Annotated in this window: 119 protein-coding genes and 1 tRNA gene (1 of these 120 cut by a window edge); 63 read left to right on the top strand and 57 right to left on the bottom strand. The window is 63.6% G+C overall.

Annotated features, from left to right (window positions below; translation table 11 throughout):
- Positions 1 to 298: 298 nt before the first annotated feature.
- Positions 299 to 607, bottom strand: coding sequence for a DUF1244 domain-containing protein (locus tag FFS37_RS10415; protein ID WP_137930847.1), 309 nt, complete (start codon positions 605 to 607; stop codon positions 299 to 301).
- An 11-nt stretch (positions 608 to 618) separates the two neighbouring features.
- Positions 619 to 1416, bottom strand: a complete 798-nt coding sequence (locus FFS37_RS10410) for an N-formylglutamate amidohydrolase (RefSeq protein WP_137930846.1) — start codon at positions 1414 to 1416, stop codon at positions 619 to 621.
- A 245-nt stretch (positions 1417 to 1661) separates the two neighbouring features.
- Between FFS37_RS10410 and FFS37_RS10405 the strand changes: the two genes are divergently transcribed.
- Both FFS37_RS10405 and pyk read left to right on the top strand, forming a co-directional pair.
- Complete coding sequence (locus tag FFS37_RS10405) at positions 1662 to 2150, top strand: DUF1036 domain-containing protein (protein WP_137930910.1); 489 nt, start codon at positions 1662 to 1664, stop codon at positions 2148 to 2150.
- On the top strand, positions 2147 to 3580 hold the full coding sequence (gene pyk / locus FFS37_RS10400) for a pyruvate kinase (protein ID WP_137930845.1): 1434 nt from the start codon (positions 2147 to 2149) through the stop codon (positions 3578 to 3580). The genes FFS37_RS10405 and pyk overlap by 4 nt, the downstream gene beginning before the upstream one ends.
- 103 nt (positions 3581 to 3683) lie before the next feature.
- Here the strand turns inward: pyk and FFS37_RS36140 are convergent, their stop codons facing one another.
- Positions 3684 to 3857 carry a hypothetical protein gene (locus tag FFS37_RS36140; RefSeq protein WP_232375619.1) on the bottom strand — a complete coding sequence of 58 codons (174 nt, stop codon included), beginning with the start codon at positions 3855 to 3857 and terminating at the stop codon, positions 3684 to 3686.
- On the opposite strand from FFS37_RS36140, the gene FFS37_RS10395 reads away from it, so the two are divergent.
- Positions 3856 to 4488: a L,D-transpeptidase gene (locus FFS37_RS10395; protein WP_332311474.1), complete on the top strand. Its 633-nt coding sequence runs from the start codon at positions 3856 to 3858 to the stop codon at positions 4486 to 4488. The two genes, FFS37_RS36140 and FFS37_RS10395, sit on opposite strands and share 2 nt — an antisense overlap.
- Before the next feature lie 24 nt (positions 4489 to 4512).
- Here the strand turns inward: FFS37_RS10395 and FFS37_RS10390 are convergent, their stop codons facing one another.
- The 4 genes from FFS37_RS10390 to ykgO form a co-directional block, all read right to left on the bottom strand.
- Complete coding sequence (locus FFS37_RS10390; protein WP_137930844.1) at positions 4513 to 4998, bottom strand: hypothetical protein; 486 nt, start codon at positions 4996 to 4998, stop codon at positions 4513 to 4515.
- Between the two features lies 1 nt (position 4999).
- Positions 5000 to 6067 carry an alpha/beta fold hydrolase gene (locus FFS37_RS10385; protein ID WP_137930843.1) on the bottom strand — a complete coding sequence of 356 codons (1068 nt, stop codon included), beginning with the start codon at positions 6065 to 6067 and terminating at the stop codon, positions 5000 to 5002.
- An 88-nt stretch (positions 6068 to 6155) separates the two neighbouring features.
- The gene (locus FFS37_RS10380) at positions 6156 to 6803 is read right to left on the bottom strand and encodes a tetratricopeptide repeat protein (RefSeq protein ID WP_137930842.1); all 648 of its coding nucleotides are present in this window, start codon (positions 6801 to 6803) and stop codon (positions 6156 to 6158) included.
- A gap of 108 nt (positions 6804 to 6911) precedes the next feature.
- The gene (gene ykgO / locus FFS37_RS10375) at positions 6912 to 7037 is read right to left on the bottom strand and encodes a type B 50S ribosomal protein L36 (protein ID WP_006203764.1); all 126 of its coding nucleotides are present in this window, start codon (positions 7035 to 7037) and stop codon (positions 6912 to 6914) included.
- A 231-nt stretch (positions 7038 to 7268) separates the two neighbouring features.
- On the opposite strand from ykgO, the gene FFS37_RS10370 reads away from it, so the two are divergent.
- The gene (locus FFS37_RS10370; RefSeq protein ID WP_137930841.1) at positions 7269 to 7682 is read left to right on the top strand and encodes a lysozyme inhibitor LprI family protein; all 414 of its coding nucleotides are present in this window, start codon (positions 7269 to 7271) and stop codon (positions 7680 to 7682) included.
- 41 nt (positions 7683 to 7723) lie between these two features.
- Here FFS37_RS10370 and FFS37_RS10365 read toward each other — a convergent pair whose 3' ends face one another.
- From FFS37_RS10365 to FFS37_RS10340, 6 genes are all read right to left on the bottom strand, one after another.
- Positions 7724 to 8800, bottom strand: a complete 1077-nt coding sequence (locus FFS37_RS10365) for a 5-(carboxyamino)imidazole ribonucleotide synthase (protein WP_137930840.1) — start codon at positions 8798 to 8800, stop codon at positions 7724 to 7726.
- A complete protein-coding gene (gene purE, locus FFS37_RS10360; protein WP_137930839.1) occupies positions 8797 to 9294 on the bottom strand; it encodes a 5-(carboxyamino)imidazole ribonucleotide mutase in 498 nt (165 codons plus the stop codon). The genes FFS37_RS10365 and purE overlap by 4 nt, the downstream gene beginning before the upstream one ends.
- Positions 9295 to 9393: 99 nt before the next feature.
- The gene (locus FFS37_RS10355) at positions 9394 to 10302 is read right to left on the bottom strand and encodes an anti-sigma factor family protein (protein WP_137930838.1); all 909 of its coding nucleotides are present in this window, start codon (positions 10300 to 10302) and stop codon (positions 9394 to 9396) included.
- Positions 10299 to 10838 carry a sigma-70 family RNA polymerase sigma factor gene (locus FFS37_RS10350; protein WP_137930837.1) on the bottom strand — a complete coding sequence of 180 codons (540 nt, stop codon included), beginning with the start codon at positions 10836 to 10838 and terminating at the stop codon, positions 10299 to 10301. Before FFS37_RS10350 ends, FFS37_RS10355 begins: the two co-directional genes overlap by 4 nt.
- Positions 10839 to 11227: 389 nt before the next feature.
- A complete protein-coding gene (locus FFS37_RS10345; protein ID WP_137930836.1) occupies positions 11228 to 12433 on the bottom strand; it encodes an aminotransferase class V-fold PLP-dependent enzyme in 1206 nt (401 codons plus the stop codon).
- A 97-nt stretch (positions 12434 to 12530) separates the two neighbouring features.
- Positions 12531 to 12734, bottom strand: coding sequence for a YdcH family protein (locus FFS37_RS10340; RefSeq protein WP_135902230.1), 204 nt, complete (start codon positions 12732 to 12734; stop codon positions 12531 to 12533).
- Positions 12735 to 12973: 239 nt separating this feature from the next.
- Here FFS37_RS10340 and FFS37_RS10335 point away from each other — a divergent pair, with 239 nt between their 5' ends.
- From FFS37_RS10335 to FFS37_RS10310, 6 genes are all read left to right on the top strand, one after another.
- Positions 12974 to 13153: a YdcH family protein gene (locus FFS37_RS10335; protein WP_010911953.1), complete on the top strand. Its 180-nt coding sequence runs from the start codon at positions 12974 to 12976 to the stop codon at positions 13151 to 13153.
- Between the two features lie 307 nt (positions 13154 to 13460).
- Positions 13461 to 14714 carry a flavodoxin-dependent (E)-4-hydroxy-3-methylbut-2-enyl-diphosphate synthase gene (gene ispG / locus FFS37_RS10330; RefSeq protein ID WP_137930835.1) on the top strand — a complete coding sequence of 418 codons (1254 nt, stop codon included), beginning with the start codon at positions 13461 to 13463 and terminating at the stop codon, positions 14712 to 14714.
- 5 nt (positions 14715 to 14719) lie between these two features.
- Entirely contained in the window at positions 14720 to 15574 is an 855-nt protein-coding gene (locus FFS37_RS10325) for a lytic transglycosylase domain-containing protein (protein ID WP_137930834.1), read from the top strand.
- A 33-nt stretch (positions 15575 to 15607) separates the two neighbouring features.
- On the top strand, positions 15608 to 16159 hold the full coding sequence (locus FFS37_RS10320) for a phosphotransferase-like protein (protein ID WP_137930833.1): 552 nt from the start codon (positions 15608 to 15610) through the stop codon (positions 16157 to 16159).
- A 53-nt stretch (positions 16160 to 16212) separates the two neighbouring features.
- Positions 16213 to 16965, top strand: a complete 753-nt coding sequence (locus FFS37_RS10315) for a Stf0 family sulfotransferase (RefSeq protein WP_232375616.1) — start codon at positions 16213 to 16215, stop codon at positions 16963 to 16965.
- Positions 16966 to 17041: 76 nt separating this feature from the next.
- On the top strand, positions 17042 to 17782 hold the full coding sequence (locus tag FFS37_RS10310; RefSeq protein WP_137930832.1) for a class I SAM-dependent methyltransferase: 741 nt from the start codon (positions 17042 to 17044) through the stop codon (positions 17780 to 17782).
- Between the two features lie 21 nt (positions 17783 to 17803).
- Here the strand turns inward: FFS37_RS10310 and FFS37_RS10305 are convergent, their stop codons facing one another.
- From FFS37_RS10305 to FFS37_RS10285, 5 genes are all read right to left on the bottom strand, one after another.
- A complete protein-coding gene (locus FFS37_RS10305; RefSeq protein ID WP_137930831.1) occupies positions 17804 to 20143 on the bottom strand; it encodes a response regulator in 2340 nt (779 codons plus the stop codon).
- 78 nt (positions 20144 to 20221) lie between these two features.
- Positions 20222 to 20728 carry a gluconokinase gene (locus FFS37_RS10300; RefSeq protein ID WP_232375615.1) on the bottom strand — a complete coding sequence of 169 codons (507 nt, stop codon included), beginning with the start codon at positions 20726 to 20728 and terminating at the stop codon, positions 20222 to 20224.
- A gap of 13 nt (positions 20729 to 20741) precedes the next feature.
- Positions 20742 to 21497, bottom strand: coding sequence for an SDR family oxidoreductase (locus tag FFS37_RS10295; protein ID WP_137930829.1), 756 nt, complete (start codon positions 21495 to 21497; stop codon positions 20742 to 20744).
- A gap of 273 nt (positions 21498 to 21770) precedes the next feature.
- On the bottom strand, positions 21771 to 23606 hold the full coding sequence (locus FFS37_RS10290; protein ID WP_171026235.1) for a phospholipase D-like domain-containing protein: 1836 nt from the start codon (positions 23604 to 23606) through the stop codon (positions 21771 to 21773).
- Positions 23607 to 23950: 344 nt separating this feature from the next.
- The gene (locus FFS37_RS10285; RefSeq protein WP_137930827.1) at positions 23951 to 24868 is read right to left on the bottom strand and encodes a polyprenyl synthetase family protein; all 918 of its coding nucleotides are present in this window, start codon (positions 24866 to 24868) and stop codon (positions 23951 to 23953) included.
- A gap of 221 nt (positions 24869 to 25089) precedes the next feature.
- Between FFS37_RS10285 and FFS37_RS10280 the strand changes: the two genes are divergently transcribed.
- The 3 genes from FFS37_RS10280 (at position 25090) to FFS37_RS10270 (ending at position 27038) form a co-directional block, all read left to right on the top strand.
- The gene (locus FFS37_RS10280) at positions 25090 to 25851 is read left to right on the top strand and encodes a biosynthetic peptidoglycan transglycosylase (RefSeq protein WP_137930826.1); all 762 of its coding nucleotides are present in this window, start codon (positions 25090 to 25092) and stop codon (positions 25849 to 25851) included.
- A gap of 140 nt (positions 25852 to 25991) precedes the next feature.
- Positions 25992 to 26174, top strand: coding sequence for a 50S ribosomal protein L32 (gene rpmF / locus FFS37_RS10275; RefSeq protein WP_008873867.1), 183 nt, complete (start codon positions 25992 to 25994; stop codon positions 26172 to 26174).
- Between the two features lie 462 nt (positions 26175 to 26636).
- On the top strand, positions 26637 to 27038 hold the full coding sequence (locus tag FFS37_RS10270) for a hypothetical protein (protein ID WP_137930825.1): 402 nt from the start codon (positions 26637 to 26639) through the stop codon (positions 27036 to 27038).
- Between the two features lie 4 nt (positions 27039 to 27042).
- Here the strand turns inward: FFS37_RS10270 and FFS37_RS10265 are convergent, their stop codons facing one another.
- From FFS37_RS10265 to FFS37_RS10255, 3 genes are all read right to left on the bottom strand, one after another.
- Entirely contained in the window at positions 27043 to 27474 is a 432-nt protein-coding gene (locus FFS37_RS10265; RefSeq protein WP_137930824.1) for a GlcG/HbpS family heme-binding protein, read from the bottom strand.
- Between the two features lie 316 nt (positions 27475 to 27790).
- Positions 27791 to 28027 carry a hypothetical protein gene (locus tag FFS37_RS10260; protein ID WP_137930823.1) on the bottom strand — a complete coding sequence of 79 codons (237 nt, stop codon included), beginning with the start codon at positions 28025 to 28027 and terminating at the stop codon, positions 27791 to 27793.
- Positions 28028 to 28103: 76 nt separating this feature from the next.
- The gene (locus tag FFS37_RS10255) at positions 28104 to 28625 is read right to left on the bottom strand and encodes a winged helix-turn-helix transcriptional regulator (protein ID WP_137930822.1); all 522 of its coding nucleotides are present in this window, start codon (positions 28623 to 28625) and stop codon (positions 28104 to 28106) included.
- A gap of 94 nt (positions 28626 to 28719) precedes the next feature.
- Between FFS37_RS10255 and FFS37_RS10250 the strand changes: the two genes are divergently transcribed.
- From FFS37_RS10250 to FFS37_RS10225, 6 genes are all read left to right on the top strand, one after another.
- Positions 28720 to 29553 carry an alpha/beta fold hydrolase gene (locus FFS37_RS10250; protein WP_137930821.1) on the top strand — a complete coding sequence of 278 codons (834 nt, stop codon included), beginning with the start codon at positions 28720 to 28722 and terminating at the stop codon, positions 29551 to 29553.
- Between the two features lie 111 nt (positions 29554 to 29664).
- Positions 29665 to 30321 carry a glutathione S-transferase family protein gene (locus FFS37_RS10245; RefSeq protein WP_137930820.1) on the top strand — a complete coding sequence of 219 codons (657 nt, stop codon included), beginning with the start codon at positions 29665 to 29667 and terminating at the stop codon, positions 30319 to 30321.
- Positions 30322 to 30326: 5 nt separating this feature from the next.
- Entirely contained in the window at positions 30327 to 30662 is a 336-nt protein-coding gene (locus FFS37_RS10240; protein WP_137930819.1) for an ArsR/SmtB family transcription factor, read from the top strand.
- Positions 30663 to 30673: 11 nt separating this feature from the next.
- Positions 30674 to 31147, top strand: coding sequence for an SRPBCC family protein (locus tag FFS37_RS10235; protein WP_137930818.1), 474 nt, complete (start codon positions 30674 to 30676; stop codon positions 31145 to 31147).
- Between the two features lie 50 nt (positions 31148 to 31197).
- Positions 31198 to 31572, top strand: coding sequence for a nuclear transport factor 2 family protein (locus FFS37_RS10230; RefSeq protein WP_137930817.1), 375 nt, complete (start codon positions 31198 to 31200; stop codon positions 31570 to 31572).
- Between the two features lie 18 nt (positions 31573 to 31590).
- Positions 31591 to 32055 carry an SRPBCC family protein gene (locus FFS37_RS10225; RefSeq protein WP_137930816.1) on the top strand — a complete coding sequence of 155 codons (465 nt, stop codon included), beginning with the start codon at positions 31591 to 31593 and terminating at the stop codon, positions 32053 to 32055.
- Between the two features lie 32 nt (positions 32056 to 32087).
- Here FFS37_RS10225 and FFS37_RS10220 read toward each other — a convergent pair whose 3' ends face one another.
- The 3 genes from FFS37_RS10220 to FFS37_RS10210 form a co-directional block, all read right to left on the bottom strand.
- On the bottom strand, positions 32088 to 32351 hold the full coding sequence (locus FFS37_RS10220; protein WP_027031521.1) for an ArsR/SmtB family transcription factor: 264 nt from the start codon (positions 32349 to 32351) through the stop codon (positions 32088 to 32090).
- Positions 32352 to 32382: 31 nt separating this feature from the next.
- A complete protein-coding gene (locus tag FFS37_RS10215; protein WP_137930815.1) occupies positions 32383 to 33630 on the bottom strand; it encodes an MFS transporter in 1248 nt (415 codons plus the stop codon).
- Between the two features lie 83 nt (positions 33631 to 33713).
- Positions 33714 to 33908, bottom strand: coding sequence for a DUF1192 domain-containing protein (locus tag FFS37_RS10210; protein WP_137930814.1), 195 nt, complete (start codon positions 33906 to 33908; stop codon positions 33714 to 33716).
- Positions 33909 to 34027: 119 nt separating this feature from the next.
- Here FFS37_RS10210 and FFS37_RS10205 point away from each other — a divergent pair, with 119 nt between their 5' ends.
- From FFS37_RS10205 to FFS37_RS10185, 5 genes are all read left to right on the top strand, one after another.
- On the top strand, positions 34028 to 35038 hold the full coding sequence (locus FFS37_RS10205) for an NAD(P)H-quinone oxidoreductase (RefSeq protein ID WP_137930813.1): 1011 nt from the start codon (positions 34028 to 34030) through the stop codon (positions 35036 to 35038).
- Positions 35039 to 35283: 245 nt separating this feature from the next.
- A complete protein-coding gene (locus FFS37_RS10200) occupies positions 35284 to 35424 on the top strand; it encodes a DUF1127 domain-containing protein (protein ID WP_137930812.1) in 141 nt (46 codons plus the stop codon).
- 360 nt (positions 35425 to 35784) lie between these two features.
- Positions 35785 to 36867: a helix-turn-helix transcriptional regulator gene (locus FFS37_RS10195; RefSeq protein WP_137930907.1), complete on the top strand. Its 1083-nt coding sequence runs from the start codon at positions 35785 to 35787 to the stop codon at positions 36865 to 36867.
- A 238-nt stretch (positions 36868 to 37105) separates the two neighbouring features.
- On the top strand, positions 37106 to 40453 hold the full coding sequence (locus FFS37_RS10190) for an autotransporter outer membrane beta-barrel domain-containing protein (protein WP_171026234.1): 3348 nt from the start codon (positions 37106 to 37108) through the stop codon (positions 40451 to 40453).
- A gap of 237 nt (positions 40454 to 40690) precedes the next feature.
- The gene (locus tag FFS37_RS10185; RefSeq protein WP_044548374.1) at positions 40691 to 41383 is read left to right on the top strand and encodes a DUF1013 domain-containing protein; all 693 of its coding nucleotides are present in this window, start codon (positions 40691 to 40693) and stop codon (positions 41381 to 41383) included.
- 69 nt (positions 41384 to 41452) lie between these two features.
- Here the strand turns inward: FFS37_RS10185 and FFS37_RS10180 are convergent, their stop codons facing one another.
- The 4 genes from FFS37_RS10180 to FFS37_RS10165 form a co-directional block, all read right to left on the bottom strand.
- On the bottom strand, positions 41453 to 42172 hold the full coding sequence (locus FFS37_RS10180) for a helix-turn-helix transcriptional regulator (protein ID WP_137930810.1): 720 nt from the start codon (positions 42170 to 42172) through the stop codon (positions 41453 to 41455).
- Positions 42173 to 42346: 174 nt separating this feature from the next.
- Positions 42347 to 42754: a hypothetical protein gene (locus FFS37_RS10175; RefSeq protein ID WP_137930809.1), complete on the bottom strand. Its 408-nt coding sequence runs from the start codon at positions 42752 to 42754 to the stop codon at positions 42347 to 42349.
- Positions 42755 to 42823: 69 nt separating this feature from the next.
- Positions 42824 to 43414, bottom strand: a complete 591-nt coding sequence (locus FFS37_RS10170; protein WP_137930808.1) for a DJ-1/PfpI family protein — start codon at positions 43412 to 43414, stop codon at positions 42824 to 42826.
- 83 nt (positions 43415 to 43497) lie between these two features.
- Positions 43498 to 43665, bottom strand: a complete 168-nt coding sequence (locus FFS37_RS10165) for a hypothetical protein (protein WP_137930807.1) — start codon at positions 43663 to 43665, stop codon at positions 43498 to 43500.
- Between the two features lie 317 nt (positions 43666 to 43982).
- Between FFS37_RS10165 and FFS37_RS10160 the strand changes: the two genes are divergently transcribed.
- The 3 genes from FFS37_RS10160 (at position 43983) to FFS37_RS10150 (ending at position 46850) form a co-directional block, all read left to right on the top strand.
- A complete protein-coding gene (locus FFS37_RS10160) occupies positions 43983 to 44936 on the top strand; it encodes a ring-cleaving dioxygenase (protein ID WP_137930806.1) in 954 nt (317 codons plus the stop codon).
- 228 nt (positions 44937 to 45164) lie between these two features.
- Positions 45165 to 46577 (top strand): glycosyltransferase family 39 protein, encoded by a 1413-nt coding sequence (locus FFS37_RS10155; RefSeq protein ID WP_171026233.1) that lies wholly within the window; start codon positions 45165 to 45167, stop codon positions 46575 to 46577.
- A gap of 111 nt (positions 46578 to 46688) precedes the next feature.
- The gene (locus FFS37_RS10150) at positions 46689 to 46850 is read left to right on the top strand and encodes a hypothetical protein (protein WP_137930804.1); all 162 of its coding nucleotides are present in this window, start codon (positions 46689 to 46691) and stop codon (positions 46848 to 46850) included.
- Between the two features lie 17 nt (positions 46851 to 46867).
- Here the strand turns inward: FFS37_RS10150 and FFS37_RS10145 are convergent, their stop codons facing one another.
- The 7 genes from FFS37_RS10145 to tkt form a co-directional block, all read right to left on the bottom strand.
- On the bottom strand, positions 46868 to 47581 hold the full coding sequence (locus tag FFS37_RS10145) for an SGNH/GDSL hydrolase family protein (RefSeq protein WP_137930803.1): 714 nt from the start codon (positions 47579 to 47581) through the stop codon (positions 46868 to 46870).
- Between the two features lie 153 nt (positions 47582 to 47734).
- Positions 47735 to 48466: a DUF899 domain-containing protein gene (locus FFS37_RS10140; protein ID WP_137930802.1), complete on the bottom strand. Its 732-nt coding sequence runs from the start codon at positions 48464 to 48466 to the stop codon at positions 47735 to 47737.
- 299 nt (positions 48467 to 48765) lie between these two features.
- Positions 48766 to 49791 (bottom strand): class I fructose-bisphosphate aldolase, encoded by a 1026-nt coding sequence (locus FFS37_RS10130; protein ID WP_137930800.1) that lies wholly within the window; start codon positions 49789 to 49791, stop codon positions 48766 to 48768.
- A gap of 135 nt (positions 49792 to 49926) precedes the next feature.
- Positions 49927 to 51123, bottom strand: coding sequence for a phosphoglycerate kinase (locus tag FFS37_RS10125; protein ID WP_137930799.1), 1197 nt, complete (start codon positions 51121 to 51123; stop codon positions 49927 to 49929).
- A gap of 154 nt (positions 51124 to 51277) precedes the next feature.
- On the bottom strand, positions 51278 to 53155 hold the full coding sequence (locus tag FFS37_RS10120; protein ID WP_137930798.1) for a potassium/proton antiporter: 1878 nt from the start codon (positions 53153 to 53155) through the stop codon (positions 51278 to 51280).
- Between the two features lie 299 nt (positions 53156 to 53454).
- On the bottom strand, positions 53455 to 54465 hold the full coding sequence (gene gap / locus FFS37_RS10115; RefSeq protein WP_137930797.1) for a type I glyceraldehyde-3-phosphate dehydrogenase: 1011 nt from the start codon (positions 54463 to 54465) through the stop codon (positions 53455 to 53457).
- A 153-nt stretch (positions 54466 to 54618) separates the two neighbouring features.
- Positions 54619 to 56610, bottom strand: a complete 1992-nt coding sequence (gene tkt / locus FFS37_RS10110) for a transketolase (RefSeq protein ID WP_137930796.1) — start codon at positions 56608 to 56610, stop codon at positions 54619 to 54621.
- 260 nt (positions 56611 to 56870) lie between these two features.
- Between tkt and FFS37_RS10105 the strand changes: the two genes are divergently transcribed.
- The 4 genes from FFS37_RS10105 (at position 56871) to FFS37_RS10090 (ending at position 59413) form a co-directional block, all read left to right on the top strand.
- Positions 56871 to 57143 (top strand): DUF4164 domain-containing protein, encoded by a 273-nt coding sequence (locus tag FFS37_RS10105; RefSeq protein ID WP_006200774.1) that lies wholly within the window; start codon positions 56871 to 56873, stop codon positions 57141 to 57143.
- Between the two features lie 10 nt (positions 57144 to 57153).
- Positions 57154 to 57519, top strand: a complete 366-nt coding sequence (locus tag FFS37_RS10100) for a cell division protein ZapA (protein ID WP_056575728.1) — start codon at positions 57154 to 57156, stop codon at positions 57517 to 57519.
- Between the two features lie 221 nt (positions 57520 to 57740).
- On the top strand, positions 57741 to 58400 hold the full coding sequence (locus tag FFS37_RS10095) for a peroxiredoxin (RefSeq protein WP_137930795.1): 660 nt from the start codon (positions 57741 to 57743) through the stop codon (positions 58398 to 58400).
- A gap of 152 nt (positions 58401 to 58552) precedes the next feature.
- The gene (locus FFS37_RS10090) at positions 58553 to 59413 is read left to right on the top strand and encodes an MBL fold metallo-hydrolase (protein ID WP_232375614.1); all 861 of its coding nucleotides are present in this window, start codon (positions 58553 to 58555) and stop codon (positions 59411 to 59413) included.
- A gap of 280 nt (positions 59414 to 59693) precedes the next feature.
- Here the strand turns inward: FFS37_RS10090 and rpoH are convergent, their stop codons facing one another.
- Entirely contained in the window at positions 59694 to 60605 is a 912-nt protein-coding gene (gene rpoH / locus FFS37_RS10085; protein ID WP_027053961.1) for an RNA polymerase sigma factor RpoH, read from the bottom strand.
- 190 nt (positions 60606 to 60795) lie between these two features.
- Positions 60796 to 61851, bottom strand: a complete 1056-nt coding sequence (locus tag FFS37_RS10080; protein WP_137930793.1) for an RluA family pseudouridine synthase — start codon at positions 61849 to 61851, stop codon at positions 60796 to 60798.
- A gap of 26 nt (positions 61852 to 61877) precedes the next feature.
- Between FFS37_RS10080 and FFS37_RS10075 the strand changes: the two genes are divergently transcribed.
- The 3 genes from FFS37_RS10075 (at position 61878) to FFS37_RS10065 (ending at position 62870) form a co-directional block, all read left to right on the top strand.
- Complete coding sequence (locus FFS37_RS10075; RefSeq protein WP_137930792.1) at positions 61878 to 62261, top strand: fimbrial protein; 384 nt, start codon at positions 61878 to 61880, stop codon at positions 62259 to 62261.
- A 35-nt stretch (positions 62262 to 62296) separates the two neighbouring features.
- On the top strand, positions 62297 to 62710 hold the full coding sequence (locus FFS37_RS10070) for a VOC family protein (RefSeq protein ID WP_137930791.1): 414 nt from the start codon (positions 62297 to 62299) through the stop codon (positions 62708 to 62710).
- A gap of 85 nt (positions 62711 to 62795) precedes the next feature.
- A tRNA-Glu gene (locus FFS37_RS10065) sits at positions 62796 to 62870 on the top strand.
- A gap of 64 nt (positions 62871 to 62934) precedes the next feature.
- Here the strand turns inward: FFS37_RS10065 and FFS37_RS10060 are convergent.
- Positions 62935 to 63552: a hypothetical protein gene (locus FFS37_RS10060; RefSeq protein WP_137930790.1), complete on the bottom strand. Its 618-nt coding sequence runs from the start codon at positions 63550 to 63552 to the stop codon at positions 62935 to 62937.
- Positions 63549 to 64793 (bottom strand): AAA family ATPase, encoded by a 1245-nt coding sequence (locus tag FFS37_RS10055; RefSeq protein ID WP_137930789.1) that lies wholly within the window; start codon positions 64791 to 64793, stop codon positions 63549 to 63551. Before FFS37_RS10055 ends, FFS37_RS10060 begins: the two co-directional genes overlap by 4 nt.
- Positions 64794 to 65554: 761 nt before the next feature.
- On the opposite strand from FFS37_RS10055, the gene FFS37_RS10050 reads away from it, so the two are divergent.
- The gene (locus tag FFS37_RS10050) at positions 65555 to 65893 is read left to right on the top strand and encodes a hypothetical protein (protein WP_232375613.1); all 339 of its coding nucleotides are present in this window, start codon (positions 65555 to 65557) and stop codon (positions 65891 to 65893) included.
- A gap of 298 nt (positions 65894 to 66191) precedes the next feature.
- Positions 66192 to 66590 (top strand): hypothetical protein, encoded by a 399-nt coding sequence (locus tag FFS37_RS10045; RefSeq protein WP_137930787.1) that lies wholly within the window; start codon positions 66192 to 66194, stop codon positions 66588 to 66590.
- A 103-nt stretch (positions 66591 to 66693) separates the two neighbouring features.
- Here the strand turns inward: FFS37_RS10045 and FFS37_RS10040 are convergent, their stop codons facing one another.
- Positions 66694 to 66909, bottom strand: a complete 216-nt coding sequence (locus FFS37_RS10040) for a hypothetical protein (RefSeq protein ID WP_137930786.1) — start codon at positions 66907 to 66909, stop codon at positions 66694 to 66696.
- Positions 66910 to 67259: 350 nt separating this feature from the next.
- On the opposite strand from FFS37_RS10040, the gene FFS37_RS10035 reads away from it, so the two are divergent.
- Positions 67260 to 68165, top strand: coding sequence for a DUF2865 domain-containing protein (locus tag FFS37_RS10035; protein WP_137930785.1), 906 nt, complete (start codon positions 67260 to 67262; stop codon positions 68163 to 68165).
- A gap of 80 nt (positions 68166 to 68245) precedes the next feature.
- Entirely contained in the window at positions 68246 to 68482 is a 237-nt protein-coding gene (locus FFS37_RS10030) for a hypothetical protein (protein WP_137930784.1), read from the top strand.
- A 70-nt stretch (positions 68483 to 68552) separates the two neighbouring features.
- On the opposite strand, the gene FFS37_RS10025 is transcribed toward FFS37_RS10030, so the two are convergent.
- Positions 68553 to 68906 (bottom strand): hypothetical protein, encoded by a 354-nt coding sequence (locus tag FFS37_RS10025; protein WP_137930783.1) that lies wholly within the window; start codon positions 68904 to 68906, stop codon positions 68553 to 68555.
- A gap of 181 nt (positions 68907 to 69087) precedes the next feature.
- On the opposite strand from FFS37_RS10025, the gene FFS37_RS10020 reads away from it, so the two are divergent.
- The 7 genes from FFS37_RS10020 (at position 69088) to phoB (ending at position 78289) form a co-directional block, all read left to right on the top strand.
- Complete coding sequence (locus FFS37_RS10020; RefSeq protein WP_137930782.1) at positions 69088 to 72456, top strand: response regulator; 3369 nt, start codon at positions 69088 to 69090, stop codon at positions 72454 to 72456.
- Positions 72457 to 72984: 528 nt separating this feature from the next.
- Positions 72985 to 74040 carry a phosphate ABC transporter substrate-binding protein PstS gene (pstS, locus tag FFS37_RS10015; protein ID WP_137930781.1) on the top strand — a complete coding sequence of 352 codons (1056 nt, stop codon included), beginning with the start codon at positions 72985 to 72987 and terminating at the stop codon, positions 74038 to 74040.
- A 66-nt stretch (positions 74041 to 74106) separates the two neighbouring features.
- On the top strand, positions 74107 to 75090 hold the full coding sequence (gene pstC / locus FFS37_RS10010) for a phosphate ABC transporter permease subunit PstC (protein ID WP_137930780.1): 984 nt from the start codon (positions 74107 to 74109) through the stop codon (positions 75088 to 75090).
- Between the two features lie 3 nt (positions 75091 to 75093).
- Entirely contained in the window at positions 75094 to 75945 is an 852-nt protein-coding gene (gene pstA / locus FFS37_RS10005; RefSeq protein ID WP_137930779.1) for a phosphate ABC transporter permease PstA, read from the top strand.
- A complete protein-coding gene (gene pstB, locus FFS37_RS10000) occupies positions 75942 to 76745 on the top strand; it encodes a phosphate ABC transporter ATP-binding protein PstB (protein WP_137930778.1) in 804 nt (267 codons plus the stop codon). The genes pstA and pstB overlap by 4 nt, the downstream gene beginning before the upstream one ends.
- A gap of 25 nt (positions 76746 to 76770) precedes the next feature.
- Positions 76771 to 77478, top strand: a complete 708-nt coding sequence (phoU, locus tag FFS37_RS09995) for a phosphate signaling complex protein PhoU (protein ID WP_137930777.1) — start codon at positions 76771 to 76773, stop codon at positions 77476 to 77478.
- Positions 77479 to 77599: 121 nt separating this feature from the next.
- The gene (phoB, locus tag FFS37_RS09990) at positions 77600 to 78289 is read left to right on the top strand and encodes a phosphate regulon transcriptional regulator PhoB (RefSeq protein ID WP_010911896.1); all 690 of its coding nucleotides are present in this window, start codon (positions 77600 to 77602) and stop codon (positions 78287 to 78289) included.
- Here the strand turns inward: phoB and FFS37_RS09985 are convergent.
- Together FFS37_RS09985 and FFS37_RS09980 are read right to left on the bottom strand one after the other, a co-directional pair.
- On the bottom strand, positions 78286 to 78648 hold the full coding sequence (locus FFS37_RS09985) for a hypothetical protein (RefSeq protein WP_137930776.1): 363 nt from the start codon (positions 78646 to 78648) through the stop codon (positions 78286 to 78288). The genes phoB and FFS37_RS09985 overlap by 4 nt on opposite strands.
- Before the next feature lie 15 nt (positions 78649 to 78663).
- Positions 78664 to 79908, bottom strand: a complete 1245-nt coding sequence (locus tag FFS37_RS09980; protein ID WP_137930775.1) for an ROK family protein — start codon at positions 79906 to 79908, stop codon at positions 78664 to 78666.
- A gap of 268 nt (positions 79909 to 80176) precedes the next feature.
- On the opposite strand from FFS37_RS09980, the gene xylF reads away from it, so the two are divergent.
- The 4 genes from xylF (at position 80177) to FFS37_RS09960 (ending at position 85412) form a co-directional block, all read left to right on the top strand.
- Positions 80177 to 81217 carry a D-xylose ABC transporter substrate-binding protein gene (gene xylF, locus FFS37_RS09975; RefSeq protein WP_137930774.1) on the top strand — a complete coding sequence of 347 codons (1041 nt, stop codon included), beginning with the start codon at positions 80177 to 80179 and terminating at the stop codon, positions 81215 to 81217.
- 243 nt (positions 81218 to 81460) lie between these two features.
- The gene (locus FFS37_RS09970; protein ID WP_137930773.1) at positions 81461 to 82813 is read left to right on the top strand and encodes a sugar ABC transporter permease; all 1353 of its coding nucleotides are present in this window, start codon (positions 81461 to 81463) and stop codon (positions 82811 to 82813) included.
- Positions 82814 to 82824: 11 nt separating this feature from the next.
- Positions 82825 to 83637, top strand: a complete 813-nt coding sequence (locus tag FFS37_RS09965) for an ATP-binding cassette domain-containing protein (protein WP_137930772.1) — start codon at positions 82825 to 82827, stop codon at positions 83635 to 83637.
- Positions 83638 to 83789: 152 nt separating this feature from the next.
- Positions 83790 to 85412 (top strand): CHASE domain-containing protein, encoded by a 1623-nt coding sequence (locus tag FFS37_RS09960; protein WP_137930771.1) that lies wholly within the window; start codon positions 83790 to 83792, stop codon positions 85410 to 85412.
- Positions 85413 to 85532: 120 nt separating this feature from the next.
- On the opposite strand, the gene FFS37_RS09955 is transcribed toward FFS37_RS09960, so the two are convergent.
- The 6 genes from FFS37_RS09955 to FFS37_RS09935 form a co-directional block, all read right to left on the bottom strand.
- The gene (locus tag FFS37_RS09955) at positions 85533 to 85778 is read right to left on the bottom strand and encodes a YMGG-like glycine zipper-containing protein (protein ID WP_137930770.1); all 246 of its coding nucleotides are present in this window, start codon (positions 85776 to 85778) and stop codon (positions 85533 to 85535) included.
- Between the two features lie 81 nt (positions 85779 to 85859).
- Positions 85860 to 86186, bottom strand: a complete 327-nt coding sequence (locus FFS37_RS09950) for a hypothetical protein (RefSeq protein ID WP_137930769.1) — start codon at positions 86184 to 86186, stop codon at positions 85860 to 85862.
- Positions 86187 to 86306: 120 nt separating this feature from the next.
- Entirely contained in the window at positions 86307 to 86483 is a 177-nt protein-coding gene (locus tag FFS37_RS35730) for a hypothetical protein (protein ID WP_171026232.1), read from the bottom strand.
- 111 nt (positions 86484 to 86594) lie between these two features.
- Positions 86595 to 87629 (bottom strand): sensor histidine kinase, encoded by a 1035-nt coding sequence (locus tag FFS37_RS09945; protein ID WP_137930768.1) that lies wholly within the window; start codon positions 87627 to 87629, stop codon positions 86595 to 86597.
- A gap of 184 nt (positions 87630 to 87813) precedes the next feature.
- Positions 87814 to 87978 carry a DUF1328 domain-containing protein gene (locus tag FFS37_RS09940; RefSeq protein WP_027031438.1) on the bottom strand — a complete coding sequence of 55 codons (165 nt, stop codon included), beginning with the start codon at positions 87976 to 87978 and terminating at the stop codon, positions 87814 to 87816.
- Between the two features lie 183 nt (positions 87979 to 88161).
- Positions 88162 to 88956, bottom strand: coding sequence for a response regulator (locus FFS37_RS09935; protein ID WP_137930767.1), 795 nt, complete (start codon positions 88954 to 88956; stop codon positions 88162 to 88164).
- Positions 88957 to 89178: 222 nt separating this feature from the next.
- Here FFS37_RS09935 and FFS37_RS09930 point away from each other — a divergent pair, with 222 nt between their 5' ends.
- Both FFS37_RS09930 and FFS37_RS09925 read left to right on the top strand, forming a co-directional pair.
- A complete protein-coding gene (locus tag FFS37_RS09930; protein ID WP_137930766.1) occupies positions 89179 to 89382 on the top strand; it encodes a NepR family anti-sigma factor in 204 nt (67 codons plus the stop codon).
- A 3-nt stretch (positions 89383 to 89385) separates the two neighbouring features.
- Positions 89386 to 89937, top strand: a complete 552-nt coding sequence (locus FFS37_RS09925; protein ID WP_010911883.1) for an RNA polymerase sigma factor — start codon at positions 89386 to 89388, stop codon at positions 89935 to 89937.
- A 38-nt stretch (positions 89938 to 89975) separates the two neighbouring features.
- Here the strand turns inward: FFS37_RS09925 and FFS37_RS36570 are convergent, their stop codons facing one another.
- Positions 89976 to 90509: a response regulator gene (locus tag FFS37_RS36570; RefSeq protein WP_332311472.1), complete on the bottom strand. Its 534-nt coding sequence runs from the start codon at positions 90507 to 90509 to the stop codon at positions 89976 to 89978.
- Here FFS37_RS36570 and FFS37_RS09915 point away from each other — a divergent pair.
- The 3 genes from FFS37_RS09915 to FFS37_RS09905 all read left to right on the top strand — a co-directional run bounded on the left by FFS37_RS09915 (position 90503) and on the right by FFS37_RS09905 (position 92236).
- Entirely contained in the window at positions 90503 to 91261 is a 759-nt protein-coding gene (locus FFS37_RS09915) for a Crp/Fnr family transcriptional regulator (protein WP_137930765.1), read from the top strand. The genes FFS37_RS36570 and FFS37_RS09915 overlap by 7 nt on opposite strands.
- A 172-nt stretch (positions 91262 to 91433) precedes the next feature.
- Positions 91434 to 91760, top strand: a complete 327-nt coding sequence (locus tag FFS37_RS09910; RefSeq protein ID WP_137930764.1) for a DUF883 family protein — start codon at positions 91434 to 91436, stop codon at positions 91758 to 91760.
- A gap of 11 nt (positions 91761 to 91771) precedes the next feature.
- Entirely contained in the window at positions 91772 to 92236 is a 465-nt protein-coding gene (locus FFS37_RS09905) for a hypothetical protein (protein WP_137930763.1), read from the top strand.
- A gap of 15 nt (positions 92237 to 92251) precedes the next feature.
- Here the strand turns inward: FFS37_RS09905 and FFS37_RS09900 are convergent, their stop codons facing one another.
- Positions 92252 to 93793 carry a sensor histidine kinase gene (locus FFS37_RS09900; RefSeq protein WP_137930762.1) on the bottom strand — a complete coding sequence of 514 codons (1542 nt, stop codon included), beginning with the start codon at positions 93791 to 93793 and terminating at the stop codon, positions 92252 to 92254.
- A gap of 146 nt (positions 93794 to 93939) precedes the next feature.
- Here FFS37_RS09900 and FFS37_RS35725 point away from each other — a divergent pair, with 146 nt between their 5' ends.
- On the top strand, positions 93940 to 94116 hold the full coding sequence (locus FFS37_RS35725) for a hypothetical protein (RefSeq protein WP_171026231.1): 177 nt from the start codon (positions 93940 to 93942) through the stop codon (positions 94114 to 94116).
- Between the two features lie 20 nt (positions 94117 to 94136).
- Here the strand turns inward: FFS37_RS35725 and FFS37_RS09895 are convergent, their stop codons facing one another.
- On the bottom strand, positions 94137 to 95054 hold the full coding sequence (locus tag FFS37_RS09895) for a diacylglycerol/lipid kinase family protein (protein ID WP_137930761.1): 918 nt from the start codon (positions 95052 to 95054) through the stop codon (positions 94137 to 94139).
- A 284-nt stretch (positions 95055 to 95338) separates the two neighbouring features.
- On the opposite strand from FFS37_RS09895, the gene FFS37_RS09890 reads away from it, so the two are divergent.
- Positions 95339 to 96649, top strand: coding sequence for a PRC-barrel domain-containing protein (locus FFS37_RS09890; RefSeq protein WP_137930760.1), 1311 nt, complete (start codon positions 95339 to 95341; stop codon positions 96647 to 96649).
- A gap of 22 nt (positions 96650 to 96671) precedes the next feature.
- Here the strand turns inward: FFS37_RS09890 and FFS37_RS09885 are convergent, their stop codons facing one another.
- The gene (locus FFS37_RS09885; RefSeq protein ID WP_137930759.1) at positions 96672 to 98237 is read right to left on the bottom strand and encodes an alkaline phosphatase family protein; all 1566 of its coding nucleotides are present in this window, start codon (positions 98235 to 98237) and stop codon (positions 96672 to 96674) included.
- Positions 98238 to 98460: 223 nt separating this feature from the next.
- On the opposite strand from FFS37_RS09885, the gene FFS37_RS09880 reads away from it, so the two are divergent.
- The 4 genes from FFS37_RS09880 to FFS37_RS09865 all read left to right on the top strand — a co-directional run bounded on the left by FFS37_RS09880 (position 98461) and on the right by FFS37_RS09865 (position 101540).
- Complete coding sequence (locus FFS37_RS09880) at positions 98461 to 99393, top strand: VOC family protein (RefSeq protein WP_137930758.1); 933 nt, start codon at positions 98461 to 98463, stop codon at positions 99391 to 99393.
- A gap of 4 nt (positions 99394 to 99397) precedes the next feature.
- Complete coding sequence (locus FFS37_RS09875; RefSeq protein WP_137930757.1) at positions 99398 to 100018, top strand: alpha/beta hydrolase; 621 nt, start codon at positions 99398 to 99400, stop codon at positions 100016 to 100018.
- Positions 100019 to 100020: 2 nt separating this feature from the next.
- Positions 100021 to 100320 carry a GNAT family N-acetyltransferase gene (locus FFS37_RS09870; protein ID WP_137930756.1) on the top strand — a complete coding sequence of 100 codons (300 nt, stop codon included), beginning with the start codon at positions 100021 to 100023 and terminating at the stop codon, positions 100318 to 100320.
- Between the two features lie 161 nt (positions 100321 to 100481).
- Positions 100482 to 101540 carry a dipeptidase gene (locus tag FFS37_RS09865; protein ID WP_137930755.1) on the top strand — a complete coding sequence of 353 codons (1059 nt, stop codon included), beginning with the start codon at positions 100482 to 100484 and terminating at the stop codon, positions 101538 to 101540.
- A gap of 7 nt (positions 101541 to 101547) precedes the next feature.
- On the opposite strand, the gene FFS37_RS09860 is transcribed toward FFS37_RS09865, so the two are convergent.
- The 4 genes from FFS37_RS09860 to FFS37_RS09840 all read right to left on the bottom strand — a co-directional run bounded on the left by FFS37_RS09860 (position 101548) and on the right by FFS37_RS09840 (position 106414).
- On the bottom strand, positions 101548 to 101811 hold the full coding sequence (locus FFS37_RS09860) for a hypothetical protein (protein ID WP_137930754.1): 264 nt from the start codon (positions 101809 to 101811) through the stop codon (positions 101548 to 101550).
- Positions 101812 to 101813: 2 nt separating this feature from the next.
- Entirely contained in the window at positions 101814 to 103034 is a 1221-nt protein-coding gene (locus tag FFS37_RS09855; protein WP_137930753.1) for an aminomethyltransferase family protein, read from the bottom strand.
- 211 nt (positions 103035 to 103245) lie between these two features.
- Positions 103246 to 104808: a phytoene desaturase family protein gene (locus tag FFS37_RS09845; protein ID WP_137930752.1), complete on the bottom strand. Its 1563-nt coding sequence runs from the start codon at positions 104806 to 104808 to the stop codon at positions 103246 to 103248.
- Entirely contained in the window at positions 104795 to 106414 is a 1620-nt protein-coding gene (locus tag FFS37_RS09840) for a phytoene desaturase family protein (protein WP_137930751.1), read from the bottom strand. Before FFS37_RS09840 ends, FFS37_RS09845 begins: the two co-directional genes overlap by 14 nt.
- Positions 106415 to 106669: 255 nt before the next feature.
- On the opposite strand from FFS37_RS09840, the gene FFS37_RS09835 reads away from it, so the two are divergent.
- The 3 genes in view from FFS37_RS09835 to FFS37_RS09825 are tightly spaced (at most 48 nt apart) and all read left to right on the top strand, a layout consistent with a single transcriptional unit that may run on beyond the window.
- Positions 106670 to 107464, top strand: coding sequence for a class I SAM-dependent methyltransferase (locus FFS37_RS09835; RefSeq protein WP_137930750.1), 795 nt, complete (start codon positions 106670 to 106672; stop codon positions 107462 to 107464).
- A gap of 6 nt (positions 107465 to 107470) precedes the next feature.
- Entirely contained in the window at positions 107471 to 108154 is a 684-nt protein-coding gene (betI, locus tag FFS37_RS09830; protein WP_137930749.1) for a transcriptional regulator BetI, read from the top strand.
- 48 nt (positions 108155 to 108202) lie between these two features.
- Positions 108203 to 108585, top strand: partial view of an ABC transporter substrate-binding protein gene (locus tag FFS37_RS09825; protein WP_137930748.1) — the beginning only. It continues 700 nt past the right edge of the window; the window shows 383 of its 1083 coding nt (coding positions 1-383); its start codon is at positions 108203 to 108205; the stop codon falls past the right edge of the window.

The raw sequence follows: 108585 nt of genomic DNA, 5'->3' as shown, positions 1-108585 counted from the left end.
GTGCGGAGGGACCTGTAAGGGGAGCCTGCTTCGCAGATCAGCTCAAGTGCTCCTCCCTTGTCGTCATCCACGGGCGGAGCAAGGAGCGAAGCGACGCGCGCAGACCCGAGGATCCATGCCGGGACTTCGAAGCTTCACAGCGGTGCAGACCTAGCACCGGAGCGCTAGCGGAAACATACTCTTTCCTGCACTGAGGCGTTCCCCGGTAGCCGTCACGGAATGGATTCTAGGGTCTCCGCGACGTCGCTTCGCGACTGCTTCGCCCTAGAATGACGAAGCAGTAGGCCTCGTAAGGCCGCTAATGATCCTTGGGCCGTCTGGCCTCGAACTCGGCCTTCTTGGCTTCCGAAGCCTCGGTCTGGTGCAGCGCCTGCCAGTCGGCATAGGGCATGCCGTAGACGATCTCGCGCGACTGGTCCTTGGAGAGGTCGACACCGTCGGCATTGGCCGCCTCGCGATACCAGTTCGACAGGCAGTTGCGGCAGAAGCCGGCGAGGTTCATCAGGTCTATGTTCTGAACGTCGCTGCGTTCCCGCAGATGCGCCACGAGCCGGCGGAACACGGCAGCCTCGAAGTCGCGCTTCTGCTCGTCATTGAGTTCGCTCATCGCTGCCTCCATCACATCGGCCCGGTGCGCGAGCCGTACATCTTCACGTCATGTATATCGGCACGGCGGTCGATGGCGTCAACGATCGGCGCCAGGCGGGCGGCCCAGGCGAGAGCGCCCTTCTGGTCGGAGATCAGGTCCTGGCGGATCTCGATCAGCGCATGGGCATAGCCGTTGACGATGGCATGCTTGAACATCGTGTCGCCGCGCAGCGCGCCGTCATAGGGCTCGTTGTCGCCGACGACGAGGTTCCCGTCTGCGGCCAGCATGTCGATCAGCGGCCGCGCCACCCGGTCGTCCCGATCCCACAGGATGCCGACGTGCCAGGGCCGCTGCCTGCCCTGCATGACCGGGGTGAACGAATGCACCGAGAAGATGAAGGGCGCCTGGCCGGATGCCTGTGCCACCGAAGCGATCATGGCGCCGAGCGCATCGTGATAGGGACGGTAGAAGCGGTCGAGCCGCCTTTCGCGCTCTTCCGGGGCGAGGGGGTAGTTTCCCGGGATGATGGTGCCGTCATAGAGCTGGCGGATCAGCGTCGGGTCATCCTCGCCGCGGTTGGGGTCGATCAGCAGACGCGAGAAATTGGCGAGCACCGCCGGTACGCCGAGTTGGGCGGCGAGTTCGCGCGTCACCGTCTCGACGCCGATGTCATAGGCTATGTGGCGCTCGAACTCCGCCGCCGGCAGACCGAGGCTGCCATAGTCCTCGGGCAGGTCGCGGCGGGCGTGATCGGCCAGGAGCACGATGCCCCGCTTGCGGTCGCCCTCGACGATGTCGAACGGCGCGAAAACTGTGGATCGGGTCATCGGCGGAAAATGGTCGTTCGCTGGCTTTCGGGGAGGGTGCTATCGTCATTCCACGAAGACGACGTGTGCGCAATGCCGTTGTTTGGCCAAGGTTTCCCGGGAAATCTGGCGAGGGGCGACGGATCGTGCGCCGGGAGCCTTCTTAAATCGATTGGAATTGGTCAAAACGGCGCGTTGACATGCGCCCGGACTTTTCCGAAAAGGGGCGCAGAGAGATGCTGATGTGGTTCTTGAGGGGTTTTGGGATGGGTTCCGCCGGCGGGCAGCGCGCGCGCTTTGCCTTCGCCATGCCGCTCCTGACGCTTGCCGTGGGGCTGTCCGCTATGGTCGCTGCCTCACCCGCGCGTGCCGATTTCCGCGTCTGTAACGCCACGCAGAATCTGGTCGGCGTCGGCATCGGCTACCGCGCCAAGGCCGGCTGGATCACCGAAGGCTGGTGGCACATCGAAGGATCGAGCTGCAAGACGTTGATCGAAGGCCCGCTGTCATCAAGGTTTTACTATCTTTATGCAGAAGACGCCGAGCGTGGCGGACGCTGGGACGGCCCGATCAACATGTGCGTGGCTGAAAAAGAGTTCAAGATCGCAGGCGTGAACGACTGCGTGGCCCGGGGCTTCCAGCGCGCCGGTTTCCAGGAATATGACACGGGCGAGCAGGCAAGCTGGATGGTCCAGCTTACCGATGAGCCCGCAACGGGAGGCGCCCCAGCCGCCCCGGGAACGAACAGTCAATGAGACGCAGCCGCAAGGTCAAGATCCTAGCCACGATCGGTCCGGCCTCCTCTTCCGAGGAGATGCTGAAGAAGTTGTTCGAAGCGGGCGCCGATGTGTTCCGCATCAACATGAGCCATACCGATCATGAGCTGATGCGCACGCTGGTCGACCGTATCCGAGCGGTCGAGGAAAAGGTCGGCCGGCCGATCGGTATCCTGGCCGATCTGCAAGGCCCGAAGCTGCGGGTCGGCAAGTTCGCCAACGGCAAGGAAGTGCTGACCCCCGGCCAGATCTTCACGCTGGACGACAATCCGGAACCCGGCACCTCGACCAGGGTTTACCTGCCGCATCCCGAGATCCTGAGGTCGGTCGAGGCCGGCCATCGCCTGCTGATCGACGACGGCAAGCTCGAACTGAAGGCGGTGAAGAGCGACGGCAAGTCGATCACCTGCACGGTCGTCGCCGGCACCACCATTTCCGACAAGAAGGGTGTCAGCCTGCCCGACACCGACCTGCCGGTCGGCGCGCTGACCGAGAAGGACCGCAAGGATCTCGATGCAGTGCTCGCGGCCAGCGTCGACTGGGTGGCGCTGTCCTTCGTCCAGCGGCCCGAGGATCTCGCCGAAGCCCGCAAGATCGCGCGCGGCCGGGCGCTGATCATGGCCAAGATCGAGAAGCCGCAGGCCGTCGCCCGTCTGGCCGAGATCATCGAACTGTCGGACGCGCTGATGGTCGCGCGCGGCGATCTCGGCGTCGAGATGCCGCTGGAAGCGGTGCCCGGCATCCAGAAGCAGATCACGCGCGCCGCGCGCCGCGCCGGCAAGCCGGTGGTGATCGCCACCCAGATGCTGGAATCGATGATCACCGCGCCGGTGCCGACGCGCGCCGAAGTGTCGGACGTTTCCATCGCCGTCTTCGAGGGTGCTGACGCCATCATGCTGTCGGCGGAATCGGCGGCAGGCGCCTATCCCGTCGAGGCCGTGGCGATGATGAACCGTATCGCCACCAAGGTCGAAACGGATCCGACCTATGCCGGCATCATCAATGCCCAGCGCTCCGAGCCGGAGGCGACGGGCGCCGACGCCATATCGCTGGCCGCGCGCGAGATCGCCGAGACGCTCAAACTGTCGGCGATCATCACCTACACCGCCTCCGGCACCACCGGTCTGCGCGCCGCGCGCGAACGGCCGCAGGTGCCGATCGTGGCGCTGTCGCCGATCCTCAACACGGCAAGGCGCCTGTCGCTTTTGTGGGGCACGCACTGCGTGGTGTCGCCCGATGCCACCGATCTCGACGACATGGTCAACCGCGCCTGCCGCATCGCGCTCGAGGAAGAGTTCGGCAAACCGGGCGACCGTGTCATCATCACGGCTGGCGTGCCGCTCAGGACCCCGGGATCGACCAACATGCTGCGCATTGCCTATGTCGGATCGGAAGCGGCCGGCCGGTAACGGATTTCGCGACGCACGCAATTCTCACTGTGGCCGCAATGCAACAGCTGCGCGCGCAATGATCGCAGCCCCTGTCTATGACACAGCGTCGCCGTGATCGGCTCTACAAGGCGCGGTAGGGCGGCATCGAAAGCCGCTCCGCCCGCCCTTTCCATCGTTTGAAAGTATATTGAATGTCCTTTTTCGTATCGCGCCGGTCGCTTTTGACCGGACTGTCGCTTGTTGGGGTTTCGGCGATCTCGGCCTGTGCCCAGATGCCCAGACAGTCGATCAGCATGGCCGGCCCCCTCGGCGCGGCGCCGCTCGAACCGGCACCGCAATTGCCGCCCGTCGAAGCTGCGGCGCCAGAGCCCACGGCCCCCGCGTCGCCCGATTATGCCAGCATGTATGCTGCGGTCGAAGATGGCGGCCACGCGCTGCCGGCGATCCCGTTCGCCAAGGTCGACGGCCGGTTCCTTAGGCAGGTCGTCGACGACCCGACAGGCGAGAAGCCGGGCACGATCGTGGTCAATACCAGCGACAAGTTTCTCTACTGGGTGCTCAAGGACGGCAAGGCCATGCGCTATGGCGTCGGACTGGGGCGCCAGGGTTACTCCTGGAAGGGCCGCGCGATCGTCCAGTGGAAACGCAAGTGGCCGACCTGGACGCCGCCTTCGGCGATGATCCGCAGAGATCCGAAGCTGGAGAAATGGCGCCAGGGCATGCAGCCGGGTGTTACCAATCCGCTCGGGTCGCGGGCGCTCTACATCTTCAAGGACGGCGTCGACACGCTCTACCGCATCCATGGCTCGCCGGACTGGAAGTCGATCGGCAAGTCCGCTTCCTCCGGCTGCGTGCGCATGTTCAACCAGGACGTCATGGATCTCTACGAGCGCGTGCCCGGCAAGACGCCGCTGCTGGTCATATAGGGCACGGTGCGGCGTGGCCGTGGTTCAGACCGCGGCCCGGCAGGCATCGCCGCTGGCGATCGCGGACGCTTTTGCGGCGGCTTCGACGTGGTTCACGCGCTCAAGGAACCGGCATGCGCGCGGAATGGGGTCGTGCAGATATTGATCCGGCCCCAGCATCTTTCGCCGGTTGAGCTCGGTCGTATCGAGCAGATCGAAGTCGACCTTCTCGATCGTGCAGTGCCAACCGGCACTGTGGCCGGCCCATCCTTTTTCGTGATGTTCCAGCAGGCGCTCGCGGTTGGAGTAGCCGTGATAGTCGAAGGCAACCAGCCCGTTGGTCACATAGATATGGTTTCCCGCAAAGCCCTCGGCCGGAACGATCCGCTCCGCATGGAATCCTTCACGGGGGGCGTGCCTGAGGAAGGTGCCGGCGAGAATCGCGCAGGCGCCGTGACCGAAGAAGATGCGATCCGGCAACGCCCATCGCCTTTCCGGGTTTTTCTTGATGCCATGCTTCAGGATGTACATCTCAGGTCGGCGCGAGCTCCATCTGGGGCTCCTTGATGTCGGCGCACTTGCCCGCGCCATAGACATCGCCGGCTATGCGCGCCTCCACCGTCCTGGCCACCGCCTCCAGGTCAACATCCTTGCCGGCGACCTTCTCGATGGCGCCGACAACGAGATCGGGGGCTATCCAGTCCGGCTTGTGGCCGAGATTGTGTACCCAGACGAGTTCGGCGCCCGATATGTCGCGTACCAGGCCGACGGAGTGGATCCTGGCATAGACGACCTTGTCGCGGTCGCCTGATATAACCACGGTCGGAGCGGTGATCTCCTTGTAGTGCGGCGCGGCGGCGAGCGCATAGTCGTAGAGCCCGGCGACGTCGGTGGCGTTGGCGCGAAAGGCCGAGGGCCGGAGCACCAGCGGGATCGACGCGGCGGCGAGATAATTGTCCGGGACCTTGTTGGGCGAGAATACGCAGGTGGTGGCGTCGGCCATCTGCAACGTTCCGGCTGGATAGGTCAGGGTCTCGGAAAACAGCCTGCCGATGACCGGAATGGTGGTCAGATCGTAGTACCAGGAGGTTGCGCCCCCGGGCCAGGGATGGGTCGCCGGCGACAGAAAGACGAGACCAAGCGTCTTGTCGGCATGCTCCCGGCCGAACGCAGCGGTGACCACACCGCCGAAGGAATGGCCGACGATGATGGCCCGCTTGATGCCGAGCTGGTCCATCAAGGCGGCGATGGTGTTCGCCTGCGCCGACGGGTTCTCGTTGTTGCCAGGACCGCGGCCCGACCATCCGAAGCCTGGCCGGTCGAAGAACAGCATTTCGGCCCGGCCTTCCAGCAATGGCCGCAGCGGCAGCATCTGGTCCTTGAGATTGGCGCTCGCGCCGTGGATGAACACGATCGGCGGCAGATCCGCATTGGCCGATGCGGGAATGTGGACATAGTGGATGCGGGCGCCGTTGATATCCGCGAACTGACCAATGGGCGGATTGCGGCGCTCGATCAGCCAGGAGCCGACGCGATTGACGCCGACGAGGGCAAAGATGAGTGCGAACAGGAGGGCGAGCGCGGCGTAGATCAGGTTCATGCGGGGATATACGGGGGTGGAATGGGATAAGTTCTGGGGTAGGCAGTAGGGTCTTCTTGCTAATGTCTAATCCCTACCGCCTGATCCCTTAGATGCCTTCGCCCGCGAGCTCTTCCGACAGGGTGGCGACCTGGTTCTGGGCGCTGCGCATCATGGGATAGATGGCCAGCACCTTCTGCCAGGCTTCCAGCGCCGACTGCTTGTGGCCGGTCAGCGCCATGATCTGGGCGAGGCCCGACAGGGCGCCGAAATGGCGGGGTTCGAGCTGCAGCGTGCGGTCGATATCGGCCATCGACTTGCCGTAGTTTTTCATCATGAAATGCACGGTGGCACGCCGGTTCCAGCCTTCGGCATAGGCCGGTTGCAAGGTCACCACCTGATCGAGAAAGTCGAGCGCGACGTCGAACTTCTGATTGTCCATGGCTTTTTGCGACCACAGCATCATCAGGTCGATCGAGGCGCTGCCGGACTGGAACCATTCGGTCCAGATGTTGCCGGCAATGCGTTCCGCCGCCTTTTCGTTGCGTTCGCGCTTCAGGTCGCTGAACAGCTTGTCGAGCCGGGCCTGCTTGGTCATCGGCTGGGCCGGCGTGTCCGGAACCGCTGGCTGGGCATCGGAGGGCGCTGGCTGAGCATCCGGTGTCGCCAGCGCGATCGGACGGTCATCCGCGCGTGCCGGCACCGAAATGGCGCCGCAAACAAGGAAAGCCGCCGAAAACGCAAAAAGAATCCGCATCGCCCGAGTCTATCCCCGGGCGGCGGAACATCAAAGTGATTTTAGCGTGAGGGAGCGGGCAAGGCCCGCGCAGCATCAAGTGGCGGGGGCAAGGCCCCGGCCGAAAACTCAGCCCTGACGCGCCTTGTAACGCGGGGCGGTCTTGTTGATGATGTATATGCGGCCCTTGCGGCGAACCAGCTGGTTGTCGCGGTGACGCGCCTTCAGCGCCTTGAGCGAATTCTTGATCTTCATGGTCTTGCCTGTCGGTGTGGACCCGGTCCCGGGTCGAAATTTTAAGGCGCGCCAGAAGACGCGCCTTTTCAACGGTGGGTGGCTCATAAACGAGGAGGCTTGTCCATGTCAACCGCAACCATCTCCGGCATCCGCATAACATCAAAAATCCGCCGCCCCTTCGCGCGGGATTGCGCGGCCCGGCGTGGGCTGGGATGATGCGGTGGCCATAAGATGATTTGGGGGACCACCATGCGCCGAATTTTGCTGCCAGCCTGCCTGGCCTTGCTGGCGGGGACTTCGATCCTGCAGGCGCAGGAATGCGACCGGTCCGACGACAGCCAGCAGATGATGAATATATGCGCCAACGAGGATTATCAGGCAGCCGACGCCAGTCTCAACAAGGCCTATCAGGACCTTATCGGCTCGGAAGACGCCAACGGCAAGAAACTGCTGCAGGCGGCGCAACGGGCCTGGATCTCCTTCCGCGACGCCGACTGCGCGCACACGACGGCGGCGAGCGCCGGCGGATCCATCCACCCGATGGTGGTTTCGCAATGCCTGACCAAGCTGACCAACGATCGCATCAAGCAACTCGCCGCCTCGGCCAATTGCGAGGAAGGCGATGTCAGCTGCGCCAGTTCGGATGAAGACGACGCCCAATAGTCTGGCCGCGCCGGGGATGGACAGTTCCGCAATGCGCGGCCCTATTGGCGGCCGCCGATCCGGGTAAAATGCCCCATCTTGCGGCCGGGCCGGGCCTCGGCCTTGCCGTAGAGATGCAGCATCAGGTCTGGCTCCGCCAGCAGCGCGGGAACGCGCAGCACGTCGTCGCCGATCAGGTTTTCCATCACGCAATCGGAATGGCGGCGCGGGTTGCCGAGCGGCAGGCCGGCAACGGCGCGGATATGCTGCTCGAACTGCGAGACGACGCACGCGGCCTCGGTCCAGTGGCCGGAATTGTGAACGCGGGGCGCGATCTCGTTGGCGAGCAGCGAACCATCCGCCAGCACGAAGAACTCGACGCCGATGACGCCGACATAGTCGAGCGCCGACAGGATCTTTCCTGCCGCCGCCCGCGCCGCCTCGGCCGTCCGTGGCGGTACCGCCGCGGGCAAGGTCGATGTGTGCAGAATGCCGTCGCGATGGACGTTCTCGGCCGGATCGTAGGCGGCGATCGTGCCGTCGAGGCCACGCGCCGATATCACGGAGATCTCGCGCTCGAATGGCACGAAACTTTCCAGGATCAGCGGCACATTGCCCATCGCTTTGCAGGTGCCAGCGAAACCGCCTGTCTCCATGTTGCGGAAGACGCGCTGGCCCTTGCCGTCATAGCCCATGCGCCGCGTCTTCAGGATGCCGCTGCCGCCGAATGCCTTCAGCCCCGCCGTCAATTCGTCATCGCTGTCGACCGACCGGAAATCGGCGGTGGCAATGCCAATGCCGTTCAGGAACGTTTTCTCGCTCACCCGGTCCTGAGCCACCTCAAGCGCGCGCGCCGGCGGGTAGACAGGCACGCTCGCGGCAAGCGCGGTAGCCGCTGCAACGGGAACGTTTTCGAATTCGTAGGTGACGACGGCACTCGCGGACGCCAGTTCGGCAAGCGCTGCCTGATCGTCATAGGCCGCCACGATCTGACGGTTGGCGACCTGTGCGGCCGGGCAATCCGCCTGCGGCTCGAGCACGACGGTGCGGTAGCCGAGGCGGGCGGCGGCAATCGCCAGCATGCGGCCGAGCTGGCCGCCGCCGATGATGCCGATGGTCGATCCGGCGGGCAGGCTCACGGCGTATCCGTCGGCTCTGCCGCGACCTTGGCGGTCTGCGAGGCGCGCCAGGCGTCAAGCCGCTGTGCGAGCTTGTCGTCGTTCAGCGCCAGCACGGCGGCGGCCAGCAAAGCGGCATTGGCCGCGCCCGCCTTGCCGATGGCAAGCGTCCCCACCGGAATGCCGGCCGGCATCTGGACGATCGAGAGCAACGAATCCTGACCCGACAGCGCCTTCGATTCCACCGGCACGCCGAACACAGGCAGCGGGGTCATCGCCGCCGTCATGCCGGGCAGGTGCGCGGCACCGCCGGCGCCGGCGATGATGACCTTGTAGCCGGAGGCCTTGGCGCCCTTGGCGAAATCATAGAGCCGGTCGGGTGTGCGATGCGCTGATATGATCAGCCGTTTGTGGGAAACACCCAGGGCTTCCAGCGTTTCGGCCGCCTGGCGCATCGTCGCCCAGTCGGATTGGCTGCCCATGATGATGGCGACGTCGGCGCGTTGATCGTTCAAGCTTCTGCTCCCCGGCGACAAAGGCGCGCCTTAGCGGAATTCGCGCCGGGCCGCAAGGATTTCAGGCCACCGGCGAGGTGCCGCCGGCCGCAATCCGGCTCACACCGCCGCCTTGCGGAAGCGGGCGACGAAATCGTCGAGCTCGGGGCGCTCCATGTCGGAGATCGCCCAATACGAAAAGCCGCCGTCGCTCCAGTGCACCATGAAGAAGCCGCCCGACGAAAGATCGTCCGGTTGCGTGACCTTGCCGCCCTGCTGCGGTTCGGCGACCAGCGTGATCAGGTGTTCGCGGTGGCGATAGACCAGCGCCGGCACCGGCCGGCCCGATATCACCTCGACCCGGCCGCCGATCAGCGCGTAGCCGTCCTGGGCGAGATCGGGCGCGGGCGGCGAGACGCCGATGCGGGCGTCGAGCCAGGGTTTCACCGTGTGGCGGTCGGACGAGACGATGTCGATCGGGCTCGCGGCAAGCAGGCTGCGGCGATGGCCGCTGGCGACGGCGGCGGCAAAGCCGTCATCGACGCCGCTCTGCATCACCCATTGCGTCGCCCCGCTGGCCAACACGGCGCTGATCATGATCGAGGCGGCCATGGCGCGCCAGTCGAACGATCCGAAACGGCGTGCCCCTGGCGATGTCCGCGTCTGGGAGGGTCGCGTCCCCGCTGCTCGCCTCTGGCCAGCGCCAGCGCCTGCAATCAATCCCGGCAGGGCCGATGGCGAGCCCCGCTGTGGCTCCGTCGCCTCGGCAGACGCCGGCTGTTCGGTGCCGGCCATGCCGATCGCGGCGATGCGGGCCCGAAAGGCATCGCTGACATCGGGGTGCGGCAAGCGGCTCACCGCGCCTTGCAAGGCGACGATGCGCGCGTGCTCGGCGGCAAGCCGTGGGTCGGCGGCAATGCGCCGCTCCACGGCAAGGGCAGCCGCCGCATCAAGCTCGCCATCGACAAGGGCATGGATCATCAGTCTGATACCTTCGGGATCATTGGGCAGTCCGTCGTCGTGCGTCATGACGTTCTCCCCAATTCAGACGCCAGCAGGCCACGGGCACGGGCCAGCCTGGACATCACCGTGCCGATCGGCACGTCGAGCATGGCCGCTATCTCGCGATAGGCGAGGCCGTTTATGTCGCGCAGCACCAGCGTTTCGCGAAACGGCTGCTGCAGCGCCGCGATCGCCGCTTCGAGCGCTGCCGTGTCGGCCTTGGCGATCAGGCTGGCCTCCGGCCCGTCCTCGTCCGGCAGGCTGGTGCCGTGTGCGGCCGCCATGTCGTCGAGATCGCCGAGGTCGCCGACGGCCATCATGCCGCGCGGCCGGTTGCGCGACATCCAGGTGTAGGAGGTGTTGCGCACGATGGTCAGCAGCCAGGCGCGCGCATTGCCGCCGGCATATCCTGATATGCCCGCATGCGCCTTGATGCAGGCATCCTGCACCACATCCTCGGCATCGGCGGCATTGCCGGTCAGCCAGCGGGCAAGCGCCAATGCGTCGCCGAGATGGGGCAGAACCACCTGGTTGAAGCGTTCCGCCAGGGCCCTCTCGCTCAAAGCAGCACCATGGTCCGATACTCCGGGAGGGGTTGGCCGTACCACCTCAAGACGCGACGGCGCCCTTGCCTTGCTTCCGAGGGCAAGGCTCCCGGAAGCGGGCAAAGCCGGCTGCCCTGCTGAAAGTGAATTCATCCGTGCCACCAGTGTCAAGCATCACCGACGAGGAGGCCATTCCAATCAAGCCCGCCGACGCCTGGCGACGGCCGATGCCGTGGCCGGCTACGCCGTGCGTGCGATGATGGGGCATGCCGATCTCCTCAACGCCAGCAATGGCGTATGGCGAGAAGACCTGTCCGGCAGACGGTTTATTCCCGCCCGGTACGATGGAGTTTGATCACGGTTTTGTGATCAACTCCCATCGGATACTTCGCAAGCGGTTTGTTTCCTCAATCCGGCCAGCGCAATGCGCCGGAAGAATCCTTGCGTACGGTCTTCATGGCATCGGCCGGCCGGTCCTTCGAGGTCAAAACCGAGTGCAATTGGCCGGCGACGATCTCGGCCTCGCCGGGATGGAGGTTGCAGGGATCGAGGAAGAAATAGCCGAGCTCGACCTCGTGATCGCGCACGATGATCGGCGGCGATCCGGCCGCCAGTACCGAGGCGAGGCCGGCCGCGGTGAAGCGGCTTTCCGGCCGCACGAACACCTGCAGACGGTCGAGCGGATTGGCGGTCGGATCGGGAATGATCTCGGCGGATATGCCTTCCATGCCTTGCAGCGACTGCTTCCAGAGATCGAGCGCTGCCTTCTCGCGTTGGCGGATGCCGGCATGGTCGCGCTTTTCCCAGGCTTCGAGCGCGGCCATGGCGCCGGCGATGCTTTCCTTGCCGACCTTCATGGCGCGGGCGACGCCGCGATTCTGCAGATAGGCCGATCTCACCAGATCCTTGCGTCCGGTGACGATGCCGCTGGTCGGTCCGCCAAGGAATTTGTGGCCGCTGTAGATCACGATGTCGGCGCCGCGCGCCAGGAAGCCGCGCAGATCATATTCGGACGCGGCGTCGACGATCACCGGCACGCCCCTGGCATGGCAGATCTCACAGAATTCCTCCAGCGACAGCATGCCGTACTGCGCGGTGTGATGGGTGACGACATAGAGGCCTGCGGCCGTGCGTTCGTTGATTGCCTCGCGCAGATGATAATCCTGGGTCGCGCCGACAGTGCCCGCCGGCACGACCCGGGCGCCGGCGACGCGGACGGACTGGTCGAGCGGCGCGCCGTAGTTGACGAGATGGCCAAGCTGGATGATCACCTCGGACTTCAGCCCGCCCGTGTCGTCGGGCAAGCGCTCGATGGCGAGCAGGCTGGTTCCCGTCATGGCGCCGGCTATGGCCATGGTGATACCAGAGGCGGAGCAGGCGGTGATGAAGCCGGCCTCGCCGCCGGTCAGGCGCGCGATGACGGTGCTGGCAGCGCGCTGCAGATCGTCCATCTCCACCCATTGCGGGGCCATTTCGGCCATGGCGCTGATCGCTTCCGGCACGATGATCGACGCGCCGAGCGCCGTCATCGTGCCGGAGACATTGATGATCGGCCTCAGGCCCAGCCGTTCGCGGATGTTGGTGTTGGAGCCGGCGGAGGAAGAGGTTTTCATGTGAGCGGATCCCCCGTGACAGGTCGGGCGGCGATCTCGACGGCCGCATGGATTTCGTCCAGCAGCAGAATCCTGGGCCCCGTGTCCACCGCGCCGGCTAGGCAATGATGTCCGGGATGATCCTGTCTTCCAGCTTCATCAGCCGGTCCTTCAGCGCCAGCTTCTTCTTCTTCATCCGCTGGATCTGCAGCGGGTCGCAATTCGTGGCGATCATCGCGTTGATCGCCGCGTCGAAATCTGCGTGTTCCTGTTTCAGCCGGGAAAATTCGAGGCGAATATCGGCCTGTTCCTGATCGGACATTCTGTACCGTCTGCACGTCTGCGGCGCCCAAAGCTGGGCCTGATTGGGCGGGGGCGGCACTTTCTGCCGCCGGTGCGCAGCCCATATCACATTTCACATTGCCGTGGAATGCTACCACGCAGCATTCGACATCGCAGTCGGAAGGTGGCAAAGTGTCATCGTGCCGTCACAGAAGCGACCTGCGGTGGACGCGCCTTTGACGGCTGCAATCGAGGAAACCATGAAAGGGAGAACCAATCATGTCTCTTGCATCCCATCTTGATGAGTTGCAGCGGAAACACGGCGACATCGAACGCGAGATCGATGACGCGATGAACCACCCGTCGGTGGACGACCTCGAAATCGTGAATCTCAAGCGACGCAAGCTGGCACTCAAGGATGCGATTGAGAAACTGAAGGCGCAACCGACCACGCATTGATGCTCGACTGACATAACCGCCCATTACGCGCGGTCTTCCCTGCCGGCGGCATGCAGCCGCCGGTGTAGTAGGCTTGATTTTCAAGCTTTGCCATGAGCGATAGCTAATATCCTTCAAAACCCTGTTTTGGCCGCGGGCGCCCTCTCTGGGCGCTTCGGCGGCCATCAATTGCCGCCAGTGGCGACCTGTCGCCATTGACAAGCCATCTTTGCTCCTCCACCTCATGCCGGACTCTCGCGCTTCGGCCCCGGGGTGTGTTTGTGCGTCGGAGTGGACGCATGGCGCTTCAAAGACAAAGGCTGCCGGCATGACCGGATATTTTTCCTTTCCTTTCCCCCGCCGCACTTCGGTCGGCGTCGATGTCGGCGGCGTGGTCGTTGGCGGCGGCGCGCCCGTGGTCGTGCAGTCGATGACCAACACCGACACCGCCGATATCGACCAGACGGTGGCGCAGGTCGCGGCGCTCCACCGCGCCGGCTCCGAAATCGTGCGCATCACGGTCGACCGTGACGAGAGCGCGGCCGCGGTGCCGCGCATCCATGAACGCCTGCTGCGGCTCGGCATCAACGTGCCGCTGGTCGGCGATTTCCACTATATCGGCCACAAGCTGCTGGCCGATCATCCGGCCTGTGCCGAAGCGCTGGCCAAATACCGGATCAACCCGGGCAATGTCGGCTTCAAGGACAAGAAGGACCGCCAGTTCGCCGCGATCGTCGAAATGGCGATCAAGCACGACAAGCCGGTGCGCATCGGCGTCAACTGGGGCTCGCTCGACCAAGAACTGCTGACCCGGCTGATGGACGACAACCAGGACAAGGGTTTTCCGCTGACCGCGCAGGAAGTGACGCGCGAGGCGATCGTGCAATCGGCGATCCTTTCGGCAGAGATGGCCGAGGAGATCGGGCTTGCCCGCGAAAAGATCATCCTCTCCGCCAAGGTCAGCGGCGTGCAGGACCTGATCGCCGTCTACACCGAACTTGCCACCCGCTCCGATCATGCGCTGCATCTGGGCCTCACCGAGGCGGGCATGGGCTCGAAAGGCATCGTCGCCTCGTCGGCGGCCATGGGCATCCTGCTCCAGCAAGGCATAGGCGACACCATCCGCATCTCACTGACGCCCGAGCCGAACGGCGATCGGACGCGCGAGGTACAGGTCTCGCAGGAACTGCTGCAGACCATGGGTTTCCGCCAGTTCGTGCCGATCGTGGCGGCCTGCCCCGGCTGCGGCCGCACGACCTCCACCGTGTTCCAGGAACTCGCCCAGAACATCCAGGCCGACCTCAGGAAGAACATGCCGGTGTGGCGCGAAAAATACCCGGGCGTGGAAAACCTCAAGGTCGCGGTGATGGGCTGCATCGTCAATGGTCCCGGCGAATCCAAGCACGCCGATATCGGCATTTCGCTGCCCGGCACCGGTGAGACGCCGACAGCACCGGTCTTCGTCGACGGCAAGAAGGCGGCGACGCTGCGCGGGCCGTCGATCGCCGCGGATTTCGAGAAGATGGTCGCCGATTATATCGAGCAGAGATTCGGCCGCGGCGGCAAAGCCGCGGCAGAGTAGGGACAATGCAGCGTTTGCTCCTGGCGACGCTGATCCTGTTGTGCGGACTGGGCTGGTCGACATTCGCCGAGGCCGATCCGCCGCAATCGGCCAAGCAGAGGCTGATCGACAAGGTCTGCAACCTGATCCAGGCCCATGCCGATATCAACGGGCTGCCCAGGGATTTCTTCGCCCGGCTGATCTGGAAGGAAAGCCGCTTCGATCCCAACGCCGTCAGTCCTGTCGGCGCCGAGGGCATCGCCCAGTTCATGCCCGGCACGGCCAAGATGCGGGGGCTCGAAAACTCCTTCGACATCAACCAGGCGATTCCGGCATCGGCGCAATACCTGGCCGAGATGAAGGCCAGCTACGGCAATCTCGGCCTGGCGGCCGCCGCCTACAATGCCGGTGAAAGCCGGGTGTCGCGCTGGCTCGGCTCGGGCGGCTTCCTGCCGATGGAGACCGAGAGTTATGTGTTCGACGTCATGGGCGAGCCCGTCGACAAGTTCACCGACCGGACCTATGCCGGAAAGGTCGAGCCGCTCGACGCCAAGCTCGATTTCGCGGTCGCCTGCCGCAAGCTGCCTGTCATCATGTCGCAGACCGTGGCGATGGCCTCGATCAATGTGAAGCCGTGGGGCATCCAGGTTGCCGGGAACTTCCGCCGCAGCGCCGCGATCAGCCAGTGGCTGAGGGTCAGGAGCCGTTTCCCGGCCCTGCTTGCCAGCCATGATCCGGTGGTGAGTCGGGTGCGCACGCCGATCGGCCGGCGCGGCATCTATGCGGTGAGGATCGGTGTCGACGACCGCGCCGCCGCCAATGTGATCTGCCAGAAGCTGCAAAGCGTGGGCGGCGCGTGCGTGGTGGTGCGCAACCGGTAGGCGCCCGGACCGTGCCGGAGAGGGGCATTCTCGATGACAGCCAGGATCGTTCTTCTCAATGGCGTCGGCGGTGCCGGCAAGAGTTCGATAGCAAGGGCCTTGCAGGGGATAACCGCCGAGCCGTTCCTGCATCTCCAGATGGACAGTTTTCTCGAAATGCTGCCCGATTCCCTTCAGGACCATCCCGATGGATTCTCCTATGAAACCATGGAGCAGGACGGCCGCCCCTCGGTCGTGATCAGCGCCGGGCCGGTGGGCGAGAGAGCCTTGCGCGGCATGCGCCACGCCGTTGCCGCCATGGCCGGGCAAGGCAACAATCTGATTGTCGATGACGTGCTCTGCAATGGCGAGATATCGGACTATGTCGCGTTGCTGTCCGCCTTCGATCTCCGCCTTGTCGGCGTCATGGCGCCGCTGGAGGTGCTGGAAGCCCGCGAAGCCCAGCGCGCGGACAGGTTGCCGGGCCTGGCGCGCTGGCAATATGCCCGCGTGCACGCGGGTATGCGTTACGATCTCGAAGTCGACACCAGCGCGCTTTCGCCGCTGGAATGCGCCCGTCGCATCCAGCAACGATTTCGATTATAGGCGGCGGATTGGCCGGGTTCGCTCCGCCTGCGATGAACGACAAGGGCAGCGCGATGTTCGACGCATACATTATCTGCGGCACGCCGAGAACCGGCAGCACTTTGCTGTGCAAACTGCTGGAATCCACCGGGAGATCAGGCGCTCCTCACTCCTTCTATCGGCGACAGGACGTGGCCGAGTGGGCCGAGGAGTGGAAGCTGCCCGGCCGCGACACGATGGGCGAGCTTGCATTCAATCTTGCCTATCTCGATGCGGCGATCATGGCCGGCAAGGGCGGGACAGATATTTTCGGACTGCGCCTGATGCGGGAGAACCTGGATGAGCTTTCGGCGATCCTGGATCAGGTCTATCCCGGGCTCGTGTCAGACGCGGCGCGTTTCGAAAACGCCTTTGGCCGCGTTCTCTACATACACCTCTCGCGCGAGAACAAGCTCGCGCAGGCCATCTCCCTGGTCAAGGCGGAGCAGACCGGCCTCTGGCATGTCGCTCCAGACGGAACGGAGATCGAAAGGGTAGCGCCGCCGGCGAAGCCGCAATACGACTTTCGGCGCATCAGCGGCGAAGTCGCCGAGCTCGAAGCCTATGACGCGGCCTGGAACACATGGTTCGAGCGACAGGACATAACGCCGTTGCGGCTTGGCTATGAAAGCCTTTCAGCCGATCCGGCCGCCACGCTCGCTGGCATCTGCAAGGCATTGGGCGTGACGCCGCCGAACATGGCGGACGTGAAGCCGGGCGTGGCGAAGCTCGCCGACGCGACAAGCCTGGACTGGATGCGCCGCTATCGTCTGGACGCCGCCGGCTAAGGTGCGGGGCAAGACCACAACGTGATGGACGGCGCGCCTGTCGCGCATTGCAAACATTTGGGGTATAGCCGGCGGCATGACCGATCCGATCTACAATGATCCCGATTTCGTTCAGTTCTACGACATCGAGAATCAGGATGGCCGCGCCGATTTTGACTATTGCATGCGTCTTGCCCGGGATGGCGGCTCGGTCCTCGATCTTGGTTGTGGCACCGGTCAACTGGCGGCCGAAATGGCCATGGGGTGCAGCGTCACCGGCGTCGATCCAGCATCGGCCATGCTCGACATCGCGCGGCATCGGCCTGGTGGTGACAAGGTCGACTGGGTCATGGCCGACGCGCGGACGGTGCGGGTCGGACGACGGTTCGATCTGGTGCTGCTGACCGGTCACGCGTTCCAGGTTTTCCTGACGCAAGAGGATCAGCGCGCGGTGCTGCGCACCATCGCCGAACATCTCGCTCCCGGCGGTCGCTTCTTGTTCGACACGCGCAATCCCGCCGTGGAGGCGTGGCTGGAATGGACGCCGCAGCGCTCCGAACGGATGGTGCAGCACCCCAGCCTTGGCACCGTCAGGGCCTGGTATGATGCCGACCATGATGCCGCCACCGGGGTGGTCACCTATTCGACCTTTTACGAAATTCCCCGCGGCAGACCGGTTCTGGGCGCTGAATCGAAAATCGCTTTCCCCGAGAAGAATAGTCTTGCCGGGATGCTGGATGAAGCCGGCATGGTGGTGGAGCAATGGCTGGGCGGCTGGCAGGGCGAACCCTATACGGACACTTCCGCAGAAATCATCCCGGTCGGGCGGCTGCGCTGATCCGGCAGCCTCAGCGGATGCTCAGGCCGTCCTGGCCACCACCGTTTCGCTCAGCCAGGTGCCGATCTTGGCGCCGAGGCGGTCGGGCGAAACAGGCTTCGGCAGATAGTCGTCCATGCCCGCCTCGATGCATTTGTCGCGGTCGCCCTTCAGCGCGTGCGCGGTGACGCCAATGATGGGGATATGCTGGCCCGACGAGGACTCGATCGCGCGGATGGCGCGGGTCGCCTCGTAGCCGTTCATCTCCGGCATCGAGACGTCCATCAGGATCAGCCTGGGGTGCAGCGACCTGTACATCTCGACCGCCGTGCGGCCATTGCCGGCGATGCGGTAGCTCAAGCCGAGCCCATTGAGGATCTGGCCGAACACCAGCTGGTTCACGTCATTGTCCTCGGCGATGAGGATGTCGATCGGGCCGTTGGGCGTGGCCGCGGATTCCGGCATCGCCGCGACCGGCAGCACGGGACCGCGAATGACGGTGAAGGCGGGCGGTGCCGCCAGCGCCGGTGACGGCGCCGGTTCGCGCACGAACTGTGCCTTGCCGACCTGCGAGCGGGCCTTCTGGATGACCGAGATGACGGTGCCGAGCAGGACTGCCGACCGGGCCGGCTTGGTCAGATGCGCCGATATGCCGAAGTCGATGATCATCTTGCCGAAATCGACCTGGTCGACAGAGGTCAGGAGGACGACGGGGATGGCGGACAAACGGCTGTCGGCGGCGATGGCGCGAGCGACGTCGGCGCCGTTCATGCCTGGCATCTGATAGTCGAGGATGATGCAGTCGACCGACGCGCCCAACTGAAAGGCACGATCGAGGAAGGCGAGCCCGACGGCGCCGCTTTCGGCGGCGGCGCAGTCGAAGCTCCAACTGCGCAGTTGCTCCAGCAGGATCTCGCGGTTGACCGGATTGTCGTCGATCACCAGCACGCGCGCGCCGGTGACGTCGACCGGCACGATCTCGTCGCGCGCCTGGGCGTTGTGCACGGGCAAGGGCACCGCGAACCAGAAAACGGAACCGCGCCCGATCTCGCTCTCGACGCCGATCTTGCCGGCCATCAGGTCGACGAGACGCGCCGAAATGGCGAGCCCGAGGCCGGTGCCTTCGTGACGGCGGGTCGAGGACCCGTCGACCTGCGCGAACTTCTCGAACACATTCTGCAACTTCTCGGCCGGGATGCCGATGCCGGTATCCTCGACGCGCAGCTTGAGCTGGACGACGTCATTGACGGTTTCGCCGCCGACATCGATCAGCACATGGCCCTTCTCGGTGAACTTCACCGCGTTGCCGACCAGGTTGGTGACGATCTGGCGGAACCGGCCGGCGTCGCCGACGACATAGGCCGGCAGCCGCGGATCGACCCGCACGATCAGTTCCAGGTTCTTCTCGGCGACTCGCGCCGAGACCAGCGTCGCCACGTCCTCGACCGCTTCGGACAGACGGAAGGGGGCGGGGTCGAGCGTCAGCTGTCCGGCATTGATCTTGGAGAAGTCGAGGATGTCGTTGATGATGGTCAGCAGCGCATTGCCCGACTTCACGATCACGTCGGTGAAGGTCTTCTGGCGCGCGGTCAGCTCGGTCTTGGCAAGCAGTTCGGCCATACCGAGCACCCCGTTCATCGGGGTGCGGATCTCGTGGCTCATATTGGCCAGGAATTCAGACTTGGCGCGGTCGGCGGCCTCGGCCTTGAACAGGGATTCGGCCGATTGGGCAAAGGCGCGGCGGATCGCCTGTTCCATCGGTCGGAAAATCCAGAAGGCAACGATGGCCAGAACGGCGAACAGCAAGCCGCTGGCCCAGAGCAGCAGCCGGTCGCTGGCGACATCGGCCAAGTGGCGTTCCTCATCCATGGCGGTGCGTACGCGCACCAGCATCGGCTGGACAAAGAGGTCGTTCTGGTTGCGGATTTCGCGCGAGCTCCATTCATTGGTCCTCTGCGCCACCGACATCAAATTGAAGTTGCGCACCATGTCGCGCGGCGACCAGAACAGATCACCGTTGACGGAAGCCGCGGATAGCTCGTTGACAGTCTTGGCCGAGAGGCGCGGGCGGATGGCGGCCAGTTGGGCGGTCAGGGTCTCGATCTCGCGGGTCAGGCGCTCGGAATGGTCGCGCGCCGAGGCGGTCAGCGCATCGCGCGTCTCGTTTCGCCAGGCCGAGCTCGTTGTCTCGGCGAAGCTGGTGGCGTTGCGCAGGTCGCGGGTGAAGACGACGAGGTTGCTGCTCAGCGCATCGATCTCATGGCGCAAGGAGTTGACGCGATTGAGCGCAATCATGATGGCGGCTGAAGCCAGCGCGAAGACCAACAATCCTGAAAGATAACGGATCCGGATGGACCGGATGAAGGAAGAATATTCCGGCATGCGCAACCCCAACACATACGCATTATTCTAATGATCGAGATTACGCTTCATTTACATTAACATTTCGTTCGCGCGCACCTATGGCGCGTCCGCGGATCGAGGCAGGTCGCGGATTTTGCCGATGATGCTTTTGACGATCTCATCGAGCGGTGCATCGATCGCGACGGCGACAGCATTCTCGTCTGCCTCGGGCGGCTCCAGCGCCGCGAACTGGCTGTCGAGCAGGCTTGCCGGCATGAAGTGAGCGGTGCGCTCCCGCATGCGCCGGGAAATCAACTCGCGCGAGCCGTCCAGATAGATGAACAGAACAGGGGCTCCGGCGCTCTCGGTGATGAAATTGCGATACACTCGCTTAAGCGCCGAGCAGCCCACGATGACCGTTTCGCGACCCGATCGGAGCGTTTCGCCGACCTTTGCCAGCCATGGCCAGCGGTCCTCGTCCGACAGCGGAATGCCGGCGCTCATCTTGGCGATGTTGGCTTGCGGGTGAAGCTGGTCGCCATCGACATAGGCGGCGCCGATCGCCAGGGCCAACGCCTCGCCGATCGTGGTCTTGCCCGATCCCGCAACGCCCATGACGACCATGCGGCGGGGCGGATCAGATCGATGCCGTGATGCCGCCGTCGACATAGAGAATGTGTCCGTTGACAAATGACGAGGCGTCGGAGGCGAGGAAAACGCAGGCCCCGGTGAGTTCCTCCACCTTTCCCCAGCGGCCGGCCGGCGTGCGCTTTTCGAGCCACGTGCTGAACGCCGGGTCGGCGACAAGAGCTGCGTTGAGCGGGGTGTCGAAATAGCCAGGCGCGATCGCGTTGCATTGCAGGCCGTATCTGGCCCAGTCGGTCGCCATGCCCTTGGTCAGGTTGCCGACCGCGCCTTTCGTGGCCGTATAGGGGGCGATGCCGGGGCGGGCGAGCGCGGTCTGCACGGAGGCGATGTTGACGATCTTGCCGCGACCGCGCTTGATCATGTGGCGCGCGACCGCCTGGCCGACATGGAAGACGCTGGCGATATTGGTCTGCAGCAGCCGTTCGAACGCATCGGCGGGAAAATCCTCCAGCGGCGTGCGGAACTGCATGCCGGCGTTGTTGACCAGTATGTCGATCGCTCCGTGGGACAACTCGAAATCGTCGATCGCGGAGCGGACCGCGTCATGATCCGTCGCGTCGAAGGCGAGGATTTCAGCACCGGGGATCCGCGCTCCCGCCGCGCCGAGCTTGTCGGCGTCGCGGCCGTTGAGCACCACCTGGGCACCGGCTTGCGCCAACCCCGTGGCGAGGGCGAACCCGATGCCCTGCGACGAGCCGGTCACCAGCGCGCGGCGCCCGGTCAGATCGAACAGATTGGACGACATCGATCGAAGCCTCTCATTGCGAAACAGCACGGGTCAAATGAAACAAAACCGATGCGGCGCGCAAGGCCGCCGGCAAGCGCTGCGCGACGGATCGAGGTAATTGGACAAGGGCCGACCGATGACGCGGCTGGTTCAGCCCTGCAAGTCAAATCCGCTCTGCGCACCGCCATGTCCTCGTGGGACTGAAGCAGGCGCGCGTCACGACGGTGCAGATAGCCCAAATGCCGCAACCGGAAGGAATGGGCTCAGTTCCGGAGAGCGCCGGACCCTGTGCTAGATCGTGGCTACCCCCGACATGGCTGTGAACATTCTCACTCGCTTGGTCTTCAGGCTGCCAGCGGCGTATTTGCCAGTCCATCTATCCGTCTCGTCGAGAAAGAGACTGGCCTTCTCGGTTGAACTCGTGGCCGCGACGCCAAGCGTATCGGCGGGCTTGCGATGGCTGATCGCTTCGTGAACCGAGCGGAAATAGTAGTGAAAGAACAGCCGGTTGAATTCAGTGAAATAGATATCGGCGACCCGGGCCTCGCCGCGGATCAGCAGCATGTTTTCATCATTGTCATTGGTCGAGGCGGTCGAGAAATTCGCCGACCCCGTCACCACGATCGGGTCCGCGCCAAGGGGATCATGCAAGAGGAATTTCGAATGGATATAGCTCACATGCTGGTTGAGCTTGAGTGCCCCGGCATTTGTCTCCCGCGTCCAGCGATACAAAGGATCCTCGATGTAGGATCCCCATGCCGAATAGACGTTCTGTCTCCAGCCGAGCGCGACGAAGGGTTTCGGGGCGGCTCCGGGCCTTGGCTTTGAGGGCGCGTCCTTCTTCTCCAGCATCAGAAAGGTCAGCGGAGAGGTCTGCGCATGTTTTACCAGGCGGTCCTTGAACACCGCCGAGATGCCGAAAGCCAGCGTGATGCAGCCCAACGCGTCCGATTCATCGAGCACCGCCGAATACATGTCGAGCACGCCGCCGCCCGCCCGCGGGCTGAAAACCGGTGTGGTGCCTTCTGGAATGGTTCGCCAACCGGCAGGAGTCGCCAGCAACGCCGCGACACTGGATCTTAGCCCATTCATCGCAGCCTTCTCCTCGGAAGGCGTACCGGTTCCGGGTTTGCCAGGATCGCCCGAGAGCAATGTCCAATAGTCTCTGAAGTGGCTCGCGACGGCCACGTCCCTGATCCAGTGTCCGACATTGGTCTGACCGTGAATGCCGCCGTCGGAAAGATTTGTCGAACCGGTCCAAACCTCCACCGGTGCCTTTGCTGCGCCCTTCAACAGGACTATGAACTTGTTGTGCGCGATCTCGTTCTTGTTTTTCTCGCGCCAGCAGGCGATCGCGCTTGCCGGCAGTTGGGCGTCAGCGACCGTTTTCATATTGTCGTCGCGCGGAAAGTTCGGAATCGGCTTGCCTTTCTTGTCGACACCGCCGCCATTCTTTTTCGCATCGAGGACAAGTTTGACGTCGACGCCGCGATCGATGGCCGCCTTGAACCATTGCGCGGCCGGTGCGTACCTGAACTCGTAAAACGCTCCGAGCAACGTGTCGCCTGGCTCTGCCTGGTCGATGAATTTCTTCAAGGCTTCGTCCAGATCGCGGCTTAGCCATTGGAGGGCCTGCGTGCGTTTGGGCTCGGGAAGCTTGTCAGGTTGCTTGTTGTTGAAATTCCGGGCGTAGGCCTGGCTGCTCGCCACACCTCGATTGAAGAAGATGTCATGGGTCCCGTCCGTGAAAGCCTTTTCGGTTCGAACCTTGATGGGGATCGCAGGCGCGGAGCGGTCGAGATTCTTCGGCGTGCCTTTCAGAGGATGAAAATAGTAGACGTATTCACGGCCGTCCTTGGCGGTGAAATCATCCCAGACAAAACTTTGGACCGGCTGATCGTAAGTCGACACCTGCAATGTCGGATCGGGGTTCGGATAGATGCTCTCGAATACCTTGAATCCGTACATATAGTAGCGCTCGTTCTCCTTGATGTCCTGGCGCTCGACGGCAAAGCCCATCAACCCGCCGATCCTTGCCGGGTCAAAATCGATGCCGAAGGAGACGGTATTGGTTCCCGATACGGCGAAGACCTGAAAGCCCTGAATCCTGTCCGACTTGAATCGCATGCCCATTTCTCCTCATATCGCAGGAGGCCAGGTGACAGCATCGACTGGGGATGAGACTTATCTGTAAGGCCGCAAACTATTCATGTAACAAGAAAATTATTCCTCAACCCGACACCGTGGCCAACCCATCCACTTCAGTAAGTATTGCTGTAATATGGAAATATGCAATCGGATTTTGATGCGGATTTGCGTTTCAGAAAGAAATGCGTAGGCTTGGCGCTCCTTTTATAAGATGCGCGGCGTGGGATTATTTAGTCGGTGAATAATTATGCGATGTTGGCGGGCGGCATATGTCTACGCGTTGACTGGACCGCATCCGTCGAACGCAAGCCGGCCGGGAGCCATCAGTTGTTGCGCGTCGCGATGAAGGTCGCGGCCTGTTTCAGCCGCGCCGAGCCGTCGCCATAGGGCTCGAGGAGCTGATGTGCCTGCGCGACAAGGCCGTTGAGCTGGCTGCGCGCCCAGCTTGCGCCGTGCAGCGCAACCAGCGTTCCCTTGCCGGCGGCGGCGTCCTTGCCGGTCGCCTTGCCCATCTGCTTGGCGTCAGCCGTAAGGTCGAGCAGGTCGTCGGCGAGCTGGAAGGCAAGACCGATCGCGGAGCCGAATTCCGCCAGCCGCTCGCGGTCTTCGGCCGGAGCGCCGGCGACGATGGCGCCCGCCTCGCAGGCGAAGCGGATCAGCGCGCCGGTCTTCATTGCCTGCAGCCTGATGATGCCGGCTTCGTCGGGCCGAATGCGCTCGGCTTCGAGGTCCAGCATCTGGCCGCCGACCATGCCGCCGGCGCCGGCCGCGCGGGCAAGCGCCAGCACGAGAGCTGCCCGTCTCTCGGCCGGCAACGCGGTCGCTTCGCCGGCAACGATGTCGAAGGCCAGCGTCAGCAACGCATCGCCGGCCAGGATGGCGGTCGCGTCGTCAAAGGCCTTGTGCACGGTCGGCTGGCCGCGGCGAAGGTCGTCATCATCCATGGCCGGCAGGTCGTCGTGGATCAGCGAATAGCAGTGCACGCATTCAAGGGCGGCGGCGACACGCAGCGCCGCCTCGCCATCAGCCGAAAACAGGGCGGCACTTTCCATGACCAGGAAAGGGCGCAGTCGTTTGCCGCCGTTCAGCACGCCATGGCGCATCGCCGCCATCAGCCGATCGGGCCGGACGATCTCGCCCGAGAGCGGGCGGTCGTCGAGCAGCCGCCGCAGCAACACCTCGACGGCCGCGGCCCGCCGGATGAGTGCCATTTCGAACGCCATTTCGTCGTCATTCGTCATGGCGGGGAGCGGTAGCCGACACTCAGACGTTGCGCAAGAAGGCAAGCGCCATTATGCCGGAGCGGTAAGAGCCCGTTTGGAAACTCTGCTCCTGCGGTCATCTGAGGGCGTTTTCCGCGCTTCCGGTGCTCGCGTACTCGAATGTACGCTCCGCTCCGGTTCTCGAAACACCGTCATATGACTCACCGAGGCGAGGTTCGAAACGAGTTCTCTGGCACGGGTTGGGCGGCTTGGCGGAACCGATCGTCGATCATGAGACCGAAAAGCTGGACATGGCGACGGGATCGCGAGGCGTGAAGCGTCGCGGTCTCAGGCGCTGGGTCCGGCGCGGCATCGTCGTGGCCGCAGTGCTGGCGCTGATCCCGGCGGTGCTGACTTTCCTTTACCTGCCATCCTTCGTGCATCCGGTGTCGACGCTGATGCTGAAGGATCTGGCGACCTTCTCCGGTTACGACAGGCGCTGGGTGTCCATCGACGACGTCGCGCCGGTGCTTGCCCACTCCGTCATCATGTCCGAGGACGGGCAGTTCTGCTTTCATCGCGGCGTCGATCTCGGCGAACTCAAGGGCGTGGTCGACGATGCACTGGCCGGCGAGGCGACGCGCGGGGCTTCGACCATCACCATGCAGACGGTGAAAAACCTATTTCTCTGGTCGAGGCCGCTGGGCACGGTGCGCAAGGTCGTCGAACTGCCGCTGGCGGTCTACTTCGACGCGGTGATGTCGAAACGGCGGATCATGGAAATCTACCTCAACATCGCCGAATGGGGGCCGGGCATCTATGGCATCGAGGCGGCCGCGCAGCACCATTTCGGCATTTCCGCAAAGCAATTGAACAGACGGCAGGCGGCGCTTCTCGCCGTCACCCTGCCCAACCCGATCGCCCGCAATCCGGCCAAACCCGGGCCCGGCCTGAGGAGACTCGCCAACCTGATCGAGCGCAGGGCAGGCCGATCCGGCGCTTATGTCGGCTGTCTCGACTAGCCGGCATAAAAAAATTCGCGCCAGTGCTGGCCAAAACGGCATCAGGCGTGTATAGGCACCCGACTTTCTCAGATTTAGGCCCCGACATGGCCCTTTCACGAGGGCGGGCGGGGCTTTTGACCATGTAGTGGAGCATATCCATGGCCGTTCCGAAACGCAAAACCTCTCCGTCCAAGCGCGGCATGCGCCGCTCGGCCGACGCCCTCAAGGCCCCGACCTATGTCGAGGACAAGAATTCCGGCGAAATGCGCCGCCCGCACCACATCGACCTGAAGACCGGCATGTATCGCGGCCGTCAGGTGCTGACCCCCAAGGAAGGCTGACACCAGCCTCTTCCCCGGGTTTGAGTTACAAAAGACCGGCCTCTGGCCGGTTTTTTGCGTTTGGCGCAGCGGATTGACCGCCGCCGCCCGCAGTTCGGGCCGCAGCCGATGTGTCCGGCCTGGCCGCCCGTTTTCCTGGTGGACGCGTGCCCAAAGCGTTGACGGCGGCCGCCGAGCAGTTGCTGGTCGCGGGTCCTCGGCTACATGGAACCGGCGGTCACCAGCCCTTTCCATCACGCTGATCAAGGAATCGGCATATCATCCTCAACGTCATCGGCGCCGCGGTGCGCGCCGGTTACTTCAAGCGCTGAGCCGGGTTTCGGCTGTTTCCTGTCGTCCGGCCAATGGCCGACAGCATTTGTTGCACGCGGTCTTCGACCGTGTTCGCGGCCTTGCGCGAAAAATCTTGACGGCGCGCCTGTGGAGCATTGTACAGAAGATGCCCCCAAATGGAGACGCCGGATGTTTGGTGCCGTCCCGCTTCTGATCGTGCCCTTCGTGCTCTACAATCTCGGCCTGCTTGGAATATTCGGCGGCGGCGACGATCCGTGGGCGAGCGAAGTCTTCTCCTTCCACATGATGTCGGGTGGGGTGTTTTCGATGACACTCGGCGATCTGATGGTGCTGATCGGGCTGATCTTCCTGTTCCTCGAAATGGTGAAGTCGGCACGCACCACGACCGCGTCGATCATGGATCATCTCCTGTCGACACTGGTCTTCGTCGCTTTCCTCGTCGAGTTCCTGCTGGTGAAGGGCGCGGCGCACTCCATCTTCTTCACGCTGATGATCATCGCGCTGTTCGATGTGCTTGCCGGGTTCGCGGTGTCGATGCGCTCGGCCAGCCGCGACATCAACTTCAACTGAGGGTTCAGCCCGGATCGGCGGTGAAGCCCGCCGCCTCGATGCCGGCGATGGCCGCTGCCTCGTCATTGTCCGACGTGTCACCTGATATGCCGACGGCGCCGACAATGGTGCCGGCCTTGTCGCGGATCAGCACGCCGCCGACCACCGGCAGCACGCGTCCGCCCGACACGTCGGAAATGCCGGCGACCAGATGCGGGCGCTCCTTTGCGAAGGCCTCGACCCGGCGCGAACCCATGCCGATGGCCAGCGCGCCATAGGCCTTGCCGGCCGACATTTGCGGGCGCAGGAACGAGGCGCCGTCCTGACGCTGGAAGGCGACGAGGTGCCCGCCAGCATCCAGCACCGACACGCCGAGCGGTTTGAGCTTGAGGCTGCTGCCTTTGGCGAAGGCGGCATTTACGATCACATTGGCTTTTTCGAGCGGCAGCGCGGTCATGGCGGTCTCCTGTTTGAGTAGGTCAATCTTCGGCGGTCCGCCGGACGAAGCAATCCCGGTTTCCGTTGAAATTGCTTCTCGTGAAGCGGCGGGTCGGCGGCGCCTTCGGGCAGAGCCGTCTACAGGCGCCCAGAGCGGTTCAGCGTTTCACGGAATCGCCGAACCGCTCTAAGTCTTTGTTTTCAAGCAATTCCCAAGGGGAAGCGCTTCGCGCTTCTCCCGGGAGAACCGCTATGCACTTTTCCTGCAATTGCTCTAGCCGATCAAGGCCGGCGACCAGATCATCGGGCACGGTCGACGCTGTAGGAGTTCAGGCTTACTTCTTCTTCTTGGCGCGGGCCGGCTTCGCGGTCGGCGTCGCTGCCGAGTTGGCGAGGTCTTCGGCTTCCTTGGCGAGCCGGAGCGCCCGCAGCTTGTCGGTCTTGACCTTGCGGGCATCGCTCTCGGCGGCATATTCGGCCATTGCTTTCTGACGAACGGTTGCGGCCTCTTCCTGCTTCTTGAAGCGCAGATCGGCACGCGCGCGGGCAGTATCCCTAGAGTTCTCGACCAAGAGCCTATCCAATCCCGTGAGATCTGATTTTCCACCGTTGTAGCAGAGCCGGCTGCCAAACGGGGAAAATAGTTGTTCAGGCGGCCGGGTTGGCGCCGAGAGCCTTGCCGGCGACGACAGTTTCATAGGCCGCCTGCAAGGTGGCGCGTACCGACGGGCCTGTCGTTGCATCGAGCGGCGCGCCGAGATGTTCATGGCGCAACTCGTCCATGAACTTGTCCCATAGTGGCGGCCCGCCTTTTTCCAGAAGCTCGGCCCGGATCGAGAGCTCCTCGGTCGTGGGCAGCCAGACGCGGCCCCAGGCGCCGAGATGGGCAAGGATCGGCACCAGCGTGATCGCCATCTCGGTCAGGCTGTAAATCGCCTTCTGCTTGTGGCTGGGGTCATCAGCCTTGGTCAGCATGCCGAGTTCCATAAGCCGCTTCAGCCGGTCGGCCAGGATGTTGGAGGCGATGCCTTCCATCGATCCATTGAGCAGTTCACGAAAATGCCGCCTGCCGCCGAAAATCATGTCGCGAAGAATGATCAGGCTCCAACGGTCGCCGAACACTTCCAGCGACAGGTTGATCGGACAGCCGGACCGGCGATCAAGCGTCATTTTCATTTTTCTCCGCAAAACCAGTTGCATTATCGTATCAGTTTGCCTATCGTGCAACTGATTTCAAAATGCAATCAGTCTGGAGGGCCCAGCAATGACCGCCACGCAAGCCACGATTGTGTCCGAGACGTTCGGCGACGCCCAAAATCCTGCATTGCTGCTGATCATGGGCGCAATGGCATCCATGCTCTGGTGGCCGGAGGCGCTTTGCCGGAGGCTTGCCGATGGAGGCCTGTTCGTGATCCGCTACGACAACCGCGACACCGGCCGCTCAACCAAATATCCGCCGGGAAAGCCGCCCTATTCATTCGACGACATGGCTGACGACGCGGTCGGTGTGCTCGACAGCCACGGCATCGAAAGGGCGCATGTCGCCGGCATGTCGATGGGCGGCATGATCGCACAGCACGTGGCGCTCAGGCACCCCTCGCGCGTCGCGTCGCTGACCGTGATCAGCAGTTCGCCGGTGGGAATGGACACATCGCACCTGCCGACGATGAGCGCGTCCTATATCGAGCATTCCGCCGGCGGCGCCGACGTCGACTGGTCGGACTGCCGCCAGGCGATCGACTTCGTGGTCAGGGATGCCAGGGCAATTGCCGGCGTTGCGCATCCGTTCGACGAGGCCGGGGCGCGGGCTTTTATCGAGCAGGACTACGACCGCTCCGGCGGGTTCCTGAGCGCGACCAACCACTTCATGCTCGGGGGCGGCGGCAACTCCAAGGGCCGCTTGCATGAGATAAGGGCGCGATTGCTGGTCATCCACGGCACGGCCGATCCGATCTTTCCCATCGAACATGGCGAAGCCCTGGTCCAGGCGGTCGGCGGCGCCAGGCTTCTTCGCATCGAAGGCGGCGGCCACGAACTGCATATGCAGGACTGGCCTGATATCGCCGGCGCGGTGCTCGCCCACATCCGCTCCATCTGAGGTTCGTCCTCAGCCGAGCTTGACGGACAAGGTCCATCTCAATAGTTAAGTAACTGCTTCAGTTTTCCATGACCCGTACCGCTGACAGGTCACACGCGAGGTGAGAGAAAAATGTCCCTGACGTTGTACTTCCATCCCCTGGCTTCCTTCTGCTGGAAGCCGCTGATCGCGCTCTACGAGAACGCCACGCCCTTTAATCCTGTTATCGTCGATCTCGGCGACGAACAATCGCGCGCTGCCTTCCTGAAAATCTCGCCGACCGGCAAGATGCCGGCGCTGCGCGACGATGCGCGCGACCGCACGATTCTGGAATCGACGATCGTCGTCGAATATCTGGCCGCTCATTACCCGGGACCGGTCGAACTCGTTCCCGACGACGTCGATCCGGCGCTGGCGGTTCGCCAGGCCGATCGTTTCTATGACTTCTATGTCCAGGAACCGATGCAGAAGATCGTCGCCGACCGGCTGCGGCCGCAGGACAAGACCGATCCGTTCGGTGTCGAGCAGGCACGCGCGCAATTGCGCAATTCCTATGCGATCATCGAGCAGCAGATGCAGTCGAGGGAGTGGGCGGTGGGCGACGCCTTCACCATGGCGGATTGCTCGGCATCTCCCGCGCTCTTCTACGCCAACAAGGTCGAACCGTTCGGCGACAAATATCCGGCCGTGAAGCGCTATCACGACCGCTTGCTGCCGCGCCCCGCCTTCGCCAGGGTGATCGAGGAGGCGCAGCCCTACTTCAAGTTCTTCCCCTACAACAACGGCTGACCACGATGCTGCACGATCCCGCCCAGCTCGACCTGATGTTCCAGGCGCTCGCCGATCCGGCGCGGCGGCAGATGGTCGACCGGCTGTCGCGTGGCCCGGCTTCCGTGAGCCAGCTGGCCGAACCGCTGGCGATGTCGCTGTCGGCCGTCGTCCAGCACCTGAACCTGCTGGAGGCGAGCGGCCTGGTGCGCACACAGAAGGTCGGGCGGGTGCGCACCTGCCAGATCGAGCCGAAGGCCCTGCGCGCGGCCGAGCACTGGATCAACGAGCGGCGCCTCTCCTGGGAACGCCGGCTCGACCGGCTCGGCGATTTCCTGGCGGAAACCAAGGACGAGACCTGAAGGAGGCCATCATGACGGAGCCATCCGTAATCCATGCGACCATCGTGCTGGAGCGCGTCTATGACGCCTCGCCGGCGCGGGTCTTCCAGGCATTCGCGGATCCACGCGCGCGGGCCCGCTGGGGGACACCATCGACGGCAGCCGACCTTGTCTACGACAAGACCGATTTCAAGGTCGGCGGGCTGGATGTCAGCCGCTGCGGGCCGCGCGGCAAATTGATCTACCGCGTCGAGACCCGTTACCTCGACATCGAGCCGGATCAGCGCATCGTCTCGACGGAGCTGGTTTGCGAGGGCTGGAACCGGCTCTCCGTCTCGCTGATCACGGTCGAGTTTCAGGCTCTGGGCGCGTCGACGCGGCTGGTGCTGACAGACCAGATCGCTGCTTTCGGCGGCAAGGACATGGTCGCCGGCAGCCGAGCCGGCTTCAACGCGGCATTGGACAATCTCGCCGCCGAATTCATGGCCGAGACCGCCGATGGTTGAGGCCCAAAGCCTTGAAGCCATTCCAGCCCGAAACCAGAGGAGCAACCATCATGCCCGGCAAGAGTAGATCCGACTTTGTTCGGGGTTACTTCGCCGCCTTCCAGGCCGGGGATCGCGCGGTCATGGAAGCAGCCCTGAGCGACGACTTCACCTTCACCAGCCCATATGACGATGCCGTCGACCGAGCGGCCTATTTCGATCGTTGCTGGCCCAACAGCAAGCTCTTCCGCTCGATGACGATCGAAAGGATCGGCGAAGACGGCGATGGCGCCTTTGTCCTCTACAGCTGCGAGACCGTGGACGGCAAGACGTTCCGCAACACCGAACTGCACCGGTTTCACGGTGACAGGCTGCGCAGCGTCGAGGTCTATTTCGGCGCCACCTATCGCGCCGGCGTCTTCATTCCCCAGAACCAATCGAACTGACCAGCGAGGAAGCAATCCATGACCGAACGTTCCGTTGTCCATTCCACCTTCGTCATCGAGCGTCTCTACCCGGCGGCGCCGTCGAAGGTCTTCTTCGCGCTCAGCGATCCGGACGCCAAGCGCCGCTGGTTCGCCGACCCCGACAACCCCATGCCCAGCCGGCATGAAATGGACTTCCGCGTTGGCGGCAAGGAGGTCAATGCCGGTGGACCCAAGGACGGTCCGATCCACGTCTACACCGCCACCTATCAGGACATCGTTCACGACCAGCGCATGGTCTACAGCTACGACATGCTTTTCGGCGCAACCCGCATATCGGTGTCGCTGGCCACGATCGAACTTTTCGCCGAGGGCACGGGCACGCGGCTGGTGCTGACCGAACAGGGGGCTTTCCTCGACGGCCATGACACATCCGAGACGCGCGAGCACGGGACCGGGGTGCTGCTCGATCTGCTCGGCGCTTTTCTGGCTTCGAATAGTTGAATGAGGCTCGTGAGGTGGCTGACCAGAAGTGGTCAGGCTTCCCAGAATTGATCGAGCCAGATGTTGAGTTTCAGGAAGCCGGCGTTGCTTACCGTGTAGACACGCCGGGTTCCCTCTGCCTTGGCATTAACCAGGCCGGCGTCCAGCAACACTTTCAAATGCTGTGATACGGCCGGGCGTGAGACCGGCAGCCCGGCGGCCAACTCGTTGACGGTCTTCGGACCGCGTCGAAGTTCTTCCAGAAGATGGCGCCGATTGGGATCGGCGATCGCCATGAAGGCGTCGGAAAACATCATGCCTCATTTGTGAGGGAAAGTTTTTCGATTCTCAACTGTTTGCTTCTGCTTTTCTTCTTGGATCGAGCCGCAATGCTTCCGGTGTCACCGAACGGTCCGCCGGCTGGGTCTTGAAGGCGTCGCGATCGCCGATCGGCACCGGCGCGCGGCGGCTGATGCGCAGCAGCGTGTAGCCGGCCAGACTGAGATGGGCGAAGGCGGTCGCCAGGAACAGCCCTTCCGGCCGCATCCAGCCCATCAGGGCGGCGGCCAGCAGCGGTCCGATCATGGTGCCAAAGCCGTAGAGCAGCAGCAGGCCGCCGGAAACCTTGACGAAGTCCTCGGCGCGCGCGTGGTCGTTGGCATGCGCCACGGCGATCGAATAGAGCGTGTAGGCGAAGGCGCCGTAAGCGGCGGTGAAGACGATGACAAAGAGGCCGGAACGCGGTTCGAACAGGAAGATGAGGAGTGCAAACAGCGCGGCACCGAACGCAGCGCCGGCCAGCACGAAGCGGCGGTCGGTCTTGTCGGAGAGGCGCCCGGCCGGGAGCTGCATGGCGGCGCCGGCCACCACCACAAGGCTCATCATCAAGGCGATCTCAGCCGTGGAAATGCCGATGCGGGCGCCATAGACGGCGCCGAGCGTGCCCCAGGCGCCGTTGGCGATGCCGATCAGCAGACAGGCGATCGCTGAGACTGGCGAGTTGGCGTAGAGGCCCTTGACGTCGAGCTTGACGTCCTGCAGCGGCTTGGGGTGTGAGGCGGTCGAAACAGCGGTCGGGATCAGCGACAGGCAGAACAGGATGCCGGTGATCATGAACAGTGACGCGGACTTCACATCGCCGCCGGCGACGATCATCTGACCGCCCATGATCGAGGCGTAGGTCACCATCATGTAGAGACCGAACACCGTGCCGCGATTCTCGTTGGTGGCCTTCTCGTTCAGCCAGCTCTCGATGACCATGAAGGCGCCGGCCATGGTGAAGCCGGTGAAGGCGCGCAGCAGGATCCACACATATTCGTCGATGATGAGGCCCGTCAGCAGCGCCACGATGGCGCCCGATGCGGCGAAAGCGCCGAAGGCGCGCACATGGCCCGCGCGGCGCACAAGGCGTGGCGCGAAGAAGCAGCCGGTGACGAAGCCGCCGGCCCAGGCCGTGCCCATCAGGCCGAGCGATGCGGTCGAGAATCCCTCGACCTGGCCGCGCAACGGCAACAGCAGCCCGTGCAATCCAGACGCCGCCAGAAGAAAAGCCGTGCCGCGAAGCAGCGAGAGGATCGGTCGGTAGGCTGCGAGCATTTTTTGATCCGGCTGAAATCGAGAGGGACGCAAGGTCTGAAGACAGTCGCATTCGGGCTTTTCGGCGGCAGGCTCGCCGGGAATTATCCGCGGCGGAACAGCGCTTCGGCGGCCGACTTCGTGGAGCCCTTGGCTTTGAGTTCGGCCTCCAGCCGCTCGATCTCCTCGCGCAGGATGCCGATGCGTTCGGACAGTTCATCGGCGGAAAGCAGCGACAGATCCTGCCCGATTTCATGCGGGCGCGGCTTTTTCCTCGGTTCGTCGTCGAAGATCGCCATCGTCGCTCCTCCCTGCGTCACCGGATTGGCCATTTGCCTGATTTGGCAATCAGCATACATAGGGCAGGGGCGTCGATGCAAACAGCCGATATGGCACGGCGAGGAAGACAGGAAGATTCATGGCGAACGGACAGAAAATTCCGGCACGGATGACGGCGATCGCGATCTCGGAGCCGGGCGGCCCACGGGTGCTGAAGCCGGAAACGCGCGATGTTCCCTTGCCGGGCCCCGGTGAAATCCTGATCAAGGTCCATGCCGCGGGCGTCAACCGGCCCGACGTCCAACAGCGCAAGGGCGCCTACCCGCCGCCGCCCGGTGCGTCCGACCTGCCGGGCCTCGAGGCGTCGGGCGAAGTGGCGGCCCTTGGTGACGAGATATCGCGCTGGCGCATCGGCGACCGGGTCTGCGCGCTCACGCCCGGCGGCGCCTATGCCGAGTATGTCAAGGTTCATGCCGGCTCGGTGCTGCCGCTGCCGGCCGGGTTCACCCACACGGAAGCGGCCGCGGTGCCGGAAAACTACTTCACCGTCTGGCACAATGTGTTCGAGCGCGGCGGTCTGAAGAAGGGCGAAACGCTGCTCGTCCATGGCGGGTCGTCCGGTATCGGCACGACGGCGATCCAGCTCGCCTCGGCCTTCGGCGCCTATGTCATCACCACCGCCGGCAGCCAGGATAAGTGCGACGCCTGCCTGAAACTCGGCGCCGACCGGGCGATCAACTACCGCGAGCAGGATTTTGTCACCGCGGTGAAGGAGGCGACGGATGGCAAGGGTGCCAACGTCATCCTCGACATGGTCGGAGGCGACTATGTCCAGCGCAATTACGAGGCCGCGGCGGTCGAGGGCCGCATCGTCCAGATCGCTGTGCAGGCCGGTGCGGTGGCGAGCGCCGACTTTTCCAAGATCATGGTCAAGCGGCTCACCCATACCGGATCGACGCTGCGGCCGCGCACGGTCGAGTTCAAGGCCGCGATCGCCGCGGCGCTGGAGGCGCAGGTGTGGCCGCTGCTCGGTACGCGCAAGGTCGCTCCGGTCATGGACATGATCTATCCGCTTACCGATGCCTGGCGCGCGCACGAGCGGATGGAGGAGGGCGAGCATATCGGCAAGATCGTGCTCGACGTCGGCTAGGACGTGCCGATATTCCGGTGAGGCCGGCCCGCAAGGGACTGATATCAGCCATTTCCGGCTCGGCCTGACCGGAATCTCGACACGTCCTGGGTCAGCGCCCTTCATCCCTGCCCACAAGATGAACAGAGGCTTAATGGTGCAATGCAGCATTTGCATCATTGCTATGCAAAATCGGCCGTTCAAGTCGGGGTCGTTGATGACTATTTGAGCAGCATCGAAACGAACACCCCATCAGGAGGACTACCATGAACCCGATCCGCGCTTTCCGTAACTGGCGCATGTACAACGAGACCGTGCGCGAACTGAACCGCCTCAACGCACGTCAGCTGAGCGACCTCGGCATCAGCCGTGCCGACATCGAACGGATCGCCCGCCAGGCGATCTGATCCCAAGGGGTGGCCGGCTATCGGTCGCCTCATTCAGGGAAGTAGAGCTGTCGCAGACGCTTGTCGTCTCCGGTTCCGAGCCCGCTGGACACCGTCCAGCGGGTTTTGTCTTTTTGGAATCCAGACAATTGTTCTGGCAATTCCGGGAGCGCGAGGCGCTTTTGCCAACGGGTTGTACAAGATTGGCCGCAAGAAGCGCTTCAATGACGCTGCCCGGACGAAACCGCTCTATGGCATTTTTTGCTTATTCGTGATTGACGGCGGGCGCTGTGGCATGTTGACGTTAGAGAAGATCGGTCGACCTTAAGCGTTGATTGCTTGGGTCCGGCGCCATGCTTTCTACGGAAGGGCTTCGTGCTCATGCCCGACGACCTGATGAACCGAATCTACGAGGCGGCCTTCGTGCCGGACCTCTGGCCGGACGTGCTGGAGGACATCGATACCTTGTCCGGCTCCGTGGGCGGCGCCCTGTTTCTGTTCGGGGAAGACCAGCCCCCGCGCGGCAAGGCGATCGAGTTCCTGCAGGATCTGCAAGATGAATTGCTGGCGAGCGATATGCTGCAGTTTTCGACAGCAGTTTCGCGCATGTGTGCGCTGCAGCCGGCGAGCTTCGTTGACGTCGAGGCTTTCCTGACGCCGGAAGAAATCGAGAATGATCCGGTACGCAAACGGCTTCGCGCCATGGGCATCGGCGCGCACGCCTGCACCGCGATACCGATGCCCAGCGGCGAACTGGCGACTTTCGTCTTCCAGCGACGGCTCGGAGAAGGCGATTACGATCAAAGCAGCCTGGATGTTCTGGACAGCCTGAGGCCAGCCATGGCGCGCGCCGGCCTGATAGCAGGGCGGCTCGGCCTCGAGCGCGCCGAGGGAACGGTCGCCGTGATGACGGCTATGGGACTGCCGGCTGCTGCCTTGTCGCTGAAGGGGCGGATGATGGTCGCCAACGCGTTGTTCGAAAGCCTGTCGTCTTTGTTCCTGCCCACCGCCTTTGGCGGCATGGCGATTGCCGACGCCGAAGCCAACCGGCTGTTCCAGCAGGCCGTCCTCGCCGCGCGCAACGACATGGAGCCGACCGTCCGCTCCATACCCGTGCAAGGCGCGGAGGGCCGGCCGCCGATGGTTCTGCACATGCTGCCGCTGCGCCGATCGGCGCATGAGATCTTTTCAGGCGCCGACATATTGTTGGCGGCGACGGCGCTCAACTCCAGTTCGCTCGTGCCTTCGCCAACGCTGCTTGCCGGGCTGTTCGATCTGACGCCTGCCGAGGCCCGCTTGGCCACCGCACTCTCGCAAGGGCTGGCCCTGAAAACCGCCGCCATCAACTCCAACGTCACCGAGAAGACCGCCCGGACCTACCTAGAGCGAATATTCGCCAAGACCGGGACACGCCAGCAAAGCCAGCTCGTGGCGCTGCTCAAAAGTGCCGGGCCCTTTGGCTGACCCCGGTCGATCGAGCGACGTCCGCGGTTCAGTGTTTGCAAATTAGTAAAAATGAATGTGTGCCCCGGATGTGGCAGTCCGGCCCCTGAAAGCTGTCGCCCACGCCACAAAGCTGCGATCGGTCGTCATATGCCGACTAGGAAAACCCGCCGCATTCGATCAGTCGTGGTCGAGAGTAACGACGGCCGACTCGGCTTCCCGCCGATGGCCGATTGTCGATATGGGGCGGGGCTCGAACATGAACGTCAGCAAAACCAGTCGCTACCGCAATCGCTTGCTGGTCAGTACGGCAATAGCCGGTGCGGCGCTTCTCGGCTTTGGTCAAAGTGCCGATGCGGCTTGCACGGCGGGGGCACCGCCCAACTATGTCTGCTCCGGTGCCAACACGACCGGCCAGATCGTGCCGACCGGTATCGGCCTGCCGCTCGACGCCGTCGATCTGTTGACGCTTCTGCTTGCGCCGGCCAACCCGACGGTCACCACCAGCGCGGGGTTCAGCGTCACCACCACCGATCCCTTCGCGCTCGGCATCCTCGGCAAGGGCGCGGTCAGCTACACCGACGCCAATTCCTCGGCGCTGAGCTCGACGACGGGCATCGGCCTTGGCGTGGTGTCGCTGGTGCCGCAGATCGCGGATCCGTTCTACGGACCCAATCCGGGCGGCGCGGTCGCGATCGACACGGGCGGCGCCATATCGGGCGCCCTGATCGGGCTGGCGGCCATCAACACGGGCGACGGCACGACCAGCGTCAAGGCCACGGGCGACATCAAGGCGACGGACGGCTACGGCGCCGTCATCTATTCGCAAGGGGGTGATTCCACCGTCGAAACAGGCAAGGTAACCGGCACCGAGGGTGGCATTGTGGCGTTGAACCAGGGCGCTACGGCCAATCTCAAGGTCACGGCAGATGGCGATGTCGTTGGGGGCGTTGTCGATGGCGCTGGCGTCGTTACCGGCGATGGAGACGGCATCCGTGCAGTCAATGGCGACCTACAGGTTGATGTCGTCAACACGATTGTGAGCGGTACGCTGACCTATGAAACCGGTCCGGGCACCTATGCAGGCCATGATCTCACGGTCCTCGCCAAGGGCACGGCGACCGGCGGAGCCAACGGTATCTATGCCTACAACAATGGCACCGGCGCCACCAACGTCACGGCAAAAGGCGCAGTGACCGGAACGAGCGGAAACGGCATAGATGCCTTCGGCGGCGGCGCGACGACGGGCGACACGACGATCGACGCCAAGGCGGTGACTGGCGGGACCGACGGCATCCACGCCAGCAACTTCGGCACCGGCGCCATCGGCGTCACGGCAACAGGCGCAGTGATCGGAAGCAGCCGTTACGGCATCTATGCCTACAACGGCACCACGTCGACGGGCGACTTGACGGTCGACGCCATGGCGGTGACCGGCGGAACCGACGGTATCTATGCCGTCAACAATGGCACTGGCGCCACCAGCGTCACGGCAGGAGGCGCAGTGACCGGAACGAGCGGTTCCGGCATCTATGCCTCCAACTCTGGGACAGGCTTGACGGTGAGTGCCGCCGCGGTAAACGGCCGCTTCGGCATCGCCGTCACAAACAGCGGAACCGGCGCCACCAGCATCACGGCAACAGGTGTGGTGGCCGGGACGAGCGGTAACGGCATAGACGCCTACAACGGCGCCACGGCGACAAGCCTGACCGTCGAGGCCGTGGCGGTCAGCGGCGGCTTCCATGGCATCCACGCCGAGAACAGAGGCACGGGCACCATCAGCATCACGGCAACGGGTGTGGTCCAGGGCAGCGATGCCGCCATCAGCGCGACATCGAACGGCCATGCGATTACCATCACCACTGACGACCTGGTGCAAAACAGCTCCGGACTGACGACGGACCTGGCTGTCGAGACTTCGGGCGGTCCGGTTAATTTCACCAACAAGTGGGTGGTGAAGGGAACACTCAAACTGGGCGCCGCAGCCGGCAACATCGTCACCAGCAGGCTCTGGTATGCCGCCGGCGCCACCAGCGAGTTTGGCGGCGGCACGTTGATCAACACCGAGTGGATCGGCGCGGCCAACTTCGGCGCCACCGCGCCGGTGACGACGACATTCAACGATCTCGCGACCTTCACCAACAATGGCTGGCTCTCCATGCTCAACGGCATCGCCGGCGATGTGACCAGGCAGATTGGCGGCAATGCGGTATTCGGCGCCGGTTCGAGGCTGGTCGTCGATCTCAGCGGCACCGGCGCCGACAAATTCACCACCACGGGGACGGCCAATATCACCGGCTCGACGCTGGACGTGAATGTCGGCGGGCTTGCCGTCGGCACCTATACGGTGCTGACCGCCGATAGCGGGTTGACCGGCCAGTTCGCCACGGTGCTGGGGTTGACCAACACCGCCTTCCTGGCGATGACGGATGATTACGACGCCAAAAACGCCTATCTCAAGGTGACCAAGGTGCGCGATTTCGCCGATGCCGGGCTGACGCCCAACCAGATCGCCACCGGCGAAGGACTGGACAGTTTGAGCGGCGGACCGCTGGCCGGCGCTGTCGCCAGTCTGATGACGGATGCGGAGGCCCGCGACGCCTTCGACCAGCTGTCGGGCGAAATCCATGCTTCGGCCAAGGGCATGCTGGTCGAGGACAGCCGCTTCATCCGCGAAGCTGCAACGTCGCGCATACGCGCCGCTTTCGGCGGCAGCGGCACCACGGCCGCCATCCCTGTCATGGCCTATGGCGAGGGTGGGCCGGAAATGGTCGCCGCCGATACAGACAGGTTCGCGGTCTGGGGCCAGGCCTTCGGCTCCTGGAGCAACACCGATAGCGACGGCAACGCCGCCGCCATCGGCCGCTCCACCGGCGGCCTGGTGGCGGGCGCCGACACGCCGGTGGGCGGCTGGCGTGTCGGCGTGCTCGGCGGCTACAGCCATTCGAGCTTCGATGCCGACGATCGCAGCTCCTCCGGCAAGGCCGACAACTATCATCTCGGCCTCTACGGCGGCACCAATTGGGGGGCGGTCGCCTTCCGCGGCGGTGCCGCCTACAGCTGGAGCAGCCTTTCGACACATCGCTCGGTTACCTTCGACGGTTTTGCCGACGCGCTTTCAGCCGACTATGATGCCGGCGCCGCGCAGGTCTTTGGCGAACTCGCCTACAAGGCCGACCCCGGTCGACTCGAGTTCGAGCCGTTCGCCAACCTCGCTTATGTCAGCGTGCATACCGATGGCTTTACGGAGACAGGCGGCGCGGCGGCGCTGACCAGCACCGGTTCGACGACTGATGCCACCTTCACCACGCTCGGTCTGCGCGGCTCGACCGAGCTTGCGCTTGATGGCGTGAACGCCACCGCCCGCGGCATGCTTGGCTGGCGGCACGCCTTCGGCGATGTCACGCCGCTGTCGAGTTTCAATTTCGCCGGTGGCAACGCCTTTGCCATTGCCGGCGTACCGTTTGCCAGGGATGCCGCCGTCATCGAGGTGGGCTTGGACCTGAAGATGTCCGCCAAGGCCAAACTGGGCCTGTCCTATTCCGGCCAGTTCGGCGGCGGCGCAGCCGACCAGGGCGCCAAGGTCAATCTCGGCCTGAGCTTCTGACGACCTTCGCGACAAAGCATTCCCCGGCGATCCGACGACCGCCGGGAGCGGCCGCGCATCCGCTGCCCGCCAGCTCGGTTAGCGATCCGTTCAAGAGCGCGAGCACAATTCGGTAGTCATTCCCAAAATCATTGCGAAACAGCAAGGGAACGGTTATACAGGCCGCGAATTTCCCATTTTGGTGGCTCTAAACCACCGCCCGCGCGGGAACGCGGGCGAACGAGAAGGATATCTGGAATGGCCAATACGCTGCTGATGCCCAAGGCGACCGCCGTCTGGCTGGTCGACAACACCGCGCTCTCCTTCGAACAGATCGCGCAGTTCTGCGGGCTGCATCCGCTTGAGGTCAAGGCGATCGCCGACGGTGAATCGGCGCAAGGCATCAAGGGCATGGACCCGATCATGACCGGCCAGCTGACCCGCGACGAGATCGCCCGCGCCGAGAAGGATCCGAACCAGCGCCTGAAGCTGTCCGACCCCAAGGTCCGGGTGCCGGAATCCAAGCGCAAGGGCCCGCGCTACACGCCGCTGTCGAAGCGCCAGGACCGGCCCAACGCCATCCTCTGGCTGGTGCGCAACCACCCCGAGCTCAAGGACGCGCAGATTTCGCGCCTCGTCGGCACCACCAAGTCGACGATCGAGCAGATCCGCGAGCGCAAGCACTGGAACTCGGCCAATCTGCAGCCGATGGATCCGGTGACGCTGGGGCTGGCCTCGCAGATCGACCTCGACATGGAAGTCAACCGCGCCTCGCGTGGCCGCGAGCAGGCACAGCCGGTTGGCGACACGCTGCTGCCGGCGGCGCTCACCGAACGGTTGGTGCCGGCTCCGGAAAAGCCGAAGGACGAGGATGCCGAACTCGACGCCAATGCCGTGTTCGCGAAGCTCTCGGCGCTGAAGTCGAAGAACGAGGATGCGGACGACGAATAAGGTCGTCAACGCCCTCAGGATTCTTTTGAAGAGCCCGCTTCCAGCGGGCTTTTCTGTCTGTACGCGATGTCAGTTCCGCGCCGCGCGATCCGGCGCCATGCCGTAATCCTCGCTGCGCTCGACGGCGCGATAGAAATCGGCGAGTTGCTTGCCGCGTTCGGGCTTGAAGATGCGGCCGGCGATCACCACCGAGGCGATGCGGTCGATGCGGAAGGCGCGGAAGTCGTCGCGCATCTCGCACCAGGCGACCAGTGTCCACACCTTGCCCCAGAACCACAATCCGAGAGGCCTGATGTCGCGCGCGGTGCCGCGCCCGGCCTCGTCCGAATAGTCGATGGTCAGCACCTGGCGTTTCTCGACCGCGCGTTCGATCAGGTCGATCGCCTCGCGGGCGGCGTCGCTGACCACCCACATCGGCGTGTGGATTTCGGTGCGCGCTATGCGGTCCTTTTCGGTGTCGGGCAACACGGCGCCGATCTTGACCAGCGCCTCGTCGGCGGCCCTTGCCATGGCGGCGCCGCCAAAGGCGCGCACCATGCGCGCGCCAGCCACCAGCGCCACGATCTCGTCACGCGTGAACATCAGTGGCGGAAGGTCGAAACCCTCCCTCATCATGTAGCCAACGCCAGCCTCGCCGTCGATCGGCACCCCGGTCGACTGCAGGTCGGCTATGTCGCGATAGATCGTTCGTTCGGAAACCTCCAGCCACGTGCCGAGCTTCTGGGCGGTGACCAGACGGCCACCGCGCAGATGCTGCACGATCTGGAAGAGCCTGTCGGCGCGTCGCATCGTATGGTCTCCCGACGTTAACTCCGGAGCGGTGTGCCGTTTCACAGAAACGACGGGCCGCTCCACCTCCTCGTTTCGATGCAATTCCGAGCGGAAAACCGAGGTCCGTTTTTCCTGGAATTGCTTCGGGCATGCCGCGGTCCCGGAACCGGTTCGGCTTCCGGGCGGCATGCATTATGGCTTCAGTCCTTCACGCTTGCGCTGCGCCGCGACGAATTCCGCGCCGAACGACAGCTTGCCCGTTGTCGGCGTCCTTGCGTCCAGCACGCGCCAGAAGGGCGCGACGTCGCCCAGCGACAAACCGCGCTCGAGATCCTCGTGGGCGGCTTCGGCGACGGTCCGCAGATGATAGCCGATCGTGACGGGACATGTCACTTCCGCGCCATGTTCGATCGCCAGCGCCGTGCGCAGCGCGCGAACGTCCATCTCGACCCCTTCGGGGATCGACCGGACGAAGTCGTCGACCTGGCGCGCCGTCGGCACCAGCATGGGCTGGCCCTCGACGACATCGCTCATCGTGCGCGGCGTCGGCTTGATGCCGTTGATGCCTGGCGTGTTCAGTCTGTCGTTCCAGCTTTTCATCGACCGTCCCTTCGGCCCTCGTCCATGCGCATTGTGTCACCATTGCATGCCGCTCCTGACAGCATTCTGTCAGGAGGCTTCAGCATACTCCTTGGCGAAGAGCGTCCGCATATGGGCGACATCGCCGCTTCTCTCGGGATAGAGCGTCTCAAGGAAGGCGAGCGCGAACGTGCCCGGCGCCGATCCCGGCGCGGAGACGATTTTGCCATCGGCCACGGCGTGCGCCACGTCCTGATAGTTGCCGTCGCCGGCATAGCCGGCTTCATGACCATTGATCCACTCGCGGCCGTTGCTGGTGTGCCTGGCCTTTTCGAACATGCCGGACCGGGCCAAAGCCAGGGTGCCCGCGCATATGCCGCCGACCACCCCGCCGCGCGAGGCAACGCTGCCGAGCAGTTCAGCCACATCCGGCGCGGCATCGCCGGCCCAGCTGTCCGATCCGATGACGGCGACCGCATCAAGGTCGCTGTTCTCGTCGACCCCGGTCGAGCGGTCGGGCGCCAGCCGGAACCCGCTTATGCCTTTTACAGGCTTGCCGTCCGGCGTCAGCGAGACGGCGCGCGCGCCAAACCATTCGGTCGCCGAGGCCGCCAGGAGCCCGTACTCCCAGTCGGCAAAGCCCTCGATGAAAAGGAAGCCGATCGTCTTCTGTCCGGGCATAAGCTCGCTCCATCCCACGCGTGCCGGACCATTTATCTGGGCGCTGGTCCGGCTACATCCAATATCGGTGTCGAAAAATATGCTCAATTGCCGTGGTGACGGCGTTCTTCATACATATCCGGCCAGCCGATATCCTTGCGGATATCCGCGGGCAGGGCGTTCATGAAACGCTGCGTGCGGATTTCATTGCGCATGGTGCGCACCTTGCCGACATAGTGCTGCATGCCGCGCAGAATGGTGAAACCGTTCATGACCTGTCTCCTCTCTCGCTCTCTCTGATGAAGGCACTATCGCACACCCCTCCTGACAGCAGTCTGTCAGGAGGATGTCAGGGCGCCCGGCGATAATTCCGCTGGATGCCCCTGCTGAGAAAGAGCCTGGCATCTCGCTGCCCTCGTGTCTCGCCACAGCAAGCCTCAGGGTGCCGATTGTTCATCAATGAAGTGACAATTGATGCACGATTGTTCACCGGGTGGCGACAGTCTGTCGGGGCGGGCGGCCTTCAGCGAGGCGGCCTCCGTTCTGATATGAAAGGAGAAAATTCTTCCCCAAAACCAGGGAGACGACCATGAGCCTGCAACTGACAGGGATACACCACCTGACCGCCATCACAGCCAATGCGCCCGGCAATCTTCACTTCTATACGAGGGTGCTGGGTCTGCGGCTGGTGAAGAAGACGGTGAACCAGGACGATACCTCGGCCTACCACCTTTTCTATGCCGACGGCGAGGCAACACCGGGCACCGACCTCACCTTCTTCGACTGGCCGGTTGGGCGCGAGCGGCGTGGCACCCACAGCATCGCGCGAACCAGCCTGAGGGTCGGTAGCCAGGAAAGCCTTGCCTGGTGGAAGCAGCACCTCTCCGCCGAGGGCATCGAGACAAGCGAGATTGCCGACATTGGCGGTTATCCGTCGCTGGATTTCGAAGACCCCGAAGGCCAGCGGCTGCGGTTGGTCAGCGATGGCGGCAAGGGCGGCAGCCATCCCTGGGCGCGCAGCCCGGTGCCGGCCGAGCATCAGATCCGCGGGCTCGGGCCGATCGTCATCAGCGTTCCCGACATCACCAACACCGAGGCCGTGCTGACCAGGGTGATGAACATGCGCAGGGTTCGCGACTATGCATCGCCGGACGGGGAGGGCCAGGTCCATGTCTTCGAAATGGGCGCGGGCGGGCCGGCGGCGGAGCTTCATGTCGCGGTGCAACCCGGACTGGCGCCTGCCCGACAAGGCGCCGGCGCGGTTCACCACGTCGCGTTCAGGGCGCCGGACCAGGAGACGCTGCATCAATGGACGGCGCGTCTGGCCGAATTCCGGCTGCCGTCGAGCGGCGAGGTCGAGCGCTATTACTTCCGCTCGCTCTACTTTCGCGAGCCGAACGGGATCCTGTTCGAGATCGCCACGGACGGGCCGGGCTTCACCGCCGACGAGCCGCTGGAGACGCTGGGGGAAAGCCTGGCCCTGCCGCCGTTCCTCGAAGCAAAGCGCGCCTCGATCGAAGCCGGCCTCAAGCCGCTGAAATAGATCGCTTTCCAGCCAGGGTCGGCGCCACGTTCCGCAATCGTGGCGCCGGCCCTGCCATTGTGGGCGCGGATGAATGGCAGGCTTTGACAGCCTGGCGTGTTGCTGCTCAAAAGGCGGCATGTCGAAACGCCTCGCCCCCGCCGCCAAGCCATGACCGTCAGCCAGTCGATAAAGCAGCCCGGTTGGGCAGGCCTGGCGCGATGGGGCGATTCCCAGGTGCTGCCCATCTTGCTGCTGGCGGCGATCTCGGCATTGCTGGCCTTCTGCAACCTCGACTTTCCGTACGGAATCCAGCCGGACGAGCCGATCAAAGTGGCGTTTGCCGCAGGGCAGCACCACAATTATGCACATCCGCCATTGCTGATCGTACTGGCCCGCTTCGCGGGATGGCTTTGGGGCGCATCGAGTGACCATGACTATCTGCTGGTCGGGCGCAGTGTCAGCGCCCTAGCCTCGGTTGCCGCAAGCGTCCTCTTCTACGTCGTCTTGCGACGCCACGCCGATGGCACCAATGCCTTCCTGTGGGCGTGTGTTTTCGCGGTGTCGCCGGCCATCGCGGTTCATGCGCATTACTTCAAGGAAGACGCCGTCCTGGTCTTCGCCATCTGTGTCGGGCTGCATGCACTGGTGCGGTTGAAGGAACAGGTCAGCACGGTAAATCTTGTCTATTTCGGATTCGCGCTCGGGCTCGCCGTGACGGCGAAATATGTGGGCGCCGGCAACAGCCTCGTTCTCTTTGTCGTGGCGGTCGTCGCCTGCCGCCTCAGTCTCCGGCAAAGCGTCATCGTTGTCGCCATGGACGCGCTTACGGTGGTCGCCATATTCGGCGTGTCGCTGTTGACCGAAACCGGAAGCGGGCTTTCTACCGTGCTCAGTGGCCTTCGCACGGAACTGGCGCACGCCGAATCGGGCCACGACCTCAAGGAGTGGTTCTGGGATGGCTATGGGCTCACGCATTTCCGCTACCATCTGATCCCCAGCCTGACAGGGCCTGCCTTGGCTATCGCCCTTGGGGTAATCGCGATCGCCATCGTCGCCGACCGCAACAGATATGTTGCCGCTTACGCCGGCGGGGCTTTCATCTGGCTCTTCCTGCTGGAGCTCTCGCCGCTCAAAATCGTCGGCCAGATGCGCTACATCCTGCCGGTTGTTGTCTACCTGCTGCTGGCCGCCGGCATCGCCTGTTCAAGGTCGATCACGCCTCGAAGCCGGCTGGCGGCGATTGGGCTTGGACTTGTCGCCATGGTTGCCAGCGCGTATGCCGGCATGGCGTATGTCGCCAACCTCGACCGGCAAACAGATACGCGCTTTGCGGCCATGCGCTTCCTTGAAAAGCAAGGCATCACGCGTTTCGTGGCGGACTATCCCCTGGGAGAACCGGCAACGGTAACCAGGGACTACCGCGATCTCGCGCCAGCTGATTACCTCGTATCTTTGAAATTTCAGCGGTACATACGCGGCGGCGGGCTGAGCGCGCAGAATCCGAGAATATACGAGCTTGCCGATATGTTCCGCTGCCTCGACAGCCATGTCACGGCACAATTCTCGAAGCCATACGGGGACTATGGCTTCGTTGCCCCGACGGTAAGGATCTATGACCTGCGCGATGCACGATCCTGCATCCCCCAGAATGGAACATAGATGGCCGAAAGCGGACTTGGCAGATAGGAGACACTGAAGTCTCCGGCCTGCGGTTTACTTCAGACCAGACGCAGATTTTGACAGCCGGCCACGTTGCTGGTCAAAGGCGGCATGACGAAACTCCTTGCCCTTGTCATCGTTGGTTTCATGGTCATCCAGCTGATCAAGCCGATCGGCTGGCCCGGGCTGAAGCGCCGCAGCGATTTCTGGAAGCTGGCGCTGCTCGCCATGGCGGCGATTTCGCTGGCGGCCGTGCTTGGACATTTGACATAGGCTTCGGGCGGCGATGGTCAGTCGCCAAGCACCGGACCGACAAGATGTTCCGCCCAGGCGCGGTAGCCGGCTTCGGAGGCGTGAAAACCGTCGGAGGCAAAGCCCTGTTCGGGATTGGTGATCGGCAGGCGCGGCGCCGGCACCGCGCCGCGCTCGAAACAAAGGCGTTCACCCATCCGGTTCATCGCGGCGGCGCGGACTTCGAGGATCTTGCCGAGCAATGCCGGCATGGCCGGCGCGCGGGTGAACTCCAGCACCGGCGACCACACCACGCGCGCCTCCGGCCATTTGGCGCGCAGCGCATAGAGCAGGCCGCCGAATTCCTTCTTGAAGCGTGGCACGGAATGAAAATTCTTGGTGTCGTTGGTGCCGATGGCAAGCACGATATGCGTCCACGGATCGGCCGACAGATTGGGCAGGACATGGTCGCGGATCTGGCCTGACGTGGCGGAGTTGAAGCCGGCCGCCCGCCATCGTACGGCGCGTCCGGTGCGTTGGGAGATCAACACGGCGAGTTGTGCCGCAAGCCCGTTCTCGGAATTGCCGATGCCGACCGAAGCGGCCGAGGAATCGCCCAGCACCAGCAGCGAGATCGCGGGCGCCGTGCCGGCGAGGTCGTGCATGACCGGACCTTTCGCCGGAAGCATGCGGGAGGTGCGGCGGCGCACGCCCAGCCCCTGCCAGATGTAGACGGGGAAGGCGAGCCAGGTGAGAAAGGCCGGGACAGGCATGGGCAAATCCGAGAAGTGACCAGCGGCAGGCTGTGTCTCTTTATTCTTAAGCAATTCCGGAACGGAAAACCGCTCACACTTTTCCTGGAATTGCTTAGCGCAAGTCGCGGCCGGCGGGAACGGACCGCCGCAACCCTGACAGCTGCCCCCGCGTCATGCGACGTCCGGCCGCGATCTCTTTTCGTACTCGTCGTGCAGGCGCACCCAGTCCATGGATGTCCTGTAGGGACCCGGCTCGTCCCGGCCTTTCGGCGCCATGTCGAGATATTGGTAGGCGCCGATGAACTGCTCGCTGCCCCGGGCGCGCGACATGAAGGTGAGGAAGATGTCGCCGGTTTCGCCCTTGTAGAAGACGGTGGTGCCCGGCAGGTCCTTCGATGTCAGCACCGGTGTCTCGAAATTGTAGACGGCTTCGCCCGCGGCGATCTGTCTGTCGGAGAAGGATACCTGCATGTCGAAGTTGAAGTCCGAGGCGTAGCAGGACACCCAGTCGAACTTCCAGCCCATACGCTGCCTGTAGGGCAGCAGTTCCGCGAGCGGCGCCCGCGACACCGCGACAAGCGACACGTCATGATGCCTGAGGTGCTGGTTGGCGCCATCCATGTGGTCGGCGACGAAGGCGCAGCTCTCGCAGTGATGGGTCGAGCCCGGCGCGAAGACGAAGTGATAGACGATCAGCTGGCTGCGGCAGCCGAAGAGATCGGCCAGTTTGCGCGGTCCTTGCTCGGTCTCGAACACATAGTCCTTGCGCAGCTTCAGCCAGGGCAGTTCCCGCCGCTCGGCCGCGACGCGCTCGCGCAAGCGCGTCAGTTCCTTCTCGCGCGCCAGATGCGCCTTGTGCGCCAGAAACCAGTCCTCCCGCGATACGGCCTTGTTGCGATGCATATGCCTCTCCCTGTCGGTCGCCCCAAGGACGTTCGGGACGGGCGTAATCCGACATCGCGGCCGGAAATGCCGCAGAGGACATAAGGATGGTCGGGCAAGATCCCAAGTTCTGGCCCAATTGCTAGATCAGGCTCTAGGCTCGACAAGCAAAACCCGGGCGATAGAGCGTTACCGGCGAAAACGGAATCGCCGGTAACGCTCTATCTTTTTGTTTTGCCGCAATTTCCGGACGCAAAACCGCTTCGCACTTTTGCTGGAATTGCTCCAGGCCCGGGTCTTCGATGCGATGGCGCCGATGCTCAGGCGGCGTTTTCCAATGCCGGCTGCCATTTTCCAAGCGCGGCCAGGTAATTCATGTGGGCGCGATGGGTGAAGGCGGCCTGGCCGGCGGCGACGTTGGCGGCCTTGCCGCTCCATGCCTTCTGCGGCGCTGCCTGCAGCGCGCGGCCATAGGAGAAGGTCAGCTTCCACGGATGCGGGCCGATGGCGTTGATAGCGTTGAGGTTGGCCGTCGCCTCCTCGTCTTCCTGGCCACCTGAGAGGAAGGCGATACCAGGCACCGCGGCCGGCACCGTTTCGCGGAACAGCTTTATCGTCTTCTCGGCGACTTCTTCGGGGCTGTCCACCGTGCCAGATTTCTTGCCCGACAGCACCATGTTGGGCTTCAGGATCGTGCCTTCGAGCACGACGCGGGCCGCGTAAAGCTCGTCGTAGAGCTTCGTCAGTGTTGCCCTTGATACCTGGTAGCAGGTATCGATGTCATGGGCGCCGTCCATCAGCACTTCCGGCTCGACGATCGGCACGATCCCGGCTTCCTGGCAAAGGGCGGCGTATCGGGCCAGCGCATGGGTGTTGGACCTGATAGAGGTCGCCGACGGCACGCCCTTGCCGGTGTCGATGTCGATGACCGCCCGCCATTTGGCGAAGCGGGCACCGAGCTTGTAATAGTCGGCCAGGCGTTCGCGCAGGCCGTCGAGCCCTTCGGTTATGGTGTCGCCGGGAAAGCCGGCCAGTGACTTTGCACCGGCGTCGACCTTGATGCCGGGGATGGCGCCCGAGGCCTTGATAATGTCGACCAGGGGCGTGCCGTCGGCGGCCTTCTGGCGGATGGTCTCGTCATAGAGGATGACGCCGGAAATGTACTTCGTCATCGCCTCCTTGGCGCGGAACATCATCTCGCGATAGTCGCGGCGGCTGTCGGCGGTCGATTCGACGCCGATGACGTCGAAGCGCTTCTTGATGGTGCCGGAGCTTTCGTCGGCGGCCAGCAGGCCCTTGCCATTGGCCACGATCGCTTCGGCAATGTCTTCGAGACGTTCGCTCATCATGCTTCTCCTCAACCGGTTGGTCTGCGCCTAGCAGAACACTACCGCCAAAGGAATGACGCCGGAAAGCTCGAATCGATTGAAAGTCACCGGCCCTGCCGGTGGCTCCCCTCGATTTGATCGGATCGTGGCTCCTCAGCGCTTGAGCACGTCGACGCCGGGCAGCGGCTTGCCTTCCATCCACTCCAGGAAGGCGCCGCCGGCGGTCGAGACATAGGTGAAGTCGTCGGCGACGCCGGCATGGTTGAGCGCGGCCACCGTATCGCCGCCGCCGGCGACCGAGACCAGCTTGCCGGCCTTGGTGCGCGCGGCCGCGTGCCTGGCGGCGGCTACCGTCGCGTGGTCGAACGGTTCGATCTCGAAGGCGCCGAGAGGGCCGTTCCAGACAAGCGTCGCGGCGCGGTCGATCCATTCGCCGACGGTCTTCACGGTCTTTTCGCCGACGTCGAGGATCATGCCGTCCGCCGGCACATCGGAGATTGCGACGGTCTCGCAGGCGGCGCCCGCCTTGAACTCCCTGGCAACGACGCCGTCGACCGGCAGGATGATGGCGCAGCCGGCTTCGGCCGCCTCGATCATGATCTGCTTGGCGGTGGCGGCCAGGTCGTGCTCGCACAGCGATTTGCCGACATCGGTGCCACGCGCGGCAAGAAAGGTGTTGGCCATGCCGCCGCCGATCACCAACGCGTCGACCTTCTTCACCAGGTTCATCAACAGGTCGATCTTGGTCGAAACCTTGGCGCCGCCGACGATGGCGACGACCGGCCGGACGGGATTGCCGAGGCCCTTTTCCAGGGCCTCTAGCTCGGCCTGCATGGTGCGGCCGGCAAAGGCCGGCAGCAGGCGCGCCAGGCCCTCGGTCGAAGCGTGCGCCCTATGGGCGGCGGAAAAGGCGTCGTTGACGAAGATATCGCCATTGGCGGCGAGCCTTTCGGTGAAAGCCGGATCGTTCTTTTCCTCGGCTTTGTAGAAACGGGTGTTTTCCAGGAGCAGGACATCGCCCTTGTTCATGGCCGCGACGGCGCTGCCTGCCGCATCGCCGACGCAGTCGCTGGTGAAGCCGACGGGGCGGCCGAGCACCTCGGCGGTCGCCCTGGCAATCGGCTCCAGCGAGAATTCGGGCGAGGGGCCGTCCTTGGGCCGGCCGAAATGGGCGAGCAGGATGACCTTGGCGCCCTTGCCGGAGAGTTCGGCGATGGTCGGCGCGATGCGCTCGATGCGGGTGGCGTCGGTGACCTTGCCGTCGGCGACGGGAACGTTGAGGTCGACGCGCACCAGCACGCGCTTGCCGCTGATGTTGCCGATGTCGTCCAGTGTCTTGAAGGCAGCCATGCCGGTCCCTTTCGTCGGAAAATCGCCGGGACCATACCCCGCATCGGTGACGATGCAAGGCTTTGGCGGTGGCGCCGTGCGAAATTTTGAGGCCGGCCGGGACATAGCCCGTGAAGACTTGCCCCGTTGAGGACGGCGAAACCGGCGGCCGTCGTCAACTTCCGGTCGTGGCCTTTCCAATCGGCGGCTCGGGTGCCTCGTCTCCCGGTACCGCCTCGGTCTCGACCGGCTTGCGCCAGTTGCGGATGAAGGCGCCGAGACGGTCGCCCATCTCACCGGCGCTGAGGAAGACCGGCACCCGCGCCACCGGCGCGGTCGGCTCGAAGGAGAGACCAAGACCCGTGATCCTGCCCTTGTCGTCGACGTCGCGCACGATGAGTTCGATCGGGCCGAGCAACACCCGGTCGGCATATTCGGCATGGCCGCCGAGCCGCGCCGTGACCAGGGCGCCGACGGTGAGCTTCTGTTCCGCCTCGGTCAGGCCCGGCCCGTAAGCTGCTTCCAGTTCAGCTGCGGAGCGAGCCGGGTCGACGGCGAAGGCGCCGAAGAAATCGGCATCCTCGGGATCGACCACCGCCCGGCTCGCGAACAGCTTGTCGAGCAGACGCGGATAGCGGTCCGGCACGAAGATGTAGACCTGGTCGCCGGCGGCCAGCCGGCCCATGTCCTGGAAGCGCATGGAACGGCCGTCGCGCAGCACGAGCGACGGCCGCGCCCAGCGCGGAATGCGTTCGCCACGCGCCACCGGACTGCCGGGCGCGACACGGTAGGCGAGAAGCTCGTGATGGGCCGAGCCGGGGAGTTCGAGCTCGACCTTGTCCAGCGGGCCGAGCCGCGCCGGCACGATCAGGCCGAGCCGCCGCGCCAGCGGGCCGACGGTCCAGCCCTGGATGACCAGCGATACCAGGACAATGATGAAGGCCGCATTGAAGATGGTGCGGCCATGCTCCAGCCCGCCGAGCAGCGGGGTGATGGCGAGCAGGATGGAGACCGCGCCGCGCAGCCCGACCCAGGAGACGAAGGCGACTTCCGGGCGCGGCAGGCGGAACGGGATCAGGCAGAGCCAGACCGCGACAGGCCGCGCGATAAACATCAGGAACAGGCCGAGCGCGATCGCCGGGAGCATGATGGCGGGAAACTGCGAGGGCGTCGCGAACAGGCCGAGGATCAGGAACATGATGATCTGCGCCAGCCACGACATGCCGTCCTGGAAACGCTTCAGGATGGTGACGGCACGGATGTCGGAATTGCCGGCGATGAGGCCGGCAAGATAGACGGCGAGAAAGCCCGAGCCGCCAATGGCGCCGGCCGCGGCGAAAACCATCAGCGACAAGGTCAGCACGAAGATCGGCAGCAGGCCATGGTCGAGATTGAGCCTGTCGACGAGACGCACGATTCCCAGGCCGCCCAGCACGCCGACCACGGCGCCGAGGCCCATGTTGAGCAGGAAGCCGAGGACCAGGTTGGTGGCCAGGACATTGGCCTCGGGATTGGCATGTGCGGCGATGATCTCGACCAGGGTGATGGTCAGGAAGATGGCGATCGGATCGTTGGTGCCGGATTCCACTTCAAGCGTGGAGCGCACGCGCTCGCGCAAATTGATCTCGCCCGCCCGCAGCAGGAAGAAGACGGCGGCGGCGTCGGTCGAGGCAACCGAGGCGCCCAGCAGGAAGGATTCCAGCCAGTTGAGGTCCAGCAGATAGTAGGCGGCGGCGCCGAACAGGCCGGTCGTCAGGATGACGCCGACCGTGGCCAGCGAGAGCGCCGGCCCGGCCGCCTGCCGCAAGGCGTTGAGCGGCGTGCCGAAACCGGAATCGAACAGGATGATGGCCAGCGCCAGTGAGCCGGCAAAATAGGCGACGCGGGCGTTGTCGAACTCGATGCCGAGGCCGTCGACGCCGCTGGCAAGTCCGATGCACAGGAACAGCAGCAGGAGCGGGGCGCCGAAGCGAAACGCGATCAGGCTCGAAAACGCGGCGGCGACGACAAGCGCTGTGCCCACCAGCGTGACGAGATAGATCGCATGCTCCATCCGTGATTTGCCCCTCGAATTCCTCTGTTTCCGGCTTTACGTGAGAGTGGGGCGAAGGCGTGGCCGGCGCAAGGCGGCAGGATGGTTTTTTGGCCAAACATCGTCATTCCAGGGCGAAGCAGGAGTGAAGCTCCGTCGCGAAGACCCTGGAATCCATTCCGTGATATCAGCCATGGAGCGCGGTCCTGCGCCGCGTCGCTTCGCCCCTTGCTCCACCATGGAGTGACGAAGCTGATAGGGCAAAACGAAAACGCCCGGACGAAGCCGGGCGTTTCAAGCTGTGGGACGAGGCCTGCAGATCAGGCGATGGTCTTGCCGAAAGCGACGGCGGTGTCCGACATGCGATTGGAGAAGCCCCATTCATTGTCGTACCAGGACAGCACCGAAACGAAGTTGCCGTCCATGACCTTGGTCTGGTCGAGCGCCATGATCGACGAATGCGGATCGTGGTTGAAGTCGATCGAGACGTTCGGGTGATGGGTGACGCCCAGTACGCCCTTGAGCTTGCCATTCGAGGCGGCGATCACCGCATCATTGATTTCCTGCACGGTGGTCGGACGCTTGGCGATGAACTTGAAGTCGACGACCGAGACGTTCGGGGTCGGCACGCGGATCGAGATGCCGTCGAGCTTGCCCTTGAGGTCGGGCAGCACGAGGCCGATCGCCTTGGCGGCGCCGGTCGAGGTCGGGATCTGCGACAGGGCGGCGGCGCGGGCGCGGTAGAGGTCCTTGTGCATGGTGTCCAGCGTCGGCTGGTCGCCTGTATAGGAATGGATCGTCGTCATCATGCCTTTTTCGATGCCGACCGTCTCATGCAGCACGGCGGCCAGCGGCGCCAGGCAGTTGGTGGTGCAGGACGCATTGGAAACGACGACATGGTCCTTGGTCAGCTTGTCGTGGTTGATGCCGTAGACGACGGTCAGGTCGGCGCCTTCGGCGGGCGCCGAGACCAGAACGCGCTTGGCGCCGGCCGTCAGGTGGGCGGCGGCCTTGTCGCGGGCGGTGAAGATGCCGGTGCATTCCATCGCGATGTCGATGCCCAGTTCCTTCCACGGCAGCTGGGAGGGATCCTTGATGGCGGTGACCTTGAACTTCTCCTTGCCGACGGAGATCTGGTCGCCATCGACCGACACTTCATGCGGGAAGCGGCCGTGCACACTGTCGTAGCGCAAGAGATGCGCGTTGGTCTCGACCGGGCCGAGATCGTTGACGGCTACGACCTGAATGTCCTTGCGGCCGGACTCATGGATGGCGCGCAGGATGTTGCGGCCGATGCGGCCAAATCCGTTGATGGCAACTCTGACGGTCATGTTTCTCTCCCCGGGGAGCTGGAGGGCAGACTGATGGTCCGCAGCTTCATAGCGGCGGACCGACAAAGAATCCAGCCGTCCAGCGGCTGGATTTAAATCGATTAGGTTAGGCCAGTCCGGCGAAGCCGCAAGGATTTCGCCGGCCGCTGATCCCTACTTGGCGTGCAGGCGGGCTTCCGCCGCCTTGGCCGCTGCCTCGGCGGTGATGCCGAAATGCGGGTAGAGCTGCTCGATCGTGCCCGACGCGCCGAAGCCGGTCATGCCGATGAAGATGCCATCCGAGCCGATGAGGTGATCCCAGCCCTGACGGATGCCGGCCTCGATCGCCATCTTGACCGGTGCGTCGCCGATGGTCTTCACGCGGTAGTCGTCACTCTGCTTGTCGAAAAGCTCGAAGCAGGGCACCGAGACGACACGGGTCGGGTGGCCATGTTTTTCCAGCAGGTCACGGGCGCCAAGCGCGATCTCGATCTCGGAGCCGGTGGCGAAGATCGTCACCGCCGCCTCACCGCTGGCCGCGGCCAGTTCATACGCGCCCTGGCTCGACAGGTTCCTGGCCGAGTGTTCGGTGCGCACGGTCGGCAGGTTCTGGCGCGTCAGCGCCAGCGTCGAGGGCGTCTTTTCGGATTCGAGCGCGATCTGCCAGCATTCGGCGGTTTCCACCGCGTCGGCCGGACGGAAGACGTTGTGGTTGGGGATGGCGCGGAGCGCCGCCATGTGTTCGACCGGCTGGTGGGTCGGGCCGTCTTCGCCAAGGCCGATGGAATCGTGGGTCATGACGAAGATCGAGCGGATGCCCATCAGCGAGGCGAGGCGCATCGAGGGACGGGCATAATCGGAGAAGCACAGGAAGGTGCCGCCGTAGGCGATCAGGCCGCCATGCAGCGTCAGGCCGTTGATGGCGGCCGCCATGCCATGCTCGCGAATGCCGTAGTGGACGTAGCGCTGGCCATAATCGTCCGGCGTGATGTTCTTGGTCTGGCTGGTCTTGGTGTTGTTGGAGCCGGTGAGGTCGGCCGAGCCGCCAATGGTCTCGGGCACCGCGCCGTTGATGACTTCCAGCGCCATTTCCGAGGATTTGCGGGTGGCGACCTTCGGCTTGTCCGCCGAAAGCTTCTTCTTGTAGTCGCCAATGACGGTGTCGAAATTGGCCGGCAGCTTGCCACTGAGCCGGCGCTCGAACTCGGCCTTCAGTTTCGGGTCCGCCTTGGCGAGCCGGCCTTCCCAGTCGGCGCGTGGCTTGGAACCGGTCTTGCCGGCTGCGCGCCAGGCGTCGAGGATGTCGGCCGGGATCTCGAAAGGCGGCGACTGCCAGTCGAAGAACTTGCGCGCGCCGGCGATCTCATCGGCGCCGAGCGGCGAGCCGTGCGCCTTGTTGGTGCCTGCCTTGGTCGGGGCGCCGAAGCCGATCGTCGTCTTGCAGGCGATCATCGTCGGTTTGTCGGAATGGCGGGCGGCTTCGATGGCGTAGGCGATGGCCTCGGGATCGGTGCCGTCGATATGGCTGGCGTTCCAGCCGGAGGCCTGGAAGCGGGCGACCTGGTCGGTGTTGTCGGCGAGCGAAACCGGACCGTCGATCGAGATGTTGTTGTTGTCCCAGAAGACGATCAGCTTGTTGAGCTTCAGATGCCCGGCCAGCGCGATGGCTTCCTGGGAAACGCCTTCCATCAGGCAGCCGTCACCGGCCAGCACATAGGTATAGTGGTCGACGAGATCGTTGCCGAAGGCGGCGTTCATGATGCGCTCGCCGAGCGCGAAGCCGACCGAGTTGGCGAGACCCTGGCCAAGCGGGCCGGTCGTCGTCTCGATGCCGGTGGCGTGGCCGTATTCCGGATGGCCGGCGGTCTTGGAACCCAGCTGGCGGAAGTTCTTGATCTGGTCGATGGTCATGTCTTCGTAGCCGGTCAGGTACAGCAACGAATAGAGCAGCATCGAGCCATGGCCGGCCGACAGGATGAAGCGGTCGCGGTCGGCCCAGTGCGGAGCCTTGGGGTCGAATTTCAGGAAGCGGGTGAACAGCACCGTGGCGATGTCGGCGCAGCCCATGGGCAGGCCGGGATGGCCGGAATTCGCTTTTTCGACAGCGTCCATGGAGAGAAAACGGATCGCATTGGCCATCCGGTCATGTTGTTCACGCGACGTCATGGTTCCTCCAGGGTGGGGGTTTGGGGGCTTGGGAGAGCCCTTGAAAAGGGTGCGCGACACATAGCAGGCGCGCGCTTTTAGTCAACAAATCGGGTGCATATTTGCCGGTCTTGTGATGCCGGCGGCGGGCCTACATTAGCGTTAGCGGGGGACAGTCGCGAGAGCTTTGTTGACGCCGCCTTCACCCGGTGCCTAATGTTTCCGGGATAACGCGTTCTGAACGCGAACGATTCGGTGATGGGCAGGGCAGGATATAGGCCATGACCGGGGAAACCACGCTCAAGGAAGTCATCGCCAGGCTGGGCAAGGCCATCGAGGGGCTGGAAAATGCCGTCGCGGCCAAGCTGGAGCATGAGCGAGATTATTCGGAAGCCGAGGCAGAAGTGCAGCGGATGAACGCCGACCGCTCGCGCCTGGCGCAGGAGCTCGACAATTCCGAAGCGCGCGCCGAACGGCTGGAAGATGCCAACAAGGAAGTGTCGCGACGGCTGGTGACCGCCATGGAAACCATCCGCGCCGTGTTGGACAGATAGGAGCTGGCCCATGGCACAGGTCACGGTTTCAATCGACGGCAAGCAGTATCGCATGGCCTGCGACGAAGGCCAGGAAGAGCATCTGATCGATCTCGCCGAGCGCTTCGACCGTTATGTCTCGCATCTGAAGGACTCTTTTGGCGAGATCGGCGACCAAAGGCTGACCGTGATGGCCGGCATCATGGTGATGGATGAGCTCTCTGAGTTGCAGAAACGCGTCAAAGGCATGGAGAGCGAGGTGCTGACCTTGCGCAAGACGCGCGACGAGGCGCTGACCAAGGCCGACAAGAGCGACAGCGTGCTGACCAACGCGCTCGGCGCGCTGGCTCAGCGCATGGAAGACTTGACGGCGACGCTGGCCATCAACAAGGCCTGAGCGGGCGCGGATCGCTTCCGGCATGGAAGGTTCTTGTAGGCCGGGATAGCCGGCCGCATGAAAATGCTCTTTCCTGCGCCGACAAGAGTTTCATATTATCCTGCAGTCGCAATTTTTGCGCTAAGATGCGGCCATGGCGGGGTGTGGGCGCCTTGACTGCGGCACGGTGTGCCGCCCGCCGCGCTGACCGCTGACCGGATTTGCCATAGGGGAAATGTGCCATGAGTCTTCGTATCAACGACATCGCGCCGGACTTCTCCGCCGAGACCACGCAAGGGACCATCAAGTTCCACGACTGGATCGGCGACGGCTGGGCGATCCTGTTCAGCCACCCGAAGAATTTCACGCCGGTCTGCACGACCGAGCTCGGCACGATGGCGGGGCTGGAAGGCGAGTTCAAGAAGCGCAACGTCAAGATAATCGGCATCTCCGTCGATCCGGTCGCCAGCCACGACAAATGGCAGGCCGACATCAAGACGGCGACCGGCCATTCGGTGAACTACCCGCTGATCGGCGACAAGGACCTCAAGGTCGCCAAACTCTACGACATGCTGCCGGCCGGTGCCGGCGAAACCTCGGAAGGCCGCACGCCCGCTGACAACGCCACCGTGCGCTCGGTCTACGTCATCGGGCCGGACAAGAAGATCAAGCTGGTGCTCACCTATCCGATGACCACGGGGCGCAACTTCGACGAGATCCTGCGCGCGGTCGATTCCATGCAACTCACCGCGAAGCACCAGGTGGCGACGCCGGCGAACTGGAAGCAAGGCGAGGACGTCATCATCACCGCCGCCGTTTCAAACGAGGATGCGATCAAGCGCTTCGGCGCGTACGATACCATCCTGCCTTATCTCAGGAAGACCAAGCAGCCTTCGGCCTGACCTTCTTTCGCCCGCGCCGTTTCGTTTTCTGTCCTTTTTCCAGCAAGGCGTGCTTGACGGGCGCGCCTTGCTAGATAACCGTACCCTCATTGTGCCCTGACGGGGAAAACCATTCTGTCGGGCTTGAGGGAGGCCGGACGTTGGACACTGCCTTGGTCAGACCGCGCGTCGCCGGCTTTTACGACAAGCCGACCGGGGCCATCCAGTATGTCGTCACCGATCCCGCGACGAAGCGTTGCGCCATCATCGATCCGATCCTCGATTTCGACGAGAAATCCGGCGCCACGGCGACGAGGAGCGCGGACGCTTTGCTCGATTTCGTCAGCGAAAATGAGCTGGAACTCGAGTGGATCCTCGACACCCATCCGCACGCCGACCATTTCTCGGCCGCGCACTATCTCAAACAGAAGACCGGGGCGCCGACGGCGATTGGCGACCGGATCGTCGATGTCCAGGCCCTGTGGAAGGTCATCTACAACTGGCCGGATTTTCCGGCCGACGGCTCGCAATGGGACAGGCTGTTCGCGCAAGGCGCGACCTTCCGGATCGGAACCATCCCGGTCAAGGTGCTTTTCTCGCCTGGACATACGCTGGCATCGATCACCTATGTGGTCGGCGATGCCGCCTTCGTCCATGATACGCTGTTCATGCCCGACAGCGGCACGGCGCGGGCGGATTTCCCCGGCGGCAGCGCCACGCGGCTCTGGCGCTCGATCCAGGACATTCTGGCGTTGCCGGACGAGACCCGCGTCTTCGTCGGGCATGACTACCAGGCCGGCGGCCGCGAACCCTTGTGGGAAAGCACGGTGGCCGTGCAGAAGGCGACCAACATCCATCTTGTGGCCGCGCGCGACGAAGCCGAGTTCGTCGCCTTGCGCGAGGCGCGCGACCGGACGCTGCCGATGCCGCGGCTGATCCTGCATGCTCTGCAGGTCAACATGAACGGCGGCCGGCTGCCAGAGCCGGAAGCCAATGGAAGGCGGTATCTGAAGTTTCCGCTGGATGGGTTGTGAAGGCGCGGTGCTGCGCGATCAGTCCCTTCTCCCCGTCACTATACGGGGAGAAGGTGGCGGCAGCCGGATGAGGGGCGGCGCTGACGCTTGTTGTGATCGTCCCGCTGCTGGTGACAAGCCCGCGATATTGGCGCTGCCCCTCATTGTCCTGCCGGACATTTCTCCCCGTAGAGTGACGGAGAGAAAGGGCTGTCGCGCGGGTTTCGCCAATTGCTGGCATCGCAAAAAAGGCGGCGCCGGTTTCCTGGCGCCGCCTTCTGTTTTGTAGCCGAACCCGGCTTTACGCCGCCGGCTGTGCCTCGATGGTGCGCAGCGCCTGGGTCTGGCGCTTGGCGGCAGCCTTGACCGCGTCCTGCACCTTCTCGAAGGCGCGCACCTCGATCTGACGCACGCGCTCGCGGCTGATGTCGAACTCGGCCGACAGTTCTTCCAGCGTCAGCGGCTCCTCGGCGAGGCGACGTGCCTCGAAGATGCGCCGCTCGCGATCGTTGAGCACCGCAAGGGCGCCCGACAGCATGCCGCGCCGGTTTTCCAGCTCGTCCTGCTCGATCAGCATTTCTTCCTGGCTCTCATGGTCGTCGACCAGCCAGTCCTGCCATTCGCCGGACTCGCCTTCGGTGGCGCGGATCGGCGCGTTGAGCGAGGCATCGCCCGACAGGCGGCGGTTCATCGACACCACCTCGGCTTCGGACACATTGAGACGCGTGGCGATCTCGGCGATCTGGTCGGGCTTGAGGTCGCCGTCGTCCAGCGCCTGGATCTTGCCCTTCACCTTGCGCAGGTTGAAGAACAGGCGCTTCTGATTGGCGGTCGTGCCCATCTTGACCAGGCTCCACGAGCGCAGGATGTATTCCTGGATCGAGGCCTTGATCCACCACATGGCGTATGTCGCGAGGCGGAAGCCGCGCTCGGGTTCGAATTTCTTGACGGCCTGCATCAGGCCGACATTGCCTTCCGAGATCACCTCGCCGATCGGCAGGCCGTAGCCGCGATAGCCCATGGCGATCTTGGCGACGAGCCTGAGATGGCTGGTGACGAGCTTGTGCGCGGCGGATGTGTCCTCATGCTCGGCATAACGCTTGGCGAGCATGTACTCTTCCTGCGGCTGAAGCATCGGAAAGCGGCGGATTTCTTCCAGATAGCGGCTGAGGCCGCCTTCACCGGAAACGATACTGGGTAGTGACTGGGCCATGATAGCGCCCCCTCTCTATTGGAGTGATGCCCCCGAAACGCGGCGGGCATGTGACGCAAGCACCAAAAGGCTCGCTCGCGACATCCGATCTTATACAGGAACAAAACCAGAAAAGACAGGCATTTGTTCAACGCTAAACAGTGCGTCACGCTGAAGTGAACAATGCCAGTCAGGTTTTTTGATGGCAGGTTCAGAGATTGCGGAAGCCGCCGACGAGTTCCTCCATGTCCCCCGGTATCGGCGCCTCAAACCTCATCGGTAAATGGGTATCCGGGTGGCGAAATGCAAGGAGCCAGGCATGCAAGGCCTGGCGGGAAAATGCCTTGACCTGACTTTTCAGGGGTTCAGGCAGCCGGTTGGCCTTGGTGCGGAAGGCGAGGCCATAGTCGGGGTCGCCGATGACGGGATGGCCGATATGGGCCATGTGGACGCGGATCTGGTGGGTGCGGCCGGTTTCCAACCGGCATTCCACAAGGCTCGCGGTGGCGAATTCGCGCTGCCGTTCGCCGAACTGCTCCTGGACGGCAAAGTGGGTGACGGCATGGCGGGCGTCGTCGCGCCCATCCGGCACCACGGCCCGGCGCACCCGGTCGGCGGCGCGGCCAAGCGGGGCATCGACCGTTCCGGTCGGCCGCTGCGGTATGCCCCAGACCAGCGCCAGATAGGCGCGCTCGAGGTCACCGGTCCGGCCGTGGTCGGCGAAGGCTTCCGACAGCGCCTTGTGGACGCGGTCGGTCTTGGCCACCACCATGACGCCGCTGGTCTCCTTGTCGAGACGGTGCACGATGCCCGGACGGCGCACGCCGCCAATGCCCGACAGGCTGTCGCCGCAGTGGTGGATCAGCGCGTTGACCAGCGTGCCGGTCCAGTTGCCGGCGCCCGGATGGACGACGAGGCCCGCCGGCTTGTTGATGACGATCAGTGCACTGTCCTCATAGAGCACGTCGAGCGTGATGTCCTCGCCCCGCGGCTGCGCCGGCTCCGGCTCAGGCATGACAACCGACACGCTCTCGCCGGCGCTCATCTTGCGCTTGGTTTCCTCGACCGGCTTGCCATCGACCATGACGGCGCCCTGCCGGATCAGCATCTGTACGCGGCTGCGCGACAGATCGGGCCCAAGCCGGGCCGCCAACCATTGATCGAGCCGTTGGCCGGCCGCTTCCGCGTCCGTCACCAGCACGGTCGGTTCGGCCTCCATCATTTCGTCCTCTATCAATTGAGGGGCCTCTTCGCTATGAGCGCTCATCGAAAAACCATTCCGGAATATTTGCCATGGCCCGGCCCGATGCCGATGACGAACAGGAAAAGCCGCTTGACCCCGAGGTCGACAAGCTGCGCGGCAAGCTCGTCCGCTTCATGGCCGTCAATCTAGGCCTTCTCTTCCTGGCTCTTATGGTGGTGATCGCGGCGATTGTCTACAAAGCCCGCAAGGCGCCCCCGGCCAACCCGCCGCTTTCGGGCGATGTCCAGACACCGCCGGGTGAGCTTGCCAGCGGCGACATCGTGTTGCCGGTCGGCGCCAAGGTGGTCAGCCAGTCGCTTTCGGGCGACCGCCTTTCGATCGACGCCGAACTGGCCGACGGCAGCCGCGCCATCTTCCTCTACGACATCGCCGGGCGCCGCCTGATCGGCCAGTTCGCGATCCGCAACAAATAGGCGGGCGGCGGTGCACAGACAGGTTTGCCGCTGACATGACCGGGTTTGCCGAACATCGCCGTGTCGCGACCGTGGCGCTTGTCGTTGCCGACTATGACGAAGCGATCGCCTGGTATGTCGGGAGCCTGGGTTTCGTGCTGCTCGAGGATGTCGATCTCGGCGGCGGCAAGCGCTGGGTGACGGTGGCGCCGGCCAACGGGCAGGGCGCCCGGCTGCTTCTTGCCGAAGCGTCCGACGAGGCGCAGCGAAAAAGCATCGGCAACCAGACCGGCGGCCGGGTCTTTCTCTTTCTCGAAACCGAGGATTTCGCCCGTGACCACCAGGCGATGCTGGAAAAGGGCGTCGAATTCCGCGAGGCGCCTCGCTTCGAGCCCTATGGCACGGTCGCGGTTTTCGCCGATCTCCATGGCAATCTGTGGGACCTGATCGAGCCGAAACGGCGCGGCTGATCCGCGCCTTCGGACAAAGTCCGCAAAGCGGCCGACCCCCCGTTGCTTTTTGCCGGCCGCCAGCCTATGTAGCCGGTTCTTGAGCGCGCCCATCGTCTAGCGGTCAGGACACCGCCCTCTCACGGCGGGAACAGGGGTTCGATTCCCCTTGGGCGTACCAAGCTTCCCAACCGCTTGCAGCTGACGGATTTCAACGCGCGTATCTCGCCGGCCTTCCCGGCTAGCTATTTCACGTAGACGGTCATCGTATAGGTGCGCGCGTTCAGAGGGTCGGCTTCATCCTCGCTGACCCGCTTGTAGGTGAATGTGTCGACGCCGGTGTAGCCTGGGTCCGACTTGTAGAACACCTGCTTCACGGCGCTCATCCGCATCACCCCGTCATGGTACGTGATCGGCGCCGTCCCGTCCTGGATGGAGACCGTGCCGTGCGTGGGCGGCGAGATGATCGTGATCGCAATGGGCCAGTCCTGCCCCTGGCTGAAACGGTTGTGCCTGTTGATCTTGACCAGCACACCGGGCGAGACGGGGATCGTTCCAGCAGGCTGATCGGGTGCGGCCGCCTGCGTCTGTGCGGCAGGGACAGTCGTGTCTTGTGACGGATCGCCATGCGCGTTGGCTGGCCCGGGCTGCGCAGGCGACGAAACGGTGTGAGATGGCGGGGCGGCGGACGAATGGTCAGTATCGGCGGGCTGGGGCAACAGCAGCGGTGCGGCCACGGCCGCCAGTGTGAGGAACGAGGCGGCGATGGTGAGATTGCGCAATCCTGAACCGCGGTGGCGCAGACCGTGTTCGCCCTTCCGGGCACGCGGTTCGGCCTGCGCCAGAAGGTTCGGCTCGCTCATGCTTGCGATCCCTCGATCGCGGCATCGTCGGCCTCTGCGGGTTCGGCGGTGATCCCCTGATCGCCCTGAACGATCGAGACGGCCCTGGCCCCGTTCTGCTTGGCGGCGATCAGGCTGTCGGCCAGGGATTCCTCAATCGCCCTTGTCAGATCCCGGGACGAGGCGCTGTGGCCCATCTTCTTTTGCCGGTTCATCAAGTCCAGCAGAACCTGCGGATCGATGCCGCCCTGAGCAACGGTCAGCCCGTAACCGGCGATCATCTGCTCGATTTCCAAGGCGGCGACACGGGCGACATCGAGGCCGGACAACGGCTCGAAAACGAAAATCCGGTCGATGCGGTTCAGCACTTCCGGGGCAAATCCGGCATTGCGCAGGGCGCTGACGGCACCGGAGCGCAGCGCGTCAGGGTCATTGGCGTATTGCTTGGACAGGTCCGCGAGGGCATCCACAGCCGCGTTGGTGGTCAAGACAAATATATTGCGGATCGTCGGAATGTGCTTGCCGTCGGAATTTTCGGTGACAAAGCCGTCGTTCCAGGCGGTCAGGAACTTCTTGTGAATATCGTCATGCGCCTTTTCGATCTCGTCCAACAGGACGACCGCGTCCGGCGTGTCCTGGAGCGCCGCGGTCAGGCTCCCGTAAGTCCGCGAGCCGATATACCCTTTGGAAGCGCCAAAAAGTGACGATGCGCCGAAAACGCCGTTCGAATGTTGCGCCATGTCGATATGGATCAATTTCCTGCCCAGCGCTTCCGCCAGCACTTTGCCAAGCCAGGTCTTGCCTGTGCCGGGAGGGCCGGCAAATAGAAAGACACCGATCGGCTTGCCGCGTTGTGTGAGTGCGAGGCGGCGGCGGATCTGTGCCGCCAGATCGTCACATATGCGGTCCTGGCCCACCACCTTGGCCTTGAGTTGGGCGGCCAGCGCCTCGGCATCGACGAAGACCGCTTCCACCTCTTGCGCCAGGCGGCGTTCAAGTTCGGCCCGGTTGGTAAGGCGGTCCAGAATGTCCATCAGCCATCTCCACTTGGTCAGGGATTTTGGAAGCCGTTTCCTTCGGCGCGCCATTGCAAGGAACACGACGAACCATGCCAGCGCGGCCAGCGCGGCAAGGATACACGCCAGAAACAGCCGGTTGTGTTCCGCCCAGCCAAGGACTCCCATCAGCCGGAGAAGTCCCAAAAGCATCGAGCCCAGCCCCAGCAGCATCTGGCTCAGGGAAACGATGGCCAGGATGCCCATGGCCGGCCAACCCCAAGACAGGATACGGTTGAGCGCGACAGAAAGCATGAGAGTTACCTACCGGGGCGGCAAAGCGCAGCTGAAGAGAAGGATATCCGTCTGTGCCCGCGGCGGGTAGCGCGAAGTTCCCCAGATTGCCGCGGAGCAAATCACGTCATGGTGAAGAGTTTCAACTGACTCGGGCAAGATGTTCCTATGCCGCGGGTCCGATTTCTCTTGCCGCGCCGGGACAGGCCCAGGTCATTTCTCGCACTCATAGAATAACCTTCAGACAAGCAACCGCAGCGGCCGCATTGACCCGGAAAGGGTCGGCAAAGTTTGCGGGAGCCTGGGGATTTCGAATGCCGGGATACACCCAATTTAAGTCAGGCGGCGACGCTTGAAAGCGTAGCAATCTCTGTTACTTGCGATCTGGGGACGGTGTCCGCGGCAGCGCGGATTTTGGGTCGAGTAGAGTGCAATGACCTCAGTGAAGATGACATGCCCGCGTTGCCATGGCGGCGGCAAGGTTTTCGATTGTGCGAGATGGTGCGACTCGAAAGGGCATTGCTGTCCGCAAGGTACGCATCAGACCGGTTGCCCCGGCAGAACCGCGGCATGCGCCGAATGCGGAGGGGAAGGCACGCTGGAGGCGCCCAGGCTTAGAGCCGTCGCCTAGCCCTGGGCCCTCTCGCGGTAAAGCAGAGGCCGTCCTGGAGCGGCAGGGGATTTCCACCGGACGCATTCTTGCATCGCAAGGGTTGTTAGAGCAGGCTATCGGAATGAAGCAACAATCCTTGACCCTGGCCGTCGCTATCGCGGTGTTTGTCGTGGCACAATGCGTCCCGTCCCTTGCCAGGGACAGGACGATTACCGGCACCATTCGAGGTTTCGAATGCGGCGACAACTGCTACCTCACCATTCTGGACCGCAACAAGGCCGAACAGGTCGGCCTGTGTGCCGCGCCCGAATGTAAGAGCTGGAACGAGCAGACAGCGATGCCGTCACGCTATAAGGGAAAGCGTGTGGCGGTCACGGTCGGGCAGGGGCAGCAGGTCGACGGCAGCGGCAACGTCATGGGCGAGATGATGGCTTTCAAGAAGATCAGATTTCTCGACTAGCGCAGGGTCGTTAAGGTTTCGTTTACCAATAGCCTGTCTACTGGAGCCAATTCACTTCCGGCTGGCGACCACGGATGTACTGGCGCAATGTCGAGGTGATAGGAAAGGTCGGCCCAGCGCCGGCCTTTTTGTTTCCGGCAGGGCCGAAATCCCGGGCTAGGGCGACATATCGGAAGCGGCAGCCCCGCGATCAGCAGCAACTTTTGGCGAGGCATATTGCCATCGCCTGTGTCGGCCCTAGCATCCATCAAGGTAGCGGGCGCGCATTGCCCGTTGGCCGCGGAGATGAGGGTTCGTGATGACAGGCGTTGCCAGACTGAAGATTAGGGGGCCGGTGATTAGCAGAGCGGTGATTGCAGGCTCGATGTGGGCGGCCACCGTCTTCCCGTCGAGTGCAGCGCCGCTCAAGAGCATGGACGATGTCGGGACCGCGATCCAGGCGTGCTGGACACCGCCTGATGATGCGGGGACTTCGACCGTGACCCTGAGTTTCAGCTTCAAGCGCGACGGCACGCTGATTGGTCCACCGAGGGTGACCGCCGCGAAAGTTGCCGGCGATGAGAAGGCACGGAAATCGTTCATCGACGCGGCGATTGCCGCCGTGAAGAATTGCACGCCACTTGATTTCTCACCGACGCTTTCGCAGGGAATAGGCGGCAACGTTTTCACGCTGCAGTTCATTTCCCCCAAGCATTGATCTTGTCCACGCAAGCGACAATTCGCGGGCAAGCCTGCTTGCCGGGCCGGCGAGGGTCCGCATGATTACTGCGTGACACTCTTCGAAGTGTTCTACCGGCCGATCAGTGGCTCGACCGCCGCGCCTCGGCGTGCCGCGCCAGGCTCGGTGTCTCGAAAACATAGTCGCTCCAGGCCGATTCCGGAATTTGACCGGCCAGATAGCATTCCAGCAACAGCTTCTCTTCGGGATTGAGGGACCGCGGTGCGCGCTCGTGATCCAGCCCGAGGGAATGAAAAAGGTTCCGTGTCAGTTCCGATACCGTGAAATGGATCGACATCTGCGTTCTCCTTTGCCTTTCAACGTGGCAGCCGGGCAAAGGTTTCAGTACCGGACAGCGGTAACGGCGGATTGATCGCTTGTTCCGGCCCCAAGCCTGCCTGCGGCCAGCGACGCGATGCAAGCACCTTCTTCGGCAGCAACCGCCCGCGCGGCCATGGTATTTTCGTGTCGTCTCAATCTTGAAATAAAAATGTAATATCGAATTTACAGGGCAATTATATTTCACCAGATCAAAGCCTTTCCGGATCGACTTCATCGGATATTAGGAATGGCTCATCTATATAAATATTGCCTGACCAAAGAATGTGAATTCAGACTATCGGCATCAAAAAGGACCAAGTCGGCCCGATGACCCGTTTCTGGTTCCTCATCACAAGCATGCTCGCCGTAGGGGCCAGCCTTACGCTCGGCTCGACATCTTCCCGGGCCGATAGTTGCGAGGCGGTCAAGAGCCAGTTGATCTCTGCGGGCCACGCCGGGGGCGCCAGTCCGGAACTCGCGCAACTGCGCCGCCAGCTCATGGCGATCCAAGGTCTGGAGAGGCAGCGTAAATGCACAGCGCAAAGCGCCGCGGGCGGCTTCTTCAACGCTTGCGCCGACCTTGCCCGCAACCGCGTGCAGGTGCAGCGCCAGATGGCGTCCGTTTCCGGCCGAGACCTGTCCGGTCTTCAGGCGCGGTTCGCGGCGCTCGGCTGTTCGCCTGGAGCAAAGGACGCGCGCGGGGCATCGAAGGCCCAGTCCGAAGCGGGCTCCCTGATCGGCGGCGGCACGATGCTTTTCTGCGTGCGGCTCTCGGACGGATACTTCTTCCCCGCTCCGAAGTCGCAGTTCGCCACCGGCGGCGACATCAAGGACATGGCCGATCAGTGCCGTTACATCTGCGCTGATCCGGCCGTCGATCTCTATACGCTGGGGGATGCCAGTCTGGAGACCGAAAAGATGGTGGCGCTTGATACGCGCAAACCCTACACCGAACTGCCGACCGCCTTCCGCTATCGTGACAATGCCGATTTCAAAGCGTGCGACATCAAACGCTACTACCAGCGGGTCGCCGAATTGAGGGCGCGGACGGTGACGCCCACGAACATGGCCAATGCCATCATCCCGCTGCCGCAGTCAAAGCCGGATCTCGGCAGTGTCGCGGCAATCGGGGAGCCTGTCGGCGAAGCTCCGGGCGCCGCTCAACATGGTTCGGTCGATGCCACCAAGCGTTCCGTCCGCGTGGTCGGCCCCGCCTTCTTCCCCTCGCAATGACCATCGCCGACTTCAGTCCGACGCATTGGAACGGGGGCCTGCTCCCGACGTTGTGATCGACAACAGCCAGGAGGAACGCCATGGCCACGTTCAGGGAAATGCGGGTTCTGGAGATTGTCGAAGACGGTTCTTTGACCCGCGATCAGAAGATCGCCGAGTTGCGCGACATCGAATCGGAGGCGCGCGGCTTGCAAAGGGCCGCTTCGGAGAGTCCGATGGGCGATGATGACGGCTGGCAAGGCGATCTGCGAGAGGTCCGTCTCGCACTCGACCGTCTGGGAGCGAAGGAACCCAAGAAGGGAGCGGCGTCGCTCTAGCGGAGACATACGGCTGTCGGGCGATATCCGGCTGTCGTGTCTTGCCTGCGATATGGCTGCTCTTCGGGCTTTAATCGCAGACCATGCGGACCCGCTGGCCCGGTGCGCTGACATTCTTGCACGCCAGTTGTTTCTCAGAATCCGGCGGCGGCGCGGACGGCATCGACGATCTCGTCGAACGCCGTCTCTGCAAGGCGGGTTTGGCGGGCCTGTTTTCGGAAAAACGCTCGGGCGGCTGTGGCGTCACCGGAAAGGCGCCATTGTCGGCTGGTTGCTGATAGTCGACATTGGGTGGCGGCCGGTCCCAGAACCGCCTGGCGTCAAGCGGCCGCGGGATGATGACGGTGCCGTCATAGCTACGCGTACAGCCGCTGCCGAAAAGCAACGCGACGCCCACCAGGAAAGGCCCAATTCGTCCAAGCATGAAACACCCCTACCCGGGCTTATAACGCGGCCTTGGCCCGCCCGACAACCGGACGGAATAACGCAGGAGAAGCCGGTCGGTTGCGCCGTTAAGGTTAGCGGATCGTTAATGCTTCTGCGGCACATTCCGCCGACGAACCGCGGAGGGAGGGTTCGGCCTTGATTTTCGGGGTGGGGACAGCATGGCGGAAGCGGACGAAGCAATCGGCGCGCGCGGACCGGCGGGGCTTGGCGCCGCGGCACCGGCAGGCGCCGTCGAGGACACGGCGGAGCGGCGCGGGGGAGACGCATCCTCCGGCAATCTCACCGATATCGGCACGATGTTCGATTCGATGCCGATCGGCGTCGTCTTGCTCGACGCGGATCTGCGCGCCGAGGTCATCAACCGGGCCTTCTACCAGCTGTGGAAGATCGACCCGCGCCGCGCCAGCGTAGGTTCCAGTTTCCGCGACCTGATGGAGGCCAGCCGTTCGATCGATTCCTTCGGCGCCGATGACGTCGCCTGGGAGCGCCACATTGCCGGGCGTGAAGCCGAGGTGAGGGCCGGTGTCGCGGGCTCCAGGGAGATGCCGCACAATGACGGACGCACCCTGGTGGCGTCGCTGGCGCCGCTCGCCGGCGGCAAGCGGCTCATCTCCTATGTCGACGTCACCGACATGAAAAACCGCGAAGCCGAGGCGCAGAATGCGCGCCGGCATCTCGCCAGCGTTCTGGAATCGCTGCCTGCCGGCGTGATCATCTACGACCGTGATGACAATTTCGTCTTTGCCAATCACAAGATGCAGGACGCGCTCCCGCAACTGAAGCCGGTCTGGCAACCGGGCCGCACATTCCGCGAGGCGCTGGAGTACGGACATGCGGCGGGATATTTCCGCCAGAGTGGCGATGCGGACCTCGACATCCTCTATGACAGGGATCCCGACCGGTGGGCCGATGGCATCCTGAAGCGATGCCGCTTGCCCAGCGCATCGTTCGAGCGTGTCAATCCCGACGGCAGCTGGCATCAGGTCTACGACATGCGCACCGATGACGGCACGTTCATCGGCGTGCGCGTCGACATCACCGACATCAAGAGCCGCGAGGCGGCGCTGCGCGATTCGATGCGGCAGATCGATCTCTTCCGCCACGTCATGGACGAGTTGCCGGTCGCCGCTTTCATCAAGGCGCAGGACCTGAGCATCGAATTCGTCAACAAGGCCTGGTGCGCGATAACGGGCCTTGCCAAGGAAGACGTCGTCGGCCGCACCGATCGCCAGCTGTTCGGCGTGGGCGAGGCGGAAAGCTTCAGCCGTGACGACGCCGGTGTGGTGGCGACCGGCAATGTGCGTGAGGTCGAGGAGCCTGTCACCCACCGCGACGGCACGGTCCGGCAACTGATGACCCGCAAGAGCCGCCTGGTGGCGACGGACGGGTCGGTGCATCTGGTCGGGTCCAGCACTGACATCACCGAGGTCAAGGCGCGCGAGCGGGCGCTGGAAGAAAGCATGCGCGAGAACGAGGTGTTCCGCAGCCTGATCGACAACGTGCCGGTGTCGATCTATGCCAAACGCTCCGACCTCAGGCAGTTCTACGTCAACAAGGGCTGGTGCGATCTTACCGGCTTCAGCCAGAAGGACGCGATCGGCAAGACCGACGTCGAGATTTTCGGGCCGGACGGCGAGGCCTTCGTGGCCGGCGATCTCGCCGTGCTGCGCACCGGCGAGACCCAGGAGATCGAGGAGACGGTGCGGCTAGCCGACGGCAGCGTGCGGCATCAGTTCGCGCGCAAGGGCGCGATGATCGCTTCCGACGGGTCGCTCTACCTGATCGGTTCGACCACCGACATCACTGAATTGAAGATGCGCGAGGCTGAGCTCAGCGAGGCGCGCCAGCGCGCCGTGCTCGCCGACCGCGCCAAGTCGGAATTCCTCGCCAATATGAGCCACGAGATCCGCACGCCGATGAACGGCGTGCTCGGCATGGCCGAACTGCTTGCCAAATCCAATCTCGATCCGAAGCAGAAGACGTTCACCGACATCATCGTCAAGTCGGGCAACGCACTGCTCACCATCATCAACGACATCCTGGACTTCTCCAAGATCGACGCCGGCCAGCTGGTGCTCGACCCCGCTCCGTTCAATCTCGCCGAGGCGATCGAGGACGTCGCGACGCTGGTGTCGACACGCGCCAAGGAAAAGGACCTCGAGCTGATCGTGCGCATCGAGCCGCGGCTAGAGAGCCTGTTTGTCGGAGACGTCGGCCGTATCAGGCAGATCGTCACCAACCTGCTCGGCAATGCGGTCAAGTTCACCGACGAGGGCCATGTGCTGGTCGACGTGACCGGTGAGCGGGTACCGACCGGCACCACCCTGACCATCTCAGTGACCGACACCGGCATAGGCATTCCCGAGGAAAAGCTGAAGCTGGTGTTCGAGAAATTCAGCCAGGTCGATACTTCCTCGACACGGCGGCACGAGGGCACTGGGCTCGGTCTTGCCATCACCTCGAGGCTGGTCGAGCTGATGGGCGGGAGCATCGGTGTGGAAAGCGCCGAGGGCAAGGGTTCGACCTTCTGGTTCACCGTGACATTGCCCAGCGCCGCTCAGCAGAACGGCCAGCGCATCATGCCGGTGGACGTGACCGGCGCGCGCGTGCTGATCGTCGACGACAATGCCGTCAACCGCGCCATCCTGACCGAGCAGATGACGTCCTGGACATTCGATTCCTGCGCGGCCGAGAGCGGCGCCGAGGGCCTCAAGGTGCTGATCGCCGCCGCAGCCTATGGCGTACCGGTCGACTGTGTCGTGCTCGACTACCAGATGCCGGGCATGACGGGCGCCGAAATGGCGCGGGCCGTACGCAGCACGGCAGGCCTCGCCGACACGCCGATCATCATGCTGACCTCGGTCGACCAGTCACTCGCCAACACCAGCTACCGCGATCTCGGCATCGACGCACAGCTGATCAAACCGGCACGCTCGTCGGTGCTGCTGGAGACCCTCGTGGCAACCATCCAGCGCCATCGCCATGCCAGCGTGGGCCATGCCCAGCAGGCCGCGGGCGAGGGGCCCGACCTTGCCCGGCATCCGCCATTGGCGCCGTCCGAACAGCGCGCGCAGCTGCAGCCACCGCCGGTCCGCCCCAGGGTGGCGGCCGCAGGCGGCGGTGGGCAGAGGCTGGATATCCTCGTGGCCGAGGACAATGAAGTGAACCAGATGGTCTTCACCCAGATCCTTGGCGAAACCGGTTTCGGGTTCGAGATCGTCAGCAACGGCCGCAAGGCGCTCGACGCCTTTGGCAAGCTCAATCCGTGCATGATCCTGATGGATGTCTCGATGCCGGAGATGAGCGGGCTGGAGGCGACGGCCGCGATCCGGCGGCTGGAGGAGGGGACGGGCACGCATGTGCCGATCGTCGGCGTCACCGCGCATGCGCTCAAGGGCGATCGCGAACGGTGCCTGGAGGCGGGCATGGACGACTACCTGCCCAAGCCGATCAGTCCAAGGGCGCTGCTTGAAAAGGTCGAGCGCTGGGTGGGGGCCAGCCGCCAGATCCAGCGCAACGCAGGATAGCTCCACCTCGCCGGGCCTCGGCCCGAAGAAGCAAATCCGGTGGAATCAGCGGGACCGGCTGCTACCTCCGCGTGCGAAGACTATGGCGCGATCGCACCATATCAATGGCGGTGCCCAGCCGGGACAATAGCCTCATCGAATTCCGCTCTTCCCAGTTACGGGCGGGAGCAGCGACCGCCAGCATGGAACAGCGTCACTCTACCCCAACGGACCTGTTTTTGGCGATGGCCCGGCCACGACACGCTCTGGCCTTGAGCAACGCGCTCCCGTCCGGATTTTCTTCATCGAAGACGTGCTCCCGAATCCAGGGATGTGCGGGAGCTCCAGACGGCTCAACTCACTGATTCAGAGGGCAAACATGGGCCATGTCGCCAGTGCCGGTCACAGCCGTCTTTTCGGGCTCCGGCAACGCGTTACCGGGCTGACATGAAACTGTCATGCGACTGTAATAATCGAAGGCTATTGGCCTCAGCGGGCGCTGGTAAGCAATGGCGCCGAGAGACCATCTTCCGAACAGGAGCAGGCCACATGAGACATTTCATCCGCTCGGCGGCCGTTGCGATTGCAATGGCTACAGCGTCTACCTTCACCCTTTCCGCAGCAATGGCAGCTGACCTTTCCGGCGCCGGCTCGACCTTCATCTATCCGGTGTTCGCCAAGTGGGCCGACACCTACAAGAAGGATACCGGCATCGGCCTCAACTACCAGTCGATCGGCTCCGGCGGCGGCATCAAGCAGGTCATCGCCAAGACCGTGACCTTCGGCGCCACCGACAAGCCGATGTCCGACGCCGACCTCGAAAAGAACGGCCTCGTGCAGTTCCCGATGGTGATGGGCGGCATCGTGCCGATCGTCAACCTCTCGGGCGTGAAGCCGGGCGAACTCGTCCTCGACGGCAAGACGATCGCGCAGATCTATCTCGGCGCCATCACCACCTGGGACGACGCCGCCATCAAGGCGCTGAACCCCGACCTGAAGCTGCCGTCGACCGCGATCGCCGTTGTTCACCGTTCGGACGGTTCGGGCACGACCTTCAACTTCACCGACTACCTCGTGAAGCTCTCGCCCGACTGGAAGGAAAAGGTTGGTTCGGACACGGCCGTCGAATGGCCGACCGGCGTCGGCGCCAAGGGCAGCGAAGGCGTTGCCAACACCGTCAAGCAGACCGACGGCGGCATCGGCTACGTCGAATATGCCTACGCCAAGCAGAACAACCTGTCCTATTCCAAGATGCTGAATGCCGCCGGCAAGGTCGTCGAGCCGTCGCTCGAATCCTTTGGCGCGGCCGCTTCGAATGCCGATTTCAAGGGCTCGAAGAACTTCAACGTCATCATCACCAACGAGCCGGGCGACGCGACCTGGCCGATCGCGGCCTCGACCTGGGTTCTGATCCACAAGGCTCCGGATGACGCGGCTGCCACCGGCGAAGCGCTGAAGTTCTTCGCCTGGGCCTACAAGGACGGCAAGGAAACCGCCAAGGCGCTCGACTATGTCTCGATCCCCGACAGCGTCGTCGATCTGATCAAGGCCTCGTGGAAGGCCGACATCAAGGCCGACGGCAAGCCCGTCTACGCCGGCGAGTAATGTCTTGCGAAGGAGCGCCGCGCCCGCGGCGCTCCTTTTTCTTCAACACAGGAAGCCGAGCTTGAGATGAGCGCTGTCCAGGAAGCCTTGCCAGCCATTCGTGGTTCACGTGACGCGACGGTGCGACGGTTCGCGTTTACCGATGCGATCTTTCATGGCCTGACCCGCGCCGCGGCCATTCTGGTGCTGGTGCTGCTTAGCGGTGTCGCCATCTCGCTCATCGTCGGCGCCTGGCCGGCACTGTCGACCTTCGGCTTCTCCTTCATCACCACGGAAAGCTGGAACCCGGTGACGGAGAAGTTCGGCGCGCTGGCGCCGATCTACGGCACCATCATCACTTCCGCGATCGCCATCCTGATCGCCGTGCCGCTCGGCATCGGCATAGCCATCTTCCTCACCGAGCTTTGCCCGCGCCCGCTGCGGCGCCCGATCGGCATGGCGGTGGAGCTGCTGGCCGGCATTCCTTCCATCATCTACGGTATCTGGGGCCTGTTCGTGCTGGCGCCGTTCCTGCAGACGACGGTGCAGCCTTTCATCATCAGCGTCTTTCACGGCATTCCGGGCCTCAACAGCCTCTTCGCCGGACCTCCCTACGGCATCGGCCTGCTGACCTCGGCGATGATCCTGGCCATCATGATCCTGCCCTTCATCACCTCGATCACCAAGGACGTCTTCGACACCGTGCCATCGGTGCTGAAGGAATCGGCCTATGGCATCGGCTGCACGACCTGGGAGGTCACACGCCGGGTTGTCATTCCCTACACCCGCATCGGCATCATGGGCGGCGTCATGCTGGCTCTCGGGCGCGCGCTCGGCGAGACGATGGCGGTCACTTTCGTCATCGGCAACGCGCACCGCATCTCGACGTCGCTGTTCGCTCCGGCGACGACCATCTCGGCCACCATCGCCAACGAATTCACCGAAGCCGTCGGCGATCTCTACACCTCCTCGCTGGTGGCGCTCGGCCTGATCCTGTTCATCATCACCTTCCTGATCCTTGCCATCGCCCGCTACATGCTGATGCGCATCGACGCCCGCACCGGAGCCTGACCGATGTCGACTGCCGCATCGCTTCACCAGAGCCGCAAGAGGAAGAATGCCGTGATGATGACGCTGTGCGTCATCGCGGCCGGCATCGGCCTCGCCTGGCTGGCGCTGATCCTCGGCGCGCTGCTCTACAAGGGCCTTTCAGGGGTCAATCTTGCGGTCTTCACGGAAATGACGCCGCCGCCCGGCGATGCCGGCGGCCTGCTCAACGCCATCTACGGCAGCATCGTGATGACCATCATCGGCATCATCGTCGGCACGCCGATCGGTGTGCTGGCCGGCACCTACATGGCCGAATACGGCCGCTTCTCGAAGCTCACCACGGTGGTGCGCTTCATCAACGACATCCTTCTGTCTGCGCCCTCGATCATCATCGGTCTGTTCGTCTACGAACTGATGGTCCGGCCGATGGGGCACTTCTCGGCGATCGCCGGCGCCGTCGCGCTGGCCATTCTGGTCATCCCGGTCGTGGTGCGCACCACCGAGGACATGCTCAACCTGGTGCCGAACGCCCTGCGCGAGGCCGGCACCGCCATCGGAGCGCCGCGCTGGGTGGTGATCCGCTCGGTCGCTTATCGCGCCGCACTTTCCGGCATCGTCACCGGCATCTTGCTGGCCATCGCCCGCATCTCCGGCGAGACAGCGCCGCTGCTCTTCACCGCGCTCAACAATCAGTTCTGGTCCAGCAACCTCAACGCACCCATGGCCAGCCTGCCTGTCACCATCTTCCAGTTCGCTCTCAGCCCCTATGAGGAATGGCAGCAACTGGCGTGGACCGGCGCACTCATAATCACCCTTACGGTTCTCGGGCTGAGCATCTTCGCCCGCAGCCTTACCGGACGCAGAGAGGACAGATGAAACCGATGTTGTCCACCGAATTGAACACGCCCGAAGTGGTCGTCGAGAAAGCCAAGATCGAGGTCAGGAACCTCAATTTCTACTATGGCCAGTCGAAGGCGCTGAAGGACATCAACCTGTCCCTGCCCGAGCGCAGCGTGACCGCCTTCATCGGCCCGTCCGGCTGCGGGAAGTCGACGCTGCTGCGCGTGCTCAACCGCATCTACGAGCTGTACCCGAAGCAGAGCGCGGAAGGCCAGGTGCTGCTCGACGGCAAGAACATCCTCGACCGCTCGCAGGATCTCAACCTGCTGCGCACCAAGATCGGCATGGTGTTCCAGAAGCCGACGCCGTTTCCGATGTCGATCTATGAGAACATCGCCTTCGGCGTCCGGCTCTATGAGAAGATCAGCAAGTCCGAGATGGACGGGCGTGTCGAGCAGGCGCTGAAGCGCGCCGCGCTGTGGACCGAGGTCAAGGACAAGCTCAACGCCAGCGGCCTCAGCCTGTCCGGCGGCCAGCAGCAGCGCCTCTGTATCGCGCGCACGGTGGCGGTGAAGCCGGAGGTCATCCTGCTCGACGAACCGGCTTCGGCGCTCGATCCGCTGTCGACCGCCAAGATCGAGGAGCTGATCGACGAACTGCAGGCCGACTACACGATCGTCATCGTCACCCACAACATGCAGCAGGCGGCACGCGTCTCGAAGCAGACAGCCTTCATGTATCTGGGCGAACTGGTCGAGTTCGACCGCACCGAGAAGATCTTCACGTCGCCTCGCGAGAAGCGCACGCAGGACTACATCACCGGCCGCTTCGGCTGATCGCACGCATACGAGGACCAGGATCATGGCCGAACACACAGTCGCAGCCTTCGACGAGGATCTCGGGCAGATCAGCCGGCTGATCAGCGACATGGGCGATCTCGCCGGCTCGATGGTCGGCGGCGCCACCAAGGCGCTGCTGAACTCCGACAACGCGCTCGCCCAGCGCGTCGTCTCCGACGACGCCATCATGGACGCACGTCAGCGCGAACTCGACGACCGCGCCATCACGCTGATCGCAAAGCGGCAGCCGATGGCCGACGACCTGCGTCACGTCGTCGGTTCTATCCGCATGGCCGGCGATCTCGAACGCATCGGCGACCTTGCCAAGAACATCGCCAAGCGCGTCGGCACAGTCGGCCTCTCGGCCACGCCGCGCGACCTGTCGCATTCCATCGACGCCATGGCGCAGCTGGTGCTGATCCAGGTGCAGGGCGTCGTCGAGGAATACGCGGCGGGCGACGCCGCGGCGCTGGCCAAGCTGCGCAACGACGACGAGCGCATCGACGTCAAATACACCTCGGTGTTCCGCGAACTCCTGACCTACATGATGGAGGATCCGCGCAACATCACCGCCTGCACGCATCTGTTGTTCTGCGCCAAGAATCTCGAACGCATCGGCGACCACGTGACCAACATCGCCGAGAATGCCTACTACGTGCTGACCGGTACGCAGCTGCCGGCCAACCGTCCCAAGCAGGACGAAACGGCGATGTCGGCGCCGGCGGCCTGACGGTTAGAGCGGTTCATCGTTTCCCACAAACGCTGAACTGCTCTATCTCTTTGTTTTCACGCAATTCCCCAGGGAAAGCCGATCCCACTTTTCCCGGAATTGCCCTAGAGGTGACAGGCCGATGATCGCGCCACGCATCATGGTGGTGGAGGACGAGGAGCCGCTTGGCGTGCTCCTCCGCTACAATCTGGAATCCGAAGGCTATCAGGTCGAGGTGGTTACCCGCGGCGACGAGGCCGAGATTCGCCTTCAGGAGAATGTGCCCGATCTTCTGGTGCTCGACTGGATGGTGCCGGCGGTGTCCGGCATAGAGCTTTGCCGGCGCCTGCGCATGCGGCCCGAGACCGAGCGGCTGCCGATCATCATGCTGACGGCGCGGGGTGAGGAAAGCGATCGGGTTCGCGGCCTGTCCACCGGAGCCGACGACTATCTGGTCAAGCCGTTCTCGACGCCGGAATTCATGGCCCGCGTCAAGGCGCTGCTGCGCCGTGCCAAGCCGGAGGTGCTGTCCAGCGTGCTCAAGGTCGGCGACATCGTGCTCGACCGTGAATCGCACCGGGTCTATCGCAAGAAGAGCGAGATCAGGCTCGGACCGACCGAGTTCCGGCTGCTCGAATTCATGATGCGCCACCCTGGCCGCGTGTTCTCGCGCAGCCAGTTGCTCGACAATGTCTGGGGCGAGACGATCTACATCGACGAGCGCACGGTGGACGTGCATGTCGGCCGCCTGCGCAAGGCAGTCAACAACGGCCGCATGCCCGACGTGATCCGCACCATTCGCGGGGCGGGCTACGCGATCAGGGAAGACTAGGGGCCGGTCCGGGATTCACTCGGGTCTTCCAGGAGGCGAGACAGCACAGACCAAAGCGCCTCGAACTCCACTTTGGTGATGTCGCGGGTTTGCAAGTCGCCGTCCCCGGCGTCTTTCGCCATAGGCAGTTCTCCCTCGGGCAAGAGATCGCCGTCGAGGCCTCCGGGATATGCGAGGAACATACGCCCATCAGCGTATACGTGTATTGCCCGACAGCCCAGATTCTCGCCGTCGCATTCGAAATAGTACAAGGTTGGCAAATCGGCATCCCCGGGCGTGACAGTCATGAGCCAGCGAACGGGCGGGCCGAAATCCGGCAGGTAATATGTTACGCCAAGTCGGTTCTTATAGCTCTGCATTGGCACTGGTCGTCCTCAGGCGACGTTCTTCCCAGCGCCGGCCTTTGCCTGCACGCCCGGCGCGAAAATCTCCTGGTCGACAAAGGTCAGCGCGCGCATGGCGCAGCCTTCGCGGATCAGAGGCAATTCGTTCGGCTCGGTGTCGAAGGAGATCGATTTCGAGTGTTGGCCGCCGGCGGTCTGGGCGATCGCCTCGCGCAGCGCCGGCTCGATCAGGTCGAAGGCGGCAGCGCTGACCCCGACCATGGCAACCGGGGCGGGGTCGATGAGAGCGAACAGGCTGCCGAGACCATAACCTAAGGCCTCACCGGCCTTGCGGTAGGCTTCGCGCTCCGGTCCGGCCCGTTCCCGCGCCGTGGCGGCCAGTGCCCGCATCTGCGCGTCGCTGACATCGGCGACCGGCTCGGTGTCCTCGCCGAGCTGCTTGGCATTGCGCCAGATGGCATAGTTGCCGGCATAGGCCTCGACGCAGCCGCGCCGCCCGCAGCGGCAGAGTGCGCCGCCGGGCCTGTGGATCATGTGGCCGAACTCGCCACCCGAGGAGTGGGTGCCGGTGAACAGTTCGCCCTTCAGCACCAGGCCCATGCCGATGCCATGGGAAAGCAGGATGGCGATGAAGTCGTCGCGGTAGCGTTCGGGATCGCGCCAGCGCAGCGCTACCGCCATCATGTTGCAGTCGTTTTCCATGGTGGCGGGAATGCCGAACTCGGCCTCGAGTATGTCGGCGAAGGCGATATCGGTCTGCGGCGTGATCGGCGACCACAGCATGGCGCGCGCATCCGTATCGGTGATGCCCTGGATCGCCAGCGCGATGCGGGCGACGCTGCGCACGTCGATGTCGGGATCTTCGAGACGCCGCCGTACGATGGCCACGCATTCGCCGATCAGCGCCTCTCGCGACATGGTCAGCGTATCCAGCCGGCGCTGTTCCTCCGATATGACCTGGCCAGCGTAGTCGATGACGGCGACGGAGAGGAAATTCAGCGACAGCACCACCGTCATCACGGCGGCGGCCTCGGGGTTGAGGCCAAGACCGACCTGCGGCCTGCCGCGTTTGAGCGAGCCGGCTTCGCTCGGCTTGCCCTCGGCCAGGATGCCTTCGCCGATCAGGTCGGCCGATATCGCCGATATGGTCGAGTGGCTGAGCCCGGTGGTAGCGGCGATCTCTGTGCGCGAGGGGCGGCCGGCCCGGCGCACGGCCGCGATCACCATGGCGCGGTTGCGCCGGCGCAGATCGTCGTGACGGATTCCGACCGACATTGCTTCCCACATCCTCCCGGTCGCCGTGGTCTACAACCCCTCGAACACCGCCGGCAACTGCTTCAAATACTGGCAGAAGCGGCCGGTGCTGTCATTTATTTATTGCGGAGCTCGAAAAAAAGTTCCGGTCACCTCAAAATCCATCAGAATCATTGTTGACAGCGCTGCGGGGATGGATCAGAATTTTTTTGAGGCTCGAAAAAATGGAGCCTTTGTGCCGGCCTTCGGGCCAGTTTGGTCGCGCCATACGCGGCGCAGGGAGGATATCATGAAGAGATTTACAGCCGCCATCCTGGCGGGTGTCGCCATGTCGCTGACGCTCGCGTCGGTCGCGCAGGCGAAGGACAAGGTCATCGGCGTTTCGTGGTCCAACTTCCAGGAGGAGCGCTGGAAGACCGACGAGGCCGCCATGAAGAAGGCGATCGAGGCCGCTGGCGACAAGTATATTTCCGCCGACGCGCAGTCCAACCCCGGCAAGCAGCTCACCGACGTCGAGAGCCTGATTTCGCAGGGCGCCAATTCGCTGATCATCCTGGCCCAGGATGCCTCGGCCATCGGCCCGGCGGTGCAGAAGGCGCTCGACGAAGGTATTCCGGTCGTCGGCTATGACCGCCTGATCGAGAACAAGGACGTCTTCTACCTGACCTTCGACAACAAGGAAGTCGGCCGCATGCAGGCCAGCGCGGTGTTCAAGGTCAAGCCGGAAGGCAATTATGTCTTCATCAAGGGTTCGGGCGCCGACCCGAACGCCGACTTCCTGTTCTCCGGCTCGATGGAAGTCCTCAAGGCCGCCATCGACTCGGGCAAGATCAAGAATGTCGGCGAGGCCTATACGGACGGCTGGCTGCCCGCCAACGCCCAGAAGAACATGGAACAGTTCCTGACCGCCAACGACAACAAGGTCGATGCCGTCGTCGCGGCCAATGACGGCACCGCTGGTGGCGTCGTCGCGGCGCTTACCGCGCAGGGTCTCGCAGGCACCGTGCCGGTGTCGGGCCAGGACGGCGATCACGCCGCGCTGAACCGCATCGCGCTCGGCACCCAGACCGTCTCGGTGTGGAAGGACGCGCGCGAACTCGGCAAGAACGCCGCCGAAATCGCCTCGCAGCTGGCCGACGGCAAGAAGATGACCGACATTGCCGGCGTGAAGGACTTCACGACGCCCGGTGGCAACACCGTCAAGTCGCTGTTCCTGACTCCGGTCGCGATCACCAAGGACAACCTCAACGTCGTCATCGACGCCGGCTGGATCAAGAAGGATGAGGTCTGCGCGGGCGTCGCCGCCGGCACCGTAGCGGCCTGCAACTGAGCCGGCCCGATCCTGCATAACATCGACGCCGCGGCCTGGAGCGGTTCAGTGTTCGAAAGATCATTGAACCGCTCCAGTTCTTTGCCTGCGCAATTCCGGACGGAAAACCGCTATGCACTTTTCCTGGAATTGCCCCAAAAGCCGCGGCGTTTCTCAAAAAGATTTGTGTTCCCGCGTCAGAGGGATAGCTTCTAGGCTGGGTCCGGCATCCGCGTCAGACGGGCAGGCCGGTGGGAGGAAATCATGACCGACACGACGTCCAACCCGCAGGTGGACACCGCGCGAGCATCCGAGCTCGGCCCGATCGCCCGGTTTCTCAAGGCAACCGAGATCGATACCAGAATGCTCGGCATGATCGGCGCCCTGCTGCTGATCTGGGTCGGACTGCATGTGATTTCCAGCCTTCGCCTGGGCGTCAATCCACTCGATTTCGACAGCCGTACCTTCCTCACGCCGCGCAATCTGTGGAACCTGTCGGTGCAGACATCCGCGGTCGCCATCATGGCCTGCGGCATGGTGCTGGTCATCGTCATGCGCAACATCGACCTGTCGGTCGGCTCCGCCGAGGGTGTTATCGGCATGGTCATGGGCTTCGCCCAGGTGCATTTCCTGGTGCGCTTTGTCGGGCTCGAGCTCGGCAATCCGTGGATCTGGGTGCTGGCGCTGGTCATCGGCCTGGCGCTCGGCCTTCTGATCGGCGCCTTCCAGGGCTTCATCATCGCCTATCTTGAAGTGCCGGCCTTCATCGTCACGCTGGGCGGGCTGCTGGTCTGGCGCGGCGCGGCCTGGTGGGTTACCTCGGGCCAGACGGTGGCGCCGATGGACGCCACCTTCCAGCTCATGGGTGGCGGGCCGGCGGGATCGATCGGCGCCACATGGAGCTGGATCGTCGGCATCGTCGCCTGCCTGGCCGTCGTCTTTGCCCTGTTCAATGGACGCGTGCAGCGCAAGCGCTTCCGCTTCCCCCTGCGTCCGATCTGGGCCGAGACGCTGATGGGCGCCGTTACCTGCGCCGTCATCATGGGCGCGGTGTGGCTGGCCAATTCCTATCCCTGGCCGGTCGGCATTGTGAACAGATACGCCGCCGCCAACAACATCACCGTGCCCGAAGGCGGCCTGTTCATTGCCCACGGCATCGCCATCCCCGTGCTGATGGCGATTGCCGTCGGCCTGATCATGACCTTCATCACCAACCGCACGCGTTTCGGCCGCTATGTCTTCGCCATCGGCGGCAATCCGGAAGCGGCCAACCTCGCCGGCATCAACACGCGCTGGATCACCATGAAGGTGTTCATGATCATGGGCGTGCTGGCCACGATCGCCGCCGCGATTTCGTCGGCCCGGCAGAACTCGTCCACCAACGTGCTTGGAACGCTCGACGAGCTGCTGGTCATTGCCGCGGCCGTCATCGGCGGCACATCGCTGGCCGGCGGTTCGGGAACGATCATCGGGGCGATGCTTGGCGCGCTGCTGATGCAATCGCTGCAGTCCGGCATGGTGCTGCTCGGCGTCGACTCGCCGCTGCAAAGCATCGTCGTCGGCGCGGTGCTGGTCATCGCGGTGTGGCTCGACACCGTCTATCGCAAGCGGGTCTAGGGGATACGACCATGGCTGACAAAACCGCTCCCACGACTGCCCACACTGGCACTCCGCTGGTCGACATGCGCAACATCTCGATCGCGTTCGGCGGTATCCGCGCCGTCGACGACGCCTCGATCGATCTTTTCCCCGGCGAGGTGGTGGCGCTGCTCGGCCACAACGGCGCCGGCAAGTCGACGCTGATCAAGATTCTGTCGGGCGCCTACAAGCGCGATGCCGGACAGATCTTCGTCAACGGCCAGGAGGCCTCGATCTCAAACCCGCGCGACGCCAAGAAATACGGTATCGAGACGATCTACCAGACGCTGGCGCTCGCCGACAATGTCGACGCCGCCGCCAACCTGTTCCTCGGCCGCGAACTGATGACCGCTTGGGGCACGCTCGACGACGTCGCCATGGAGGCCGAGGCGCGCAAGGTGATGGGGCGGCTCAACCCGCGCTTCCAGCGCTTCAAGGAGCCGGTGATCAAGCTGTCGGGCGGGCAGCGCCAGTCGGTAGCGATCGCGCGCGCCATCCTGTTCAACGCCCGCATCCTGATCATGGACGAGCCGACGGCGGCACTCGGCCCCCAGGAAACGGCGCAGGTCGGCGAACTGGTCAGGCAGCTCAAGACGGACGGTATCGGCATCTTCCTGATCAGCCACGACATCCATGACGTCTTCGAACTCGCGGACAGGGTCTGCGTGATGAAGAACGGCCAGGTCGTCGGTACCGCGCGCACGACCGACGTTACCCAGGACGAGGTGCTCGGCATGATCATCCTGGGCAAGTGTCCTCCAGGCGCCATCCCCGGGCCTGGCGCCTTGAAAATAGCCGCCTGACCCCGGCGCGGCAGGCCCGCGCGCCGCCGAGCGGCACGCCGGATTGCCGCTCACGTGATATGCCAGTGATCGCGATGGCTTGGCCTGGCCATTGTGTTGGCCTGACGACTTGCCCATAAAGGTCCGGTATTGCTCATGGACCGCAGCATCCGTTGAAGAAGCTTTTTCCAATCGTCGCCTTTATCGCCGTTGCGCTGATCAGCCTGATGATGGCGGGCTTTGCCTACTTCGCGACGCAGGAAGCAGCGCGCATCAAGTTCGAGGCGGCCGCCGACGACGCGCTGAACCGGATCGAAAGCCGCATCGACCTGCATCTGTCGCTGCTGCGCTCGACCCAGGCCCTGTTCGATGCCCGCAACGGCGACATCTCCCAGACCGAATTCAAGGCGTTCTTCAACGCGCTGGATGTCGACAACAATTTCGCCGGCCTGCGCGGCATCGGCTTCCTGCAACTGGTCAAGACCGGTGACGAAGCTTCGGTCGAACGCGACATACTGCACGATTTCGGCACTCCCCATCCGGTCTATCCGGACACAACGCAGCCCTGGCGCGCGCCCATTTCGCTGTTCGAGCCGCTCGACCCGTCCAACCAGGCCAGCATCGGTTACGACATGTTCAGCGAGCCGGTGCGGCGTACCGCGATCGAGAAGGCGATGGCCGACGACCAGCAGCATGCGAGCGGGCTGGTGCAGTTGGGCCAGGGCACGGGTGCGGCCCAGACCTTCACCGGCTTCCTGGTCTTCGTGCGGCTCAATGTCGAAACCGCGCCTGAAGTCATCAACGCGTCGCGGTCCTCGACGGCGGGCTTCCTTTACGCGGCCTTCCGGGCGCGGGACCTGTTCCAGATCGCGCTCAGCCGTGCACCGCTGCTGCCCGTCAATACCGAGATCTATGACGGCGCGGTGAACAGCGACGACCTGTTGTTCCGCTCGGAAACGCCGCCGGCTTCGTCATTCGGCGAGCGACTGCTGGTCACCCGCAAGATCACCGTCGCCGGCCGGCCGTGGACGGTGCAGTTCAGGCCGACCAGCGCCTTCTCGCAGCCGTCGTCACGCGCCATCCCCGTGATGCTGGGGTTGTTCGGCCTGTTGCTGGCGGGTGCGATCGCGCTGGTGGCGCGCTATCAGGAGCGTGCCTATGACGCGGTGTCGGCCTTGCACGAGACCACGGAGAAAAGCCTGCTCGAAAAGGACCTGATGCTCCAGGAAATGAAGCATCGCATCAAGAACTCCATCACGCGCGTGCTGGCGATCGCGCGGCAGACGGCTTCGCGGGCAACCGACGTCAACGAGTTTTCAGCATCGTTCTCGGCGAGGCTCCAGGCGATGGCCGCTTCGCAGGACATGCTGACGCGCTCGCGCTGGCAGAAGGCGGATCTCGCCGATCTGCTGCGCATCGAGCTTGGCCAGGTGTTCGGCAAGGACCTGCCCGAGGAGTTGCTGTCGGGACCGGAGGTGCTGCTCGACGAAACCACGACGCAGTCACTTGGCCTGACCTTCCACGAACTGGCGACCAATGCGCTCAAATATGGCGAGGCCGGGAATTTCGTTGGCGCTCTCAAGGTGGACTGGTCGCTTGAAGGGCATGGGCGCGAGCGGACGCTGACGCTGAACTGGCGGGAAGCGGGGAAGAAGAAGGTGGAGGCGCCGTCGCAGACCGGATTCGGCACCAAGCTGATCGACCTCAATGTCACGCGCGAACTGCGCGGTACGATCAGACGCGATTTTCAGGCCGATGGCCTCAAGGTGGAAATCAAGATTCCGCTGACTGCTTGAAGGACAGGAAGCCGTTCCGAGGCTACGCCAGGCATGGCGGCAGGCGGACCGGCGACCTGAGCTCTAAAAACAAGGGGATGCGGAGCCGGTTGCGGTCCCCGCTTCCCCCAGATTATGGGATCAGTTGCAGCGGGCCCAGTAGGTCGTACCGTCACCGCGGCGATACTTGCAGCGGCCAGTTTGCACGTTACGATACAGCAAACCAGATCCCGCGCCGACCGCTGCGCCGATCAGCGCGCCCTTGCCGCCGCCGATCAGGCCGCCGGCCAAGGCACCCACGCCGGCACCGACGCCAACGTCCTGCTCCGTCGTAGTGCAGCCGCTGACGGCAACCACCGCAACGATGGCAATAATCATTTTCCGCATAGAGTCACTCCTCACTTTGTGTCCTCACTTGGTAGCTCCAACCGCCATCTAGCATGAAACAACGGTCTTTGCTGCTCCAATTTATTGTTGGCTAAGGTAGTCTTTTTCTGGACGTGTCGTGTTCGAAGCCACGACAAGGCTGGAAATTGCCAGAGAAGCGTCCAGGCTGCCGTCGGGACGGACTTTCCAGACGATCTGGTCGTAGTCGTCCTCGAGGGCTGGGTCGACCGCCAGGCATCTGGCAACGATGTGCTGGGCCTGCCCCTGGACGTCGCCCATGGCGAAGGGGCGTTCCGCGGTGCATTCGTCTGCCGTTTCAAAAACGCTGACGGGCACCTGCAACTCACGACAGTCGGCCATCGTGTTTGTGCAGCCGATGACCAGCAACAGTGCGGCGATGTGTTCCATGGCGATTTGCCCTCTCGCCGCAACAACGGCCGAAACCGGCAAAAAGTTCCTGGGTGTAAGACGCGGGCAGCGAATAATCCCCCGCGTTCCAAGGGTTTTCGCGCCAGATTCTGGCGGCGCTCAGGTCAGTTGGAGCACCACGAGCAGCAGGGCGATCCCGCATAACGCCAGGCCGATACCCCACAAAAGGCGGCGGTGCGGCAGAGGCAGCGGTTCCGCGGATGTGTCGGGATCCTGAAATTCGCCCATCGAAACACGGGCGGCCTGTTCCAGTCTGTTCATGTCGGCGACCGTCATGCATCCCTCCCAAACTGTGCCGCGAAACCTGGCGGTTTCCGGCGGTATCTGGGTAAGACAGCATCCGCTCTTATGGTGAACGGCCGGTTAAGGATGTTTGCCGGCCAAGGATTACTGCGTCTCGAAATTGCTATGCGGAACGATGAGACGGTATTCAAGGCGGTCCTCGGCGATATCGAGCCTGGCGGTTCCGTTCAGGGACGCCGGCACCACCCGTTCGAGCGCGACGCTGCCGAAGCGCTTTCGATTGCCGCGGCTGCCGCTGGTTCCAATCGCCTCCGACCACGTCAGTGAAAGCACCACCTCGCCTGTCGGCGCTGCTTCGAGATCGGCGCTTACCTCGACGAACCCGTCAGGGCGCGACAGCGCGCCGTAACTGAACGAGTTGACGGCGAGTTCATGCATCGCCAGGCCGATATGCAGGGCGGCGTTGGGGTTGAGATAGGGGTTGGCGCCGCGAAAGCGAAGGCTGTGCGGCGCGCTCGGACCGTAGCGGCCAACCTGGCTCGCCACCAGTTCGTGAAGGGCCGCGCCCCGCCAGTTGGAGGACGTCACCAGGTCCTGGGAGGAGGCCAGGGACTGTAACCGGCCGCGAAAGCGCGTCAGGAAATCGCCGATGCCATCGGAATGGCGACCGGTCTGCGTCGCGATGCTCTGGATGATAGCCAGCAGATTCTTGGAACGGTGGCTGACCTCACGCAGCAAGGCGGTGAGCGTCTGTTCGCGCCGTTTCTGCTCGGTCGTCTCGACCATGGTGGTAACGACACCTTGCACCTCGCCGTCGTCACTCCGGTCGGCGTCGACCCAAATCTGGAACCAGCGGACACCGTTCTCGACTGGAACGCTGATCTCGATGCGCTCCGGATTGCCGCTGGCGATCACATCGCGCTTGGCGGCATCGATGCGGTCGGCATGCGCTTGCGGCAGGATGCCATTGCCGTCGGCATTGTCCGAGGCCCAGGGCGCGCGCATGTTGCGAGCCCATACGGTCTTCATTTCACGGTCCTGATAGAGCACGGAAATGCCGGCATTGTGCAGTGCGTGAAGAAGAGCCCGGCCAAGCTGCATGCCGCTCTCCGCAGGATGCAGCGCGATGACCTCGTCGCTTCGTGCGCCTTCCGTTTTATCTGCAGTTCTGGAGCGCATCGGTCAATCTGTCCACCCAACTCAGGCTGAACGGCTTACGGCCGAATGGGTTCCCAAATTCCGGGCACCCGGTCCCCTAAAGCGGTCCGCCGGACGGTGTCCTTTGCAGGATACCGCCCGGCGGTGGCTGGAAACCGTTTGAGGGGTGCGGCTTCCAGTGTTCGCTCGGATAGACTGATCCGCCTCAGGCCCGTTTGAACAGGCCGGCAAGAAGCGAAATGACGAGGAAGGCGAGGAAGATGAAAAACAAAATCTGCGCTATGCCAGCGGATGTGCCTGCTATTCCGCCGAAACCAAGCGCGCCGGCGATGATCGCCACGACGAGAAATACGAGCGCCCAGTAAAGCATGGTTCATCTCCTTGCGAATGCTGCGATAAAAACGTGAGCGGATGAGGTTTGTTCCACCCTTTGCCGAAAAAGACGATGCTGGCAATGGCCCCGGGCTTTCGCCGGTCAAGAACCACAAGGGCCGCCCGACGCATCGCATCGAGCGGCCCTTTGTCATTGAAATCCCGCAGTGCGGACGCTTGCCTATGCGGCGGCCTTGGCTTGACGGTCGAAGAACAAGGCCTGGCTGATCAGCGCCTTGACCATGTCGGGGTTGAAAGGCTTGGTCACCAGGAACGCCGGCTCGGGGCGCTCGCCGGTCAGCAGGCGCTCGGGAAAAGCGGTGATGAAGATGACCGGCACGGAGGTCGACGACAGAATCTCGTTGACCGCCTCGATGCCTGAGCTGCCATCGGCGAGTTGGATATCGGCCAGCACCATCTTAGGCCGGGTCTTGCCGAACATCGTCACGGCTTCGGCGTGGGTGCGTGCCGTTCCCACGACGCGATGGCCAAGGCTTTCGACCATCTCTTCTATGTCCATGGCGATCAGCGGCTCGTCTTCTATGATCAGCACGTCGGTCGCCACCTGGCGGGAAATCTCATTGCTTGCCTGAGCAAGCAGGTCGGAGAATTCCTTTTCGCCGACGTCGAGGATTTCGGCAGCCTCGTCCTCACTGAAGCCTTCGACGGCAACCAGCAAGAAGGCTTGCCGGGGCAGAGGGGCGATCGCATTGAGGTTGGCCGCCGCGCGCTGTTCCCAGGCCGACTGCGCCTGTTCCTGCGGGACGCGGATCGCGACGGAGGTGAAGAGCTTGGCGAATATCTTGTAGAGGGCGATGCGATCACTCGACGCTTCGGGGAAGATGTCGACATCGGCGATGATGGCCTCGAGCATCGCGGCGACCAGCGCGTCGCCACTCTCCTGCGATCCCGATACGGCACGCGAAAAGCGGCGCAGGAACGGCAGATGCGGAGCGATGGTGGCGGATAAACTCATAATGGACGTCTCCCTCAGATGACGTGAGTGCATGGATTGCAGGTCAAGCTGATTGCAAGCCCCGGGGTATAGAACGCGGGGTTTCCGAAAAAGTTCCGGCGCAAATGGAACGAATGAGCGGCGACGGCGTTTGATGTCGGGATGGGCAACCAGACGAGGGCGCCGCTTGCCTTGTGTTGAGTTGGATAATAGCGGCTTGGGTGCTGGGAATATAAGGGCGAAATGAAAGATATGACGAAAGATGTCTTGGCTGGCGCCGCGGGCAGGGGCCGGAACGGTGTCGGCGACCCGCTCGGGCCGAATTCCGAAATCGGGCGCAAACTCAAACAATACTATGACGACCTGGTCTCCGACGATGTGCCGGATCGCTTCGCCCAGTTGCTCAGCCAACTGGAACAGGCTGAACCCGCACAGAAGAAGGACTGAGGCATGGCAGCGGTCTCCCAGGGCTTCAAGACCGATCTGCTTGGGGCAATCCCGAGCCTGCGGGCTTTCGCCGTGTCGCTGACGCAAAATGCCGACAAGGCCGATGACCTCGTTCAGGAAACGCTGGTCAAGGCCTGGGACAAGCATGAGAGCTTCCAGCCCGGCACCAATCTCAAGGCATGGCTTTTCACGATCCTGCGCAACGAATTCTATTCGCAGATGCGCAAGCGCGGCCGAGAAGTGCAGGACAGCGACGGCATCATGACGGCAAGGCTGGCCGTGCATCCGGCCCAGCACGGCCAGCTCGACCTCAAGGACTTCCGCGGCGCGCTCGAGCAACTGCCCGAAGACCAGCGCGAAGCCATCATCCTTATCGGGGCGTCGGGCTTCTCTTACGAGGAAGCCGCCGAGATTTGCGGCTGCGCGGTCGGAACGATCAAAAGCCGGGTCAGCAGGGCGCGCACGCGCCTCCAGGAAATCCTGAAGATCTCGGGCGAGGACGAATATGGCCCCGACGCGATCTCGGCTCAGGTGACGGGAACGGCGGCCCATTGAAATGCCGGCTGGACCGCGGGAATCCCGGTCCGGCCGCATCAGTTCGGGGTGCCGCGTCCGTAGGCCAGCGCCAGCGCTTCGACGAGGTCTTCGCCTGAATAGGGTTTGGTGACGAGCTTCACCCCGGGAAAGGACGCACCGATCTCTTCCGCGTCCGAATAGCCGGAGGCAAACACAAAAGGGACGCCTGTTTCACGCAAGCCCGCGGCGAATTCCAGGGTCGAGTTACCGCTCAGCATCAGATCCACGATGGCCGCGTCGAATTGTGTGGCGATCCGCTGTGCGTCGATCTCGGCCAGGTCGCGGGCTATCACAACTTCCTGTGCGCCGTGGTCGCGGCACAGCTGCTCGACATCCATGGCGATGAGAAACTCATCCTCCAGGACAAGAATCCGCAATCCGTCAAGCAATGGGGGCACAGGCGAAAGCTCCTTGGAACGTCGGGAGTCATGATCGCTATTGCGCGCGTTGTCATTTAAAAAAGACATGCCTGCACCCGGAACTCCGATCCCGGCAAAACGTTTAAGCGTACCTGCCGGCCGGCAGGCTTTCGAGAGGGGTCGAAATGCCAAGCCACAATGGGCATCCTGCCAGCCGACAGTATCCTTGCGAGAACTGTCCCTTGCGGCCGTTGCCGGTTTTCCGCGATTTCGAAAAACAGGAACTGGCTTTCATCAGCAAATTCAAGAAGGGAGAGCTTGCTGTCGACAAGGGAGCCACGGTGCTGGTCGAGGGGAGCCACAGCGCCCATCTCTATACAGTGCTGTCGGGCTGGGCGTTCCGCTATAAATTGCTGACAGACGGCCGCCGCCAGATCCTCAATTATCTCATGCCCGGCGATCTCATCGGCCTGCAGGGCAGCGTCATGGGCGAAATGCAGCATTCCGTCGAAGCCTTGTCGCCGATGCTGCTTTGCGTTTTCGAACGCGACAACCTGCACGAACTCTACCGTAACCATCCAGGCCTCGGCTACGACATCACCTGGATCGCATCGCGCGAAGAGCGCATGCTGGACGAGAACCTGCTCAGTGTCGGCCGGCGCAGCGCGATCGAACGCGCTGCCTATCTGATTGCCTTCATAGCCAGCCGTGCCAAGGTCGTCGGGCTGAACGGCAAGCAATCCATCCAGATCCCGATCACGCAACAACATATCGCCGATACGTTGGGCCTGTCGCTGGTTCATACCAACAAGACGATCCGCAAACTGATGGATCGCAAGCTGGTCCTCTGGCGTGACGGCGGTTGTGAGGTCGTGGACATCGAGGGCCTGAAGCAGCTTGCGGGCTGGGAAGGGCTCGGTGAAGGTAGACGCCCGCTGATATGACGAGCTTGTCGGTCGGATCGGGGCGGGAGGTGGCGTTCGGTTGCGGCATCCGACACACTGGCCAGGCGGAAAGCGTCTCACACTTTTCCCCGAATTGCCCTAGTTTGGTCCGATGCCGGAACCTTGAGACGCACCGCGCGTTTGAAATCGAGCAATCACAAGGAGTTAAGCCATGGCAACCGCCGCAGGGAAAACCGCCAACGACGCTCGGGCGAATTCGGACCTCGAAGCTGACATCAGGCAGTTGAAGGCCGATATCGACAAGCTGACCAAGCAGTTGGCCAAGACCGGCGAACATGGCTATGGGACTGCTCGCCGCGCCGCGGCGGAAGGTGTCGAGCAACTGCGTGCCCAGGGCGAAGCGGCGTTCGACAGCCTGCGTGGCAACGCCAGGGATATCGAGGCGCAGATCGTGGCGAACGTGCGTGAGAAGCCCGTGACGTCGCTGGCTATCGCCGCCGGTGTCGGCTTCCTTTTCGCGCTTATCGCGCGTCGCTAGCCCGGCCCCAGATGGGAATGCTGGCATCCCTGCTTTCGGGTCTCGCCTCGGGCGAAACCGTGGCGGCCGTGCGCCGTGCGCGCACCGCGGCAATCGTCTACGCGCTTGCCGCGCTGGCGGCTTTATGCGGCCTGGGCTTCCTGGTCGGAGCTGGTTATATCTGGGCAGCCGGCCGCTACGGTTCGCTGGCGGCGGCGCTCGGTTTCGGGATCGGCTTCCTGGTCATCGCCGGCCTTGTTCTCCTGATCCATCGACTGATGTCGGGCGCGCGCGCCCGACGCGAGGCAAGGCGGCGCAACGCTGATATGAAGGCCATCGGCATCACCGCCGCACTTGCCGTTCTGCCGACTCTTCTCAAGGGAAAAGGCGGCCTCGGGGTCGTCCTGGGCCCGGCTGTCGCGCTCGCGGCCTATGCGATCTACCGTGAGAACACAAAGCCTGGCGATGACGGCCCGGATGGCCGGGAAAGCCAATAGCGTTTCGCGACAGGATCACGGGCCGTCGGCCCGAAGATCTTCCAGCGGCATCGATATTTCGGCGAATACGCCTTCCCGGCGGAACTCATGGGTCACTTCGCTCGAAATGACCTTGGCCAGGCTGCGGCGGATCAGGATCGAGCCGAAACCGTGCCGCTCGGGCGGGGCAACCTCGGGACCGCCGCTTTCGCGCCAGGTCAGCACCAGACGCCGGTTGCCTTTCCTTCCCTGCGTCTTCCAGTCGAGATCGACCCGGCCAGAAGCGACCGAGAGCGATCCATATTGCAGCGCATTGCTGGCCAGTTCGTGCAGGATCAGCCCGAGCCCGACGGCCTGGTCCGGCGACAGCAACAGGTCAGCCCCGGAGATCGTCATGCGAGGCTGATCGGCGGTGTCGAAGGGCCTGATCTCGATCTGGACCAGCTCGCGGATGCCGATGCCGCGCCACTCGCGATCGGAAAGCAGGCCATGGGCGATGCCCAGCGCCTGGAGCCGGGCGCTGAAGGCTTCGAGAAACTCGCTCGGCTGACGGGCATGACGCACGGTCTGCGTCGCGAGAGCCTGGACGGTGGCCAGCGTGTTCTTGACGCGATGGTTCAGTTCGCGCAGCAGGAGCCGCTGCCGCTCCTCGCCCAGCTTGCGTTCCGTTATGTCATAGTTGACGCCGAAGATCAGCGTCGGCTTGCCGTCGCCGTCACGCTCGATGACGCGGCCGCGCGTCCCCAGCCAACGCGGCGGATGAAAGCCGTTCACCCGGTATTCGCCAAAATAGTCGTCGCTGCCGGTCAATGCGTCCCGAAAGCGGGTTTCGGTCTGGTAGACATCGCGCGGGTCGATGGCCTTCAGAATGTCGCGCGCGCGCAAGCGGGTCGAGCGCGGCAGATCGAACAGTTCCGACATGCGGACATCGCATTCGATCATGTCGGTGCGGATGTCCCAGACCCAACTGGCGAGCGACGCCGCATCGAGCGCGATGGCACGCCGTTTTTCCTCGCGCACAAGCTCCGCCTCGGCGATGGCGCCGCTGCGGGTCGCATCCTTCAGCGTGAACAGGCTGGCGGCGAGCGCTGCCAGCGCCTTCAACTGGTCGAGACTGGCACCGGACGGATAGGCATGCGGCTTGCGGTCAAGCACGCACAGCGTACCGATCCTGGCGCCGCCCACGATCATCGGCGCACCAGCATAAAAGCGGACATGATGTTTGCCGGTGACCAGCGGATTGGCCATGAAGCGCGGGTCGGCGGTTGCGTCGGCGACCACCATCGGGTCGTCACCGGCGGCAATGGCGTGCGCGCAAAAGGAGATATCGGTCGCGGTTTCGCTTTCATCGAGGCCGAGGCAGGATTTGAACCATTGCCGTTTGCTGTCGACGAGCGTGACCAGCGCGATCGGCACCCGCATGGCCGCGGCCGCAAGGCTGGTTATACGATCGAAATCCGGATCGGCCGCGGTATCGAGCATCTCCAGCCCATGCAGCACGGCCAGCCGCTCCTCGGCGTTGACCGCGAGCGCAACCCCGGCGGGCAAGCTTGCCCCTATTTCCGCCTTGCTGTTCACCCCAATCCCCAGATGCCGTTCGCCGTCCTGCCGGTCCGCCCGGCCGTGGCCGGCTGCCCTGCCCGGAACCATCCTAGCGGGGAACCGTTACCCGACCATGTTCTGCCGGTCGCGCCCGGTGGCGCAAAACGACACAGGGACCGGCCATGACCAAGATCATTCCCGAAGACAAAGCCCGTCAGGGGCGCTGGGGCTGGCACGGTCTGCGTATCCTGGTTGCCGCTCTGCTTCTGGCCTTCATCGCCTGGGGCATTGCCGAAATATATGGGGAAGTCGCGAAGTCGCCGACCACCGAACAGGGTACGGGTTCGGGTGGTGGTTGACGTATAGTCCACCTCAAACATCACGCTGCCTTCGCCCATGCGGTATGCCTGGGCACCAGAACGTTCAACGCGCCAGGGTGGATTTCGATAGTTGTTTCACGGTCGAGGTCGGTCAATTCGCCATCGATGACCGCGCGCCACTTTCTGGAAGACTGGATTTTCAACACCGCACGGTTGGTCTGGTGGATTTCGACATGTTCGTTGTCGCGCCATTTGCCGCGCGCCATGTTGAAGAAGAATTTCAGCAGTTCGGAACGTTGCCGCGCCATCGTCACATAGATGCCGAGCACGCCGCCGGCGGGGTTGTCGGCAAAGGGCAGGTGGCCCTCGCCGAACAGATTGTTGGTGATGCCAATGCCCGTCGTGCGCGCCATGATCTCGGCTTCGCCGACGGTCAGGGTGACGGTCATGGCCGGCGGGTTGTTGATGGTGGTCCAGGCAGCCTTGGCGGATGCGCGTATCTTTCCCAGCCTTGAGCCAAACTCCATTCTCTGGCGCAACTGCACCATGCGGGCGTGCATGCCGATCGAAAACTGATGCACGAAAGGGCGCCCGTTGGCAGTCGCGATATCGACGGAAGCCAGTTCGCCATCCGCAAAGGAATGCAACGCAGCGTCCAGCGTCTGGGGTATGCCCAATCCCCGTGCGAACAGGTTCATCGTACCCGCCGGCAGAATGGCCAGCGCCTTGTTCCTGCCCATCAGCCGGGCCGCAGCGGCGGAGATCGTGCCGTCGCCGCCACCGGCCAACACCACATCCACACCCCGCCGCGACGAAACATCGTCCAGGGCCGCGACGATCTCGGAGCCGGCGACAACGTCGATCTCCACACTATGGCCGCCGCTTTTCAGGGCTAAATGCATACGATCGCGGAAAGCGTCCAGGTCGGTGGTGCGCAAGGTGCCGCCGTCCCGGTTCAGCACCGCTGCAAACTTCATGCCCCGCTCCGAATTCTCAATCCAAAAAGGCTGAATCCATCCAGCCAGAGGCTGAAACGAAACCGAGCCGGAAAGGTTCCTTCCCGCGTGGCGAAATTAACGTGCAGGCACGCGCCCGGGCGCAACCGAGCCGTGTACTCCCGACTGTTCATCCGGCTGGTTTTTTGTCGGAACAACGGTCTGGTCACGACGTTGTGAATTCGTAGCGCACGCCGGTCCGGTCTCCGGACGGAGGCCAAATCCCAGTACGGGCGTGCATGAGATCACCACGAGGAGACAACACCATGATCCGCAATCTTTTGGCCACGACCGCGCTTGCAACGCTCATCGTTACTGGTGCCGCCCATGCACAGAACGCCACTGAGGCCCCCTCGACCGCTCCAGCGGTTGAAGCGCCGGCGGCAAGTGTATCGGTGCCGAAAGCCGAGGGCAGTATCGTCACCAACATCATCGGGGAATCCGTCTACAACGGCACCGATGACAAGGCCGAGAACATCGGCAAGGTCAGCGACGTGGTCTTCGACAAGGACGGGCAGGCCAAGTCCGTGATCATCGGCGTCGGCGGCTTCCTGGGTGTCGGTGCGAAGAATGTCGCATTCGACTACGACAAGCTGCAATGGGCCGAGAAGAACGGCGACCGCTGGCTGGTCGCCCAGACCACCAAGGACGAATTGACCGCGCAGCCGGAATTCGACAGCAAGCCGTATGGCCCGGCGCCTGCTCCTGCTTCGACAGACGCGGCGGCACCAACGGCTCCCGCAGCCACGGACACAGCGCAGGCTCCTGCCGCTGCGCCCGCCGAGCCGGTCAAACGCGCCGACGGTAATCTTGCCACCAATATCATCGGCGAGACCGTCTACAACGGCACGGGTGACGACGCCCAGAACATCGGCAGCGTCAACGACATCGTGCTGACCAAGGAAGGCAAGGCCGAGTCGCTGGTAATCGGCGTGGGCGGGTTCCTGGGCCTTGGCGCCAAGAATGTCACCTACGAGTTCGACAAGGCGCAGTGGGCCGAGAAGAACGGCGATCGCTGGCTGGTGGCGCAGACGACAAAGGAGGAACTGCAGGCGCAGCCGGATTTCAACCGCAAGGCCTATGATCCGACACCCGCGACCACCGCTTCCAACGAACCGGCGGCAACGACTCCGGCCGCACCCGCCACTGCTCCGGCGGACAAGACGGCGGAAGCGCCTGCCGCGGCGAACCCGGATGCCTCGGCTCCGGACCAGACGCAGACCGCCGCTATCGACAAGTCGACGCTGACCGCCATGCCGATGGGCGAAATCAGGGCCGACGACCTTAAGGGCACCACGGTCTACGGCGCCAATGACGCGAAGGTCGGAGCGATCGGCGATGTCGTGCTGACGCCGGACAAAAAGACCGATGCGGTCATCGTCGATGTCGGCGGGTTTCTCGGCATAGGCGCGAAGGAAGTGGCGGTCGGCATGGATAATCTGAAATTCATGACCGACAAGGACGGCAAGAAATACCTCTACACCACCTTCACCAAGGAGCAGCTCGAAGCGCAGCCCGCCTACGACAAGGGCAGCTACGCCGAGAAGCGCGACCAGCAGCGGATGATTCTGCGGTGAGGGAGTAGGGAGTAGGGAGCTCCTACTCCCTGCCGCCTGCCACCTTGCTCACATGTCCGGCCACGCCATTTTCCGTCAATTCCGCCAGCGCCAGCGATTGGTCGAGATGTTCGGCGCGCCAGGCGAGCAGACGTTCGGCGAGTTCCAGCCGAGTGGAAAGATAAGCGGGACTGCCGGCGAGATTCTTCAGTTCGCCCGGGTCGTTTTCCAGGTCGAAAAGCAAGGGCGGCAGGCGGCCGCCGAAATGGACGTATTTGAACTTCTTCGTGCGGATCACGGCGAGGTTGCACTGGCGCGAGGCGATGCCGAAGTGCTGCTCGGGTTCGCCACCCGAGATCGAACGGAAGTCGAACTCCCAATGCGCGGCGTCGCGCCAGGCGGCGGGTACGCCGCCGCTAAGGAAGGGTCTTAGCGAGCAGCCGTCGAGATGCGGCTCTGGAGGCGCTCCCAAAAGGTCGATGAGCGTGGGCAGGATGTCGACGGCTTCGGTAAAGCGGTCGACGCTGCTGCCAGCGGCCTTGCTGTGCCGCGGATCGCGGATGATCAGCGGGATGTGGTAGCTGCCGTCAAAGTAGCCACCCTTGCCCAGCATGAAATGGTCGCCCATCATCTCGGCATGGTCCGACGTAAGCACGATCACGGTGTCGTCCCAGCCGCCGGACGCCTTGACGGCCTGCCATATCAGGCCGAGCTGTGCGTCGACCTCCGAGATCATGCCGTAGTAGATTGCCCTTATGCGGCGGAAATCGTCCTCGCTCCAGTCGTGCACCTTGCCTTCGGCGCCGACGCGGAATTTCGCGCGTTTCTGCTTGCCCAGATCATAAGCGACATAGGGGTGGCCCTGAGCCTCGGCCCGCCAACTTTCGGCGCGGTGAAAGGCGGGACCGTCGGCCGGATCGTATGACGTGTTGTACGGCTCCGGGACGATGAAGGGAGGATGCGGGCTGATGAAGGACAGATGCGCAAACCATGGCGCGGCCTGCTCCTGCTCGCCCAGCCAGCGGATGAATTCGCCAGCAAGGAAGGCGGTCGGCGTCTGGTCTTTCGAATAGACGGGCGGTGCTTCGCTGACCGCCCCGTCCGTGTCGCCGACGGGACGATGGATGTCTGGAAATCCGGCGCCGGTGTCGACGCCTTGCTGCTTCAGCCAGGAGAGCCATTGCTTCTGATGCTCGGGCAGCAGCTGACGCGTGGTGAAGCCAGGAAGAACGCCTTCATAGCTGCGCAGCCGCGGATCGGCGGGCGCAAGCCGGCGCGGGTCGAGCGACACGTCGGTATAGCCAAACAGCGTCGGATCGTAGCCCAGCGCGCGGGCCGAGAGTGCGATGTTGCCGTGCCTGGCGTCGAGCGGCGTGCCGTTGCGGCAGACCCGGTTGTTCATCTGGTAGAGGCCGGTGTAGAGGCAGGCGCGAGCCGGCGAGCATGGTGCGGCGCCGCCATAATGGCGCTTGAACAGCACGCCCTCCGCGGCGAGCGCGTCGGCATTCGGTGTCTTCACAACGGGATGGCCGGCCGCGGAAAGGCAATCGCCGCGCCACTGGTCGCAGGTGATCAGGAGAACGTTGGGGCGCCTGGCTTTGCCTGTCACTCGCGAGACCTTTCGATGCATGTTCGAATGCGCTCATGGAACCGATTTCCAGCAACGGCGCAAGATCATCCGCATCTGCAATTGGTGAACAAATATCCTTTCATTGTTCACTTTTAAAGCACAGTCCATTCTGTGTTTGCCGCCTTTGCCGCCGCCGGCGGTGTCCTCATATTGGCGTGGACAGCGGCGAGGGCCGCACCAACACAAGGGAAGGAGCAAGACCATGCTCGACCAGATCAAGGGCCTGCATCACGTGACCTCCATGGCCGGCGATGCCCGGCAGAACAATGATTTCTTCACCCGCAAGCTCGGCCTTCGCCGGGTCAAGAAAACAGTCAATTTCGACGCTCCCGATGTCTACCATCTCTACTATGGCGATGAGGCCGGCACGCCGGGTTCGGTGATGACCTATTTTCCGTTCCCCAACATCGGCAAGGGCCGGCGCGGCGTCGGCGAGGTCGGCACAACAGTCTATTCGGTGCCAGAAGGCACGCTCGCCTATTGGGAAAAACGCTTCGCCGACGAAGGCGTGAAGGATGTCTCGCGCGACGAGAGCTTTGGCGAGAAACGGCTCAAATTCGCCGGGCCCGACGGCGACGGCTTCGCGCTCGTCGAGGACAAGGCCGATGGCCGCGCGCCCTGGCTGAAGGGCGGCGTTCCCGCCGACGAGGCGATCCGCGGCTTCCACTCGGTGTCGCTGCGGCTGAAGGATGGCGGCGCCACCGAGGAACTGTTGAAGTTCATGGGCTACGAGGAAGTCGACAGGTCCGGAAATATCAGGCGGCTTGCCGTTAAGAACGGCAATGGCGCCGATGTCGTCGATATCGAATCGCTGCCGAGCGCACCCTTCGCCGATCTCGGCGCCGGTTCGGTCCACCATGTCGCCTTCGCCGTGGAAAACCGTGCCCGGCAGCTCGAAGTGCGCAAGGCACTGATCGATACGGGCTACGGCGTGACGCCGGTGATCGACCGCGACTATTTCTGGGCGATCTACTTCCGGACGCCGGGCGGCGTGCTGTTCGAGGTCGCCACCAACGAACCCGGTTTCGATCGCGACGAAGATACCGCGCATCTGGGCGAGGCGCTGAAGCTGCCGACACAGCATCAGCATCTGAGGCCCTATCTCGAACAGCAGCTGCAGAAATTGGAAGGCTGAGACGATGAGCAAGGACGCCTACATCCACAAAGTGCTGCCCGGTTCGCCGGGCGGCCCGCTGGTCTTGGTCTTCCATGGCACTGGCGGTGATGAGAACCAGCTGGTCTCGCTCGGGCGCGATCTCGTGCCTGAGGCCACCATTATCTCGCCGCGCGGCGATGTTTCCGAACACGGTGCGGCACGCTTCTTCCGCCGTACTGGCGAGGGCGTCTACGACATGGACGACCTCGCACGGGCCACGGGCAAGATGGCCGGCTTCGTCAAGGCCCATGTCGCGGCGGCCAAGCCGTCGGCGGTCTACGGGCTCGGCTATTCCAACGGCGCCAACATACTGGCGGCGCTGGTGTTCGAGGCTCCCGACCTCTTCGACGCGGCGGTGCTGATGCATCCGCTGATCCCGTTCGAGCCCAAGGTGAAAGGCAGCCTCGCCGGACGCCACATCCTGCTGACCGCAGGCAGGCGCGATCCGATCTGTCCGCCCAACCTGACTACGCGGCTCGAAGCCTATTTGCGTGCCGACGGCGCCGATGTCACAGTGGAATGGCACGAAGGCGGGCACGAGGTGCGGCCGAACGAAATCGAAGCGGCGCGGCGGCTGTTCGCCGGCGCCGTACAAGGAGCCTAGCGATGCCTGACCAACTGCCTGAGATCGAACTGGAAGATCGTGGCTCCAAGGGCCGCTACGTCCTGCGTGGACCCGGCGGCGCCGAAGCGGAGATGACTTTCACGAAAATCGGCGAGCATCAGCTGATCATCGACCACACGGAAGTGTCCGATGTCTTTCGCGGCCAGGGTGCCGGTCTTCGGCTGGTGACCCGCGCCGTCGAGGACGCCCGTGCGGCCGGCAAGAAGATCATCCCGCTTTGCCCGTTCGCCAACGCCCAGTTCCGCCGCCATCCCGAGTGGGCCGACGTGCTGAAGCAATAGGAGCGAATGAGTATCGGGTTACGGCCTTCAGTCTACAGGCGACAGCGGGGGATAAAGAGGAAGTCCCCCGCTGTCGGCCGGCATTGTAATTTGCCCCGGCGGCGCATCTTGCCTAGATATGATATATCGCCGCGCCGACAAACGAACTGAATGACCCCCCGATGACCGAAACCGACCTCGTCCCCGTCTTCGACGGACACAACGATACGCTGCTGCGTCTCTATCAGTCGAAAGACAAGGACGTGGAAAAGCTGTTCATCGATGGGAAATCGGGCGGCCATATCGACCTGCCGCGCGCCAAGGCCGGCGGCTTCGCCGGCGGCATGTTCGCCATCTTCCCACCGCCGGTCGAAAAGGCCAGGCGCAGCGCCGTACCCTTGGCGCCCAGCGACAGCGAGCCATTGCCGCCCGAGGTGCCGCGCGCCGATGCGCTCAACTCGACGGTGGCGATGGCCTCCATCCTGTTTCGGTTGGAACGGGCCGGGGCGCTCGCGGTCTGCCGCAGCGCCGGCGATGTGCACAAAGCCATGGCGCAAGGCACGATCGCGGCTGTGTTCCACATCGAAGGGGTCGAGGCGATCGATCCCGAACTGACCATGCTCGACGTGCTGCATGCGGCAGGCCTGCGTTCGCTCGGCATCGTCTGGAGCCGACCGAACGCTTTCGGTCACGGCGTTCCGTTCCGGTTTCCGTCCACGCCGGACACCGGGCCTGGCCTGACCGATGCCGGCAAGGCGCTGGTCAAGGCCTGCAACCAGTTGAAAATCATGATCGACCTCTCGCATCTCAACGAGAAGGGTTTTCGCGACGTGGCCGCGCTTAGCGATGCCCCGCTGGTTGCCACGCACTCAAACGTGCATGCGATCTGCGGCCATTCGCGCAACCTCACCGACTGGCAGCTCGGCGCGATCCGCGAATCCGGCGGCATGGTCGGGCTGAACTTCGCCACCGGCTTCCTGCGCGAGGACGGCCGCATGAATGCCGACACCAGCCTCGACATCATGATTCGCCATGTCGATTCGCTGCTGCAGGCGTTGGGTGAGGACGGGGTCGGCCTGGGTTCGGATTTCGACGGCGCCATGATCCCGGCGGTCATCGGCGACGTCGCCGGCCTGCCCAAGCTGATCGATGCGCTGGCCGCGCGCGGTTTCGGGCGCGCCTTGATCGAGAAGATCGCCTACCGCAACTGGCTGGGCATGCTGGAGAAGACGATCGGCTGAGCCAACGCTACTGGTCGTAGCCCATGCGTTTCAGCCAGTCCTTGCCGACGCCACGGTCGCGGATGATCGGCAGCGGGTTTTCCGAATCGAGCCGGGAGCAGATGCGGTAGACCTCCAGCGTCTCGGCACTCATCTCGTCGCGCTTGTAGAAGAACATGGCGGCGGCATAACGCGCCCGGCCCGACCATTTTTCGCCGAGTGGTGTGTTGACCAATTCCCACTGCTCGGCGGCTTCCGCGTCATCACCCTGTCTGTCGGCGTCGCCGGCCATGATCAGAAATCCGCCGGCGGATTGGCGGTGCGGCGGTCGAGCTTGATGAAAGGACGCGCCACCACCTTGGCCCGTTTCATCAGCTTCTGGTACTGCAATTCGCGCATGGCGTAGATCTCGACCCAGAGGTCGTCGACGATCGTATCACCATATGGCCTTGTCAGCGAGGCGATGGCGACGTTGCGCTTGGCCATGGGAGACCACATGGCGGCGCTGACCAGGCCGACCTCCTGGCTCTTCTTGTGATAGACGATGGCGTGCTCTGCCGGGATGTTGCCTTCGATCTCCAGCCCGACCAGCACATGGCGCAGCTTGCGTCTGGCGCGCGCTTCCAGAATGGCGCGGCGGCCGTTGAAATGGCCCTTTTCCAGGTCGACCATGAAGCCGAGCCCGATTTCGTCGGGCATGCGCAAACGGTCGGCGCGGATGGCGTGTTCGGCGGTGGTGAAATCGGCATTGGCCACGATCAGCCCGGCCTCCAGCCGGGCGCGGTTGAGCGCGGTGTAGCCTATGGCCCGGATGCCGCGCCGTTCGCCTGCCGCCATCAGCCGGTCCCACAGGCCGAGTGCCTTGTCTGCCGGCACGAACAGTTCGTAGCCGAGATCCCCGGTGAAGCCGGTGCGCGAGATGGTGATCGATGTGCCATCATGCGGGAAATCGGCGAGATCGAAGACCTTGAGTTTCTCGACGCCGGAGAAGCCGGCATCGCGCAGCACGGCGAAGGAGGTCGGTCCTTGTAGCGCCAGACCCGCGACCGCCTCGGTTTCTTCCTCGACGCTCACCTCGTAGCCGATGGCGCTGTCGAGCAGCCATGGCAGATGCCGCTCCTGGGAGCACAAGCGAAAGCGCGTTGGTGAGAGCCGGAACAGCGTGCCGTCGTCGAGGACGAAGCCTTCATCGTCGCACCATGCTGTGTAGTGGACGCGCCCCGGTTTCAGCCTGGTCACATCGCGCAAGGTGACACGGTCGAGGAAGGCCTCGGCATCCGGGCCTTCGATCCGGTATTTGGTCATCGGCGAGATGTCGAACACAGCCGCCTGGCTGCGGATGGCGAAATATTCGAGCTCCTCGTCCCACAAGGAATGCGGGGCGCGGTAGCCGGCCCAGTTGTACCAGTCCTGCGTCTTCGCCAGCGCGTCGAGGCGCGGCTGGAACGGCGTGCCGAGGCGCAGCGTGCGGAAGTGGGATTGGGCGAGGGTGCGTGCAGTGGGTTGATGGTTCATGACAGCGTTCCTTCGCGCCCCCCTCTGTCCTGCCGGACATCTCCCCCACTTGGGGGGAGATTGGATGTCATCGCGGCTTTCGCCAATCGCCAACGTTGCAGGAGAGGCGCCGACAAATCGAGCTGCTGATCTCCCCCCAAGTGGGGGAGATGGCCGGCAGGACAGAGGGGGGCGCCGTAGAGCGCGGCTTTGGCGAATTGCAAAATCATGCTCACCCCTTCATCGCAATGATGCGCCGCGCGGCATTCAACCCCGGCGCGCCCGAAACACCGCCGCCGGGATGCGAACCGGCGCCGGCCAGAAACAATCCGTCGACCGGCGTGTCGTAGCCGGACCAGCCGGAGACAGGCCGCGAGATCAGCATCTGGTCGGCCTGCAACTCGCCATGGTGCCAGTGGCCGCCCGGCATGCGGTAGCGCGCCTCGATATCGGCCGGCGTCAGCAGTTCGGCATGGACGACGCTTTTGCCGATACCGGGCGCGTAGGCTTCCAGTTGCGCCATGACCGCCTTGAGGAATTTCGGCTTGCCGGCATCCCATCCCCCTTTCAATCGATAGGGCGCGTACTGCACCACCGCCGACAGCACGCAGGCGCCGTCGGGCGCGAGTGAGGGATCGGCGAGGCTGGGCAGCGTGATTTCCATCACCGGCTCAGGCGAGAATTCGCCGTATTTCGACGGGTTGAAGGCGCGCTCGACGTGATCTGGCGAGGGGGCGATCACCAGCCGGCCCTTGTGGCCGGCTGCATCGACGCCGGCGAATTGCGGCGGCCGGTCGAGCGCCAGATGGAGCTTGGCGGCATCGCCCTTCATGCGGATGTTTTTCACCTTGCGCACGAAGCCGGTGTCGATCTCGCGTGGCCCGACAAGGTCGAGGAAGGTGGTCGCCGGATTGATGGCCGAGACAACAGCCCTGGCGCGCAATTCTTCGCCGGTGTCGAGGGCGACGCCGACGGCCCGGCCCTTTTCGATGATGATCTTCGCGACTGGAGCCGATGCACGGATGGCAACGCCGGCCTGTTCGGCTGCGGCGCGGATTGCCGCGACGACCGCACCCATGCCGCCCTTCGGCAGCATCTGAGCGCCGGCGGCTCCGCCGGTCTCGCCAGCCAGCCTGTAATAGAGGCCGAGCAGCGAGGTCGGCGAACGCGGGCCGAGATGGCTGCCGAGCGTGGCGTCGAAGGCAAGCAGCCCCTTCAGCCTGTCGTCGGTAAGCTGCTCGTCGAGCAGGTCGGCGACGTTCATCAACAGCACGCGCAGGAAGTCGCGCATGTCCTCCTTGCCGAGTTTTTTCAGCGAAAGCGCCGCCTGGCCGAGCGCCGCCGTCTCCTTGAACGACATGCTGGCGAGATCGGGCGGGCGCCGCGACAGGAACGGCTTCAATATGCCGGCATAACGCAGCAGTTGCGCGCGCAAGTCCTTCCAGGCCATTTGTTCGGATGAGGCAGCGCCGGTCAGCACCTCGCCATAGGCGCCATGCAGGACCAGCGGGCCGTCTCGCGACAGGGCGACGGAGGGCAGGAAATCAGCACGGGCAAATTGCAGTCCGTGTTTCTCCAGCCCCAGCGTTTTGACCACATCGGGATGCAGACGGTTCAGGAGATGGGCGACGGCCGAGACGCGAAAGCCCGGGGCGAATTCCTCGGTGCGTGCGGCGCCGCCGAGTTCGGCCCCAGCCTCCAGCACCACGACCTTGCGGCCGGCCTTGGCCAGCGTGGCGGCCGCCACGAGGCCGTTATGGCCGCCGCCAATGACGATTGCATCAAATGACGTCATGGGCCGGGCTCATATGCGAGGTGGACTTGGCGAGATCGCGCAGGATTTCAGCCGCGGCATTGCGGCCCGGAGCACCCATGACGCCGCCGCCGGGATGGGTCGAGGAGCCGCACATATAGAGCCCGCCGACCGGCGAGCGGTACTGCGCGTAGCCCGGTACAGGGCGGTTGAACAGCAATTGGTCGAAGGTCAGTTCGCCCTGGAAGATGTTGCCTTCGGTGAGGCCGACCTCCGCCTCGATCTCGCGCGGCGTGCGCACCTCCATATGGACGATGCGGTCGCGGAAGCCGGGCGAGTAATCCGATATCTGCGAAATCACGCTTTCGGCGAAGCCATCCCGATCGGCGTCGGTCCATTCGCGGCCATCCACCTTGGGTGGCGCGTATTGCACGAAGCAACTCATGAAGTGCTTGCCCGGCGGCGCCATGGTCGGGTCGAGCGTCGTCGGGATGACCATGTCGAGGAACGGGTCGGCCGACCAGCGCCCGGCCTTCCAGTCATCATAGGCGCGCTCCATGCGCTCCATGGAATCGGTGAAATGCATGTCGCCGCGATAGACCGGCGAGTCCTTCGGCAGAGCCGGAAATTCCGGCAGCGAATCGAGCGCGATGTTGACCTTGCCGGAGGAGCCGCGAATCTTGAAGTTCTTAACCCGGCGCAGGAAGATTTCGGGCAGTTCCTTTTCTTCCACCAGCTTTAGGAAGGTGCGCTTCACGTCGGCATTGGAGACGACCAGCTTGCCGTAGATCTCCTCGCCGCCGGCCAGCACCACACCCCTGGCCTTGCCTCGGCTCACCATCACATGGTCGACCTCGGCCCCGGTCCGGATCGTGCCGCCCGACGCCTTGAAGGACGCGGCCAGCGCCTTGGTCACCGCGCCCATGCCGCCACGCGCATAACCCCAGGCGCCGACCGAGCCGTCGACCTCGCCCATATAGTGGTGCAACAGCACGTAGGCGGTGCCGGGCGACATCGGCCCGAGCGCCGTGCCGATGATGCCGGAGAGCGCGAAATTCGCCTTGATGACATCGGTCTCGAAATATTCGTCGAGGAATTCCGATATCGACATCGTCCAGAAGCGCAGCGTCAGCGCCATCTCTTCCGTCGAGAGGCCGGCGAATTTCTTGCCGAGATAGAGCAGTTCGCCGAGATCGCGCGGCTTGAAGCTGGTCGGGTCCGGCGCGGTGCGCATCAACAGCGGCTGGATGAAGCGGCACTGCCGGGTGACGTCGCGGGCGTAGCGGTCATAGGCTTCGGCGTCGCGCTTCGAGAAGCGGGCGAACTCGCGCCGGTGCGCGTCGTGGTCGCGGTAATTGGCGAGGTAGTCGCCGTCACGGGTGAACACCGCGCCGCCTTCATAGGAAATGACCTGCAGGCCGAAGCGCGGCAGTTCGAGATCGCGCATGATCTCAGGGCGAAACAGCGAGCAGACATAGGAGCAGTTGGAGTAGAGAAAGCCCGGTGTCAGTTCGCGGCTGGTGGCCGCGCCGCCAACCCATCCGTTCTTCTCCACCACCAGCACGTCCAGCCCGGCGCGTTGCAGGTAGCAGGCGTTGACCAGGCCGTTGTGCCCGCCGCCGATGATGATCGCGTCCCAAGCTTTCATGTTGGCCCAGTCTCTTTGTTTCTACGCAATCCCGGACGGAAAACCGCTCACACTTTTCCTGGGATTGCTCTGTGCGACCCGCTGTTCATTTTTGCGTGATCTGTTCCCGAATATGCGGAATTTGGCACGATATCAGCCGTTCTGTCCAGCCATACTGAATGAATGTTCAACAAACTATGTTGCGTTTTCCCCGGCATGGGGTACGCTTTGCCGGCATTCGAAATTGATGAAATCGGCTGACGGAGCCGGAGCCCGATGATCGAAACGGCAGATACCGAGCCGGAGTATGATGACACCGCCATCCGCTTCCTCGAGGCGCTGTGGGGCGATGGCTACCTGTCGCCGGGCGGGCCCGAAGAAGTCGACCGGGTGGTTGAGGGCCTTTCGCTCGAGGGCAAGACGATCCTCGACATCGGCTGTGGCTCCGGCGGGATCGCGCTGCATCTGGTCGAGCGCCATGGCGCTGCCCGCGCCACCGGCTTTGATGTCGAACACCCGGTGATCGAGGCGGCCAGCCGGCGCGCCGCGGCGCGTGGGCTGGGACAAAGGGCCAGCTTCATCCAGGGACCACCGGGGCCGTTGCCTTTCATGGATCGTTCCTTCGATGTCGTCTTCTCCAAGGACGCGCTCCTGCATGTGCCCGACAAGGATGCGCTGTTCGCGGAGATCTTCCGGGTGCTGAAGCCGGGCGGCGTCTTTGCCGCCTCCAACTGGATGATTGGGCATGACGGCGAACCGTCATCCGAGATGAAGGCCTATGTCGCCGCGGAGGGGCTGTCCTTCGCCATGGCCTCGCCCGCGCGCTATGCGCAGGCGATGACCAAGGCCGGCTTTGCCGACGTGAGCCTCAGGGACCGCAATCCCTGGTACCGCGAGGTGGCGCGTGGCGAGTTGCAGAGGCTGAAAGGACCACTCTATGCGCCGGTCGCGGCGGTTGTCGGCGCCGCCTATGTCGACAAGAACATCCGAACCTGGGAAGCCATGCAGAAGGTGCTTGACAGTGGCGAGCACCGTCCCACTCATCTGCGCGGTTGGAAGCCGGTTGGATAGCCGGCAATGCTGGAGACCGTCACACCCATGAAGACAGCGGAAGCCAGGGACGTTGCTGAAACGACGCGCAAGGGCGATGCCGAGAAGCGCGGCCGCAAGGCTTCGAAGGAGGTCCGTCAGCTGCAACTGATCGAGGCGACGATCGATTCACTGGCCAAGCGCGGCTACGCCGAGACGACGATGGCCGATGTCGCCGATGGCGCGGGGCTGTCGCGAGGCATTGTGAACTTCCATTTCGAGAGCAAGGAAAAGCTGCTGATCGCGACGCTGCAGCATATGTATGACGAGTACTCAGCGCATTGGCGCGCTGCCCTGCAGAAGGCAGGCGACGACCCGGCACGGCAGCTGCAGCAGCTGGTATGGGCCGATTTCGACCGCTCGATCTGCAACAAGCGCAAGCTCGCCGCCTGGCTCGCCTTCTGGGGGGAGGCCAAGTCGCGGCCGACCTACCAGGCACTGAGCAGCTCGCGCGACAATTACTACCAGCAGGTCTTCATCGACCTATGCACAACGCTCAAGCAAAGCGGCTCCTATGCCTATGATCCCCAGGCGATGGCGCTGGCGCTGTCGGCAATGCTGGAAGGGCTGTGGCTGCGGCTGATGATGGGGACCGAAGACACCACCCGCGAAACGGCGCTGCAGGCGGCGAATGCCTTCCTGGCCGCTGCCTTCCCAAACCACTTTAGTTAGCAACAGCCGGCCAGCAAGACCGGCAAAACCAAAAGAGGATGGAACGACATGAAAAAACTCAGCCGACGCCTGACATTGACATTGGCGCTTGGCGGCGCGCTCGCCGCTTCGGTGACAGCGTTCGCCGTCGCCGCCGACAAGGACCTGATCGTGTTCGATTGGTCCGGCTATGAAGACCCCAGCTTCCATCCGAAATATGTCGAGAAGAACGGCGATTCGCCGACCTTCGCCTTCTTCGGCGACGAGGACGAAGCCTTCGAAAAGGTGCGCTCCGGCTTCAAGGCCGATCTCGGCCACCCCTGTTCCCAGAGCGTGACGAAGTGGCGCGAAGCCGGGCTGCTGCAACCGCTCGACACCTCGAAGATAACAGGCTGGAAAGACCTCAATCCCGGCATCATGGCGATGAAGAATCTCGCCACGACCGATGACGG

Source organism: Mesorhizobium comanense (assembly GCF_005503535.1).
Taxonomy (GTDB): domain Bacteria; phylum Pseudomonadota; class Alphaproteobacteria; order Rhizobiales; family Rhizobiaceae; genus Mesorhizobium; species Mesorhizobium comanense.
Note: the sequence above shows the minus strand (reverse complement) of the source record. Positions and strands in the feature narration are given on the sequence as shown.

Bases quoted from the DNA above. Each gene is read 5' to 3' on its own strand.
- FFS37_RS10415 (WP_137930847.1), bottom strand. From the start codon at position 607: ATGAGCGAACTCAATGACGAGCAGAAGCGCGACTTCGAGGCTGCCGTG.
- FFS37_RS10410 (WP_137930846.1), bottom strand. From the start codon at position 1,416: ATGACCCGATCCACAGTTTTCGCGCCGTTCGACATCGTCGAGGGCGAC.
- FFS37_RS10405 (WP_137930910.1), top strand. From the start codon at position 1,662: ATGGGTTCCGCCGGCGGGCAGCGCGCGCGCTTTGCCTTCGCCATGCCG.
- pyk (WP_137930845.1), top strand. From the start codon at position 2,147: ATGAGACGCAGCCGCAAGGTCAAGATCCTAGCCACGATCGGTCCGGCC.
- FFS37_RS10395 (WP_332311474.1), top strand. From the start codon at position 3,856: ATGGCCGGCCCCCTCGGCGCGGCGCCGCTCGAACCGGCACCGCAATTG.
- FFS37_RS36140 (WP_232375619.1), bottom strand. From the start codon at position 3,857: ATGCTGATCGACTGTCTGGGCATCTGGGCACAGGCCGAGATCGCCGAA.
- FFS37_RS10390 (WP_137930844.1), bottom strand. From the start codon at position 4,998: ATGTACATCCTGAAGCATGGCATCAAGAAAAACCCGGAAAGGCGATGG.
- FFS37_RS10385 (WP_137930843.1), bottom strand. From the start codon at position 6,067: ATGAACCTGATCTACGCCGCGCTCGCCCTCCTGTTCGCACTCATCTTT.
- FFS37_RS10380 (WP_137930842.1), bottom strand. From the start codon at position 6,803: ATGCGGATTCTTTTTGCGTTTTCGGCGGCTTTCCTTGTTTGCGGCGCC.
- ykgO (WP_006203764.1), bottom strand. From the start codon at position 7,037: ATGAAGATCAAGAATTCGCTCAAGGCGCTGAAGGCGCGTCACCGCGAC.
- FFS37_RS10370 (WP_137930841.1), top strand. From the start codon at position 7,269: ATGCGCCGAATTTTGCTGCCAGCCTGCCTGGCCTTGCTGGCGGGGACT.
- FFS37_RS10355 (WP_137930838.1), bottom strand. From the start codon at position 10,302: ATGACGCACGACGACGGACTGCCCAATGATCCCGAAGGTATCAGACTG.
- FFS37_RS10345 (WP_137930836.1), bottom strand. From the start codon at position 12,433: ATGAAAACCTCTTCCTCCGCCGGCTCCAACACCAACATCCGCGAACGG.
- FFS37_RS10340 (WP_135902230.1), bottom strand. From the start codon at position 12,734: ATGTCCGATCAGGAACAGGCCGATATTCGCCTCGAATTTTCCCGGCTG.
- FFS37_RS10335 (WP_010911953.1), top strand. From the start codon at position 12,974: ATGTCTCTTGCATCCCATCTTGATGAGTTGCAGCGGAAACACGGCGAC.
- ispG (WP_137930835.1), top strand. From the start codon at position 13,461: ATGACCGGATATTTTTCCTTTCCTTTCCCCCGCCGCACTTCGGTCGGC.
- FFS37_RS10325 (WP_137930834.1), top strand. From the start codon at position 14,720: ATGCAGCGTTTGCTCCTGGCGACGCTGATCCTGTTGTGCGGACTGGGC.
- FFS37_RS10320 (WP_137930833.1), top strand. From the start codon at position 15,608: ATGACAGCCAGGATCGTTCTTCTCAATGGCGTCGGCGGTGCCGGCAAG.
- FFS37_RS10315 (WP_232375616.1), top strand. From the start codon at position 16,213: ATGTTCGACGCATACATTATCTGCGGCACGCCGAGAACCGGCAGCACT.
- FFS37_RS10310 (WP_137930832.1), top strand. From the start codon at position 17,042: ATGACCGATCCGATCTACAATGATCCCGATTTCGTTCAGTTCTACGAC.
- FFS37_RS10305 (WP_137930831.1), bottom strand. From the start codon at position 20,143: ATGCCGGAATATTCTTCCTTCATCCGGTCCATCCGGATCCGTTATCTT.
- FFS37_RS10300 (WP_232375615.1), bottom strand. From the start codon at position 20,728: ATGGTCGTCATGGGCGTTGCGGGATCGGGCAAGACCACGATCGGCGAG.
- FFS37_RS10295 (WP_137930829.1), bottom strand. From the start codon at position 21,497: ATGTCGTCCAATCTGTTCGATCTGACCGGGCGCCGCGCGCTGGTGACC.
- FFS37_RS10290 (WP_171026235.1), bottom strand. From the start codon at position 23,606: ATGCGATTCAAGTCGGACAGGATTCAGGGCTTTCAGGTCTTCGCCGTA.
- FFS37_RS10285 (WP_137930827.1), bottom strand. From the start codon at position 24,868: ATGACGAATGACGACGAAATGGCGTTCGAAATGGCACTCATCCGGCGG.
- rpmF (WP_008873867.1), top strand. From the start codon at position 25,992: ATGGCCGTTCCGAAACGCAAAACCTCTCCGTCCAAGCGCGGCATGCGC.
- FFS37_RS10270 (WP_137930825.1), top strand. From the start codon at position 26,637: ATGTTTGGTGCCGTCCCGCTTCTGATCGTGCCCTTCGTGCTCTACAAT.
- FFS37_RS10265 (WP_137930824.1), bottom strand. From the start codon at position 27,474: ATGACCGCGCTGCCGCTCGAAAAAGCCAATGTGATCGTAAATGCCGCC.
- FFS37_RS10255 (WP_137930822.1), bottom strand. From the start codon at position 28,625: ATGACGCTTGATCGCCGGTCCGGCTGTCCGATCAACCTGTCGCTGGAA.
- FFS37_RS10250 (WP_137930821.1), top strand. From the start codon at position 28,720: ATGACCGCCACGCAAGCCACGATTGTGTCCGAGACGTTCGGCGACGCC.
- FFS37_RS10245 (WP_137930820.1), top strand. From the start codon at position 29,665: ATGTCCCTGACGTTGTACTTCCATCCCCTGGCTTCCTTCTGCTGGAAG.
- FFS37_RS10240 (WP_137930819.1), top strand. From the start codon at position 30,327: ATGCTGCACGATCCCGCCCAGCTCGACCTGATGTTCCAGGCGCTCGCC.
- FFS37_RS10235 (WP_137930818.1), top strand. From the start codon at position 30,674: ATGACGGAGCCATCCGTAATCCATGCGACCATCGTGCTGGAGCGCGTC.
- FFS37_RS10230 (WP_137930817.1), top strand. From the start codon at position 31,198: ATGCCCGGCAAGAGTAGATCCGACTTTGTTCGGGGTTACTTCGCCGCC.
- FFS37_RS10225 (WP_137930816.1), top strand. From the start codon at position 31,591: ATGACCGAACGTTCCGTTGTCCATTCCACCTTCGTCATCGAGCGTCTC.
- FFS37_RS10220 (WP_027031521.1), bottom strand. From the start codon at position 32,351: ATGATGTTTTCCGACGCCTTCATGGCGATCGCCGATCCCAATCGGCGC.
- FFS37_RS10215 (WP_137930815.1), bottom strand. From the start codon at position 33,630: ATGCTCGCAGCCTACCGACCGATCCTCTCGCTGCTTCGCGGCACGGCT.
- FFS37_RS10210 (WP_137930814.1), bottom strand. From the start codon at position 33,908: ATGGCGATCTTCGACGACGAACCGAGGAAAAAGCCGCGCCCGCATGAA.
- FFS37_RS10205 (WP_137930813.1), top strand. From the start codon at position 34,028: ATGGCGAACGGACAGAAAATTCCGGCACGGATGACGGCGATCGCGATC.
- FFS37_RS10200 (WP_137930812.1), top strand. From the start codon at position 35,284: ATGAACCCGATCCGCGCTTTCCGTAACTGGCGCATGTACAACGAGACC.
- FFS37_RS10195 (WP_137930907.1), top strand. From the start codon at position 35,785: ATGCCCGACGACCTGATGAACCGAATCTACGAGGCGGCCTTCGTGCCG.
- FFS37_RS10190 (WP_171026234.1), top strand. From the start codon at position 37,106: ATGAACGTCAGCAAAACCAGTCGCTACCGCAATCGCTTGCTGGTCAGT.
- FFS37_RS10185 (WP_044548374.1), top strand. From the start codon at position 40,691: ATGGCCAATACGCTGCTGATGCCCAAGGCGACCGCCGTCTGGCTGGTC.
- FFS37_RS10180 (WP_137930810.1), bottom strand. From the start codon at position 42,172: ATGCGACGCGCCGACAGGCTCTTCCAGATCGTGCAGCATCTGCGCGGT.
- FFS37_RS10175 (WP_137930809.1), bottom strand. From the start codon at position 42,754: ATGAAAAGCTGGAACGACAGACTGAACACGCCAGGCATCAACGGCATC.
- FFS37_RS10170 (WP_137930808.1), bottom strand. From the start codon at position 43,414: ATGCCCGGACAGAAGACGATCGGCTTCCTTTTCATCGAGGGCTTTGCC.
- FFS37_RS10165 (WP_137930807.1), bottom strand. From the start codon at position 43,665: ATGAACGGTTTCACCATTCTGCGCGGCATGCAGCACTATGTCGGCAAG.
- FFS37_RS10160 (WP_137930806.1), top strand. From the start codon at position 43,983: ATGAGCCTGCAACTGACAGGGATACACCACCTGACCGCCATCACAGCC.
- FFS37_RS10150 (WP_137930804.1), top strand. From the start codon at position 46,689: ATGACGAAACTCCTTGCCCTTGTCATCGTTGGTTTCATGGTCATCCAG.
- FFS37_RS10145 (WP_137930803.1), bottom strand. From the start codon at position 47,581: ATGCCTGTCCCGGCCTTTCTCACCTGGCTCGCCTTCCCCGTCTACATC.
- FFS37_RS10140 (WP_137930802.1), bottom strand. From the start codon at position 48,466: ATGCATCGCAACAAGGCCGTATCGCGGGAGGACTGGTTTCTGGCGCAC.
- FFS37_RS10130 (WP_137930800.1), bottom strand. From the start codon at position 49,791: ATGAGCGAACGTCTCGAAGACATTGCCGAAGCGATCGTGGCCAATGGC.
- FFS37_RS10125 (WP_137930799.1), bottom strand. From the start codon at position 51,123: ATGGCTGCCTTCAAGACACTGGACGACATCGGCAACATCAGCGGCAAG.
- FFS37_RS10120 (WP_137930798.1), bottom strand. From the start codon at position 53,155: ATGGAGCATGCGATCTATCTCGTCACGCTGGTGGGCACAGCGCTTGTC.
- gap (WP_137930797.1), bottom strand. From the start codon at position 54,465: ATGACCGTCAGAGTTGCCATCAACGGATTTGGCCGCATCGGCCGCAAC.
- tkt (WP_137930796.1), bottom strand. From the start codon at position 56,610: ATGACGTCGCGTGAACAACATGACCGGATGGCCAATGCGATCCGTTTT.
- FFS37_RS10105 (WP_006200774.1), top strand. From the start codon at position 56,871: ATGACCGGGGAAACCACGCTCAAGGAAGTCATCGCCAGGCTGGGCAAG.
- FFS37_RS10100 (WP_056575728.1), top strand. From the start codon at position 57,154: ATGGCACAGGTCACGGTTTCAATCGACGGCAAGCAGTATCGCATGGCC.
- FFS37_RS10095 (WP_137930795.1), top strand. From the start codon at position 57,741: ATGAGTCTTCGTATCAACGACATCGCGCCGGACTTCTCCGCCGAGACC.
- rpoH (WP_027053961.1), bottom strand. From the start codon at position 60,605: ATGGCCCAGTCACTACCCAGTATCGTTTCCGGTGAAGGCGGCCTCAGC.
- FFS37_RS10080 (WP_137930793.1), bottom strand. From the start codon at position 61,851: ATGAGCGCTCATAGCGAAGAGGCCCCTCAATTGATAGAGGACGAAATG.
- FFS37_RS10075 (WP_137930792.1), top strand. From the start codon at position 61,878: ATGGCCCGGCCCGATGCCGATGACGAACAGGAAAAGCCGCTTGACCCC.
- FFS37_RS10070 (WP_137930791.1), top strand. From the start codon at position 62,297: ATGACCGGGTTTGCCGAACATCGCCGTGTCGCGACCGTGGCGCTTGTC.
- FFS37_RS10060 (WP_137930790.1), bottom strand. From the start codon at position 63,552: ATGAGCGAGCCGAACCTTCTGGCGCAGGCCGAACCGCGTGCCCGGAAG.
- FFS37_RS10055 (WP_137930789.1), bottom strand. From the start codon at position 64,793: ATGGGCATCCTGGCCATCGTTTCCCTGAGCCAGATGCTGCTGGGGCTG.
- FFS37_RS10050 (WP_232375613.1), top strand. From the start codon at position 65,555: ATGAAGCAACAATCCTTGACCCTGGCCGTCGCTATCGCGGTGTTTGTC.
- FFS37_RS10045 (WP_137930787.1), top strand. From the start codon at position 66,192: ATGACAGGCGTTGCCAGACTGAAGATTAGGGGGCCGGTGATTAGCAGA.
- FFS37_RS10040 (WP_137930786.1), bottom strand. From the start codon at position 66,909: ATGTCGATCCATTTCACGGTATCGGAACTGACACGGAACCTTTTTCAT.
- FFS37_RS10035 (WP_137930785.1), top strand. From the start codon at position 67,260: ATGACCCGTTTCTGGTTCCTCATCACAAGCATGCTCGCCGTAGGGGCC.
- FFS37_RS10030 (WP_137930784.1), top strand. From the start codon at position 68,246: ATGGCCACGTTCAGGGAAATGCGGGTTCTGGAGATTGTCGAAGACGGT.
- FFS37_RS10025 (WP_137930783.1), bottom strand. From the start codon at position 68,906: ATGCTTGGACGAATTGGGCCTTTCCTGGTGGGCGTCGCGTTGCTTTTC.
- FFS37_RS10020 (WP_137930782.1), top strand. From the start codon at position 69,088: ATGGCGGAAGCGGACGAAGCAATCGGCGCGCGCGGACCGGCGGGGCTT.
- pstS (WP_137930781.1), top strand. From the start codon at position 72,985: ATGAGACATTTCATCCGCTCGGCGGCCGTTGCGATTGCAATGGCTACA.
- pstC (WP_137930780.1), top strand. From the start codon at position 74,107: ATGAGCGCTGTCCAGGAAGCCTTGCCAGCCATTCGTGGTTCACGTGAC.
- pstA (WP_137930779.1), top strand. From the start codon at position 75,094: ATGTCGACTGCCGCATCGCTTCACCAGAGCCGCAAGAGGAAGAATGCC.
- pstB (WP_137930778.1), top strand. From the start codon at position 75,942: ATGAAACCGATGTTGTCCACCGAATTGAACACGCCCGAAGTGGTCGTC.
- phoU (WP_137930777.1), top strand. From the start codon at position 76,771: ATGGCCGAACACACAGTCGCAGCCTTCGACGAGGATCTCGGGCAGATC.
- phoB (WP_010911896.1), top strand. From the start codon at position 77,600: ATGATCGCGCCACGCATCATGGTGGTGGAGGACGAGGAGCCGCTTGGC.
- FFS37_RS09985 (WP_137930776.1), bottom strand. From the start codon at position 78,648: ATGCAGAGCTATAAGAACCGACTTGGCGTAACATATTACCTGCCGGAT.
- FFS37_RS09980 (WP_137930775.1), bottom strand. From the start codon at position 79,908: ATGTCGGTCGGAATCCGTCACGACGATCTGCGCCGGCGCAACCGCGCC.
- xylF (WP_137930774.1), top strand. From the start codon at position 80,177: ATGAAGAGATTTACAGCCGCCATCCTGGCGGGTGTCGCCATGTCGCTG.
- FFS37_RS09970 (WP_137930773.1), top strand. From the start codon at position 81,461: ATGACCGACACGACGTCCAACCCGCAGGTGGACACCGCGCGAGCATCC.
- FFS37_RS09965 (WP_137930772.1), top strand. From the start codon at position 82,825: ATGGCTGACAAAACCGCTCCCACGACTGCCCACACTGGCACTCCGCTG.
- FFS37_RS09955 (WP_137930770.1), bottom strand. From the start codon at position 85,778: ATGCGGAAAATGATTATTGCCATCGTTGCGGTGGTTGCCGTCAGCGGC.
- FFS37_RS09950 (WP_137930769.1), bottom strand. From the start codon at position 86,186: ATGGAACACATCGCCGCACTGTTGCTGGTCATCGGCTGCACAAACACG.
- FFS37_RS35730 (WP_171026232.1), bottom strand. From the start codon at position 86,483: ATGACGGTCGCCGACATGAACAGACTGGAACAGGCCGCCCGTGTTTCG.
- FFS37_RS09945 (WP_137930768.1), bottom strand. From the start codon at position 87,629: ATGCGCTCCAGAACTGCAGATAAAACGGAAGGCGCACGAAGCGACGAG.
- FFS37_RS09940 (WP_027031438.1), bottom strand. From the start codon at position 87,978: ATGCTTTACTGGGCGCTCGTATTTCTCGTCGTGGCGATCATCGCCGGC.
- FFS37_RS09935 (WP_137930767.1), bottom strand. From the start codon at position 88,956: ATGAGTTTATCCGCCACCATCGCTCCGCATCTGCCGTTCCTGCGCCGC.
- FFS37_RS09930 (WP_137930766.1), top strand. From the start codon at position 89,179: ATGAAAGATATGACGAAAGATGTCTTGGCTGGCGCCGCGGGCAGGGGC.
- FFS37_RS09925 (WP_010911883.1), top strand. From the start codon at position 89,386: ATGGCAGCGGTCTCCCAGGGCTTCAAGACCGATCTGCTTGGGGCAATC.
- FFS37_RS09915 (WP_137930765.1), top strand. From the start codon at position 90,503: ATGCCAAGCCACAATGGGCATCCTGCCAGCCGACAGTATCCTTGCGAG.
- FFS37_RS09910 (WP_137930764.1), top strand. From the start codon at position 91,434: ATGGCAACCGCCGCAGGGAAAACCGCCAACGACGCTCGGGCGAATTCG.
- FFS37_RS09905 (WP_137930763.1), top strand. From the start codon at position 91,772: ATGGGAATGCTGGCATCCCTGCTTTCGGGTCTCGCCTCGGGCGAAACC.
- FFS37_RS35725 (WP_171026231.1), top strand. From the start codon at position 93,940: ATGACCAAGATCATTCCCGAAGACAAAGCCCGTCAGGGGCGCTGGGGC.
- FFS37_RS09895 (WP_137930761.1), bottom strand. From the start codon at position 95,054: ATGAAGTTTGCAGCGGTGCTGAACCGGGACGGCGGCACCTTGCGCACC.
- FFS37_RS09890 (WP_137930760.1), top strand. From the start codon at position 95,339: ATGATCCGCAATCTTTTGGCCACGACCGCGCTTGCAACGCTCATCGTT.
- FFS37_RS09880 (WP_137930758.1), top strand. From the start codon at position 98,461: ATGCTCGACCAGATCAAGGGCCTGCATCACGTGACCTCCATGGCCGGC.
- FFS37_RS09875 (WP_137930757.1), top strand. From the start codon at position 99,398: ATGAGCAAGGACGCCTACATCCACAAAGTGCTGCCCGGTTCGCCGGGC.
- FFS37_RS09870 (WP_137930756.1), top strand. From the start codon at position 100,021: ATGCCTGACCAACTGCCTGAGATCGAACTGGAAGATCGTGGCTCCAAG.
- FFS37_RS09865 (WP_137930755.1), top strand. From the start codon at position 100,482: ATGACCGAAACCGACCTCGTCCCCGTCTTCGACGGACACAACGATACG.
- FFS37_RS09860 (WP_137930754.1), bottom strand. From the start codon at position 101,811: ATGGCCGGCGACGCCGACAGACAGGGTGATGACGCGGAAGCCGCCGAG.
- FFS37_RS09855 (WP_137930753.1), bottom strand. From the start codon at position 103,034: ATGAACCATCAACCCACTGCACGCACCCTCGCCCAATCCCACTTCCGC.
- FFS37_RS09845 (WP_137930752.1), bottom strand. From the start codon at position 104,808: ATGACGTCATTTGATGCAATCGTCATTGGCGGCGGCCATAACGGCCTC.
- FFS37_RS09840 (WP_137930751.1), bottom strand. From the start codon at position 106,414: ATGAAAGCTTGGGACGCGATCATCATCGGCGGCGGGCACAACGGCCTG.
- FFS37_RS09835 (WP_137930750.1), top strand. From the start codon at position 106,670: ATGATCGAAACGGCAGATACCGAGCCGGAGTATGATGACACCGCCATC.
- betI (WP_137930749.1), top strand. From the start codon at position 107,471: ATGCTGGAGACCGTCACACCCATGAAGACAGCGGAAGCCAGGGACGTT.